At 61.2% G+C, this 115,343-nt stretch carries 95 protein-coding genes and 3 tRNA genes (1 of these 98 running past the window's edge); 29 read left to right on the forward strand and 69 right to left on the reverse strand.

Going from position 1 to position 115,343, the window contains the following annotated elements:
• Nucleotides 1-725 precede the first annotated feature (725 nt).
• From ICM05_RS03450 to ICM05_RS03465, 4 genes are all read right to left on the reverse strand, one after another.
• Entirely contained in the window at nucleotides 726-1,715 is a 990-nt protein-coding gene (locus ICM05_RS03450) for a C-terminal binding protein (protein ID WP_188023197.1), read from the reverse strand.
• A gap of 2 nt (nucleotides 1,716-1,717) precedes the next feature.
• Nucleotides 1,718-3,340 carry a thiamine pyrophosphate-binding protein gene (locus tag ICM05_RS03455; protein ID WP_188023198.1) on the reverse strand — a complete coding sequence of 541 codons (1,623 nt, stop codon included), beginning with the start codon at nucleotides 3,338-3,340 and terminating at the stop codon, nucleotides 1,718-1,720.
• Nucleotides 3,341-3,342: 2 nt separating this feature from the next.
• Entirely contained in the window at nucleotides 3,343-4,698 is a 1,356-nt protein-coding gene (locus ICM05_RS03460; protein WP_188023199.1) for an MFS transporter, read from the reverse strand.
• A gap of 91 nt (nucleotides 4,699-4,789) precedes the next feature.
• Nucleotides 4,790-6,460, reverse strand: coding sequence for an amidohydrolase (locus ICM05_RS03465; protein WP_188023200.1), 1,671 nt, complete (start codon nucleotides 6,458-6,460; stop codon nucleotides 4,790-4,792).
• Nucleotides 6,461-6,650: 190 nt separating this feature from the next.
• Here ICM05_RS03465 and ICM05_RS12905 point away from each other — a divergent pair, with 190 nt between their 5' ends.
• Nucleotides 6,651-7,640 (forward strand): Lrp/AsnC family transcriptional regulator, encoded by a 990-nt coding sequence (locus ICM05_RS12905; RefSeq protein WP_188023201.1) that lies wholly within the window; start codon nucleotides 6,651-6,653, stop codon nucleotides 7,638-7,640.
• Between the two features lie 10 nt (nucleotides 7,641-7,650).
• On the opposite strand, the gene ICM05_RS03475 is transcribed toward ICM05_RS12905, so the two are convergent.
• The 4 genes from ICM05_RS03475 to speB form a co-directional block, all read right to left on the reverse strand.
• The gene (locus ICM05_RS03475) at nucleotides 7,651-8,310 is read right to left on the reverse strand and encodes a cyclase family protein (RefSeq protein ID WP_188023202.1); all 660 of its coding nucleotides are present in this window, start codon (nucleotides 8,308-8,310) and stop codon (nucleotides 7,651-7,653) included.
• Nucleotides 8,311-8,313: 3 nt separating this feature from the next.
• Nucleotides 8,314-9,738, reverse strand: a complete 1,425-nt coding sequence (locus tag ICM05_RS03480; protein ID WP_188023203.1) for a cytosine permease — start codon at nucleotides 9,736-9,738, stop codon at nucleotides 8,314-8,316.
• Complete coding sequence (locus tag ICM05_RS03485; RefSeq protein ID WP_188023204.1) at nucleotides 9,735-10,172, reverse strand: nuclear transport factor 2 family protein; 438 nt, start codon at nucleotides 10,170-10,172, stop codon at nucleotides 9,735-9,737. Before ICM05_RS03485 ends, ICM05_RS03480 begins: the two co-directional genes overlap by 4 nt.
• 133 nt (nucleotides 10,173-10,305) lie before the next feature.
• Nucleotides 10,306-11,253, reverse strand: coding sequence for an agmatinase (speB, locus tag ICM05_RS03490; RefSeq protein WP_188023205.1), 948 nt, complete (start codon nucleotides 11,251-11,253; stop codon nucleotides 10,306-10,308).
• Nucleotides 11,254-11,433: 180 nt separating this feature from the next.
• Here speB and ICM05_RS03495 point away from each other — a divergent pair, with 180 nt between their 5' ends.
• Complete coding sequence (locus ICM05_RS03495) at nucleotides 11,434-12,015, forward strand: helix-turn-helix domain-containing protein (protein WP_188023206.1); 582 nt, start codon at nucleotides 11,434-11,436, stop codon at nucleotides 12,013-12,015.
• An 8-nt stretch (nucleotides 12,016-12,023) separates the two neighbouring features.
• Here ICM05_RS03495 and ICM05_RS03500 read toward each other — a convergent pair whose 3' ends face one another.
• The 5 genes from ICM05_RS03500 to argF form a co-directional block, all read right to left on the reverse strand.
• A complete protein-coding gene (locus tag ICM05_RS03500; protein ID WP_188023207.1) occupies nucleotides 12,024-12,827 on the reverse strand; it encodes a nitrilase-related carbon-nitrogen hydrolase in 804 nt (267 codons plus the stop codon).
• A gap of 119 nt (nucleotides 12,828-12,946) precedes the next feature.
• Complete coding sequence (gene tyrS, locus ICM05_RS03505; protein WP_188023341.1) at nucleotides 12,947-14,230, reverse strand: tyrosine--tRNA ligase; 1,284 nt, start codon at nucleotides 14,228-14,230, stop codon at nucleotides 12,947-12,949.
• 81 nt (nucleotides 14,231-14,311) lie between these two features.
• Nucleotides 14,312-14,530, reverse strand: coding sequence for a hypothetical protein (locus tag ICM05_RS03510; protein WP_188023208.1), 219 nt, complete (start codon nucleotides 14,528-14,530; stop codon nucleotides 14,312-14,314).
• A gap of 329 nt (nucleotides 14,531-14,859) precedes the next feature.
• On the reverse strand, nucleotides 14,860-16,296 hold the full coding sequence (gene argH, locus ICM05_RS03515) for an argininosuccinate lyase (protein ID WP_188023209.1): 1,437 nt from the start codon (nucleotides 16,294-16,296) through the stop codon (nucleotides 14,860-14,862).
• Between the two features lie 93 nt (nucleotides 16,297-16,389).
• Nucleotides 16,390-17,322 carry an ornithine carbamoyltransferase gene (gene argF, locus ICM05_RS03520; protein WP_188023210.1) on the reverse strand — a complete coding sequence of 311 codons (933 nt, stop codon included), beginning with the start codon at nucleotides 17,320-17,322 and terminating at the stop codon, nucleotides 16,390-16,392.
• 78 nt (nucleotides 17,323-17,400) lie between these two features.
• On the opposite strand from argF, the gene ICM05_RS03525 reads away from it, so the two are divergent.
• Nucleotides 17,401-18,171 carry an HAD-IIB family hydrolase gene (locus ICM05_RS03525; RefSeq protein WP_188023211.1) on the forward strand — a complete coding sequence of 257 codons (771 nt, stop codon included), beginning with the start codon at nucleotides 17,401-17,403 and terminating at the stop codon, nucleotides 18,169-18,171.
• 495 nt (nucleotides 18,172-18,666) lie between these two features.
• Here the strand turns inward: ICM05_RS03525 and mqo are convergent, their stop codons facing one another.
• On the reverse strand, nucleotides 18,667-20,100 hold the full coding sequence (mqo, locus tag ICM05_RS03530) for a malate dehydrogenase (quinone) (RefSeq protein WP_223160322.1): 1,434 nt from the start codon (nucleotides 20,098-20,100) through the stop codon (nucleotides 18,667-18,669).
• A 60-nt stretch (nucleotides 20,101-20,160) separates the two neighbouring features.
• Nucleotides 20,161-21,480, reverse strand: a complete 1,320-nt coding sequence (gene radA, locus ICM05_RS03535) for a DNA repair protein RadA (RefSeq protein ID WP_188023213.1) — start codon at nucleotides 21,478-21,480, stop codon at nucleotides 20,161-20,163.
• 118 nt (nucleotides 21,481-21,598) lie between these two features.
• Between radA and ICM05_RS03540 the strand changes: the two genes are divergently transcribed.
• Nucleotides 21,599-21,689: transfer RNA gene (locus tag ICM05_RS03540), tRNA-Ser, on the forward strand.
• A gap of 146 nt (nucleotides 21,690-21,835) precedes the next feature.
• Here ICM05_RS03540 and ICM05_RS03545 read toward each other — a convergent pair.
• From ICM05_RS03545 to ICM05_RS03580, 8 genes are all read right to left on the reverse strand, one after another.
• On the reverse strand, nucleotides 21,836-22,153 hold the full coding sequence (locus ICM05_RS03545; protein ID WP_188023214.1) for a hypothetical protein: 318 nt from the start codon (nucleotides 22,151-22,153) through the stop codon (nucleotides 21,836-21,838).
• Entirely contained in the window at nucleotides 22,153-23,292 is a 1,140-nt protein-coding gene (locus ICM05_RS03550) for a hypothetical protein (RefSeq protein ID WP_188023215.1), read from the reverse strand. The genes ICM05_RS03545 and ICM05_RS03550 overlap by 1 nt, the downstream gene beginning before the upstream one ends.
• A gap of 299 nt (nucleotides 23,293-23,591) precedes the next feature.
• On the reverse strand, nucleotides 23,592-24,911 hold the full coding sequence (locus ICM05_RS03555; protein WP_353055811.1) for a glutamine synthetase family protein: 1,320 nt from the start codon (nucleotides 24,909-24,911) through the stop codon (nucleotides 23,592-23,594).
• Nucleotides 24,912-25,075: 164 nt separating this feature from the next.
• Complete coding sequence (locus ICM05_RS03560; protein ID WP_188023217.1) at nucleotides 25,076-25,930, reverse strand: MurR/RpiR family transcriptional regulator; 855 nt, start codon at nucleotides 25,928-25,930, stop codon at nucleotides 25,076-25,078.
• A gap of 10 nt (nucleotides 25,931-25,940) precedes the next feature.
• A complete protein-coding gene (locus ICM05_RS03565; protein ID WP_188023218.1) occupies nucleotides 25,941-27,278 on the reverse strand; it encodes an aspartate aminotransferase family protein in 1,338 nt (445 codons plus the stop codon).
• Nucleotides 27,275-28,474, reverse strand: a complete 1,200-nt coding sequence (locus tag ICM05_RS03570) for a M20 family metallopeptidase (protein WP_188023219.1) — start codon at nucleotides 28,472-28,474, stop codon at nucleotides 27,275-27,277. The genes ICM05_RS03565 and ICM05_RS03570 overlap by 4 nt, the downstream gene beginning before the upstream one ends.
• Nucleotides 28,471-29,649 carry an amidohydrolase family protein gene (locus ICM05_RS03575; protein ID WP_188023220.1) on the reverse strand — a complete coding sequence of 393 codons (1,179 nt, stop codon included), beginning with the start codon at nucleotides 29,647-29,649 and terminating at the stop codon, nucleotides 28,471-28,473. Before ICM05_RS03575 ends, ICM05_RS03570 begins: the two co-directional genes overlap by 4 nt.
• A 39-nt stretch (nucleotides 29,650-29,688) precedes the next feature.
• Nucleotides 29,689-31,140 carry an APC family permease gene (locus tag ICM05_RS03580; protein WP_188023221.1) on the reverse strand — a complete coding sequence of 484 codons (1,452 nt, stop codon included), beginning with the start codon at nucleotides 31,138-31,140 and terminating at the stop codon, nucleotides 29,689-29,691.
• Between the two features lie 227 nt (nucleotides 31,141-31,367).
• On the opposite strand from ICM05_RS03580, the gene ICM05_RS03585 reads away from it, so the two are divergent.
• Both ICM05_RS03585 and ICM05_RS03590 read left to right on the forward strand, forming a co-directional pair.
• Entirely contained in the window at nucleotides 31,368-33,182 is a 1,815-nt protein-coding gene (locus ICM05_RS03585; protein WP_188023222.1) for an Ig domain-containing protein, read from the forward strand.
• Between the two features lie 161 nt (nucleotides 33,183-33,343).
• A tRNA-Ser gene (locus ICM05_RS03590) sits at nucleotides 33,344-33,434 on the forward strand.
• Nucleotides 33,435-33,608: 174 nt separating this feature from the next.
• Here the strand turns inward: ICM05_RS03590 and ICM05_RS03595 are convergent.
• From ICM05_RS03595 to ICM05_RS03625, 7 genes are all read right to left on the reverse strand, one after another.
• Complete coding sequence (locus tag ICM05_RS03595; RefSeq protein ID WP_188023223.1) at nucleotides 33,609-35,123, reverse strand: amidohydrolase; 1,515 nt, start codon at nucleotides 35,121-35,123, stop codon at nucleotides 33,609-33,611.
• Entirely contained in the window at nucleotides 35,120-36,775 is a 1,656-nt protein-coding gene (locus ICM05_RS03600) for an amidohydrolase (RefSeq protein WP_188023224.1), read from the reverse strand. The genes ICM05_RS03595 and ICM05_RS03600 overlap by 4 nt, the downstream gene beginning before the upstream one ends.
• Nucleotides 36,772-38,535, reverse strand: a complete 1,764-nt coding sequence (locus ICM05_RS03605) for an ABC transporter ATP-binding protein (RefSeq protein ID WP_188023225.1) — start codon at nucleotides 38,533-38,535, stop codon at nucleotides 36,772-36,774. Before ICM05_RS03605 ends, ICM05_RS03600 begins: the two co-directional genes overlap by 4 nt.
• On the reverse strand, nucleotides 38,532-39,605 hold the full coding sequence (locus ICM05_RS03610) for an ABC transporter permease (protein ID WP_215401732.1): 1,074 nt from the start codon (nucleotides 39,603-39,605) through the stop codon (nucleotides 38,532-38,534). The genes ICM05_RS03605 and ICM05_RS03610 overlap by 4 nt, the downstream gene beginning before the upstream one ends.
• Before the next feature lie 2 nt (nucleotides 39,606-39,607).
• A complete protein-coding gene (locus ICM05_RS03615; protein ID WP_188023226.1) occupies nucleotides 39,608-40,561 on the reverse strand; it encodes an ABC transporter permease in 954 nt (317 codons plus the stop codon).
• Between the two features lie 91 nt (nucleotides 40,562-40,652).
• Nucleotides 40,653-42,248, reverse strand: a complete 1,596-nt coding sequence (locus ICM05_RS03620; protein ID WP_188023227.1) for an ABC transporter substrate-binding protein — start codon at nucleotides 42,246-42,248, stop codon at nucleotides 40,653-40,655.
• 26 nt (nucleotides 42,249-42,274) lie between these two features.
• Nucleotides 42,275-43,636: a cyanophycinase gene (locus ICM05_RS03625; protein ID WP_188023228.1), complete on the reverse strand. Its 1,362-nt coding sequence runs from the start codon at nucleotides 43,634-43,636 to the stop codon at nucleotides 42,275-42,277.
• 154 nt (nucleotides 43,637-43,790) lie between these two features.
• On the opposite strand from ICM05_RS03625, the gene ICM05_RS03630 reads away from it, so the two are divergent.
• Both ICM05_RS03630 and ICM05_RS03635 read left to right on the forward strand, forming a co-directional pair.
• Nucleotides 43,791-44,684: a MurR/RpiR family transcriptional regulator gene (locus ICM05_RS03630; protein WP_353055812.1), complete on the forward strand. Its 894-nt coding sequence runs from the start codon at nucleotides 43,791-43,793 to the stop codon at nucleotides 44,682-44,684.
• Nucleotides 44,685-44,908: 224 nt separating this feature from the next.
• Nucleotides 44,909-46,069, forward strand: coding sequence for a M20/M25/M40 family metallo-hydrolase (locus ICM05_RS03635; RefSeq protein WP_215401733.1), 1,161 nt, complete (start codon nucleotides 44,909-44,911; stop codon nucleotides 46,067-46,069).
• 153 nt (nucleotides 46,070-46,222) lie between these two features.
• On the opposite strand, the gene ICM05_RS03640 is transcribed toward ICM05_RS03635, so the two are convergent.
• From ICM05_RS03640 to ICM05_RS03685, 10 genes are all read right to left on the reverse strand, one after another.
• The gene (locus tag ICM05_RS03640) at nucleotides 46,223-47,338 is read right to left on the reverse strand and encodes a TIGR03364 family FAD-dependent oxidoreductase (protein ID WP_188023230.1); all 1,116 of its coding nucleotides are present in this window, start codon (nucleotides 47,336-47,338) and stop codon (nucleotides 46,223-46,225) included.
• Nucleotides 47,339-47,606: 268 nt separating this feature from the next.
• A complete protein-coding gene (locus tag ICM05_RS03645) occupies nucleotides 47,607-48,722 on the reverse strand; it encodes a TIGR03364 family FAD-dependent oxidoreductase (RefSeq protein WP_188023231.1) in 1,116 nt (371 codons plus the stop codon).
• Nucleotides 48,723-48,768: 46 nt separating this feature from the next.
• Nucleotides 48,769-49,713: a LysR family transcriptional regulator gene (locus tag ICM05_RS03650; protein WP_188023232.1), complete on the reverse strand. Its 945-nt coding sequence runs from the start codon at nucleotides 49,711-49,713 to the stop codon at nucleotides 48,769-48,771.
• Between the two features lie 100 nt (nucleotides 49,714-49,813).
• Complete coding sequence (locus ICM05_RS03655; RefSeq protein WP_188023233.1) at nucleotides 49,814-51,328, reverse strand: aldehyde dehydrogenase; 1,515 nt, start codon at nucleotides 51,326-51,328, stop codon at nucleotides 49,814-49,816.
• A 5-nt stretch (nucleotides 51,329-51,333) separates the two neighbouring features.
• Nucleotides 51,334-52,794, reverse strand: coding sequence for an MFS transporter (locus ICM05_RS03660; protein WP_188023234.1), 1,461 nt, complete (start codon nucleotides 52,792-52,794; stop codon nucleotides 51,334-51,336).
• A gap of 71 nt (nucleotides 52,795-52,865) precedes the next feature.
• Nucleotides 52,866-54,215 carry a phosphonoacetate hydrolase gene (gene phnA / locus ICM05_RS03665; protein WP_188023235.1) on the reverse strand — a complete coding sequence of 450 codons (1,350 nt, stop codon included), beginning with the start codon at nucleotides 54,213-54,215 and terminating at the stop codon, nucleotides 52,866-52,868.
• A 139-nt stretch (nucleotides 54,216-54,354) separates the two neighbouring features.
• Entirely contained in the window at nucleotides 54,355-55,869 is a 1,515-nt protein-coding gene (locus tag ICM05_RS03670; RefSeq protein ID WP_353055813.1) for an MFS transporter, read from the reverse strand.
• Between the two features lie 56 nt (nucleotides 55,870-55,925).
• Entirely contained in the window at nucleotides 55,926-56,531 is a 606-nt protein-coding gene (locus ICM05_RS03675) for a TetR/AcrR family transcriptional regulator (protein ID WP_188023236.1), read from the reverse strand.
• A gap of 326 nt (nucleotides 56,532-56,857) precedes the next feature.
• A complete protein-coding gene (locus tag ICM05_RS03680) occupies nucleotides 56,858-57,061 on the reverse strand; it encodes a cold-shock protein (RefSeq protein ID WP_188023237.1) in 204 nt (67 codons plus the stop codon).
• Between the two features lie 384 nt (nucleotides 57,062-57,445).
• On the reverse strand, nucleotides 57,446-58,738 hold the full coding sequence (locus ICM05_RS03685) for a PhoH family protein (protein WP_251364502.1): 1,293 nt from the start codon (nucleotides 58,736-58,738) through the stop codon (nucleotides 57,446-57,448).
• Nucleotides 58,739-59,002: 264 nt separating this feature from the next.
• Between ICM05_RS03685 and ICM05_RS03690 the strand changes: the two genes are divergently transcribed.
• Genes ICM05_RS03690 through ICM05_RS03705 form a run of 4 tightly spaced genes read left to right on the forward strand, consistent with a single transcriptional unit; the run spans nucleotide 59,003 to nucleotide 62,480 of the window.
• Entirely contained in the window at nucleotides 59,003-59,464 is a 462-nt protein-coding gene (locus ICM05_RS03690; protein ID WP_188023239.1) for a tRNA (cytidine(34)-2'-O)-methyltransferase, read from the forward strand.
• A gap of 4 nt (nucleotides 59,465-59,468) precedes the next feature.
• Nucleotides 59,469-60,941: an NAD(P)/FAD-dependent oxidoreductase gene (locus ICM05_RS03695; protein ID WP_188023240.1), complete on the forward strand. Its 1,473-nt coding sequence runs from the start codon at nucleotides 59,469-59,471 to the stop codon at nucleotides 60,939-60,941.
• A 10-nt stretch (nucleotides 60,942-60,951) separates the two neighbouring features.
• Nucleotides 60,952-62,031, forward strand: a complete 1,080-nt coding sequence (locus ICM05_RS03700) for an AI-2E family transporter (protein ID WP_188023241.1) — start codon at nucleotides 60,952-60,954, stop codon at nucleotides 62,029-62,031.
• On the forward strand, nucleotides 62,028-62,480 hold the full coding sequence (locus tag ICM05_RS03705) for an aminoacyl-tRNA deacylase (protein ID WP_188023242.1): 453 nt from the start codon (nucleotides 62,028-62,030) through the stop codon (nucleotides 62,478-62,480). The genes ICM05_RS03700 and ICM05_RS03705 overlap by 4 nt, the downstream gene beginning before the upstream one ends.
• Here ICM05_RS03705 and ICM05_RS03710 read toward each other — a convergent pair whose 3' ends face one another.
• Nucleotides 62,481-62,930 (reverse strand): MarR family transcriptional regulator, encoded by a 450-nt coding sequence (locus ICM05_RS03710; RefSeq protein WP_188023243.1) that lies wholly within the window; start codon nucleotides 62,928-62,930, stop codon nucleotides 62,481-62,483.
• 437 nt (nucleotides 62,931-63,367) lie between these two features.
• Between ICM05_RS03710 and ICM05_RS03715 the strand changes: the two genes are divergently transcribed.
• On the forward strand, nucleotides 63,368-63,781 hold the full coding sequence (locus ICM05_RS03715; RefSeq protein ID WP_188023244.1) for a hypothetical protein: 414 nt from the start codon (nucleotides 63,368-63,370) through the stop codon (nucleotides 63,779-63,781).
• Between the two features lie 90 nt (nucleotides 63,782-63,871).
• Here the strand turns inward: ICM05_RS03715 and ICM05_RS03720 are convergent, their stop codons facing one another.
• From ICM05_RS03720 to ICM05_RS03735, 4 genes are all read right to left on the reverse strand, one after another.
• A complete protein-coding gene (locus tag ICM05_RS03720; RefSeq protein ID WP_188023245.1) occupies nucleotides 63,872-64,465 on the reverse strand; it encodes a PACE efflux transporter in 594 nt (197 codons plus the stop codon).
• A 161-nt stretch (nucleotides 64,466-64,626) separates the two neighbouring features.
• Complete coding sequence (locus ICM05_RS03725) at nucleotides 64,627-65,517, reverse strand: metal ABC transporter permease (RefSeq protein ID WP_188023246.1); 891 nt, start codon at nucleotides 65,515-65,517, stop codon at nucleotides 64,627-64,629.
• On the reverse strand, nucleotides 65,514-66,257 hold the full coding sequence (locus tag ICM05_RS03730; protein WP_188023247.1) for a metal ABC transporter ATP-binding protein: 744 nt from the start codon (nucleotides 66,255-66,257) through the stop codon (nucleotides 65,514-65,516). Before ICM05_RS03730 ends, ICM05_RS03725 begins: the two co-directional genes overlap by 4 nt.
• On the reverse strand, nucleotides 66,254-67,243 hold the full coding sequence (locus ICM05_RS03735; RefSeq protein WP_188023248.1) for a metal ABC transporter substrate-binding protein: 990 nt from the start codon (nucleotides 67,241-67,243) through the stop codon (nucleotides 66,254-66,256). The genes ICM05_RS03730 and ICM05_RS03735 overlap by 4 nt, the downstream gene beginning before the upstream one ends.
• Nucleotides 67,244-67,677: 434 nt before the next feature.
• On the opposite strand from ICM05_RS03735, the gene ICM05_RS03740 reads away from it, so the two are divergent.
• A complete protein-coding gene (locus ICM05_RS03740) occupies nucleotides 67,678-69,510 on the forward strand; it encodes an alkaline phosphatase family protein (RefSeq protein ID WP_188023249.1) in 1,833 nt (610 codons plus the stop codon).
• A 169-nt stretch (nucleotides 69,511-69,679) separates the two neighbouring features.
• Nucleotides 69,680-70,597 (forward strand): carbonic anhydrase, encoded by a 918-nt coding sequence (locus tag ICM05_RS03745; RefSeq protein WP_215401734.1) that lies wholly within the window; start codon nucleotides 69,680-69,682, stop codon nucleotides 70,595-70,597.
• A 58-nt stretch (nucleotides 70,598-70,655) separates the two neighbouring features.
• Here the strand turns inward: ICM05_RS03745 and ICM05_RS03750 are convergent, their stop codons facing one another.
• The 6 genes from ICM05_RS03750 to ICM05_RS03775 form a co-directional block, all read right to left on the reverse strand.
• A complete protein-coding gene (locus ICM05_RS03750; RefSeq protein ID WP_188023250.1) occupies nucleotides 70,656-71,561 on the reverse strand; it encodes a hypothetical protein in 906 nt (301 codons plus the stop codon).
• Nucleotides 71,562-71,665: 104 nt separating this feature from the next.
• Entirely contained in the window at nucleotides 71,666-74,659 is a 2,994-nt protein-coding gene (locus ICM05_RS03755) for a putative Ig domain-containing protein (RefSeq protein WP_188023251.1), read from the reverse strand.
• Nucleotides 74,660-74,829: 170 nt separating this feature from the next.
• Nucleotides 74,830-75,942, reverse strand: coding sequence for an extracellular solute-binding protein (locus ICM05_RS03760; protein ID WP_188023252.1), 1,113 nt, complete (start codon nucleotides 75,940-75,942; stop codon nucleotides 74,830-74,832).
• A complete protein-coding gene (locus ICM05_RS03765) occupies nucleotides 75,935-76,771 on the reverse strand; it encodes an ABC transporter permease (protein WP_188023253.1) in 837 nt (278 codons plus the stop codon). The genes ICM05_RS03760 and ICM05_RS03765 overlap by 8 nt, the downstream gene beginning before the upstream one ends.
• Nucleotides 76,768-77,745, reverse strand: coding sequence for an ABC transporter permease (locus tag ICM05_RS03770; protein ID WP_188023254.1), 978 nt, complete (start codon nucleotides 77,743-77,745; stop codon nucleotides 76,768-76,770). Before ICM05_RS03770 ends, ICM05_RS03765 begins: the two co-directional genes overlap by 4 nt.
• Nucleotides 77,745-78,794, reverse strand: coding sequence for an ABC transporter ATP-binding protein (locus ICM05_RS03775; protein WP_353055814.1), 1,050 nt, complete (start codon nucleotides 78,792-78,794; stop codon nucleotides 77,745-77,747). Before ICM05_RS03775 ends, ICM05_RS03770 begins: the two co-directional genes overlap by 1 nt.
• Nucleotides 78,795-79,039: 245 nt before the next feature.
• On the opposite strand from ICM05_RS03775, the gene ICM05_RS03780 reads away from it, so the two are divergent.
• A complete protein-coding gene (locus tag ICM05_RS03780) occupies nucleotides 79,040-81,388 on the forward strand; it encodes an amidohydrolase family protein (RefSeq protein WP_188023256.1) in 2,349 nt (782 codons plus the stop codon).
• 61 nt (nucleotides 81,389-81,449) lie between these two features.
• Here ICM05_RS03780 and ICM05_RS03785 read toward each other — a convergent pair whose 3' ends face one another.
• Entirely contained in the window at nucleotides 81,450-81,806 is a 357-nt protein-coding gene (locus tag ICM05_RS03785) for a DUF2200 domain-containing protein (RefSeq protein ID WP_188023257.1), read from the reverse strand.
• 186 nt (nucleotides 81,807-81,992) lie between these two features.
• Between ICM05_RS03785 and ICM05_RS03790 the strand changes: the two genes are divergently transcribed.
• Genes ICM05_RS03790 through ICM05_RS03800 form a run of 3 tightly spaced genes read left to right on the forward strand, consistent with a single transcriptional unit; the run spans nucleotide 81,993 to nucleotide 84,395 of the window.
• Complete coding sequence (locus ICM05_RS03790) at nucleotides 81,993-82,805, forward strand: ABC transporter substrate-binding protein (RefSeq protein ID WP_188023258.1); 813 nt, start codon at nucleotides 81,993-81,995, stop codon at nucleotides 82,803-82,805.
• 59 nt (nucleotides 82,806-82,864) lie between these two features.
• On the forward strand, nucleotides 82,865-83,518 hold the full coding sequence (locus ICM05_RS03795; protein WP_188023259.1) for an amino acid ABC transporter permease: 654 nt from the start codon (nucleotides 82,865-82,867) through the stop codon (nucleotides 83,516-83,518).
• Nucleotides 83,511-84,395 carry an amino acid ABC transporter ATP-binding protein gene (locus tag ICM05_RS03800; protein ID WP_370566763.1) on the forward strand — a complete coding sequence of 295 codons (885 nt, stop codon included), beginning with the start codon at nucleotides 83,511-83,513 and terminating at the stop codon, nucleotides 84,393-84,395. The genes ICM05_RS03795 and ICM05_RS03800 overlap by 8 nt, the downstream gene beginning before the upstream one ends.
• A gap of 75 nt (nucleotides 84,396-84,470) precedes the next feature.
• On the opposite strand, the gene ICM05_RS03805 is transcribed toward ICM05_RS03800, so the two are convergent.
• The gene (locus tag ICM05_RS03805; protein WP_188023260.1) at nucleotides 84,471-85,382 is read right to left on the reverse strand and encodes a LysR family transcriptional regulator; all 912 of its coding nucleotides are present in this window, start codon (nucleotides 85,380-85,382) and stop codon (nucleotides 84,471-84,473) included.
• A gap of 71 nt (nucleotides 85,383-85,453) precedes the next feature.
• Here ICM05_RS03805 and hisD point away from each other — a divergent pair, with 71 nt between their 5' ends.
• The gene (gene hisD, locus ICM05_RS03810; RefSeq protein WP_188023261.1) at nucleotides 85,454-86,770 is read left to right on the forward strand and encodes a histidinol dehydrogenase; all 1,317 of its coding nucleotides are present in this window, start codon (nucleotides 85,454-85,456) and stop codon (nucleotides 86,768-86,770) included.
• A 73-nt stretch (nucleotides 86,771-86,843) separates the two neighbouring features.
• Here hisD and ICM05_RS03815 read toward each other — a convergent pair whose 3' ends face one another.
• The 5 genes from ICM05_RS03815 to ICM05_RS03835 form a co-directional block, all read right to left on the reverse strand.
• Nucleotides 86,844-88,502: an amidohydrolase gene (locus ICM05_RS03815; RefSeq protein ID WP_188023262.1), complete on the reverse strand. Its 1,659-nt coding sequence runs from the start codon at nucleotides 88,500-88,502 to the stop codon at nucleotides 86,844-86,846.
• Nucleotides 88,499-89,815 carry an MFS transporter gene (locus ICM05_RS03820; protein ID WP_188023263.1) on the reverse strand — a complete coding sequence of 439 codons (1,317 nt, stop codon included), beginning with the start codon at nucleotides 89,813-89,815 and terminating at the stop codon, nucleotides 88,499-88,501. Before ICM05_RS03820 ends, ICM05_RS03815 begins: the two co-directional genes overlap by 4 nt.
• A 116-nt stretch (nucleotides 89,816-89,931) precedes the next feature.
• Nucleotides 89,932-90,549 (reverse strand): TetR/AcrR family transcriptional regulator, encoded by a 618-nt coding sequence (locus tag ICM05_RS03825; protein ID WP_188023264.1) that lies wholly within the window; start codon nucleotides 90,547-90,549, stop codon nucleotides 89,932-89,934.
• Nucleotides 90,550-90,639: 90 nt separating this feature from the next.
• Nucleotides 90,640-91,374 (reverse strand): response regulator transcription factor, encoded by a 735-nt coding sequence (locus ICM05_RS03830; protein ID WP_188023265.1) that lies wholly within the window; start codon nucleotides 91,372-91,374, stop codon nucleotides 90,640-90,642.
• The gene (locus ICM05_RS03835; protein WP_188023266.1) at nucleotides 91,371-92,675 is read right to left on the reverse strand and encodes a sensor histidine kinase; all 1,305 of its coding nucleotides are present in this window, start codon (nucleotides 92,673-92,675) and stop codon (nucleotides 91,371-91,373) included. The genes ICM05_RS03830 and ICM05_RS03835 overlap by 4 nt, the downstream gene beginning before the upstream one ends.
• A gap of 163 nt (nucleotides 92,676-92,838) precedes the next feature.
• On the opposite strand from ICM05_RS03835, the gene ICM05_RS03840 reads away from it, so the two are divergent.
• From ICM05_RS03840 to ICM05_RS03850, 3 genes are read left to right on the forward strand one after another with little or no spacing between them, the layout of a single operon-like run.
• Complete coding sequence (locus tag ICM05_RS03840) at nucleotides 92,839-93,399, forward strand: DUF4956 domain-containing protein (RefSeq protein ID WP_188023267.1); 561 nt, start codon at nucleotides 92,839-92,841, stop codon at nucleotides 93,397-93,399.
• Complete coding sequence (locus ICM05_RS03845) at nucleotides 93,396-94,199, forward strand: polyphosphate polymerase domain-containing protein (RefSeq protein ID WP_251364490.1); 804 nt, start codon at nucleotides 93,396-93,398, stop codon at nucleotides 94,197-94,199. The genes ICM05_RS03840 and ICM05_RS03845 overlap by 4 nt, the downstream gene beginning before the upstream one ends.
• Before the next feature lie 27 nt (nucleotides 94,200-94,226).
• The gene (locus tag ICM05_RS03850) at nucleotides 94,227-96,137 is read left to right on the forward strand and encodes a carbohydrate-binding domain-containing protein (RefSeq protein ID WP_188023268.1); all 1,911 of its coding nucleotides are present in this window, start codon (nucleotides 94,227-94,229) and stop codon (nucleotides 96,135-96,137) included.
• Between the two features lie 82 nt (nucleotides 96,138-96,219).
• Here the strand turns inward: ICM05_RS03850 and ICM05_RS03855 are convergent, their stop codons facing one another.
• From ICM05_RS03855 to ICM05_RS03870, 4 genes are all read right to left on the reverse strand, one after another.
• A complete protein-coding gene (locus ICM05_RS03855; protein ID WP_188023269.1) occupies nucleotides 96,220-98,253 on the reverse strand; it encodes an LPXTG cell wall anchor domain-containing protein in 2,034 nt (677 codons plus the stop codon).
• Nucleotides 98,254-98,451: 198 nt separating this feature from the next.
• Nucleotides 98,452-98,814 (reverse strand): hypothetical protein, encoded by a 363-nt coding sequence (locus ICM05_RS03860; protein ID WP_188023270.1) that lies wholly within the window; start codon nucleotides 98,812-98,814, stop codon nucleotides 98,452-98,454.
• 93 nt (nucleotides 98,815-98,907) lie between these two features.
• Entirely contained in the window at nucleotides 98,908-100,404 is a 1,497-nt protein-coding gene (gene putP / locus ICM05_RS03865) for a sodium/proline symporter PutP (protein WP_188023271.1), read from the reverse strand.
• A 58-nt stretch (nucleotides 100,405-100,462) separates the two neighbouring features.
• Nucleotides 100,463-104,032, reverse strand: coding sequence for a bifunctional proline dehydrogenase/L-glutamate gamma-semialdehyde dehydrogenase (locus tag ICM05_RS03870; RefSeq protein ID WP_188023272.1), 3,570 nt, complete (start codon nucleotides 104,030-104,032; stop codon nucleotides 100,463-100,465).
• A 145-nt stretch (nucleotides 104,033-104,177) separates the two neighbouring features.
• On the opposite strand from ICM05_RS03870, the gene ICM05_RS03875 reads away from it, so the two are divergent.
• A complete protein-coding gene (locus tag ICM05_RS03875) occupies nucleotides 104,178-105,092 on the forward strand; it encodes a LysR substrate-binding domain-containing protein (protein ID WP_188023273.1) in 915 nt (304 codons plus the stop codon).
• Nucleotides 105,093-105,205: 113 nt separating this feature from the next.
• A complete protein-coding gene (locus ICM05_RS03880; protein WP_188023274.1) occupies nucleotides 105,206-105,562 on the forward strand; it encodes a hypothetical protein in 357 nt (118 codons plus the stop codon).
• A gap of 234 nt (nucleotides 105,563-105,796) precedes the next feature.
• Here ICM05_RS03880 and ICM05_RS03885 read toward each other — a convergent pair whose 3' ends face one another.
• Entirely contained in the window at nucleotides 105,797-106,342 is a 546-nt protein-coding gene (locus tag ICM05_RS03885) for a hypothetical protein (protein ID WP_188023275.1), read from the reverse strand.
• Nucleotides 106,343-106,541: 199 nt separating this feature from the next.
• Between ICM05_RS03885 and ICM05_RS03890 the strand changes: the two genes are divergently transcribed.
• Entirely contained in the window at nucleotides 106,542-107,255 is a 714-nt protein-coding gene (locus ICM05_RS03890) for a CFI-box-CTERM domain-containing protein (protein ID WP_188023276.1), read from the forward strand.
• Between the two features lie 285 nt (nucleotides 107,256-107,540).
• On the opposite strand, the gene ICM05_RS12910 is transcribed toward ICM05_RS03890, so the two are convergent.
• The 4 genes from ICM05_RS12910 to ICM05_RS03910 form a co-directional block, all read right to left on the reverse strand.
• Nucleotides 107,541-108,422, reverse strand: coding sequence for a transposase (locus tag ICM05_RS12910; RefSeq protein WP_188023348.1), 882 nt, complete (start codon nucleotides 108,420-108,422; stop codon nucleotides 107,541-107,543).
• A gap of 545 nt (nucleotides 108,423-108,967) precedes the next feature.
• Nucleotides 108,968-109,044 (reverse strand) — tRNA-Asp (locus tag ICM05_RS03900).
• Between the two features lie 119 nt (nucleotides 109,045-109,163).
• The gene (locus ICM05_RS03905; protein ID WP_370566764.1) at nucleotides 109,164-109,538 is read right to left on the reverse strand and encodes a PH domain-containing protein; all 375 of its coding nucleotides are present in this window, start codon (nucleotides 109,536-109,538) and stop codon (nucleotides 109,164-109,166) included.
• A 73-nt stretch (nucleotides 109,539-109,611) separates the two neighbouring features.
• Complete coding sequence (locus ICM05_RS03910; protein ID WP_188023278.1) at nucleotides 109,612-110,583, reverse strand: hypothetical protein; 972 nt, start codon at nucleotides 110,581-110,583, stop codon at nucleotides 109,612-109,614.
• A gap of 149 nt (nucleotides 110,584-110,732) precedes the next feature.
• Between ICM05_RS03910 and ICM05_RS03915 the strand changes: the two genes are divergently transcribed.
• Nucleotides 110,733-110,945, forward strand: coding sequence for an NINE protein (locus tag ICM05_RS03915; protein WP_188023279.1), 213 nt, complete (start codon nucleotides 110,733-110,735; stop codon nucleotides 110,943-110,945).
• Between the two features lie 64 nt (nucleotides 110,946-111,009).
• Here ICM05_RS03915 and ICM05_RS03920 read toward each other — a convergent pair whose 3' ends face one another.
• A complete protein-coding gene (locus ICM05_RS03920) occupies nucleotides 111,010-112,362 on the reverse strand; it encodes an APC family permease (protein WP_188023280.1) in 1,353 nt (450 codons plus the stop codon).
• A gap of 221 nt (nucleotides 112,363-112,583) precedes the next feature.
• Here ICM05_RS03920 and ICM05_RS03925 point away from each other — a divergent pair, with 221 nt between their 5' ends.
• Both ICM05_RS03925 and ICM05_RS03930 read left to right on the forward strand, forming a co-directional pair.
• Nucleotides 112,584-113,381 carry an SDR family NAD(P)-dependent oxidoreductase gene (locus tag ICM05_RS03925; RefSeq protein WP_188023281.1) on the forward strand — a complete coding sequence of 266 codons (798 nt, stop codon included), beginning with the start codon at nucleotides 112,584-112,586 and terminating at the stop codon, nucleotides 113,379-113,381.
• On the forward strand, nucleotides 113,378-114,118 hold the full coding sequence (locus tag ICM05_RS03930; RefSeq protein WP_188023282.1) for an SDR family NAD(P)-dependent oxidoreductase: 741 nt from the start codon (nucleotides 113,378-113,380) through the stop codon (nucleotides 114,116-114,118). The genes ICM05_RS03925 and ICM05_RS03930 overlap by 4 nt, the downstream gene beginning before the upstream one ends.
• A 16-nt stretch (nucleotides 114,119-114,134) precedes the next feature.
• Here ICM05_RS03930 and ICM05_RS03935 read toward each other — a convergent pair whose 3' ends face one another.
• Nucleotides 114,135-115,343, reverse strand: partial view of an ABC transporter substrate-binding protein gene (locus tag ICM05_RS03935; protein ID WP_188023283.1) — the 3' portion only. 621 nt of this gene lie beyond the right edge of the window; 1,209 of the gene's 1,830 nt are visible here — the last part of the coding sequence; the start codon falls outside the window, past its right edge; it ends in the stop codon at nucleotides 114,135-114,137.

The raw sequence follows: 115,343 nt of genomic DNA on the forward strand, positions 1-115,343 counted from the left end.
CAAAAAGCACCCATCCACCGGAATAAGGCAGACAAGATGCGAGTTTGACCTGACAAATAGAAACACTGACAAAAAATTTGTCACTGAATTATTCATCCAAAAAAGGAATCTCCAACACAAACCAAACAGTTCATGCCGGGGATAAAAAATTGGCATTTGACAATCAAGTGCACACTATTGAGTTCTCAAGGACCAGACACTCCCCGTACCGACCAAACCAATGGCCCTCCGAAAAGCAGTCCAACAACCAAAACCAAACGTTTCGGTTAACCGCAAGCGAATCAACCAGGCCAGCGATGCTGCCCGGCTGCGTTGCGGCGACAAGGGAATACATTACGCTCAACCACGGCCGAGCGCAAACTTTGGCACATTCTTCGGCGTGTCTGACAGCTGATTTCGCTGTTTCTCGCGAAACCGCGTTCGCAACACTCAGGCGGGACCTGGTGAAACTTCAGGTTCGCATTGTAATCACGGGACTCTCGGGCATCTGGCCCGCTAGTGCTGTTCGACCTTCGGCCAGGCCAGCACAGCAGGCTCGTTCTGACACAGGAGTCACTTTCTGACGCATGAAACAGCCCGTTTTGAGAAAACGGCCGCTTGCGAACCCTCAGTTGGACATACGCCACGTCCAGATGTGTACGGATTAGAGCCCCGCACCTACACGCAAAAGTGGGGCGCCCCGGAGTATTCCGAAGCGCCCCACTCATGGTGCAAAGTCAGCAGCCTTAGCCCAGTCGGTTCACTGGCGAATCGGGTGTGCCAGATTCAGCGAGTGTGACAACGTTCTGCGCCTGGATTCGCACGTATTCGATCTCGGTACGAGCCGAGAAGTACGCGATGTGCGGCGTCAGCACAACATCAGGGCGGCCAAGCAGCACGTGATCGACTGCGGGTGGCTCCTGGTCGAGCACGTCAAGTGCAGCGCCAGCGAGGTGTCCGCTGTCGAGCGCAGCGACGAGCGCCTCATTGTCAATGAGACCACCGCGCGACACATTCGCGAGCACACTGCCAGCTGGCATGCCGGCAATGAACTCAGCGTTAATCATCTTTGCCGTCGACGGGAAGAGCGGCAAGTGCAACGAGAGGACGTTGGCGCGCGCCTGTACTTCCTCAAGGCTCATGCGCTCGACGCCGAGGGCCTCGAGATCTGCGGCCACCTCAGGGGTGTCGGGCAGCATGGGGTCGTAACCAATGACCGAGCCGAAGATGGGGCCGGCGATGCGCGCGAGTTCGCGGCCGATCTTGCCGAGGCCGATGATGCCAAGCGAGATCTCGCTCAGGCGCGGCGGAGCCGAAGGCGCGCGGTCATTCCAGGTGCCGGGCACCGCAGATCCGGTGTAGAACGGCAGCTGACGGACACTGCTGAGGATGATCGCGAGCGCGTGCACTGCGACCTCTTCGGTGGCTGCACCGGGAACGTTGGTCACCCAGATACCGCGCTCTGTTGCCGCCTCGAGGTCGACGTAGTCGAAGCCCATCGACATGAGTGCAATGATCTTCAGCTCTGGAAGCGCTTCGATAATCTCGCGCGTGATCGCTGCGTATCCGGGGAGCAGGGCAACTGCATCCTGCGAACCTGCGATGATCTCCGCTGCGTCACGGGTGCCGAGCACGCGTACCTCGTAGCCTGCTGCTTCGAGCAGGGCGATGCCGATCGCGGGATCAGTGTCGTCGATGTCGGTGTAGACAACGACGGGGCGCTTTGCCTCGGTCATGATTAGTTTCCTCCGTTGATCTGGAAGGTGGCCTGGTCGATGTGGATCACCTGCAGGCCGCCGTCCCGCAGCGCAACCTGCACTGCGGCATCAAGTTCTGCTGCGTTTGCCGCGCGATGACCTGCGCCACCGAATGCGGGAGCAAGCGCTGCCCAGTCTGGCTGCACGAGATCGACCGCGATAGGTGCGATGTCGGCATCCATTTCATTCTGCTTGATCTCGCCGTAGCCTCCGTTGTCCACAACGATGACGGTCACGTCTTCACGCTGCTCGGTGACGGTGATGAATTCGTTCATCGAGAACATGAGTGCACCGTCGCCGATGACCACGAACGAGGGGCGGCTGGGATCCGCGATCCGCGAACCGAGCGCTGCAGGCAGACCGTAACCGAGGGTTGCGTAGGTGGTCATGTACGGGGTCGAGTTGGGCTTCGACGCCTTGATGGTGTTGAGCAGGCCCCAGTATGCGATCTGCGACGAGTCGGTCGAGACGATCGCTTCGGCCGGGATGACGTCAGCGATGATCTCGGCGAGCGCAGCGTTCTCGGGCGACAGCTCGCGCACCTCGTTGCGCACTGCGACGAGGGTTTCTGCGGTGCGTTCCGCACTGTCGAGCGCCGTGCCCTCGCCAAGTTCAGCGACGAGCGCCGCGACAGTTGCCTGCGCGGAACCCACGAGGCCGATCGTGGCGTCCTGGTTCTTGTTGATCTGTGATTCGAGCAGATCGATGCGGATCACAGCACCCTGCGCATCAAGCTTGTCGACCCAGAGCTCAGCTTCGCCGAGCTTCGAACCAACCACCACGAGCACGTCGGCGTCGCGGGCGCGATCACGGGCGGCAGCGAGGCGCAGATTCGCACCGAGCGAGAGCGGGTGGTGCTCATCGAGCACACCCTTTGCATTACCGGTGGTGACGACCGGGGCGCCGAGTCTCTCCGCGAGGGCGCGGATCTCGGTCACAGCTTCACGGGATCCGCCACCAGCGAGGATCACGGGATCTGCGGCGTTCGCCAGGAGGCGAGCGGCCTCTGCGACGAGTGCGGGATCCGCCGCCGGGACCGGGGCAAAGGTACGGGGTGCGAGATCTGCGTCCGCGATCTCCGTGACCTCCTCAAGTACGTCGAGGGGAACCTCAATGTAGACGGGGCGGGGGCGGGTGGTTGCGAAGAGCTCGAACGCGTCGTGCACTGCAGCGACGGCTTCCTCGGCCGACTTCACTCGGCGACCCCACTCGACGATTGCCGAGGCTGCGCTGAGCTGATCCTTGGTTTCGTGCAGGGTTCCGATGTCGGCGAACTCGTTGCCGAGTGCGGGGCCGGGGGCCAGCAGGATCATCGGGCGCGACTCGCAGTATGCGGTGCCTGCGGCAGACAGCGCGTTGAGCAGGCCGGGGCCACTCGTGGTGATGACGACGCCGGGCTTACCGGTCTGCAGCGACCAACCGTCCGACGCATAGCCGGCTCCCTGTTCGTGACGCGAGGTCACAGGGCGAATACCAAGCTCAGTGAGCGGGCGGTAGAACTCGAGGTTATGCGTACCCGGAATGCCGAACACGGTGTCGATGCCGTAGTTCTTCAGGGTTTCGATGACGACCCAGCCAGTGGTGCGTCGGACGGCGGTCTGCATGATTAGTTTCCTTCTGAAATGGTGACGGCAGTCGTATCAGTGCGGGCCTTGAAGGAACCCGTCACGGGAGCGACGTCCGAGTGCTGGGGAGCAAAGATGGTGCCGATGAGCGCTGCAACAGTGAGCACGCCGAAGAAGCCGATGACGGCCCAGACGCTGCCGGTCGCAAGCATGATCGCGGAAGCGGCTGCGGGCGAGAGGCCGCCCCAGAGTGCCGCGCCGATGCCGTACGAGAGCGACATCGAGGTGTAGCGCGCCTGCGGGCGGAACATCTGAGCCATGAGCGTCGACAGCGGAGCCCACGCACCACTGAGCGTGATGCGCAGGAGCGATGCGAAGAGGAAGATCAGCGCGACATTGTGTGCTTCGATGACAAGGATCATCGGGATCATGCAGACGAACGACAGGATGATGCCACCGAGCATGACCGCCTTCGCACCGATCTTGTCGCCGAGCATTGCCACGGGCAGGGTCACGATCGCCTCAACGAGCGAAGCAATACTCATCGCGCCGAGGATCACGGAAGCCGAAATGCCAATCTCAGGGCTCGTTGCGTAGTTCTGTACGAAGGTGGTCGCGATGACGTAGCCACCCGACGACATAGCCACGATGCAAATACCCATGAGGATGGGGAACCAGTTGTTCTTGATTGCAAAGACGAGCGGAGTCGACTGCTTCTTGCCCTCGACCTTTGCTTCGAAGACCGGAGTCTCCTCGACGCGGTAACGAACCCAGAAGCCGACGCCAATGAGCACGACGCTGAAGAGGAACGGAATACGCCAGCCCCATGCGAGCAGGACGTCATCACCCATGAGCGCAAGCAGGAAGAACGCGAGCGAAGAGAGCAGCGCGCCGAGCGGGTTGCCGAGCTGCGTGAAGCCACCGTAGAAGTTCTTCCACTTGTCGGGTGCGCTCTCCACAGCCATGAGGCTTGCGCCGCCCCACTCGCCACCAACAGCGAGACCCTGCACCATACGGAAGAGGATGAGGAGGATCGGGCCCCAGATACCGATGGTGGCGTAGCTCGGAAGCAGACCAACGCAGACCGTTGCAACGCCCATCATCACGAGCGTGATGGTGAGTGCGGGCTTCCGGCCAAGACGGTCACCGACGTGGCCAAAGATAATGCCACCGAGGGGGCGCATGAAGAACGCGACCGCGTAGGTGCCGAAGGACGCGAGGGTCGCGAGCGCGGGATCCGCGTTCGGGAAGAACACATGCGGGAAGACAATCGCAGCAGCGATCGCGTAGACGTAGAAGTCGTACCACTCGACCGTGGTACCGACGAGAGCGGCGAAGCCACTCTTCAGCGCGCGTTTATGGGTGTTCCCCTGTGTAGGGATCGAGGTTGTTGACATGTGAGCTCCTTTGCCGGATGCCGTATTTTATGGGTTCGAACCAGAGGTACGGGGCCGGCCAGTCATGTCGACCGGCCCCGCGATGTGAGAACTAGCGGGTGTAGACCTTCGTGCCACCAACCCAGGTCGAGTCGACCTGCACCTCGGCGAGCTCGGTCACTGGCGTCGTGTAAGGATCCGCGCCCAACACTGCGAAGTCAGCGCGCTTGCCAATCTCGAGGCTGCCCAGCTCGTCCTCACGGCCGAGCGCGCGAGCCGCGCTGATCGTGTGGCCGCGCAGTGCGGTGTCGACGGAGACCGCGAGGTCGTCCGAACCGAGCTGGTGGCCGCGGCGCGTGATGCGCGAGGTCGCAGCCTGCAGGGCCTCGAGGGGACGTGGCTCAGCGACGGGTGCATCCGACGAGATAGTGACCGGGACGCCGGCCCGCTCGAACTCACCGAGCGGGTTGAAACGCTCGCCGGGGGTACCGACAGCCTGCTCGACGCCCTCGCCCCAGTTGAAGTGATGCTGCGGCTGGTTGACGGGCATGATGCCTGCCTTCGCCATGCGCTCGATCTGCTCAGGGGTGGGCAGACCGCAGTGCTCGATGCGGTGACGTGCGTCAGCGTCGGGGTGCTCTGCGAGCGCTTCCTCGATCGCGTTGATCACCATCTCGAGCGCGACGGGCGACTGCGAATGGGTTGCGGTCTGGAGACCAACAGCGTGCGCCCGCTTGATGAGCGCCGTGTAGTCGCGCGGATCGTGGTACAGCTGGCCGGTGCGGCAGGGGTCGCCAACGTAGCCGTCGGGGAAGTACGCGGTCCAGCCACCGAGGGTGCCGTCCGAATAGAACTTGATGCCAGCAAACGAAAGGTACTCGTTGCCGAACTGGCCGTGCAGACCCATCTCGATCGCTTCGTCGAGGAGGTGCGAGAGCAGGTACATGCTCACGCGCATCTTCAGGTCGCCGCTCTCAGCGAGGCGAAGGTACATGTCGAACTCGCGACGGCTGACCTGCGCGTCACCGATCGTGGTGACGCCGCCCTTAAAGAAGTCTTCCTGCGCTGCTGCAAGCTGGCGCTTGTGCTCTTCGGGTTCGTCTGCGAGGTGGAAGTTCGGGCCGTGGTGGCCGATCTTCACGCCCTCAAGGTCGGTGAGCATGTTGCACGCCGCGTCAGACAGCTCGCCGGTGAGCTCACCGTCTGCGTCGCGGAAGAACTCGCCACCCTTGGGGTTCGGCGTATCGCGGTCAACACCGTGGAGTTCGAAGGTGTACGAGTTCACGACACCGCCGTGACCCGATGCGTTCATGAGGTAGACCTCGCGGTCGGTTGCGACCTGGTCGAGCTCGAAGCGGTTGGGGTGGCGCTGCTCTGCGAGGTTGCGCTGCTCGTAGCCGAAGCCGCGAACGGGGCGGCCTGCGGGGAGCTTCTTCGCTGCTTCACTGAGGAGCGCGACGATCTCAGGGATCGAAGATGCCTGCTCGGGGCCGCAATCGACCCAGCTCATCATCTGGCCGTGCATGAGGGGATGCGCGTGCGCATCAATGAAGCCGGGAACCACGACGCCCTCGCCAAGATCGACGATCTCGGGAGCAATAGCGCTGATGGTTGCCGCGGTTGCTTCACACGCCGCGACGGTGCCGACCTGGCGGATCCGGTCATCAATGACCAGGAATGCCTCAGGAGTTGTTCCCTCAGGATCGAGGGCGTAGATCTTCTTCGCGACGATGATCTGGGGGGCCGCGATTTCCGAGGCCTTCGTGAATGCCAACTTGCGCACTGTGTGAACTCCTTTGTCTGTGTACGGAGACGAGGCTAACCGCATTTCGAAACAGAATTGCGCGACAAGAATCTCACAGTGCAGATTTGTCAACACTGGACAGCATAAGGACACCCAGTTGCGACAATTTATGGAGCCACAAAGTCAATTTGTCGAATTACGACACGTCCAGTTCTGATAGCTTGAGCGAGTGCAAGACTTCGACGAAGACCTCATTCGCGCGCTCCAGCTCGACGGCCGCGCGCAGTTCTCCACGCTCGCTGACCAACTCGGCGTGCACCGCACACTTGTTGCGAAGCGGGTGCAAGAACTCATCGAGACTGGCGAGATCAGCATTCGCGCCGCAGTACACCCGAGCGCTCTCGGCATGCCAGTACAGGTGAACCTTCGCTTGCGAGTCATCGGGCCCACCACTCACGTGTTCGAAGAACTCCTCACGCGCAACGACGTCGTATTCCTCTCGGAGATCACCGGCCCGCAGCAGGTCATTGTCGAACTCTGGGCTGCTGACTGGGAGACGGCCGCACGCGCCACCAGGCAGATCCGCGCGATCCCCGGCGTCATTGAAATCCAAACAAGCCTGTACGAACAGGTCATTCGACGTCTGCGTTTGAGTCAAGATCCCCGCGTGCCTATGCACACGTTTGACGACTTTGACGTCGAACTCATGGCACTCCTCCAGGAGGACGGCCGCTACACCTTTGGCGAACTCAGCCGCAGGCTGGGAAGATCCGCCTCTGCCTGCCGTACGCGCGTCATGCGCCTGCTCGATTCAAATGCGATGCGGATCGGTGCCGTACGCGCAAGACGAGCCGCAACCAGCTCACTCCTTGCCGGCGTTGGCATCACGCTCAGCGGATCAGAAACCACTGCCGAAGCATTCGAGCAGCGGTTCGTGGAGCTGCCAGGCATTGAGTTCATCGCGCGCACAATGGGAACCTATTCGTTCATCGCGACGATTTCAGCACGGTCGATCCCCCACTTCGCGCAACTTGTCCGAGACATACGCGAACAGCCAGGCGTCATGATCGTCGACACCTGGGTGCACGCGCATATCTGGGCAGAGCGTTACGAATGGAGCCTCGACCGCCTGCCTTCGTGGCAAGGCAATACACACACGAATGAGAGAGCCCATGATGCATCACGGACTCCCCCATCGTTGTTCCCAGAGATTCTGTAGCGCCTTCGGCCTACGAATCAGCGTCGTCGAAGCGGGCAACCGCCCGGACAGGTGACCCATCGATACCGTCAAGCCGGAGAGGCATCACCGCGAGCTCGATCTGGTCAGGGACCTCAGCCAGACCTCGCAGGTTTTCTACGATGACGCCATCGTTTCCTAGCCAAAACTCATGCACTGGCATCCCCGCCGATTTGGGCTCCGTCTTCGTCTCCGTCGCATCCGGGCTCAACATGTCAACGCAGAGAACGCGTGCACCTCGCGCCCAGAGAAGCTCGGCGAAGCCGAGACTGAGGTACGGATGCGTGGGTCCTTCCGGAGCGCCGAAATGAGCATCCCAACCGGTTGCGATACAGACGATGCGGGGTAGCCGCGCAGGCAAGTCAGGCGCGTCTGCAGCCGTGATTATGGTGCCCGCTCGTGCTGTAGCGATCCGCACCACACACGCTTCGCCCCACAGCAGCTCCAACGCAATCTCGTCGACCGTTCGCCCGCCGACAATTGAATGCGATGGCGCGTCAAGGTGTGTACCGGTGTGTGAGCCGATCTCAAGCCGTTCGACTGCAACACCATCAGCCGGGATCGAAAGCGCGGTTCTCAACGTGACTTCTGGGTCGCCCGGATACACCGGCATGCCCGTGCGCACGCTGTGACTCAGATCGACGTAGCGCATTGATTAGCCGCCGATCCGCAGGGCAGCGGTGTCGTCTGCCCCGTCGAGGAGGTGCCCCGTCGGGTCGGCATCTCGCGGGTCACGAAGGCCAAGTGACCGCACCCCTCCAAGGCCATACATAAGGCCAAGGTACAACACAAAACTCACTGCGAACGCGGGAATATTTGCACCGACCGGGCTCGGCGCCACATATGCAAGCACGTACGACATTGCTGCACCAATAATCCAGACGAGGACAGCAACCACGTTGACACCACCGAGGTACCAATAGCGGCTTTCCTTGCGCTCATGCAGAATTTGGCGCGAGTACCCCCGCCGCTTCAGCAAGTAATAGTCGCCAATCATGATCGCGAACACCGGGACAAAGAACGCACTGATCACGAAGAGGAAGTCGGTGAATTGGTTCAGGAGGCCAAGGAATGTTGAGCCGATCACAGAAATCACACCAAGCACGAGTGCGGTTGGCAAGAACTTGAGATGCCACCTCGACTGCGAGTTGACGACCGAGGTCACCATGCCGAATACCACCATGGTGTTGGTCGCCATCACCGAAAGGAAAATGACAATTCCGAGCGGCCAGCCAAACTCGCCAACGATGACCGCGGGGTCAAACGGAATCGCTTCGTTTCCGCGAAGAATCACGACGCTAAACGCCACAAGCCCGAGGAACATCGAGATGGTGGTCGACAGGGTATAGCCGATGCCGGATCCGATGATGCCAGCGGCGCTGCTCTTTGCATGCCGATTCATGTCGGCAGACAACACCGTCCAAGAAATCGCGGTGGCAATCACCATGTCAAGCGTGATGAACGGTGTGCCCCCGAGGGTGGAATCCACCGGGATCGCACCAAATTCAGCAGGAGAGAACGCGGTGAATGCCGCGATAAACACGGTCGCCATGACGATCAAAATGAGCAATGCAAGCCAAGGCTCTACGCGCGAGATTCCAGTATGACCAAAAATCGCGAGCACCACCACGATGCCCTGGCAAATCGCAGAAAACAGTGCGGGATTCGAGAATCCAGTTGCCTCATGCACCAGATAGTTCACAGTGACGCCAGCCAGCATCGCCTGCACCCAGCTCCAGCCCATCAGCACGATGAGATTCGCTCCAGCCGGGAGGAGGCTGCCACGGATACCAAAGGAACCGCGAGTCAACGCCATCGTCGGCAAACCAGTGCGCGTTCCCATGTTGCCGACCAACGTAAGAACAACTGCACCAATCACAGTACCGATGACGATCATCGTGGTGGCAGTAGCAAATGAGACGCTCGGCACGAACAGGGTGCCAGTGAGCAACGTCGTTACGACAAGATTTGCCGCGAGCCAAATCATTCCGATTCGGAGCACGCCCTGCGTACCTCTCACCGGGCCGGCAGACTCATCATGGCCGTCGAGATTTACGGCCATCGTGTTCGTGCTCGTCATGAGATTGCCTCCGCTACTGCCCGCGCGTCATCTGCGAGAGCATTGGGGACAGTAGACAGGTGCTCGTGAATAGCACGCAGCGTGTCGTCTTCGGCAAGCTTGAAGATAATGCTCTCCCGCTCAACATAAGAATCGTCACCATCAGGCGTGGTAACGCTCGTTGCGACGGTATGGCTAAACACTGCACCGCCAGGGAACACCTGAACGAGTCGGTCGCTTGAGACGCATGCCGTCACGCGCCAACCTGAAGCGACCCACCCTGCCCACAGCTCTTCATAGGCTACTCGTGTGTCTAGCCGAGTCTCTTCTGGATGAAAAATAAATGATGCCGACGGGTCAAAGCCAGCGAAATACGCTTCGGTGTCGGTTGCAGCAAAAGCGGCAACAATCGAATCAGCGGCCGCGAGAACTGCCGCTTCAGTAGGGACATGCATGTTGAGTGTGCTCCTTCGAACTCTCATATTCTGAGATCATGCGACGCAGGGTGCGCCAAAAATGGAAATCCGGCGGATCAAACTCGCAAGAGATTCACTGCGAGGGAATGATCCGCCGGATCCGAACGGTTGCCTAGTCGCGTGCCGCCATCGCTGAGACGAGCTCGTAGACAACGTGGCTTGCCGATACCGCAGTGATCTGCGCGTGGTCGTACGCCGGAGCGACCTCAACCACGTCAGCGCCAACAATGTTCAGGTCAGCAAGACCGCGGATGATGCGGAGCATCTCGCGGCTCGTGAGACCGCCAGCCTCGGGCGTACCGGTGCCGGGTGCGTGAGCGGGATCCAGGACATCGATATCGATCGAGATGTAGAGGGGCTTGTCACCAACGCGGGTGCGGATCTTCTCCAGCGCCGCCGGAACACCGTGCTCCTCAACGAACTCGGTCGTGACGATCTGGAAGCCGAGCATTGCGTCGTCCTCAAGGTCGCTCTTGCCGTAAAGCGGGCCGCGGGTGCCGCCGTGCATCGACGCCGTCATGTCGATGAGGTCCTCTTCCGATGCGCGACGGAACGGGGTGCCGTGCGTGGTCGGTGCACCGAAGTAGGTGTCCCAGGTGTCGAGGTGCGCATCGAAGTGCAGCACTGCGACGGGTCCGTGCTTCTTGTTAATCGCGCGGAGGAGCGGAAGGGCGATCGTGTGATCGCCACCGATGGTGACAATCTTGTCGACCTTCTCACCGAGCTCGGTGGCCGCAGCGTCGATCTGGTTGACGGCTTCTTCGAGGTTGAAGGGGTTTGCGACGATGTCACCAGCGTCGACAACCTGCTTGCGTTCGAAGGGCGACACGTCCTGTGCAGGGTTGTACGGACGGAGCAGACGCGATGCTTCGCGCACGTGGCTCGGACCGAAACGTGCGCCAGGACGGAAGCTCACACCGGTGTCGAAGGGGATACCTACGACTGCGATGTCTGCTGCGGGCACGTCTTCGATGCGGGGCAGCTTTGCGAACGTGGCGATGCCCGCGTATCGCGGGGTGAGGCTCGCGTCTACGGGGCCTACGGGGGTGTGATCAGTCACTGTCCACATTCCTTTCAGGGGTGTTCTTCATTGAGCGCGTGCACCAATGCGAGTTTCATGTGAGTAAACAAGTAGACTCTATTAGTGAACTTGATGACAGAATAGACTGAGAATCAACACCACGTCAAACGCGGCTGGCCGACGCTGTCAGCAGACGTGCAACTTCGGAAGGTGGTCGCCATGCGCCCCGTACATCCCACCGCGGGCGATACCCCTGTGCGGATCGGTGCCAAGCTGCGCGCGTCACGCACTTCGCAGGGCATCACGATGGAACAGCTCGCGACGGCTTGCGGTCTCACCAAAGGTTTTTTGAGCCGCGTCGAACGCGATGACACCACTCCGAGCGTTCCCGTACTCGTGCAGATTTGTCAGGCGCTGTCGCTGCCGGTCGGCTCGCTCTTCGAAGAGCCCGAAGTGCAGCTGGTCTCGCTCGCAGACGCCCCCAAGATCAACATGGGCGGCACTGGCGCGGTCGAGCGACTCGTGACGCCGCGATCGGAACATCGCGTCCAGGTGCTCCGTTCCACCCTCGAACCCAACGCCAACGGCGGCGTGCAGCTCTACACGGTGAACTGCGAGGTCGAGAGCATTCATGTCATTTCAGGCAGCGTCGATCTCATCTTCACCGATCGCCGAGTGCCACTTGCCGCCAGCGACACCCTCACCTTTGCCGGCAGCGAGCCGCACACTTGGGAAACGCACGAGGCCGGCGCAGAACTCATGTGGATTCTGGCACCGGCCGCGTGGAGTGGGTCGAACTAGGGCTGCCCCTAGCCCCACGTCGCGTAGAGCTGCGGCTGCACATCTGCGAGGTAGTCAGCGGCCACTCCCCCGACCGGCTCCACCTCAGGCAGGTCTGCAAACAGCAGCTGAGTTTCACGCCCCGCGGTCGCGAGCAAGAGTCCGTCGCGCCCGGCGACCGTGCTCATACCGGTGAAACCCGCGGCCGGATCATCGCCCTGATGCCGGCGCGCAGCGTGATCCGCGTATGCCACCACCATGCTGTTTTCTGCGGCGCGAGCGCGCACCAACACTTCGGGAACGTAGCGTGAGAAGCCATCGATTGCGGTCGGCACGAGGAGCAGGTCGGTCCCCTGCTGTGCCAGATACCGTGCGGGCTCGGGAAATTCGATGTCATAGCAAATCTGGAACGCGACGCTGCGCCCATTCCACTCTGCGGTTTCGGGAGCCGCAGTCGACGGCGTGAAGGCGAGCGGCTCTTCGTCGGCCCAGAGGTGTACCTTTTCGTAGATAAGCACCTCCGCGCCCGACGCGTCCCACAGGCCGGCTGCAATGGAGAATCCGCCGTCTTCGCGGGCGAGCGGGAAGCTCGCGGCGATCGCGATGCCAGTATCTTTAGCCATCGCAGAGATTGCTGGGCGGATCGACGCAATCCGCTCAACTGTCAGCCATGCGGCGAGTGCACGTGGAGCGTAACCAGACACCCACAGCTCTGGTGTGAGCAGCAGTTCGGCACCGGTCTCACTGGCCACCTCGGCGGCACAACGCATCGTCGCGAGGTTTGCTTCGATGTTCAGTGGAACAGCTTCGTCTTGCATCAGCGCAATTCTCATGACTCGACCGTAACACCGGAGGTAGTGCACACCCTGATAATGCGTAACGCCCCGGGACAGAACATGTCACCGAGGCGTTACGTGAGTAGATCTGTGCGGATCTACGTGATGGATTTGGGTTAGAGCGTGATTCCCGCCATTGCCTTCTTGCCGCGACGCAGCACCGCGAACTTGCCGTGGAGCAGGTCGCCAGCTTCGAGCACGCGGTCGTCAGCCTCTACCGCAACGTTGTTGATGTAGACGCCGCCCTGCGCGATCGCACGACGTGCTTCGCCGAGGCTCTTCACAAGGTTTGCGTCGACGAGCAACTGCGCAACGCTTGCACCGAGCTCGCCCGCTGCCTGGGGCAGCTCTGAGATTGCGCCGCTGAGCGACATCTCGTCGAGGGTTGCGAGGTCGCCCTGGCCGAAGAGTGCAGCCGAAGCATCGATTGCGCCCTGCGCTGCAGCACGACCGTGCACGAGGCTGGTGACCTCGAGCGCGAGGCGCTTCTGCGCTGCGCGACGGAACGGCTCTTCCTCAACCTGGCGAGCGTAGTCCTCGATCTCTGCACGTGACAGGAAGGTGAAGACCTTCAAACGATCGATGACGTCAGCATCTGCCTGGTTGAGCCAGAACTGGTAGAACGCGTACGGCGAGCACATCTCGGGGTTGAGCCAGATGGCGTTGCCCTCACTCTTGCCGAACTTGGTGCCGTCAGCATTGGTGATGAGCGGGGTGCCGATCGCGTGCACCGAGGTGCCCTCAGCCTTACGGATGAGCTCGGTACCACTCGTGAGGTTGCCCCACTGGTCGCTGCCACCTGACTGCAGCATGCAACCGTACTGGCGGTGGAGCTCGAGGAAGTCGAGACCCTGGAGGATCTGGTAGCTGAACTCCGTGTAGCTAATTCCCTCGTCGGAATCGAGGCGCTTCGCAACGATGTCCTTCTTGATCATCGTGCCGACACGGAAGTACTTGCCAATCTCGCGCAGGAAGTCGATCGCCGACAGCGGCGCGGTCCAGTCGAGGTTGTTCACGAGGCGTGCAGCGTTGTCGCCTTCGAAGCTGAGGTAACGCGACACCTGCTCACCGAGCGAGCTCACCCACTCGGCGACAGTCTCGCGCGAGTTGAGCGTGCGCTCTGCGGTGGGGCGCGGATCGCCAATCAGACCCGTCGAGCCGCCGACGAGGCCGAGGGGCAGGTGGCCCTTCAGCTGCAGGCGACGCATCAGCAGGAGCTGCACAAGGTGGCCGAGGTGCAAGCTCGAAGCTGTCGGGTCGAAGCCGCAGTAATACGAGAACGGCGTACCTTCGATCAGCTCAGAGAGTGCCTCAGCGTCGGTGGATACGTGGATAAGACCACGCCACTCAAGCTCAGCCCACAGGGTGGGGAAGCTCGCATCGTTACTCTGGGCGGACATCATTTCTGCGCGTTCATCTACTACAGACACGCTAGATATCGTACCGTGTGCCGCGCGACCCTGCGCGAGGTTCCACAGGTTTCATTCGGAAATTGGTGGTGTCTCAGCCTCGGCTTTTGCTCGTTCCGCTTGCTCACGCTTTTTGATGCCTCGCGCGTCCCAAACGCCCGCCACCCAATACCAAGCAAAGCCGAGCGTAAGGATCAGCCAGCTCAGCCAGACCTGGCCAAAATAGTTGCGCCAACCTCCTGACCCGAACCACTGCTTCAGAACGCCGACTACCAGCACCATCACAGCCATGATCACAGCCTGAAATGCCGCCCGGAGCCATATCTCCCTCGGGTTGTCCCAGTTGGGCGGAGTCCACATCAGTGACCAGAACCTACGCATGCCGTACCTCGCTTCCGTTCGGCGGAGCTGTCCCGGCGCTCCGCACCATACGAAAAACTTGTCATTCGAGGGGCAGCCCGTCCACCGTTGAGCTGCACAGCGCGCCAGTTCTTGTCATTCGGTATTCGCGATCCGCCCGCTATTGATCACCGCTAAACGACAGAACCCCCAACCGCCGAAGCAGTTGGGGGCTCTGTGAGCAACGCTTACCGGCACGGGCCGGCGGCGCGAAGCGGAACTTACGCGCGGAACTCCGCGATCCGCTCGGCTAGGCGAGCCAGCTGATCGTCGACGCGCACGCGTGCGGTGCCGCCTGCACCGATGCGCGAGTTGACCGAGCCCTCGATGGTGAGGACGTCGCGAACGCCGGGGGTCAGGTGCTCCGAGACGGTAAGCAGCTCTTCGTCGGAAGGCTCGTGCAGTTCGAGGCCACGCTCCTCACAGTAACGAACGAGCTCGCCCGAGATCTCGTGAGCATCACGGAAGATCACACCCTGCTTCACGAGCCACTCAGCAACGTCGGTCGCGAGCGAGAAGCCCTGCGGTGCGAGGGCTGCCATGCGCTCAGTGTCGAAGCTCATGGTGGCAACCATACCGGTGAATGCGGGCAGGAGCACCTCGAGCTGCGAGATCGAGTCGAAGACGGGCTCCTTGTCCTCCTGCAGGTCGCGGTTGTACGCGAGGGGCATGCCCTTGAGCGTTGCGAGCAGGCCGGTGAGGTTGCCGATGAGGCGACCCGACTTGCCACGAGCGAGCTCGGCGATGTCGGGGTTCTTCTTCTGCGGCATGATGCTGGAACCGGTCGAGTAGCCGTCGTGCAGGCGCACGAAGCCGAACTCCTTGGTGTTCCAGATGATGATCTCTTCGCTCAAACGCGAGAGGTCGATACCGATCTGGGCGCAGATGAATGCGAACTCTGCAACGACGTCGCGGGCCGCGGTGCCATCGATCGAGTTTTCCAGTGGATCACCAAGACCGAGTTCAGCCGCAACGAGGCGGGGATCAAGGCCGAGCGAGCTACCAGCGAGTGCGCCGCCGCCGTACGGCGAGAAGCGCGCGCGCTTTGCCCAGTCACGCAGGCGTTCGAGATCGCGAACGATCGGCCATGCGTGTGCACCAAGCTGGTGTGCGAGCAGCACGGGCTGCGCATGCTGGAGGTGCGTGCGGCCCGGAAGAATTGCCTCGGGGTGAGCCTTTGCCTGGCCCTCGATTGCGACGAGGAGGTCAACAAGCAGCTCGCTGATCACTGCTGCGTGATCGAGCAGGAACATGCGAACGAGCGTCGCAATCTGGTCGTTGCGGCTACGGCCTGCGCGAAGCTTGCCTCCGAGCTGTACGCCGGTGATCTCGATGAGGAGACGCTCGAGTGCCGAGTGCACATCTTCGTCTTCCTCAGCAGCAACAGCACGGCCGTCAGCTACGCGAGCCGACAGCTCGTCGAGTGCCGCGCGCATGTCAACGAGCTCCTGCTCGCTGAGGTAGCCGGCAGCAGCAAGCGCCGTAGCGTGTGCCTTCGAGCCGCGGATGTCATACTGCGCCAGCACCCAGTCGAACTGGGTGGACTTGCTCAAGAGCTGCAGCTCGGGCGACGGACCGCTCGCGAAGCGGCCGCCCCACAGGGCGCCAGCCTCTGCCGCGCGGTTACCAGTTTCGGAGTTCTCAGTTGCCTCAGTCACGTGACCAGCCTATCTGTTGGAAAGTAATGATCCGCGCCCCGGATATCAATAGGAGCGCGGATCAATAAGAAATCTTGGAATTCAGCCTGTGAGCTACGCTGCCTGCGACTTCGCGAGGAGCCACACCATAAGCGCCTTCTGCGCGTGAATGCGGTTCTCTGCTTCGTCCCAGACGACACTCTGCGGACCGTCGATCACCTCGGGTGCCACCTCATACTCGCGGTATGCGGGAAGGCAGTGCATGAAGATCGCGTCGCTCTTGGCCTGCGCCATCAGCTCACCCGTCACGCGGTAGTCGCCGAACGTCGCAACGCGCTCACCCTTTTCAGATTCCTGGCCCATCGAGACCCAGGTATCAGTGATCACCACATCGACACCCTGCACGGAAGCCGCTGCGTCGGTGAAAATTTCCACACTGCCACCGGTCGTTGCCGCGATCCGCTTGGCATCTTCCACGATGTCTTCGCGAGGCTGGTAGCCCTCAGGGCATGCCACACGGATGTTCATGCCTGCGGTCGCGAAACCGAGCAGGTACGAGTGCCCCATGTTGTTTGCCGCGTCACCAAGGTAGGTCGCGGTCAATCCACGCAGCTCGCCCTTTTGCTCGCGAATCGTCTGCAGGTCAGCAAGAATCTGGCACGGATGGAAATCATCAGTGAGCGCGTTGATCACGGGTACGGTTGCGTGCTCTGCCATCTCTACGACGTTGGCCTGCGCAAACGTACGCCACACGATGGTTTCCACCATGCGCGACATGACCTTCGAGGTGTCCTCGATGGATTCCTTGCCGCCGAGCTGCGACGACTGCGAATCCATCAGCAGTGGGTAACCACCCATGTCGGAGACACCCACCGCAAAGCTAATGCGGGTACGGGTCGAAGTCTTGTCAAAGATGACAGCAACGGTCTTGCCATGTTCAAGCGGACGCTCTGCAAATCGGTCACGCTTCAGACGTGCAGCGAGGTCAAGAACCTCGAGCTGCTCTGCATGGGTCAGGTCGTCATCACGAAGCATGTGTCGAATCATGCGCTTCAGTTTATCGGATTACAGTGACCTTCCAGTGCGAGGCGACGATCCACACCCCGGCATGGCAAAGTTATAGGCGTGACTACGCCAGCTATTCCCGCGCTCATTGCTTTCGATCTTGACGATACGCTCGCACCTTCGAAGTCTCCGGTCGAGCCAGAAATGCTCGACGTCTTCGCGCGACTCCTCGAACGCACCTCGGTTGCCGTCATTTCCGGCGGCAACTTTGAGCAGTTCGAAATGCAGTTGGTGGATCGCCTCACCGCATTCTCGGGAACCTCCGAAGCCGCACTCGAACGCCTACACCTGCTGCCCACCTGCGGCACCCGCTACGAGCGTCGCGTCGACGGCGCATGGACCAACGTGTACCGCGAAAACCTCTCCACTGAGGAACGCGATGCCGCGTTCACCGCGCTGCGAGAGGAGGCCGAGCGGCTCGGATACTGGGAGCCTAAGACCTGGGGTGAAATTCTCGAGGATCGCGGATCGCAGGTCACCTTCTCAGCCCTCGGCCAGCAAGCTCCCGTTGCCGCAAAGCAGGCATGGGATCCCACGGGCGAGAAAAAAAACACTCTCCGTGCCGCAGTTGCCGCCCGCCTCCCCCAGCTCGAGGTGCGCAGCGGTGGATCCACCTCCGTCGACATCACTCGCGCCGGCATCGACAAGGCCTACGGCATGCGCAAGCTTGCCGAACAGACTGGCATCTCACTCGAAGACATGGTGTTCGTCGGTGATCGCCTCGACCCGGACGGGAACGACTACCCGGTACTCGCAATGGGCGTCGCGTGCGAGGCTGTCGAAAGCTGGGAAGACACCGTTGCCTTGCTCGAACGGATGCTCGCTGCGTAGTTTCTGGCTCTCGGGCTCAGGTGCTGGCTCAGGCTCAAGCTCAGCTAGCTTTTCACCTTCATCTGGAAATCGACCGTCGTCAGCATGGATTCTTGTAATTTCGTGCTGACCACGGTCGATTTCTCGGTGTAGGTAAGTAATCTCACGATCCGCATGAAGCCGCACGCAAACAGCCCTGGGCGGGGGTGAGCGCAAGCTCACCCCCGGCAGCCACATTGGCTTCCCTCAGCCCACTCGATGCCGCTTCATACCCGCTGCCGCAGTTGAGCTTGCGACCAACTTTGCCATTTGCCTTTGGCTCCACTCACTTGCCGGAGATATGTAATCTGCCATCAATATGTTGTTTGCGGGTATTTTTGTCATTTCTTCGGCAGATCGCATATTGAAGGCGCGAAGCAGAGACGACCGAGCACGAGCGGAAACGCAAAGAACCCCCGGCCGCGGGTCGGGGGTTCTTTGCTCTGCGTGAGCTTCGCTGCCTGAGCAGCTCTGGACTTACGCGGTGAGGTTGAGTGCAGCTGCGGTGCGAGCGAGCGATGCGGCTGCTGCGTCTGCGTCTGCGTTGAGGTCTTCGCCGATCGAGGGGATCTGCTTCTTGAACTGTGCCTTCCAGCTCTGCTGGTACTGCTCAGGGAAGCACTTCTCGAGGACACCGAGCATTGCGCTGACGGCGGTCGAAGCGCCAGGCGATGCACCGAGGAGACCCGAGATCGAGCCTTCGCCACCGGTGATGACCTCGGTACCGAACTGAAGAATACCGCCCTTGACGGGGTCCTTCTTCATGACCTGTACGCGCTGGCCTGCGGTGATCATTTCCCAGTCCGCGGTACGTGCGGTGGGCATGTACTCACGGAGGGTCTTCATCTGCTTCTCACGGCTCGCGAGGAGCTCGGTGAGGAGGTACTTCTCGAGCGACCACTGGGTCAGGCCTACCTTGATCATCGGGCCCAGGTTGTGCAGGCGGATCGAACCGGGGAGGTCCCACCACGAGCCCTTCTTCAGGAAGTTGGGGCTGAAGCCTGCGTACGGGCCGAAGAGCAAGCTCTCTTCACCGTCGATGATGCGGGTGTCGAGGTGCGGAACCGACATCGGCGGAGCGCCGACGGCTGCCTTGCCGTACACCTTTGCATTGTGGTGCTTGACGATCTCAGGGTTCGAGGTCTTGAGGAACTTGCCCGAGATGGGGAAGCCGCCGAAGCCCTTGATCTCGGGGATACCCGAAGACTGGAGGAGCTGGAGTGCGCCACCGCCACCGCCAACGAACACGAAGCGTGCGTTGGTGATGGTGCGGCCGTGGCCGTTGAGGTTGCGGGCGAATACGTCCCAGGTACCGTCCTTGCGGCGCTTCAGCTTGCGCACGCGGTGACCCATGTGCATTGCTGCACCGTTCTCAACGAGCTTGTCGAAGAGCTGACGGGTGACCGAACCGAAGTCGACGTCGGTACCACTGACCGAACGGGTCGCTGCGATCGCTTCGCTCTTGTCGCGGCGGTCGATGAGGAGCGGCGCCCACTCAGCGACTACAGCGGGGTCATCGCTGAACTCGATGTTCGAGAAGAGCGGCTGAGTCTTCAGCAGCTCGTAACGACGACGAAGGTAATCAACGTTCTCTTCTCCACGCACGAAAGTCATGTGCGGAGTGGGGTTGATGAAGCTCGTCGGCTCGCCAAGGGTGCCCTGCTCAACAAGCGAGGACCACCACTCACGAGACAGCTGGAACTGCTCATTGATGTCGATCGCCTTGTCGGCGGAAAGCTCGCCGTTCTTGCCCTCGGGCATGTAGTTGAGCTCGCAAAGCGCAGCGTGACCAGTGCCCGCGTTGTTCCACGCGTTCGTGCTCTCCGTTGCGACCTGGTTGCGAGACTCGAAAATCTCAATGCTCCAGTCGGGCTGAACCTGCTTGATCAGGGTGCCGAGCGTAGCGCTCATTACACCGCCGCCAATGAGGACGACATCTACCGTGTTCTTACTCACAATGTGATTCTACCCCTAGCTCGCAAGTCGTCGCGCCTCTGCCAGATTTCCGGCACTCGCATCGATGATTCTCGTGTAGCCCAATCGGCTTGCCTCGTTGGTACGTTGCGTCCCAGAAGTGACGGGGCGGATCTCGCCTGCGAGACTCAATTCCCCGAACGCCGCGAGCTCGTGGGACAGCGGTGTGTCTGTCGCCGCGGAGACAATTGCGAGCGCAATGGCCAGGTCTGCCGCTGGTTCTACAAGCCTTACGCCGCCGACAGTCGAGACGTACACGTCTTGATCATGCAACCGGACACCTGCTCGACGCTCGAGCACCGCAAGGATCATCGCAACACGTGACGGATCGACCCCACTCGTAACGCGTCGCGGGTTGGGCGTCGCGCTCTTGGCGACGAGCGCCTGAATCTCTGCTGGGAGCGCGCGACGCCCTTCCATCGAGACTGTTGTGCAGGTGCCACTCACCGGCCCCGAACTCTGACTGAGGAACAGTCCGCTTGGGTCTGCAACCTCGCGAATGCCGTCGCCTGCCATCTCAAAGCAGCCGACCTCGTCGGTTGGGCCGAATCGGTTCTTTAGGGTTCGCAGGAATCGCAGCGAAGTGTTGGCGTCACCTTCGAAGTGGCAAACAACATCAACAAGGTGCTCCAGCAATCGCGGGCCAGCAATACTGCCGTCCTTCGTGACGTGGCCAACGAGGAACACGGGGATTCCCCGGTCCTTGGCTACCCGGATAAGCGCAGCGGCCACCTCACGCACCTGTGAGGTGCCACCGGCGATGCCGTCGATCTGGTCACTCACGAGTGTCTGTACGGAGTCGACCACGAGGAACGCAGGCTGCACCTCATCGATGTGCCCCAAGACCGTCGAGAGGTCAGTCTCACTTGCGAGGTAGAGCGTCTCTTCGAGCGCACCCGTACGCTCCGCGCGCATGCGGATCTGACCCGTCGACTCTTCACCACTCGCGTAGAGCACCTTCGCACCAAGGCTTGCGATGCGCGCGGCCACGTCAAGCAACAGCGTTGACTTGCCAACTCCCGGCTCACCAGAAAAGAGCACAGCTGCACCAGGCACAATGCCTCCGCCAAGCACGCGGTCGAGTTCACCGATGGTTGTTGGGCGGTGCGCAACGCTCGTTGAGTCGAGCTGAGTAATCGGCAGCGCACGGCGCGAATCACTGGGTCGGGTAACACGAGTGGTCTTGGCAAGCGAGGCTCCGGTGCCACCACGCTCTTCTACGGTGTTCCACTGCTGGCACTCACCACAGCGGCCGACCCACTTAGTGGTCTGCCACCCACACTCCGTGCATGCGTACGCCGCGCTTGTTTTTGCCATGTTTTGAGCGTAGCTGGGACCACTGACATTTGAACTGAGCGTGACCCGTTGCGGATTTTTTGAAGAAATATCGCTCTCGATTCGCGTCGCGGCGCAAACATCCCCTAGAGTCGTTCTTGGTGACGTGTCCGAGCGGCCGAAGGTGCAACACTCGAAATGTTGTGTGTAGTGACCCTGCACCGCGGGTTCAAATCCCGCCGTCACCGCCACTAAAAATCCCCGTCTCCTGGGTTTCCAGTTGAGACGGGGATTTTCTTTGCCCGAACTACGGTTGCAGCGATCGGGCGTATGGCGGACGGCTACAGAACTACGGACTCGCGATGGTTGTCATTACGACAAGATCGCCCAGCACCCGTTAGCCAAGTTTTGGTCTGCCACGACCAAATACAACAAGACATACGAGCCCGATCTGAACAACAAGAACGCCACATACGATCAACCCTGTTCCGCATATTGGCAGCCAAGTAATCTGTTCAACGCTGACGATCAGGGGCTCTCTTCCGGAGTAGTCAAACCAAAGTTTTTCGCGGGGCAACAGCAGGAGCACGAAACCACCTACTGCCATGCAGAGGCCAAGCGCCGCGAGACCCAACCATCTCAACATCTGTTTGTCCGGAGGAAGCGTCACAGTCACCTCTATGTCATTCCCAGAAATCAGTGCTGGCTCTTCCATTAGTTGACTTTGCATTTAAAAAGCTCAGGCGAAGGACTGAACGCGCGTTTAGTTGGAGAGGTCGAGACTTTCGTATGTTTCGTTCGGGCTCCCACGGTGTAGCGTTTCCACTTTTCGACTCTGTATGTGTAAAAATCGCCGACCGCGTACACGTTGTAATGAATGTCCGCCTTGTTCGTTTTATAGGTTTGACTTGTACACGAGACAGAGACATTAACTTGGGAACCGCTCTCAACTCCTAGACGAGCGGCTACCGCACCACGCGAGATTCCCGCCTCAGTTTGAATAGTTCGATACGCAGAAAGCCCCCGCTTCACTGAGCAGCTTCCGGCCCCAATACCGATAATGCATCCACCAATGCGCTGATCATAATTGGGTTGTGCTCGCTGGCGCCTAATGTCTATGACCTTGTAATAGAAATGACGAGCACGCACGACGGGGTCCGCGACGACAGGAAGCGCGTCTGGTTGAACACTCGCGATGTCTACCAGCTGAAAGACCTTTTCCCCTTCGAACTCGAATCTCGTCGGCACCGACTGTCCCAAAGCGTCAAAAGCCCACGGGGGATCTATGCTCGCTGTTTCATTGTCTTCGGCGTCGAGCACCAAGAACCCTCCATCGTCCTGAGGAACAATTCGACCGCCGTTCCCTGATGAGAAGCCGTATTCGAGCCGGCTGGGAGCATCCGCGGATTCCATAACTGCCAAGACTCGCAGGTCCCCACTTTCCATTATTTGAGGGATGAAGACCACATCATCTTCATTTTCAATCTGGGCAATCCCCGAACTGGAGGAAATCTGGCTTTGGTCTGTGACAGGTAGCGCGACCCGCACTTCCGAACCTTCTTCGTTCCGCATAACTATGTCTTCAAGTGGGTCGCTCGAAATCTCAATTTCTACACCGTCAAAGTTCTCAACGAACATCCCTGGTGTTTCATCGTGGTTGAGCTCAATTACGCCTTCCAAAAGCCCAACACCTTCAGGGTCAACAGAGGTCTCAAGGATGTCAGCGATATCAGCCTTTCCAGATTCAGCCGCTTCTGTGCCACGCATGTGCGATTCGGCTCTGCCTTCGTCCAAGTCCTGGCCGTGTCGAGGTTCATCCACCGCCAAGGGCAGGAAGCGACTCAAGGCGCTCACAATTCCAACTGATACCAGGGGTCTACAACGTATAAGATTCATCAGTTCCTTTCTTACCCCCAGTTAAAGAGGCTATTCGGAGCGTTGAACGCCAGGTGAAATTGCATCAAAGTGCCGCGATCTGACGAAGGATGACCAAAGCTCTGAAAAGTCGGCCGCCGTCACCGCCACTAAAAATCCCCGTCTCCTGGGTTTCCAGTTGAGACGGGGATTTTTCTTTGCCCGAAACGGCAATAAACCCTCTGCCCGGCTGGCGGGCACCAATTGGGCACCCAGCCAGCCAACCAGCCGCAAGGGTGTTAGTACGTCGTAGCGTATGCGTCGTAGCGCGCCTCGGGGGTCAACGCCTCAACGCGTGCAATCTCCGCACGCTTCACGAGCAAGAAGGTATCGACGAAGTCCTTCGCGAACCAACTGCGCACGGTTTCGCTCTGCTCGAACTCGACGAGTGCATCTTCGAGCGTGACGGGAAGCGGGCGGATCCCGTATTCCTCGCGCTGCTCAGCCGTGAAGTCGCTCGACTCGCCACTCACGATCGTGGGCGAAGCGAGGCCTTCACGAATGCCTTCAAGACCGGCGCGGATGATGCAGCCGAGCACGAGCCAGGGGTTCGAGGTCGCATCGGCCGCGCGGTACTCAAGGTTGTACTGCTTCTGGTGGTTTGCACCGGGGAGGTCGAACAGCGGGCAGATACGCAGCAGCGCCTCGCGGTTGTTTTCGCCGAGGAAGACGCCGCCTGCGCTCCACCGGTTAGGCGCGAGGCGCTCGTATGAGAGCGGAGCTGAGGCAGCGATTGCCTGGTACTGCTCGGCGTACTTGAGAATGCCAGCGGCGAACGACCCTGCAATCTCCGAGAGACCACCGGGACGGGTGTGATCGTAGGTCACGAAGCGCTCTTCTTCGTCGCGCAGGCTGACGTGTACGTGCACGCCGTTGCCGCCACCGTTCTCTTCGATGATGGGTGAGAAGGTGATCGATTTGCCGAGCGAGCTTGCCACATGTCGGGTGATCTCGCGCAGGTAGACCGCACGGTCGGCGGCGACGAGTGCGTTCGCGGGTGCGATCGTGATCTCAAACTGGTTGCGACCGAATTCGGGAAGCCACATTTCGGGCTCGAGACCAGCATCAAACAGTGCAGCAACCAGGCGTCCGCCGAGCTCCTCTTCTTCGAGGTACGACTCGAGCGAGAACGGGGTGTTGACGGGGCTGCCGTTGTCATCACGGAGCATGAACTCATGCTCGAAGGAAGACACAACGCTTAGGCCGGTCTCGTTCTTGAGGTCTGCGATGGCGCGCTTCAGGAAGGTGCGCGGATCACACTCCCAGGGCTTGCCCTCAATCGTGTGGATGTCAGCAAGCACCATGGTGGTCTGCTCGCCGTGCTCGCCGAGCGCGACCGTGGCGATGCTCGAGACATCAGGCATGAGGCGCAGGTCACCGACCGAGCCGAAGGGGTTCGGAGTAACGATGCTGCCGAATGCGTCGATTGCGAGGTTGGCAGGGACCCAACCGCAACCGGTGCCGAGGTACTTCTGCAGGTCTTGCTGAGGGAAGGCTCGGCCACGCGCCTTTGCGGCCAGGTCTGCGGTCAGAATGATTCCGAGTGGTTCTTTTCGCACTGTGATTCCTTCGTTGTATTTCTCGTGCCGTGGATCGCTACGTTGCTGATGATCCGCGAACTTCTGTGTGGGTCTTGTGGGGTTCACGATCCGGCCGGCCACACTCATTGTGGCCTGCGGGACGGAAAATCTGATGTTGATGTCGCCGGGTTACCCCAGCTGGGTTACTCCCAGGAGTCGAACGCCTGGATTCTGCCGAGCGGTTCTGAACCGAGCGCACCGACGACAGCGGCGATGAGCATCTCGGTGAGTGCGAGTGAGGGAACCAGAGAGTCAAATGGGCTCGGCGCCTCCACCGATGCGGAAAGCAGGAAGTCTGCGTGCTTTGCTGCCGGTGAGAGCCAAGGGTCAGTGATGAGCACGGTCTTCACACGGCTTTCTTTGGCCCGCGCGAAGAACTCGATCGTGTTGCTCTGGTACCTGCGGAAGTCGAAGCCGACCAGCACGTCTCTCGGCCCGAAGTCGAGCAGCGCAAGGGACTTGTCTGACTCACCGCGCCCGACGAAGTGGACGTCAGGCCGCAGCATCCGCAAGTGCATGGTGAGGTACTCCGCGAGCATGCTGCTGTAGCGTCCACCGACCGTCCAAATTCTTACTTTCGGATTTGCCAGCAGCGCGACAACCTCGTCGAACTCGGTATCGGGGACCTCTGCGAACGTGTCAGAGAGCTCCTGCGTAAAGACGCTGTTTGCTTGTGCGAGCAAATGATCGTCTGTACGCGTGGTGCTGCTCTTCGCCTCATACATGTCCATCGGCGATGCGTTGCGCTGTGAGATTTCCTCGCGCAGCTGCTCCTGCATTTGGGTGTACGAGTGCAGGCCGATCCGCGACAGCATACGGAGCACCGAGGGAGCGCTCACGCTCGCCCGCTCCGCGAGTTTGGCTACCGGTTCAAGCCCGGCGACGGGGTAATCCGCAATCAGGGCACGCGCGACCTTCTTCTCTGAAGGACTCATCGCGTCGAGGTTCTTTTTCAGAATCCCGGCGAGCGTCTGACTATCGGAGGTGTGAGTTTCCATTGCCTTCCTTTCACCAACCGAGGAATGGTGCGATATCCGCATCAGTGACGAGGCCAGCTCGCACGTCTGCGATCGCACGGGTAAGGGTCTCAACCGCGCGTTCGGCATCCCGCGCGCTGAGGTTTAACGGCGGCGTCAGCTCGATCACGTTGCCGCGCACGAGGTAGCAGACGACCCCCAGCTGCCACATGCGGAAGATCACGCGGCGCGTGAGTTCAGCTGCAGCAGGGAGATCTTCGGGGGTGCGCGGATCAATGAGTTCGATACCGAGGCTCAGGCCGAGGCCACGAATCTCAAGAATTTCCGGACGCTGCTGCTGTGCCTCGCGGATCAAGGCGCGGAACTGCTCACCGCGCTCCTGAGCGTTCGTCGCAAGCCCCTCCGCCTCAATCACGTTCAGCACAGCGAGGCCAGCCGCAGCAGAGATCGAGTTGCCAGCCGTGGTCAGGAGCGTGCTCGCCGGCGCAACGTCGAGCGCCCACGCGGGGCCGGTGACCGCCGACAGCGGCAAGCCGCCACCAAGCGATTTCCCAAAGGTCACCAGGTCGGGAATGACTCCCTCGTGCGAGAAGCCGTGCCACTTTCCGGTGCGACCAAGACCAATCTTTACTTCGTCGCAGATCAGCAGGGCGCCAGCGGCCTTGGCACGCTCAGCAACTCCCGCGAGGAACCCTGCCGGTGGCACCAGTACTCCGCCATCTGACTGCATCGGTTCGACGATGACCGCAGCGATGCTGCCGTCAGCCAGCGCGCGGTCGAGCGCGGACAGCACGGTGTCGCGCGTCTGTGCGTCGCGATCCGCCTCCCCCGTCGCAACGGGGAACTCGAGCAGGCGCGTGCCCTCCGCTGCGGGAAGACCGTCAGCAATGAAGACGCCGCTCACCTGCTGCGCGGCGCCGAATCCGCCGTGGTATCCACCGGCGAAGGCGACAACGCCGGAGCGGCCAGTCGCGGCACGTGCCGCTGCAAGCGCCGCGGAGTTCGCATCGGTGCCGGAATGCCCGAGAATCACGCGCTGGTCCGCGGGAACCGCTGCGGGCACAATGCTCAGGAGCTTTTCCGCGAGCGCAGTCGCCGCGGGACTCATCGCCGAGAGCACACTCGCACTCCCGCCAGCCGCCGCAGCATCCTGCACAGCCGCAACCACCCGCGGATGCGCATGGCCAACGCCGTTTGCGCCCCAGGCTGCCGAAAGGTCGAGCAGCGTGCGGCCGGTGTGATCGGTGACCTCACTGCCGTTCGCCGAGACGATACTCAGCGGGAAGAAGCGCAGCTTCTGATTTGCCCCGATGAGCTTCGCATCGCGCGCTGGCAGCTCAGCCTGGCCGAGCCCGGTTGCGATACTCATTGCGTGCTCTCATCCAGCAGATCGCACGCTCCAAGGTACGCGGCGACCAACGCGAGTGCGACGCGGCGAACCGCATCAGCATCGGGCAGGAAGTTCGCACTGTGCAGGCTCGGCTGCGACTGCACGCCCTCGGTCTCCACGCCGACAAACGCCATGACGCCAGGCAACCGCTCAGAGTAGAACGAGAAGTCGTCTGCACCGCACGAGCGCATCGGCTCGCTCACCTGCATGCCTGCTTCGATCAGGCGGCGATCCACATAGTCGACGAAGTCAGGGTCGTTTTCCAGTACTGGCTCACCGGTCGTGATGTTCACGGTCGCAGTGACACCGAATGCGCGTGCCTGCGATTCGACATATTCGCGGATCGCCTCGTGCACGCGAGGCCGCTCCTCACGGTTCATCGTCCGCAGGGTTGCGGCGAAGCGGCCGCTCTCAGGGATGACGTTCGCAGCGTCGCCGGCTTCGAACAGGCCGACGGTCAGCAGGGCCGGGTGCATCGGCGAGCAGACGCGTCGAAGCACTTCATTCAGGCCCGTCACGATGTGGGCGAGCACGGGAATCGGGTTTGCTGCCTCATGGGGGTACGCACCGTGACCACCGCGACCGGTCACCACGACGGCGACCTCGTCTGCGGCCGCGTTCGTCGGGCCCTTGCCGGTCGCAACCGAGCCAACCGGGATGCGGGGATGCACGTGTGCGGCGATGACGGCCTGCACGTTCAAGCGCTCAAGCGCGCCATCGTTCACGATATCGAGTGCACCCGAGGGGTACGCCTCTTCACGCGGCTGCAGGAACGGCACGAGTCCGTAGGGCAGATCACACTCCGCAGCCGCCTGCGCCACAGCGATCAACGCTGCCTGGTGCACGTCGTGACCGCACGCGTGCATCGCACCGTTCGTCGAGGCGAACGCGGCACCGGTTGCCTCGGTCACGGGCAATGCATCGAGTTCTGAGCGGATCGCAATCGCGGGGCGAGCTGCTGGACCGATCAGCCCGATCCGGCCTGCGTCAGCAATGCGCTCCATGGGCACGGGCATGCGCTCTGCAATCCAAGCTGCGGCGGGTTCTTCCCCACCGGAGATGCGGGGTGCGCGGTGCAGCTCCTCGCGGTATTCGGTGGCTACCGCGACCTTTTCGAGCGTGCGAGCAATGAGATCGCGTGCAAGGTCGTCGCGGTTCGGGGTGCTGTTGGTCATGCGGAAACTCCAGGGGCAATGAAGCGCGGCGTCTCAGAGAGCTCGTACGCGCGAACGGCGTTGTCGTTGCAGATGCGACGAATGAGCTTTTCGCCGTCTGCGACGCTCCATTCATCGTCGTCAATCCAGCCGTTCACCACCCGCAGCAGCCCCTGCTTAAAGAGGTGCGAGCCCAAGAAGTACAGCTCGGGAAGGCCCCAAGCGTCCGACGAGAAGAGCGCCTTATCCATCGGCGTCAGCTCAAGAGATTCGGCAATAATCTGCGACGAACGCGCGCCAACGTAGTTAATTGCGAGTCCCACGTCGCAGTACACGTGCGGGAATACGTGCGCCAGGAAGCCAGCATTCCGGTGGAACGGGTAGCAGTGGAGCAACGTCACACGTGCGCCACTCGTGCGCGTCTTGCGCAGCCACTCAGTGAGGAGCAGCGGGTCGCAGCGGTGCAGATCGACATCATCATCGCCGAAGCCAATGTGGAACTGGATTGCACACCGCTCGTCGACCGCGGTCCAGATACCGAAGCGAATCAGTACGGCGTCAGCAATCCTGATCGGGGCTCCCGCTTCAATCTCAGCGAACCATGCCGCTGCAGCAAGCTCCACCTCACGATCGCTCGGACGCTCGGGATCAAAGTCGAGGCCGATGCGGTATGCGGCGATCGACTTCACGCCCACTGCGGTACGCAGTTGCTCACGCAGCATTTCACGGAAGCGATCCGCAAACTCAGCAGGGGCTGGCTGCGACTCTGCGATCTGTTCGGCAAGGCGCTCGAGACGAATGATCTGGTCTGCGGTCGCTCCCGACCGATCCGCCATGCCCTGCGGGGAAAGGATCGTGTCGCCACGGTGACCGGTCTCAATGAGGTAGCGATCAATTCCCGAAGCTTTGAGCAGAAGATCGTTGACCTCTGCCGGTGCGAGCTCTGCGCGACGAGCGAGGTACGCCTCAGCGGAAGCGTGGGGCTCGAGGCCGAGAAGCGGCGCGCAATGACGGCGAATCGCGACCCCGAGCTGTGAATCGAACACGGTCGTGCCAGCCGGCGCATCCCAGTTCGACTCGGTAATCATGCTCTCGAATTCCCTGCGGTCCGGAACGTGCTCGATCACACCGTGACAGTGGTGATCAATCAGTTGGACTTCTGCGAACGCTGACACGTCGAGACGTTGAACGGACATCTGGGTTCCTTTTCGAAAGAGCAGTCTGAATTGGAGGGGTTAGTCGAGGTCTTCGACAGCGAGGCGGCCACCAATGCGCTTCGCCAGCTGCGGCCGCGCAAGGATGATGATGAAGCCGACGATGCACCATGCGCCCGCGATCCACGGGAAGTAGGTGTACGGAGCCTCCTGGCCAATAACCTGGATCGCATACACGAACGCGAGGTAGATCAGACCGAGCACCGGCATGATCGCTTCCCACTTCGGGATCTTGGTGCCCTTCGCGCGGAAGATGTAGACGATGACACCCACCGAGGTCATGCCGTAGGCCACCACCATGCACAGGGTCGCAATCGTTGCATACCAGTAGTAGGCGTCGAAGGCGGATCCGCCAAACACCGCGATGCCACCAGCCAGCAACAGTGCAAGCACGATCGTGGTAATCACCGCAGCGACAGGAACACCGGTCTTCGGGTGTGCGACACCGAGACGCTTCGGGCCGAAGCCGTCGCGTGCGAGTGCGTAGATGAGGCGTGCGGCAGCTGCGGTCGAGCTCAGTACCGAGGCGAATGCAACGACGAAGGCAACGAACGCGATGAGCATTGCGTACTCGCGGCTGATGTACATCGTGCTGAGTTGGGTGAGCGTCGAGTTCGAACCGGCGAATGCGACGACCCCAGCCTCGTCGGTTCCGAAACCGATCGTCTGCGCGAACATCATGAAGGTGTAGAGCAGACCAGCGACAACGATCGCGCCGAGCAGTGCCTTCGGAATGACGCGACGGGGGTTCTCGGTCTCTTCACCGAGCGATGCGCCCGACTCAAAACCAGCCCACGACAGGAACGCAAACACCGAAGCGGTGAGAATGCCAACGGCCGTCGCGTTGCCTGGAAGGAAGGTACTCCAGTCGATGGTTGCGCCTTCGACAGGACCGGTACCGCTGCCTACCTTGGCGAAGATGACAATTGCGAGCACGAGCATTGCGGCGACACCGATGGCGCCGATGACGAGCAGGACGCGGGTAACGATCCGCGACTCACGAACGTTGAGGATGACCACGAGCGCCGAGACAACGAGCGCAACCAGGATCCATGGAATGTTCGCGAGCGCGCCACCGAACTCATCTGCCCAAGCTTGGAAGAAGACGCCGGTCGCGCCGAGGATACAGGCTGCGAAGAACAGGTAGGTTCCGAGGAGCGCAAACCCGCCGAAGAAGCCAGCACGTGGGCCAATGGTCGCGCCAGCAAGTGCGTACACCGAGCCAGCGTGGCTGAAGTATCCGGTCAGACGGATGAAGCCGTAGCCGACGAGCAGCGTGCCAATGAACGCGAGCAAGAAGGTGAACGGGACTGATTTCCCGACGAGACCTGCGACGCCGATGCCGTTGAGCGCCATCGCCATGACAGGTCCCATGAAGCCGACGGACAGGGCGGTAACTTCCCAGACGCGAAGCTTGCGCTTCCGCGACACCTGGGTGTGGGCGGACTCTGCCGCGAGTTGTTGGTCAGCCATTGCTTGTGAAGACTCCCTTGTCTGTGGATGATCCGACGGAATTGCACCTGCTGTGCCCCATCACCCGTAGCGTAACTTACGTTACAAGAATGACGCAAATATCAAATCTCGTACCGTTTGAAACAATCGCGAAAAGTCCCTAAGGAAACTAAAACCAATTTCATTGACCACACACGTGTTGAGACCTACTGTTAGGTCTAGATACGGGTTAGTAAATCGGAGATTCAATGACGTTTCGCACAGCAAAGCTCACTGCGCTCGCAGCCACAGTTGGCGCGCTATTTCTCGGCTTGGCATCGGCACCGGCTTCAGCCACAGTGAGCGATGAAGACACGCCGCTTGTTCTGCAATTGGGTACCATGGGCGAAACTCAGACCTATGTCATCTCCGCCGACGGCAGCACGGCATACGGCTTCGGTGACAACCAGGGGCAAGGTCAGAGCACCACAATAGACCTGGCAACTCGCACAGTGACAGGGCGAGACGCACCGATCGACCTGGAGTTTTACCGTAGTGAAATAGCAAAGACCAGGGTCGCGGTGGGCCCCTATTTTGCAATCTACGGCAACAACAGCGAATATGCACTCATCAAGCTCGGCACCGATGACGTCCAGTATTTCAGTGATGCGCAAGGAAACTGGCCCGGACTGAGACACCTCGTCGCAGATGAAGCCGGTCACGTCACGGCAATCGCTGAAACTGGAAAATTCTTGAGCTTCAATGGGTCAGACTTCACCGCAGAAATAAGATTCAGGCCGGAAGACACGTTTCCCGAGGGTGAAAGCGGTATGTCTGAGGATGGCATGCTGTACTTCGAATCGTACAGAGACGCTCATCACGTAGATCGTGTTATTACGGTCGTCGTGGATATGCGAACGGGTGAGACACTCGGCACGGTTGAGGGCGAAATTGACAATCAATTCACTCCGGTGATGTTTGACGCCTCCGGGACTTCGCTCTGGGGAAGGTTTGCGGATGGGCCCCAGACACTTGCCAACATCGACTGGCAAACAGGGAACCCCGCATTCCCGTCAGTACAGCTCACTGAAATTCTCCCGCTGAATAGCACGATGTACGCAGACGGCACCAACGGCTGGTTTGTTGTTGGAACAACTCCCATGGCTGCCGGTGATTTCTCTGACGAGACCTCATTTGGCATGCGCGTGTCAGATAGCTTCCCAATCAACTTTTCCCGCGTCGCGGCTACCGGAGATCTCATTTATCACAACCTCTCAAGCGGCCAGCTTGGCATGGTTGTCGGGCCAAAGATTGCAGCACCCGGCACAGCCGAGGTCACTGCGTTCGGCCAAAGCGTGACGTTCTCAGCTGTTGCAGAAGGCCTCGCCATGTTTGACCCCACGGAAGACCCGACTGGGCGCGCGACGAGTCAGAATTCAACGTTTGGGTCGATTTGGCAGTCTTCCCCAGACGGGGTGGCGTGGACTGATATTGAGGGCGCCGACGGCCCCGAACTCAACCTCACCGCCACTGAAGACAGCATCGCGCTGAAGTATCGCCGCCACTTCTTCGATCGCTTCTGGGGGGAGCAGAACTCTGCTCTTGCAGAGATGACCACCCAGGGTCCAAAGATCACGCGTGCCGATGATCTCCCCTCGGTGTCAGCAGAGAAGAGCTACCCTGCGGAAACCATTACCGCAACAGGACAGGCAGGGATGACCTGGTCGAGCAGCGACCTGCCAGAAGGCCTCGCCATGAATAGCAGCACCGGTGAGATCACCGGCACTGCGCCCAAGGCTGGTGAGTACACCTTCACCGTGACCGTGACCGATATTTTTGGCACGGACTCGAAGCTCTTCCACCTCAAGGCCACCGAGCCTTCAGTGGTTCCGCCTGTCGACCCGAAGCCAGAGCCAAAGCCCACCCCAACCCCGAAGCCCACTCCAACCCCAGGTTCACAGCAGCTGGCTAACACCGGCTCCGGGGAATGGGGTCCTTTTGCTGGCCTGGCATTTGTGTCAGTAGCACTCGGCGCAACGAGCCTGCTTCTGAACAAACGACGTTCCGCTCGGGCACCTCAGTAGTTCGCGATACCCGCAGCTTCACCTGTCATTGCAGCCCCTCCGCTTCACCGCGCTGGGGCTGCAATGCCGTGTGAAGGCTATACATGAACCGACACGCCAGAGCCACCGAAAACACCCCGCTCGATTCGCGCTCAAGGCCCCGATCCCGTAATCTCGTTCTTGGTGACGTGTCCGAGCGGCCGAAGGTGCAACACTCGAAATGTTGTGTGTAGTGACCCTGCACCGCGGGTTCAAATCCCGCCGTCACCGCCACTAAAAATCCCCGTCTCCTGGGTTTCCAGTTGAGACGGGGATTTTTCTTTGCCTGAGGCCGGTGCGAGGCGCGGCCGCGCCCAGCGCACTCACCCACGCGAAACAGGCAGAACGGGTCTGTCTCGAGGGGTTGGGGGACTACACCGGGGTCGCGAACGAGGTCGCCCCGTACCCCTACATCGCGCGGTGCGTGACCAGCCCGCCGACGACAGTGACGGCAACACGCATGTCGTCCAGACGCGCTGCTGGCATGCTCAGCGGGTCAGCGTCGAGCAGCACGAGGTCAGCAGCATCGCCGGCGCCGGGCACGAGCGGGCCACGCATCGACGACTCGAGCGCGAGTTCGACCGGTACACACTCCGACGGCGTCCACGCGGTGTCGCCCTGGCGGGCGCGGTTCACGGCTGCGTGGATACCTTCCCACGGGTCGAGGGGCGCGACAGGTGCGTCAGAACCGAACACGAGCTTGGTGCCGAGCGCGTTGAGCGACGCGAACGGGAATGCTCGTGGCGCGCGGCCAGGCCACACGCGTTCGGTGAGCTCGCGGTCATCGACGAGGTGCGTCGGCTGCACACTCGCCTCGACGCCGAGCTGGGCGAAGCGCGCGAGGTCTTCGTTGCGGAGGAGCTGGGCGTGCTCGATCCGCCCACCGATGCCGAGCACTTCGAACGCGTCAAGCACCTGGGCACCGGCTTGGTCGCCGATGGCGTGAATCGCGAGGTCGAGCCCGCCGCTGTTCGCGCGCCGCATGAGGTCTTGCAGATCGAGTGCTGACACGAGGGAGCGTCCGAACGAGCCGTCCTCGTAAGGGTCGCAGCACCATGCGGTCGAGGTGCCGAGCGAGCCATCGGTGATGACCTTGAGCGGGCCAACCCGCAGTCGGCCGGAGTCGGTGAGCGGATCACCACTGCGGTACGAGCCAGCGAGCGCGCGGTCGAGCTGGTCTGGGTACACCGCAGACTCAACGCGCAGTAGATCGAACCCGGCGGCCTCGCGTCGTGCCCAGTCGTCGAGGCACCAGCGCATCTCGAGATCTACAACGCCGACGATGCCACGGGCGGCGGCGGATCGCGAGGTCCGTTCGACCAGCACGTCGAGTTCGTGTGCCGGTCGGTTGTCGAGCTCGCGCAGGAGCGCGAAGCAGTCGTCTTCGATGATGTGGCCGTCGCCCTGCGGCTCCATGCCACGCGAGCGCATTGCCGCGGAGTTCAGCCACAGGCCGTGGAGATCAATGCCGATGACGACGAGCGGCGTCTCCCCCGAGATCGCGTCGAGCGCCTCGCGGGAGATCGCGTCTGGCCAGCTTGCGGCGCGGGCACGCATCGCAACGAATTCGGCAGCTGCAGGAGCCTCAGCACTCACGCCGACCTCGGCGAGACCCTCGATGAGGATCGCGATTGCCTCGCTTGCGTTGGTCGCTGCACCGAGGTCAAGTCGGGTCGACTGCTCTGCCCACTGCGCAAAGTGGACGTGCTCGTCCCAGAGCCCGGAGGTGAGCCAGCGACCGTCTGCGTCGATGACGCACGCGTCGTCGCTCGACGCCGGGGCGGCGAGTACGCCTGCGGGCGTGACGGAGACGATCCGCTCCCCCTCGATCGTGATGTCTGAGAGCCCCGAGTGCCCCAGCAGCGTGACATTTCGAATCTGTGCCACGGCGGGCGACGCCCCCATCGACCACGAACCACTCATACGCGAACTTCCCCGTTTCTGTGTGCAATGCGGCCGTTCACGACCGTCAGCAACACCCTACTCTCCGCGAACTCTGCGGCGTCGACAGCGAGCGGATCGTGTTCCCACACTGCGAGATCTGCGATCGAGCCGGGAGTCACCAGGCCGTCGGCCGGCCGGTCGATCGATGCCCAGCAGTTCACCGTCAGCCCGGCGAGGGCGCGCTCTGGCGTGAGTCCCTGGTGCGGATCGACAGCGGGCTTCGGTGAACCGTGCCGACGCCGGTTCACCGCTGCGGCGAACACGCGACGGGCATCGAACTCTTCGACAGGCCAGTCAGAACCGAGGGCCACGATTGCCCCGGCCGTGTCGAGGTCGGCCACACGCCAGCCGTGGGCCGCGCGCACCGATCCGCGTCCTAACAGGGTGGTCCACATGTCGCAGCCATCTGGCCGCTGGGCGAACGCGTGAATCGGCTGCATGCTCGCGGGGACACCGAGGGCGACGAAGCGCGGGATGAGATGATCGGGGATCGTCTCCAGGTGCTCGATGCGGTGTGTGACGTGCTGCGCGTGGGCCGGGATCGACTCGATCGCGTCGAGGGTGAACTCGACCGCACGGTCGCCGATCGCGTGGGTGGCGGTCTGAACGCCGCTCTCTGCGAGCGCGTGGATCGTCTGGGTGAAGCGTTCGCTCGGTGCCCAGTAGGGTTCGAGTCCGCCGCCGCGGGTGTCTGCCTCGAACAGCCAGGCCGAACCGTTGTCGATGCTGCCGTCGAGCATGAACTTCACGCCCTCGATCTGCCAGCGTCGGCCGCCGACACCCTGCAGTGCGATCATGCGCTGGAGTGTTTCCGCCCACGGGTCGGTTGCACGCCAGATGGGTGAGACGCGGATCCGCACGGGCAGGTCTCCCTCAGCCTCGAGCGCGAGGAGGACGTCAATGTCGCCGTCCTCCATATTCATCTGGTGGAGCGAGGTGTAGCCCGACGCGGCGAACTCCTCGAGCTTGCCACGCACCGCGCGCACGCGTTGCTCGAACGGCATGCGCGGGTACAGCTCGGTGACGAGCATCTCAGCGTCAGACTCGATGAGGAAACCGGTCGGAGTACCGTCGGCGTACACCTCAATCGAGGAATTGTTGCCGAAGTCGCGCGGGCCATCGATGCCGGCCAGCTCGAGCGCCTTCGGGCTCGCGATGATTGAGTGGCCATCAAACAGCAGCAGGTAGCCGGGTCGGCCGCCGAACGCCTCCGCGAAGGGGGCATTCGAGGCCTCGGTGCCGACAAACATATCGAACGAGAGACCAAAGCCACGCACCCACTCATCAGGTCCGAGATCACGCACGAACTCGGTGATCCGCGCCGCTACCTCATCTGTCGTCTCACAGTCGTGCAGCATGAGCGCCTGATGCCTCGACTCGGCACCAGAGAGCGGATGCACGTGCGCATCCACAAAACCCGCCGTGATTGTCGCATCGCCAACATCGATGACCTCGGCCGCCGACGTGTCCCACGCAGCAGCATCGGCACGAGTGCCCACTGCGACGATCGCACGGCCACTGATCGCCACGGCGGTCGGGGCTGCGGCGAGCGCGTTCCCGTCGTCACCGACGATCCCGGTGTGTACGCGGCCGCCGAGCAATACGAGATCGGCGCGGATCGGGGTCGTCATGCGTTCTCCTGAGTATCAAGGATCGGGTGTTCGAGGTGTGCCTCAGCATCTGCGGTGCGACGAAGCCGCTGTACCGCTGGATCAGGCACGGGCACCGCCGCGATGAGCCGCTGCGTGTACTCGTGCTGCGGCGCATGCAGCACTTCCTCGGTCGGCCCGAGTTCCACGAGGGTGCCGCGCTGCAGCACCCCAACGCGGTGCGACAGCATCTCCACCACAGCAAGGTCGTGGCTAATAAACAGCGACGCGAAGCCAAGGTCGCGCTGCAGTGACGAGAAGATCTCGAGCACGCGCGCCTGCACCGACACGTCAAGGGCCGAGGTCGGCTCGTCTGCAATCACGAAGTCTGGGTCGAGTGCGAGCGCACGGGCGAGGCCAACGCGCTGACGCTGCCCGCCAGACAACTCGAACGGGAACCGGTCTGCGTAGCTTGCGGGCAGTTCGACCGCGTCGAGCAGCTCGAGTGCGCGGGCGCGGTGAGCGCGCGTGCCACCGGGCATGCGGTGCACCTGCATGGGTTCCGCAATGCACTGCGCAATCGTCATGAACGAGTTGAACGACGCAGCAGGATCCTGGAACACAAAGCCGACGCGACGACGCAGCTTCCGCAACGCTCCCCGACGAATCTTCGTGATGTCTTCACCGAACACCTCAAGCGTTCCACCGGTTACGTGTTCAAGGCCGCCAATCGCGCGCCCGATCGTCGACTTACCTGAGCCAGACTCACCCACGAGGCCAACGACCTCACCACGGGCAATCTCCAGGCTCACGCCCTGCACCGCACGTACCGGGTGCTTGCCGAACCCACTGGAATACGTCACCTCAACGTTGTCGAGCCGCACCGCAGGATCGGCAGCGCTCGCCGCAGCGGTGCCGGCCGTAACAGCCGTTCCGGTTGCGACCTCGCCGAGCACGCGCGCCTCGCCGCCTGGTCCGAGACCACTTCCCAACCGGGGTACGGCTGCAAGCAGGTCGCGGGTGTACTGCTCCTTGGGGTGCGCAAACAGCTCGTCGACGGGCGCCACCTCAACGAGGTCGCCACGGTACATGACCGCGACGCGGTCTGCGAGATCCGCCACGACACCCATGTTGTGGGTGATGAGCACGATCGACGCATCAAACTCGTCGCGGCATTCGCGCAGCAGATCGAGGATCTCGGCCTGCACCGTGACATCGAGGGCCGTCGTCGGCTCATCGGCGATGATGACGCTCGGTCGGAGCGCGAGCGCCATAGCGATGACGATGCGCTGCTTTTGGCCACCGGAGAACTGGTGGGGGTAGTCATTGATCCGCCGCTCGGGGTCGGGAATACCGACGGCCCGCAGCATTTCGAGCGCGCGGGTGCGACGCTCGGTGCGATCGGTCATGCCGTGCGCGCGCAGGCCCTCCTCGAGCTGCCAGCCCACCCGGAATACGGGGTTCAGGGCGGTCGACGGCTCCTGGAAGATCATTGCCGCTTCACTGCCGCGCATGCGGCGCAGTTCGGCTGCGTCAACGGTGAGCACGTCTGAGCCCTGCAACACGACCGCACCGCGGGTGCGGGTGCGGGGCGGGAACAGTCCGAGTGCGGCGCGGGCGGTGAGCGTCTTGCCCGACCCTGACTCACCGACGATCGCGAGGATCTCCCCCTGCTCAAGCTCGAGCGACAGGTTCTTGACCGCGTGCACCGTGCCCTGGGGTGCATCAATGTCGATCGTGAAGTTGGTGAAGGCGAGCGGCGACGCGGGGGCTGCCGCGGCGTGCTTCTGGTTCGAGGTCATCGTCCTACCTCCTCTGAGTTCGTGCCGCGTGCGGCGGTGGGCAGCGTGCGCACCCGGCGCGGACCGACGACACCGAGCAGGCGGGAGAAGATGCCGGGCTTGCCGACGAGCGCGCGCGAGCGCTGATCGACGAGGTCGCGGAGACCGTCACCGATCATGTTGAGCGCGAGCACGGTAATGATGAGGAACGCACTCGTGAGGATGATCATCTGGGGCGCCTGCATGATGACGGACTTCCCGTCGTACAGAATGTTGCCCCACGACGCTTGCGGTGCGGGAACGCCGGCGCCAAGGAAGCTCATGGCCGCCTCGGTGATGACGGACTCTGCGAAGGTGAAGGTCGCCTGCACCACGAGCACGGACATGGTGTTCGGGAGGATGTGCTTCCACATGATGTGGAGCGGGCCGGCGCCCTGCATGATACTCGCGGTCACGAACGTCTCACTCATCACTGCGAGCGCACGCGCACGCACAAGGCGAGCAATACCGGGCGTATAGACGATCGAGAGCGCGATGATGAGGTTCGAGACGCTTGGGCCAAGGGCCGCCGTCAGGGCAACCGCGAGCAGAATCGCAGGAATCGCCATGAGTCCGTCGCACACACGCATGAGGATCACATCGAGCACCTTGTTAAAGACCGAAGCAACACCAATGATGACGCCGAGCACACCACTGACGAGTGCAACGACAAAACCAACGATGAGCGACGTCGAGGCACCCGAGACGATGCGCGCGAACAAATCGCGGCCGAAGTTGTCGAGGCCGAAGATGTGCTCAGCCGACGGTGGTGCAAGACGGTTCGCTGGGTCGACCGCGAGCGGATCGAGCTTCAACAGCGGGGGCAGCACGTACGAGATGATGAAGATCGCGAGCACGATGATGATGCCGACCATGAGCTGGGTGTTGTCGAGTATGCGACGCCAGATCGAGCTCGGGGTCTTGTCTCGCTCAGGAACGAGCGAGAGCATCTGCGTGCTCGGCACGTCGACGGCGAGCGTCGAGGGGGCGGATCGCCGCAGCTGCTCGCCCTCAGGTGCGCGCGGGTCGGTGGGTTCGATGGGGGCATTCATGGCTAGTTCCCCTTTCCGACTCGGACCCGCGGGTCAACAATGCCGTACAGCAGGTCGATGAGCAGGTTCGTCAAGAGATAGATCAGGGTGATGAACAGGATTACGCCTTGAATCACCGGGTAGTCGCGACGTGAAATCGAGTTCACGAGCAGCTGGCCAAGGCCAGGAATGTTGAAGATCGTCTCGGTCACTGCTGCGCCCGTGACGAGCGACCCGAGTGACAGACCAACGATCGTGAGGACCGGGAGGCTCGCGTTCTTCAACGTATGCATGAAGAGCAGGCGACCCTCGTCGACGCCGCGCGAACGTGCCGAGTCGATGTAGTCAGCGTTGAGCACGTCGAGTACTGCCGCACGGGTGGTTCGAGTGATGAGTGCCGCCGTAATTGCACCGAGCGCGATGCCGGGCATGAGGAGCGTTCGCAGGCCCTCCACCGGATCCTCGAGCGGGTTGACGTAGCCCGAGATCGGCAGCCACCGGAGGGTCAGGCCAAAGAGCAGCATCATCGCGAGCGCGAGGACGAAGCTGGGTACCGTCATTCCGAGCAGGGTGAATCCCGTCACCGCCTTGTCGAACGCACCGTTGCGGTAGCGCGCGGCGAGCGTGCCAAACGGAATCGACAGTGCGACGGCGACGAGCATCGCGATGAGCGCGAGCTGGATCGTCGGCACGGAGTTGTCAGCGATCGCTTGCACGACCGACTTATGGAGGAAGTACGAATCGCCAAGGTCGCCAGTCACGACGCCACCGACCCACTTGAGGTACTGGACGACGATCGACTGGTCGAGCCCCATACTTGCGTGCAGTGCTGCGACCGCATCATCAGAGGCTTTCTCGCCGAGAATACGACGAGCGGGATCGCCAGGGGTCAAGTGGATGAGCGAAAAGATCACCACGGAGACCACAAAGAGAACCGGAATCAGGCTCAGCAGCCTGCGAAGAATGAATTTGAACATCGGTGTTCCAAAGTCGGCGACTCACATCGCAAATGACAATTAAAAACGGGGCGGCGGCTCGGCAGACGCCAAGCTACCGCCCCGTGATCACTTACTTCCAGGCGGCGTTCCACCAGGTGAAGTGGCCGTCGAACCATGCAAGGTCAAGATCCTTGTTCGCAGCGTACACGTTGTGTGCATCGCCGAGACGGCTCATCGGACGGGTCTTCTCGATGTAGGTCTGCATCTCATCGAACATCGCACTCGCGTCTGCCTGCGTCGGAGCCGCACGGAAACGCGTGAGGAGGTCCTGGAGCTCAGGGGCATCGGAGTACCACGCACGGTCAGGCAGGAAGCCGAGGGTCTGCGTGGGATCGGTCTCCGTACCGAACGGGAAGACCACAACATCCCACTCGTCACGCTTCTCGCGGTACTTCTCGCTGAACGCGCCCCACTCGTATGCGTCGAGGGTAGCGTCGAAGCCGAGCTCCTTGAGCTGCTCAACGACGACAACGGCCGAGTTGTACGCCTCCGAGTAGTCCTTGTTTGCGAGCACCGTGATGCTCTGACCTGCAGCACCGGTCTTCTCCAGCGCAGCCTTCGCTCCGGCAACATCTGCCTTGTTGAAGTCTGCCTTGCCAACCTCGGTGTCCCAGATCGACGCCTGCTCAAGCGTCATGTTGTGGTGTACGAGATCGTAGAGATCTTCGCTGCCGACTGCCGCGAGCATGATGGGGTCACGGTCGAGACCGTCGTTCACTGCCTGCCGGTTCTCAACGTTGGCGAAGACGCCACCGGGAGCATCGCTGTACACGAGGTTGATCGGGCCAACCATGTAAGTGTCGAGCTTGATGTTCGGGTCGTCCTTGAACTGGTCAAGGCTGTCGAAGGGCAGCTCGGTGGTTGCGTCGTACTGACCGGACTGCAGACCAAGGGTCCGGGTCTGCGCATCAGCGACGAAGTTAAAGATGACCTGGTCGAGGACGGCGTCCTTCTTGCCAGCACGGCCACTCGAAGGCTCGTCGACCGAGACGTAGTCATCCCACTTCTCAATGACAATCTTCTGATCCGCCTGCCACTCAGTGAGCTTGTAGGGGCCGGTGCCGATGATGTCAGCAATGTCCTGGATCGGCTCGTCGCCAACCTTGTCGATGACCTCGGACGGCAGGATCGCCGAGTATGCGGTACCGATCGACGAAAGGTACAGCAGGTGCATGAAGCTCGCGCTCGGTACGGTGAGCTTGACGGTGGTCTCGTCAACCTTCGTCCACTCTGCGCCAGCGAAGAGCTCCTGTGCTGCAATCGAGACGCGATTCCAGCGGTTCATCGATGCGACGACGTCGTCAGCATCGAGATCGCTGCCGTCCTGGAACTTCACGCCCTCGCGAAGCTTGAACGTGAATTCCTTGCCGTCGTCGCTCGTCTCGAACGACTCAGCGAGCATCGGAACCACCTGACGGTCCTTGTCGATCGTGACGAGCGACTCGAACACGGGGAGGGTGATCTCGCCCATGATCGAATCGGTCGAGATCTGCGGATCGAGGCTCTCCGGCTGCGCGGGAGTCACGAGGTTGACGATGTCAGTCTTCGCGTCCTTCGCTTCTGAGCCGCCACCGGAGCAACCGGTGAGGAGCAGTGCGCCCGCAGTGATGACGGCAGCGCCGGCAGCGAGTCGGCGCGCGGTGCGTGGTGCAGTGTGCTTCAGCATGCTGTGCCTTCCTGTATTTCTAACTTTTACTTCTGGTGGTTCGTGGAGTTCTTAAGCGGGGCAATGGAGAGCTTGAGTGCGGAGAATCCGCCAGCGGCCGTCCAGATCGTCCGCTCATCGCGGAGGAGTGTGACGCGATAGCCAGGATCGGTCGCGATGTAGTCGAGCGCAGCTACAGCACCGGCGGATCTCGTGAGCGCCTGTGCCTGGCGGAGCAGCACCGGGCCGACGTCTTCGCCACCGGTCGACTGTGCGGTCTCGGGGAGCGGATCGGTCCCTGGTTCAGACAGTTCGGATGCGGTGCGCGTAATCACCTCGGTGTCGAAGCGGTACTGATCGCCACCGAGCAGGTGGTGCCAGCGAACGCCGAGCGCCGTGGCAGTGGCTGCTTCGCTGCTCCACTCTGCCTCTTCGAGATCAATGATGGAAACGCCGCCCGAGCCGATGACCTCACCGGTGCGGGCCGTTGGCCAGTACACGAGCGCGGTGTGCTCGTCGACACCAAACACGAGGCGATTGCCGGTCGCACGACCGAGGCAGACAGCTCGCACCACCCGGTCCCACTCATTGAAGTGTGAGTCGAGCAGCCCTTCCGTGAAGAATCCAAAGCCACCGGCTACCGAGAACCGAGTCTGCTCATCATCCTCGTAGCCAGGGGTCACACCGTCGTGCCACGCTCGTACGCTCGTTCCGCCGGTCACCATGCCTCCGCCCTGCTGGATTGCCAGGCCTGCGCTGGTTCCGGCGATCACACCGCCGCGCGTATGCAGGGCTCGGATCGCACGCATGACCGCGGTCTCGGTGCGTTCAACACCTGGCGGGGTGTCCTCTGGCGCGTTCCCGGTTGCGGTCTCGCTCGCAGCGTCGCGGAACAGCGCAAGGAGGTAATTCGTCTGGTCGCCACCGCCGAAAAAGAGGCCGTCGAGGCCTGCAATCAGTTCTGCAAGCTGCGCGTCGTCTGCGTTTTCCCGGGTATAGGGAGCGCCGGGGTACGGCGCGACCGCCGCACGGCCCACAGGGAGCGGGATTGCTTCGAGCTGATGTCGCGCGAATATCTGGCGGTAGTACTCGCCGTCGGCCTCGTCGCTCTCGGTTTCGGGGTTCCCATCGAGTGGCGCAACTGCTGACTCGGACGCGGTGGTGAAGATACCGATCCGCGGCAGTGTCGTTGCGTCGGGTGCAGAGCTGTTCGCCTGCTGCGCTGCGCGGGTGAGCGCGGCGAAACGGTCAAGCAAGACCGGGTCTTCATCGAGGGCGCCACCAATAAGAAACAGCGGGCCGGGCAATACGGGACCGGCTGCATGCTGATGGTGTGTGTTGCGCAACGCAGTCTCCATATTCTCGACGATGAGGGTGCGGCGAACCGCAGGTTGAACAAAGTGTTTCACATGAGCCGGGTTATTTGCAATATCGAAACAGATATTTCAGATTTGCTCTCGACAACGCACACTTATCGGTTGATACACTCAGGTTCGACCGCACCGACCGCGGTCAGCCACTTCGCCCGAGCGCAGTGACCACGCGTTATTGATCGGAGATGCAGTGAACCTCGAGTCCGGAGATAACCGAGCAGAGCAGGTCGAGCGCGAGACCGTGGCGTCGCGTATTCGCGAACGCATGGGCGACTACTCCCCCGCGGAACGCAAGGTGGCACGCACGTTACTTGCGGCATACCCGGTCGCTGGGTTCGAAACCGTTGCTGGCCTCGCAGACCTCGCAGGCGTGAGTGGCGCCACCGTCGTGCGCTTCAGCACTCGCCTCGGATTCGGCGGCTTCCCCGACCTGCAACGCGCTCTCCGTGAAGAGCTCGAGCTTCGCAGCGCGTCTCCCGCGGCACTGTACGCGCGCACCACCGGTGAGCGATCCGCGCCCCTTGGTGACCTCGCCCAGCTTGGCGAGGGACCGGCCTCAGACATTCAGACAACGTTCGCCGGGCTCTCGCAGCACGACTTCGACACGACCATTGAGGCACTCGCGAACCCCAAGCGTCGCATTTGGCTCACCGGCGGTCGCTACAGCACCTACCTCGCCGAGTATCTCGCCTCGAGCCTTGAGCAGCTGCGCCCCGGAGCACGCATGGTCCCCCAAATGGCGAGCGTTCGCGCAGCCACCATGATCGACCTCGACGCAAAAGATGTCATTATCGCGTTCGACTTCCGACGATACGAAGAGCGCACCCGTCAGGTCGTGCAGCACGCGAAAAGCCGCAAGGCCACCATCATCCTGATCACCGACGCGTGGGTGTCTCCGTGCGCGAGCGACGCAGACGCCGTACTCACGAGTCTGTCGGTTGAACGCGGCGCATTCGACTCCGTGGTTCCCGTCATGGCGCTCATCGAGGCCATCTTCACCGCCACCATGGAGCGCATCGGCCCCGCGGCGCGCGAACGCATGGAAGCAATCGAGCAGTCAGCGCAGGAGCACCGACTCATTTAGCTCGCGCGACAGCCGGGCGCGCAACGAGAAGCGCTCGGCCCAGTTTGGTGTGCCATATTTCACTCGCGCGCACCGCGCAGCATTCAATTTTCCCAGCATTTCACTGGTTTTCCTGAAACGCCATTGAAACGGACGTTTCTTCCATGTAACGTATGTTGCATTACTGCAATACGCATTGCAGGTTCGCAACAATCGTTGCCACTATGGAATTCGGAGGCTCGTGCATGCCAGCACTCGACCTACTGCGCCTCGCTGAAGCGGCGCAGGACACCTACGAGCGCGATCTCGCAGCCCTCGTAGGAATTGATTCAGGTTCGCTCGATGCTGCGGGCGTGAATCGCGTCGCTGATTGGGTCGCGGATCGCCTCACTCGTTCAGGCTTCACCGTTGAACGCCAGATCACCACCGATGGGATCCACGGCGACGTGATCGTGGCCCGCCGACAGGGCACTGGCTCACGCCGCATCCTGCTGTTCGCACACATGGACACCGTCTTCGAGCAGGGCGACGCAGCGTTGCGTCCGTTCTCGATCGACGAGCGCGGCCACGGCCGCGGGCCCGGTGTCACCGACGACAAGGCTGGCGTCGTCGCAGGCATTCACGCTGCCGAGCACCTCATCGCCCTCGGCGCAGAGAACTACGGCGAGCTGGTACTCGCGTTCACCCCAGACGAGGAGATCGGCTCCCCCGTTGGCGCACCTGCGCTTGCCGCACTCGCTGCGAATGCTGACGCTGGCTTTAGCTTGGAGTGCGCCCGTGAGAACGGCGATCTCGTCATTGCACGCAAGGGTGCCGTTGACCTCGACATCGAGGTGCACGGCGTCGCTGCCCACTCAGGCATTGAGCCCGAGCGCGGCGCGCACGCTGCCCTCGAGGCCGCCCACCTGACGATTTTCCTGCAGCAGCTCGCTGACCCCAGCCGCAAGCTCACCGTCAACGTTGGCATTCTGCAGTCAGGTGATCGCACGAACATCGTGCCCGATCACGCACTCCTCAAGGTGGAGATGCGCGCGGCCCAGCGCGAGGTACTCGATGAAACGCTCGCGAAGCTCCGCGCCCGCGCAGCAGCACCCGTGGTGGATCGCACCAGCATCAGCGTGCACGAACTCGACTTCTGCCCGCCGCTCGAAGAGACCCCTGCAAGCATGGCCCTCGGCAACTCTGCTGTTGAGATCGCCGCTGAGCTCGGCTTCACCCCAGGCCTCGCGCGCACCGGCGGCGTCTCGGACGGCAACCGCGTCTCAGCGCTCGGTGTCCCCACGCTCGACGGCCTCGGCCCGGTTGGTGGCGGCGATCACAGCCCCACCGAGTGGCTTGAGCTGGCGTCTGTGCCCGGCCGCGTCGCACTGCTCGCGGAACTCATCGACCGCACCGCCCGGGCTTAATTCTCTTGGCAAGGCAGCCCGCGTAGCGGGGCTTCACCCCACACCTCAACCCCGCGAAACTTGTAGTTTCTGTCGAGATCACCCCTTTCATGCGTATGAAGGGCTTCATTTCGAGAGAAACGGTCGGATTCGCGGGGTTGAGGTCGTTCAGCCCTACAACGAATCAAGCGTCGCCGCAGCGAGCCCAAAGCACAGCGTCATGCCAATGCCGCTGGTAACGCTCAAGCATCGCACCGCGGGCGTCACATCTTCGATCAGCAGCGGTGTCTTGCTGCTCGACGCGTAGACGCCCTGCCATCGCTGGGTAACTTCCAGGGGTCGGCCAATGATGGTCGAGATCTCACTCACGAGGCGGTCAGTGATCTGGTCTTCGAGGAACGGCGGCATCGTCAGCTCGTACGAGTGGCTGTCACCGAGCAGCAGTGTGCCGTCGGGGCGGCGAGTGAACATGACGTTCGCGCCCATTTCCATGAGGTCTGGATTATTGTCATTCAACTCAGCGAACAGCGCCGCGTGCCCGGGCATGAGTGTGAACGCCTCGTACCGGTTGATCGACGTGCCTGACATGACTGACTGATCAAGCTCGTACCCGCGCGGAGCCGGCGCCATCGCCATCTGTAGCGCGCACCGCTTCACCTCGTATTTCTCGGTGAGCTCCGGGAACAGATAGTCGAGGTCATGCCCAACACAGACAATAATCTTGTCCGCCTCAAAGTCACCGCGCGACGTCGACACGGTATTGCCAGAGAATCCACCAACCGAGGTTCCCCAGTTGATCGTCACCCGCTCTTGTTTCTCGAGCCAAAGACCGAGCGTGGGCGCTGCGGTACGCGGATCCACCCGCAAATCATCGCGCATGAAGCCACCACCGATGATGCGCGGATCGGGATCCACCGCCGTACCGAAGCGCTCACGCACCTGCTGCGCGGAGAGCACCTGCAAGGCGTCGCCGCGTTCAGCGTGCAACTGCTCGATCACCGTGAGTTCGGCCTCGGTGCGGGCGACGAGCATCGCACCGACATCGCGTGCCCAAGAGCCTGCATCCTGAGCCGCAGCAAGCCAGCCCTCGCGCGACCGATACGCCATGTCGAGGAGGTCACCGGTCTGTGTCGTGATGCACGCGTGGCCGAAATTGCGAATGGAGGCGCCATTCGGCGCCCAGTCACGCTCGATGACGCGGACGGTGAGTCCGCGACGTTGTGCTTCGTAAGCGTGCGCGAGACCGACGATGCCGGCCCCGACGATGATGAGGTCAGTGCGAGTGTTCATGTGCTCTTGCCTTCCACGCGTCTGGCGCCATTGCCAAACGCGGTAGTGAGATGTCATTCACGTGTGTTGGATGTGGGGTGGATCAGGGCTGCAGGTGTCGCGGCAGCGGCCGTGATGAGCAGTCAACCCCACGAGTTCAACAGTTTCTGCCGAGATCAAGCCTTTCTTGCAGCAGAAAGTGGTGATCTCGGCAGAAACTGTCGATTTCGCGGGATTGAGAGGCGAACTCCGGGTAGCGAAGACGCGGGCTTACAACGAAAGTTCAGGCCTACAGCGAATCGAGCGTTTCGGCGGCGATGCCGAATGACAGGGTCATGCCGATGCCGCTCGTGACACTGATCGTGCGGATGACCGAGGTCACCTGCTCGTCCAGCAGCGAGGTCTGCGGGCTCGACGCGTAAATGCCCTGCCAGTTCTGGATGATTGGCAAGGGCCGACCAATAATGGTCGAGATCTCCCGCACGAGGCGGTCGGTAATCTCTGCCTCCATGAATGGGGGCATGGTGTCCGAGTACACGTGGCTGTCGCCCAGCAGCACCGTCCCATCGGGGCGCCGGGTGAACATGACGTTCGCGCCCATGTCGATGAGGTCGGGGGTGTTCGCCGTCAGTTCCGAGAGCAGTGCCGCGTGACCGGGCATGAGGGTGAACGCGTCGTACCGGTTCATCGAGGTACCAGAAAGCACCGCAGATTCGAGGTCGTAGCCAGTCGGCGCCGGCGCGAGTGCCATCTGCAGCGAACACCGAGTGACCTCGTACTTCGCGGCGACATCGGGGAAGAGATAGTCGAGGTCGTGGCCAACGCAGACGATGATCTTGTCCGCTTCAAAGTCACCGCGTGACGTCGAGACGGTGTTGCCAGAGAACCCGCCGACCGCGGTGCCCCACTCGATCGTGACGCGTTCCTGCTCCGCGAGCCAGCGGCCGAGCGTGGGAGCAGCGGTGCGCGGATCGACACGGAGGTCATCGGGCATGAAGCCGCCACCGATGATGGTGGGGTCCGGATCCGCCCCCGCTCCGAAACGCTCACGCACCTGAGCCGCGGTCTGCACTTGGACGGTTTCGCCGCGCTCCGCACGCAGCTGCTCAATCACCGCCATCTCCACCTCGCTGCGCGCGACGACCAGTGCGCCGGCCTCACGTCCCCAGAACCCAGCATCCTTCGACGCCGCAAGCCAGCCGGCACGCGACCGATACGCGATCGGCAGCAGATCGCCCGCCTGCGCCGTGATGCACGCGTGGCCGAAGTTGCGGATCGACGCACCGTTTGGCGCCCAGTCACGTTCGATGACGCGGACGGTGAGCCCGCGGCGCTGCGCTTCGTACGCGTGAGCGAGACCGACGATTCCGGCGCCGACGACGATGAGGTCAGTGCGAGTGTTCATAGGTTCTTTCCTTCCACGCGTCCGGCGACGTTGCCGAGCGCGGTCGTTAGGGTGCCGGCACGAGGGCTGGCGGTGTGAACATGCTCGTCCAGCTGGTGAGACCGTCGAGCGTTTCAATGAGTTCTTCTTCGACCGGGCGAAGGGTGGTTCCTGCGACCCAGATCACGGTGACCGGACGCCGCGGCGGCATCTGGTCCAGTTCAATGGCGGCGAGGCGACCCTCGTTCAGCTCACGCGCGACCACGTGCTCCGAAATGAGCGAGATGCCGACCCCTGCGCGCACGCACTCCAGCGCGGATTCCGCGCCTGAGACCGTCCACGTCATTGCTTTGGAGCAGCCCCACATTGCGAGCGCGAGATCTTGGTCAGATCGGGTGGCGGATCCCAGCTCACGCATGAGGAACCGCTCCCCCGCGAGCTGCTCAGGTCGTACCGCTTCGCCACGTGATTGCTGCTGCACGAGCGGGTGCGAGGGCAGCGCTACGAGGGTGAGCGATTCATCGAGCACCGCTTTGCTTCGCAGCTGCGGCTGGTCGATCTTGCCTGCGCAGATGCCGATCGCGACCTCGCGATCGATGACCCACTGCGCCACCTGCTTCGCGTTGCCAACTCGCAGCTCCACCCGGAGGTCGGGATGCGTGTCAGCAAAGCCGGCGAGCACGTTCGGGAGCAATGCCTGACCGAGCGTTCCCGTCGCACCAACTACCAGTCGGTGGGCGTTCATGCCTTCGGCAGCGGCCACTTCCGCTTCGAGGCCACCGATGATCGACATCACCTCTCGGGCCCGCTCTGCGAGGGCAGTGCCGGCTGCCGTCGGGGTGACACCCATCGGCGAACGATCGAGCAGGTGCACGCCGAGCGAGGTCTCAAGATCACGCACGTGCACCGAGACCGACGGCTGGCTCATGTACAACACCCGTGCAGCCTTCGACAGGCTGCCCTCCTCAACAACGCTGAGGAAGACACGGAGACTCTGGGTGCTGACATGCATGGCATTAACCAATCGTTCGCTGTCGTCGGTGACGGTGACACGGTCTGAGAAGTAGGCCAGAGGCGCTGAGCATGGGGGTGCACAGCGCCTCTGGATCACCCTAGGCGTCCGGGAATGCGACGCATGCCGAACGCCACTCCGTGTAGAAATCCCACGTCTCAGGCGAGCACTCCGGAGGGCCGTACTGAGAGAGCTTAGCGCCCATGTGGGGCATATGCGGCCAGGCTCCGACCCCGGGTCGGTTCACGTGCAGCATGCCCGCTTCGAACTGATCCAGGGCATCAAATATGTGCGCCCGGTTCTGCGTGAAGATGGTGCCAGACATGCCGTACTTGACCGAGTTCGAGATCTGCATCGCGTGGTCGAAGCTGTCGACGTCGATGACCGAGAGGACGGGTCCGAAGACCTCTTCCATCGCCAGTTCCGAATCGGGAGCAACATCGGTAATTACGGTCGGCTCAATGAAGTAACCGTTCGCATACTCGCCGTGGGTCAACCGCTCGCCACCGAGCGCGATGGTCGCGCCGTCTGCTTTCGCCTGCTTGATCGCTGCAACGCACGCCTCGAGACGATTCGCATCGACGACCGGGCCGAGCGTGGTTGCTGGCTCGGCAGGGTTGCCGATGTGTACCTGTGAGAGCCGTTCACGCAGCTTCTGTACGAGTTCGGCGCGGATCGAGCGATGCGCGAGCACGCGGCTCGTCGCAGAGCAGCGCTGCCCCGCCTGACCGAAGGCGCCGTGCACGACCGCGTCGGCCGCGTCATCAAGGTTTGCGTCCTCGAGCACGATGAGTGCGTTCTTGCCACCGAGCTCAAGTTGGGTGCGAGCGAGACGTGGCGCTGCCGCCTTCTGAATCGCGAGACCAACACCGAGCGAACCCGTGAACGAGATGCCTCGAACATCGGGATGGTTCGTGAGCGTCTCACCAGCGATACGGTCGCCCTGCAGTAGGTTCAATACGCCGCCTGGAACGCCTGCCTCGTTGAAGATGTCGACGAGGAGCGCGGTGGTGAGCGGAGCAAGCGGCGAGGGCTTAATGATCGAGGTGCAGCCCGAGAGGAGCGCGGGCGCCATCTTCCAGATCGGGATGGCGAGCGGGAAGTTCCACGGGGTGATGAGCGCGACGACACCGACAGGCTTGCGCCAGGTGAGCGCCATGGTACGGCCCTGATCCGCCGGCAATGTAGAACCGGAGATGCGACGGCCCTCACCCGCGGTGTATCGCAGGATGTCGATGCCGCGCTTTGCCTCGGCCTTCGCCTCAGCGAAGGTCTTGCCCTGCTCGCGGGTCACTGCGGCCGCGAGCTCGTCGATCCGCCGTTCCATGACGCCGGCCGCCGCGAAGAGAATCTCGCCGCGAGCGATCGAGCCTAGCTTCTCCCAACCGCGCGCCGCACGCTTTGCAGCATCGATTGCGGCGAACGCGTCGTTTGCGGTCGACTCGGCAAAGTTGCCGATGATGTCGCTCGTGTCGGCCGGGTTGAGGTTCACGAAGGTGCCACCGTCGGAGGCCGCACGCCATGCGCCGTCGATGTAGTTCTTCTGGAACTTCTCTGGCACGTACGCGGCGTCAGTTCGATCAACGTTGATCTGAATATCGAGAAGGTTGTGCATGATGATCACTCCGATGCGGGTCGTTTGTTCCAAGACGGGATGAGGATGATGACTGCGATCGCCGCGGTGGCAGCGAATACGTAGAAGACGGTGACGGTGTCGAAGAACCCGGGCAGCAGGCCGCCGAGGATTGCTCCGACCGAGCCGCAGCCGTTGATGAAGCCAGCGGCACCCGCCGCGTGCTTGCTCGTACCGAAGTCGACTGCGGCGACGCCAGAGATCATGGCGTCAGCGCTGTATGCGGTAAGTCCGACGAGGCCGAGCATGACCGCGACAAGCCAGACCTGGCCGGTCTGTGCCGCGGGCTGCCAGAGCACGAGCGTGATCACGAGCCCGACGAGCGCGATAACTGTTGGTGGCACGCGACGCGACCCGAAGATCGTGTCAGAAGACCAGCCGGCAACAATCGGCGCAACAACACCGGCAAGGCCGAATGTGATCGGGACCATGACGGCAGTCACCGCGTCGAGGGTCGGGATGGCATCGATCACGAGCACCGGACCCCAGAGCAGGACCGCGTAGCGAGCCGGCTTGAGCATGAAGTAGACGATGCCGAGGCGCAACACCATGGAGTCGTTGCGAACGGCCGCGAGGAGATCGCTGAGCTTGAACTTGTTCGCTGGCTTCACCACGGGTACGGGTGAGCGGTCATCACGACGGCGACGTGCGGGCGCACCTTCGTAGGGTTCCTCGAGCCGTGAGAGATCCTCGTCGATGCCGGGGAGGCCAACCTCCTGCGGATTGTTGCGCTGCAGCATCATGAACACAATGAGCGCCACAATAATGACCGCTGCGCCGGTGAAGAATGCCCAGCGCCACGAGTCATACACCGAGTACGCGACCCAGCCCATGACGGGAACCGCGATGAGTCCACCGAACGCGTAGCTTGTCGAGAAGAAGCCCATCGCGCGGCCACGCACCTTGGTCGTAAAGAACGATGCGATGTTCTTGCTGAAGGCTGCCCAGCCGGTTGACTGGCCAAGACCCTGCACGATCATGAGCGGCATAAACAGCCACAGGGCCGGAATGAGCCCCATGAAAAGCGCCGCGATTGCCGAGAGGACCATGCCGCCAATCACAACGACGCGCGTTCCGAAGCGCTCAGCCAATGCTCCCCAAACGAACTGGCCTACCGCGTACGCTGCAAGATACGCCGAGTCGAGAATGCCGAGCGACTCTCTCGACAGCACTCCCTCTTCGAGGATGCCCACCTTCGCGGCCGAGAACGCGTTGCGGGGGAAGTAATAGGCGGCGTATCCGAGCCAAGACAGCAAGAAGATACGCGTCTGCCAGGTGCGAAGCACCTGGCGCTTGGTGCGCTGAGCACCAGAAAAGGTAATAACGCCAGACCAGGGGTTTGCCGCGGTCGGGCGGTCGTTCTTGACCTCGGTGGTGGGCTGAGGCGCAGCATCGTTGCTGGTAGTTGCCTGCTTCTCATCAAGATCCGGTTCTACGGTGTTACACATGCAGATGCTCCTTTGCATCGTTCCGTGCAATCGTGGGGGCCGGCTCACCGGCTCCCACGATCATCCTTGGGTCACACGGTGGCGCCCGCAGCTACTGCCACGTGCGAGGTCACGACCCAGTAGGCGTCATAGTTGTGGAGTACAGCCTTGTCGCCGTCGGGACCTTCGGTTGCCGTCTCGGTGGGAGCCGCAACCGGGCGGTTGATCAGGAATGGAATTCGGTGTTCCCCCAGCCCACCGTGTGACCGGAGGGGCACTTCGAGGTTCGTGAGATCGTGCCACTCTGGGTAGCGACCGATCGCTGCGTTCTTGTCCGAGAGCACCGTGAGGTCGCCCATTCGGTCGAGCGGCATGTCATAGACCTCAGCCGCGATTTCAGAAGGCAGGATCTGCGAGAGGCCAGGGATTCCGACGAGGCCGTCAAGGACCTTCTGCCGATCCGCGCCCTTGGGCAGGTAGACGTTTGCGAACGCGCCCAACGCACCGTGGTGCACGGTGTAGGGATCAGTGATCGGCAGGATGACGCGCGAGCCAGGCTCGCCCTTCGCGATACCGAGGATGCGATCGACCTCGCTCTCGAGGTACACCACGCGTGGGGTGCCGTCGGAGTGGTGCTTCGCCGACATGCCGTGATCAGCGGTGATCGCGACGACTGCGCCGAGCTCATCGAGCTGCGAAGCGTACGTATCGACCATGGCGTAGAAATCGTTTGCGACCTCGGTGCCAGGGGCGTTCTTGTGCTGAATGTAGTCAGTCAGCGTGAGGTACATGACGTCGGGAGCCTGGGTGCGCAGCAGCTCGACACCTGCGGCGAGCGCGAATTCGCTGAGCTCTGCAGAGTAGACGCTCGGAAGGGGCATGCCGGTAAGGCTCATCGCGTCGGCAATGCCGTTGTCCTCAACGGTGACGGTGTCGGCCTTCTCAGCTGAGAAGCAGATACCGCGGTTCTTCGGCTGGACATATTCGCCACTGCCGTGGGGGTCGAGCCCCTCCTGGGTAACGCCACTTGCGAGGAGGCGACGGAGCTTGTCCTTTGCCGTGACGATCGCGACTGAAAGGCCAGCATCTGCAGCTGCAGCGAAGACGGTCGGCGCGCGGAGGAACTTGGGATCGTTCATGAGCACTTCCTCGCCCGTTGCGGGATCGAGGATGTAGTTACCGCAAATGCCGTGAACCGCGGGCGGGTGACCGGTCGCGATCGACATGTTGTTCGGGTTGGTGAGGGTGGGGATCGCGCAGTGCGCCTTCCACGATTCGCCGTGACCGCTTTCGAGCAGGTTCTTCAGCCAGGGCATGCGGCCGGCGGCGATGGCTTCCTCGTGGTAAGCCGGTTCACTGCCGTCGATACAAATCACTACGACCGGGGTACCGTCGTGAACGAATTCACGGCCGTTCACGCTGAAGGTGGTTGTCTGTGCCATGTCCTGCTCCTCGATGTCCAAGGTGGGTTCGGTTGGATTGCATCCACCTTGCCCGCCTCGGTACATCGAGGAGAAGAGCAGCTTTCGATATAGCCCTATAGCCTGGCGCTATGCACCCCGCTTATGGCCACTCATAGCCTCAATGTGAGCCGACGGCTTCGGTACCCTTCGGCGTGAGAATAAACACGGTAACCGCGACAACAGTCATGAGCACGCCGCCAACGAGACCCGCGAGCTGGAGCGAATCAACGAATGCCTCAGCTGCGTGTTCCGCGAGTCCTGGGTTACCGATCTCCTCAGCGATCGCCACGGCCGCACCGAGCGAGTTCTCGGCCTCCACCGCGAGTTCTGCGGGGACGCCCGTAATCGCACCATTGCCGATCATGGTCGCGCGGTAGAGCAGCGCAGAGATACTGCCAAGGATCGCGATACCGAGGGTCGCACCAAGCTCGTAGGACGTTTCTTCCAGCGCGCCAGCGTTGCCGGCTTTGTCTTCTGGCGATCCGCTCATGATCAGTACCGAGGCAATCGAGAGCGCGCCCATACCAACGCCGACGAGTGCGATGCACGCCATCACCATCGTGAGGGTGAGATTATCGGGGCGGATCGCCAGCATGAACATACCCAGCGCCGCAAAGCCGAGCCCGCCAGCGAGCACAGACCTGGTACCGATCAGGCGCGCGAGCGGCGGTGCCGCGAGTGAGGCGAGCGCTGCGGTGATCGCACCCGGGATCATACGCAGTCCTGCCTCGATCGGGCTTGCGCCGTCGACAAGCTGCATCCACTGCGCAATGAGCAGCGAGGATGCGCCCATTGCGAAGGTCGAGCCGAACGCCGCGATGATGCCTGCCGTGAAGGTGCGACTCTCAAACAAGCGAAGGTCGAGCAGTGGCGCGTCGCTCTTCATACTGCGGCGGGCGAACCAGAAGAGTGCCACTGCGGCACCGAGCAGCGCTACCCACGCGAGCGGCACGGCGAAGCTTGCCTGCGCGGTGAAGTCCTTGATGCTCCAGACCAGCAGCACCATACCGACGAACGAGAGGACTGCCGCGAACGCATCCCAGCGGCCGGGGTTCGACACCTTCGACTCTGGCAGCAGAATGATGCCAGCAACCACCGCGATCACCATGAGCGGCGCGTTCACGAGGAACGCAGCGTGCCACGAGAAGTGCTCCAGCAGCAGGCCACCAACGAGCGGACCAATCGCGCCACCAAGACCCGACACCGCGGCCCACACGCTGAGCGCGGTCGCTCGCTCCTTTGCGTCAGTGAAGATCACGCGGATGAGCGAGAGCGTGGTCGGCATAATCATCGCGCCACCAACGCCAAGCAGGGCGCGGATCGCGATCACATGGTTCGCCGTATCGGCGAAAAGCACAAGTACTGACGCCACCGCGAAAATCGCGTAGCCCAGCATGAGCATGCGCTTTCGACCCCAACGGTCGCCGATCGCCGCCATCGACACGAGCAGTCCGGCAAGAACGAGCGAGTAGATGTCAATGATCCAGAGCTGCTGCGTCGCAGTCGGATGGAGCTCGCCTGCCAGTTCGGGCATCGCAATGTTCAGGATCGTCATGTCCATGATGACGACGAAGAGGCTCGCGCTGAGGACGACGAGCGCGCCCCACCGACGTGCGCGCGAAAGCTGAGTCACTTTGGGTTCCTTTTGAGGTGTTGTTCGTGAGGTGTTCTTCGTGCAGTGTGTGTTGGCTAGGAGCCAACTGGTTCGGTCACAGCCGGCTCGGTATCAGCCAGCTCGGTGTCGGAGATTGCGCCGAGGGCGCGGATCACCACACCCATCGCTGCCGTGTCCGGGAATTCGTCGTGCAAGGCGACGTGGACAACGAGCCCGTTGAAGTACTGCTCGAGCGCTCGTGCGGCCGGGGTACTCACGTACTCGCAGAGGATCGCGTTGAAGCGTGCCGACCAGGCAAGCTCGAGTTCGCAGGTCTTCGGGTCGGTAGTCGACGTGGTCACGAGCGCAAGGCTCGAACGGACCACCTGCTGGTCAGAGAGGAAGTCGAGCATGATCTGTGTGCACCCCGCAACGAAGTCGGGGGCTTCCGCGATCGTGCGCTCGATGCCGGTGAGCTCATCATTGAGGTCATCGGCGATGCACTGGAGTGCTGCCTCGCGAAGATCTTCGATCGACGCAAACAGTCTGGTCATCGAGCCAAGGGACTCGTCAGCGCGCGCGGCTACTGCGCGGTGCGTCAGCGAGGCAGAACCGCTCTCGATGGTCATGTCGGCTGCCGCGCGCAGAATGGCCTGACGGCGCGCTTCGGGATCGCGTTTGCGCGGCTTTGTCTCGGTCATGACCACTCCCCCTGGCTTACGTTACAAATGTACCGTTACATTTGTACCATAAACGGCGTTCCTCCCCCAAGCCCACGCCTGCGAAAAGGGGGGTTTCCAACAAGATGAGGCGTTACATGCGCACGAAAGGGCTTGTTTCGGGAGAACGGGCCTGTTTCGCGACGTTGGGGCTGAGCGGGCTGGAGTCGGGTCGGGGGTGTGGAAGAGCTTGAGAGCTGAGGACTGGGGCGTGTTTTGGGACACGAAAAAGGGCCCGTCCGAAAGAACGGGCCCTTTTCACAGGGGTGGTGGGTAACCCGAGGGTCACCCACCCATCCAAGTAAGACTTAGAGAGGGCGGATCGATGCCGCCTGGGGACCCTTGGGGCCCTCTTCGATCTCGAATTCAACCTTCTGGTTCTCTTCGAGGTTACGGTGGCCGAAGCCGATGATTGCACTGTAGTGAGCGAAAACGTCACGCGATCCGTCGTCGGGAGCAATGAAGCCGAAGCCCTTTTCCGAGTTGAACCACTTTACGGTGCCAGTAGCCATGTTATTTCCTTCATTCATGGGTCGAGTTACGACCGGGGGTACCGCAGCGACGGCGTCGCCCCGGAGATTGTGGGCGCAGCTCGACGCAGCGATGACGCATTCAAGGGGAGAACCAACTGCATTGTTAGATCACCCGTGATGCGAAAGAAGCTGAGGCTGTAAGCCTGGCGAGGTACTGCAAAAAGAACTAAAGCCGATCAAGTTGGGCCGCTGAGCGACCAATGAAACAAAAGAGTGCGCGGGCATCTATGACCACGTTCTCACGCGCATGACATCAGAGCCGAACGCTGTATTCAACAGTACATGGGTTAACCCGACAACGCACTGAATTTTTTGTGTGGCGGGCGATACAGAGCCGACTTTGCAGAGAAACGACGCCATCATCTACCGATCCAGGATGCCCGTGACGAGCGCCGCGATCTCGCTTCGCTCGCTGCGAGTCAGCGTCACATGGCCGAACAGACGGTGCCCCTTGAGCTGTTCAATCACCGCAGCAACGCCGTCATGCCGACCAACCCGGAGATTGTCACGCTGCGCAACATCGTGCGTCAGAACCACTCGTGACCCGAGGCCAATTCGGCTCAGCATCGTGAACAGCACGTTCCGCTCGAGCGACTGTGCCTCATCGACGATCACGAAAGCATCGTGCAGCGATCGCCCACGGATGTGCGTGAGCGGCAGCACCTCGATGAGACCGCGCGCTTCAACCTCTGCGAGAACATTTGGCGAAACGATCGCTCCAAGCGTGTCGAATACAGCTTCAGCCCACGGGCCCATCTTTTCGTGTTGATCACCCGGCAGGTACCCAAGCTCCTGCCCACCCACCGCATACAGCGGCCGGAAGACCATGATCTTGCGATGTTCCTGTCGTTCGAGCACGGCTTCAAGCCCCGCCGCGAGCGCGAGCGCCGACTTTCCCGTGCCGGCGCTGCCGCCGAGCGAGACGATCCCAACCGACGAATCGAGCAGCAAGTCAATCGCAAGCCGCTGTTCAGCGCTGCGCCCGGTCACCCCGAACACCTCGCGATCGTCCCGCACGAGGCGCAAAGACTCGGGACCGGTCGTGCGCGCGAGCGCCGATCCGCCCCCTGACGACACAATGACACCGGTGCCGAGTGGCACGTCTGCGATCTCAGTCAGCCCATCGAGCTGGCCTTCAGCCCACAGATCGGCGAGCGGCTGCTCACCAACTTCGATGCTGACGACGCCGGTGTAGGAATCGTCCGTGGCGAGCTCCGCGCGGTATTCCTCTGCGCCAAGTCCGAGGGCGGCCGCTTTGACGCGCATCGGAAGATCCTTGGAGACGACCGTCACGTTCGGCATTTCGCTCGCAAGATTGAGGGCGACCGCGAGGATCCGCGAATCGTTATCCCCCAGGCGCATGCCACTCGGCAGCGCGGTCTCGTTCGAATGATTCAGCTCAACATAGACCGTGCCGCCCTGCTCCCCCACCGGCACCGGAAAATCCAAGCGCACGTGCTGGGCGCGCAACCCGTCCAACAGCCGCAATGCGGTGCGCGCGAAGTACCCGAGCTCGGGATCGTGCCGTTTCTTCTCCAACTCAGAAATCACCACGACCGGAATCACTACGGCGTGTTCGGCAAACCTGAACATGGCGCGCGGATCACTCAGCAGCACCGACGTATCAAGCACGTAGGTGCGCTCAACCTGCGGCAGGGCCTCATGCGAAACGGTGCCAGCGAAATGAGCGGTGCGGTGGGTGCGTGGGAAATCAGTCACGGGGACTCCTTCGAGACGGTTACTTCTCGCAGGGCGGCTATCCCTTTCTCACTGCGGTGAAAGTTCACCGCCCCGACCAGGCACGTTGCCCGATACCGCCAACGGTACGAGCCGAAAGCAGCCCGCAACACCACTGCCAGATGAACGAATGGTGAAGTCTCGACGCCCGCATACCCAGCGCGACCGGGTACCCTTTTACGGGTGAGCCGCATTTTGTTCTTCGAACCACGTATCGCCGGGAATACCGGAAGCACCATCCGATTGGCCGCCGGCACCGGCGACGAACTCCACATCGTGAAGCCGTTGTTCGACTTCGAAGACGCGAAGCTTCGCCGCGCAGGTCTCGACTACCACGACCTCGCAAATGTCACCGTGCACGAGACCCTTGAGGACGCCCTCGAGGTGCTGCTCCCCGCGCGCCTGTTCGCGTTCACCGCGCACACCACCACGCGGTACACCGACGTGCAGTACGAACCGACCGACATTCTCATGTTCGGCCCAGAGCCCACCGGCCTGCCCGTCGAGGTGCTTGAGCACCCGGCAGTGACCGCCCACCTTCGCATTCCCATGCTTGAAGGCAGGCGGTCAATGAACCTCGCCAACTGCGCAGCAATCGCAGCGTACGAGGCGTGGCGCCAGCAGGGCTTCCCCGGCGCGAAGTAAGCGCATGACCGCAGCCGTCGTCGGCGCAGGCCCCAATGGCCTTGCCGCAGCCGTCACCCTCGCCCGCGCAGGCGTCTCGGTCACGGTCTACGAGGCAGCAGAAACCATCGGCGGCGGCACACGCACGTTTGAGATCGTCGAACCAGGTGTGCTGCATGACATGTGCTCCGCGATTCACCCCACAGCGGTGGCCACTGGCTTTTTCAAGGCCTTCGAGCTCGAGAAGCGCATGGAGTTCGTGACGCCCGAAGCGTCGTACGCGAACCCCCTCGACGCAGCAGGCGGAAGCCCTGACAATCGCGCGGCGATCGCATACCGAGATCTCGCTCGCACCGCAGACGAGCTCGGCCGCGATGGCAAGCGATACGCAGATTTTTACGCCCCGCTGCTCAACCGTCTCGACGGCGCGATCGACTTCGCGTTCGGCGGCAGCATGCTGCGCATGCCTCGCGACCTCCTCGCGGCAGCGGCAACCGGCCTGCGCACCTTCGAGCAGGGCACGCCACTCTGGAACCAGCGCTTCACCGAGCCTGCTGCGCCGGCCCTCATCTCCGGCGTCGCCGCACACAGCATTGGCAAAATGCCGAACCTCGCAACCTCAGCGGTCGGCGTCATGCTCGGTGCGCTCGGCCATGCGGACGGCTGGCCAGTCCCGGTTGGCGGCTCCCGCGCCATCACCGACGCCCTCGCGGCCGACCTCGTTGCGCACGGGGGCACGATCCGCACCAATCACGCAGTGAGCGACATTGGCGAGCTTGATAGCTTCGATACCGTGTTCTTCGACACGTCTGCGCGCGGCCTCGCGGAAATCGCCGGGCGACGACTCCCCGCTCGCTACCTGCGCGCGCTGCGCCGCTTCAAGTTTGGCGACGCGGCCACCAAGGTCGATATGGTGCTCGACGGCCCGATTCCGTGGGCTGACGAACGTGTCTCACTCGCGCCGACCGTGCACCTTGGCGGATCGCGCGCCGAGGCCGCCCGCGCAGAGCTCGCGGTGTCCCGCGGTCAGCATCCAGATCGCCCGTACGTGCTGCTCGCGCAGCCGACTGCGTTTGATCCGCGCCGAAATCCTGCCGACGCAAATGCGGTCTGGAGCTACACCCACGTTCCTGCCAATTCCAGTATCGATGTGTCAGAGCGGGTCATCGCGCAGATCGAGCGGTACGCGCCTGGCGTACGGGACCGCATTCGGTCGGTGCACGTGACCACAGCAGCGGATCTCGCGGGCTACAACCGCAACTACGTTGGCGGCGATTTCAGCGCTGGCGCGGTGTCGCTCCCCCAGCTCCTCGCCCGTCCGACGCTTGCTGCGGCGCCGTGGAAGACTCCCGCAAAGGGCGTGTATCTGTGCTCCTCGGCAACGCCTCCTGGGCCTGGGGCGCACGGCCTGTCCGGCTGGTACGCGGCGCTGCGTTCCCTGCGCGATGACTACGGCTTACCCGCACCTGACCTCGGCCTCGCAGCAGGGCCACAGTAAGCTCCTCTCTATGAGTGAAACTCCAGGATCCGGGTACGGCAAGCTCCGCAGGTTGGGCATGGGCAGCTGGTCCGCGATTGGCATCATCCTGCTGGTCCTGGTGATCGCCGCCGGCCTCACGGCGTTGAGCAACATTGTGGTTCCGCTCGTGATCGCGGTCATCCTCGGCACCGTGCTTGAGCCGATCGTGACCTGGCTGACGAAGTACCGCATTCCTCGCACGCTCGCGGCGACGATCGTGCTCTTGCTCGCGTGCGCGGTCACGACCATCCTCACCATCATTCTCGTGCGCGGGTTTGTGCACCAGATTCCGGAAATCTCGCATCAGCTCGCTCGCGGCTGGGTGCAGTTCACCAGTTGGATGCAGACCCTTGACCTTGATTCGAGCTGGCTCGACCAGCTCCGTGCCGCAGGTGACAACCTCATCGGGAAGCTGAGCGGAGGCGCGCTTGGCCTCGTGACGAGTGCGGTCTACGGGACCATCACCCTGGCCCTTGGCGTCTTCTTCGCGATCTACTTCCTGTTCTTCGTCCTGCGTGACGGCCGCATGTTCCCAGCGTGGCTCGCACGGGTGACTGGCCAAGATCAGGCACTCTTCACCGAGATCGACACGCAGGTGCAGCAGTCGCTGCGCGGCTACTTCAGCGGCACCGCAGTCACCGCACTCATCACCGGTCCAATTTTTGTCATTCCCCTGTTGATTCTCGGCATCCCGCTCGTGATCCCGATGATCATTCTGTACTTCGTGCTGTCGTTTATTCCGTTCCTCGGCGCCTGGCTCACTGGTGTCTTCGCGATCCTCATCGCGTTCGGCTACGGCGGCCCCTCGGCCGCGCTCATCGTCGGCCTGGGTCTCCTCATTTCGAACGGCCCGATCCAGAACGTGGTGAGCGCTTGGGCACTCGGCTCGTCGCTCAAGATCCACCCTGTCACTGTGCTCGTAGCGACCATGGCCGGCGGTGTCATCGCTGGCGCACTCGGCATGGTGCTCGGCCCGCCGGTCATGTCGGCACTGCAGCGTTCATACAATGTCGTGCGCGAACACCGCGCGAAGGACACACAGCACACCCCAGCATTGGAGTCAGCATGACCGAGCGCGCCCAGCAAGACGCCGATGCCCGCGGGCTCACGGTTGAGTTTCTTACGCGGGAAACCACCGGCCGCCCCACCCTCGCGGACTTCGACGGCACCCCCGTCGCTAAGAGCGTGGTCGTAAAGCAGGGCGACACCTTTGCGTTCGTCATCGCGCCACTCGCGTCACGGTTCAGCTGGCCGCGCCTGCGCAAGCACCTCGGCGCGAACCGCGTCTCACTGCCAGATGCCGAGGTCGCTTTCGAGGCAACCGGCTACCACCCGGGCACCATCAGCCCGCTCGGCGCGAAGACCCCCTGGCCGGTGTACATCGATGTGCGCCTTGCAGGTACACAGATCATGCTCGGCGCAGGCCAGCCGCAGACGGCAGCGCGCGTGAGCGTTGATGAGTTCGCAGCCGCCTACGACGCTGAGTTCGTCGATTTGGCGGATCCCATCACCGAGTAATCAGTCATCCTTGCGGTGGACTGAATCAATCAACACCGAAAGCTCATCACGGAGCGCCATCAGCTGCTCGACCGGCAATCCCAATCGGTCGACTACGGCCGGCGGCACCGCGAGCGCTTTCTCTCGCAATGCCATGCCAGCGGCAGTCGGCACAAGCGCAAAGGTGCGCTCGTCACCGTCGACTGGCACGCGCTCAATCAGCCCCGACTGTTCGAGCCGCTTAATGAGCGGCGAAAGTGTTGCGGGGTCAAGGTGCAGCATTTCCACGACCTCGCGGAAGCGCAGGGGCGCATCACCCCAGAGCGCAAGCATCACCAGGTACTGCGGGTGCGTCAGCCCGAGCGGCTCGAGAATCGGCCGGTAAATTCCAATGACGCTGCGGCTCGCTACGGAAAGTGCAAAGCACACTTGGCGGTCGAGTTCGAGTGCATCGTCTGGGCTGAGTTCCACCCCGCAATACTACCCTCGTTCGCGCACAAACGAACATGCTATGATTTCGTTTGTGCGCGAACGAAGAAGAAGACTCTGGCATGAAACACCGTGGGACGGCGATCCTGGCTTGGCGCCCTTCCTCCGACGACTGATCTATCAGTTCTCCGGCCCATCGCAGCTGGGCAAGCGTGGCGAGCCAGCGTATGTGCGCCCCGCAAACCCCGCCTGCCCAATCTGCAAATCCCCCATGGATCAGCATCACTTCGATCGCGGCGGTCCGGGCAAGCCAACTCATTTCCGTTGCCCACCTCCGCAAGATCACAGCGAAGAAGCAACAGTCTAGGTATCTCCTGTGAGGTAACCACAGAATTGCTTGCAGGGAATTCCCAGTGGGCATACAGTGCAATTACACCCCCAAAACATACCTTGGGGAGTCCCACAAGAGAGGAAGACCAATGAAGACACCCCTCATCTCCGCAGTAGCTCTTGCAGCAGCGATCCCCCTCCTCCTGACCGGGTGCGGCGCTGATAACACCAGCACCGACGAAGGCACCGGAACGAGCACTGGCACGAACGACACGTCGCCACTTCAGGACGCTGACACCCTCTTCGGGGATCTGCAGAACGCTGGCAGCATCCCCAAGGACTTCCCCGCGACCAAGGACCTTCGCGTCGAGGTAAACGATGACGAGTTCGGAATTGCCTGGAAGGGTGACGCGATGACCAACGGCTGCAAGCCCGGCGACGCAACGCCCAACTCAACCGCGAGCATCCTGCTCATTGCGGACGGCGCACTGACCGATGTTCAGCAGTGCGGTGACGTCTGGCAGGCCACCCAGGCAGACGGTTCACACGTAGCCTGGAACTAACGGCGCGAATAGGTAACTAGCAAAAGCCCCCGGGGTTGCAGATCGCAACCACGGGGGCTTTCACTATGGGCGGATCGATCCGCCCCACAACTATTCAGCGGAGGGTAGGCCGCAGACCTTATCGAACGCCCAGGTATAGACGACGGTGAAGACAAGGAAGAAGACAAGCAGGCTGGACTCGATAGCGAGCGCTTCGAGCAAGCTCACGCCAAGGGTGATGGCAACGAGCGGAATAGTAAAGATGAGCACGCCACCTTCATAGCCGAATGCGTGGATCGCACGCATGAGTGGGCCGCGGTGGGTGACTCCGGAACGACGTTCGATGAATTCGAAGATCATGTTCCAGACATAGTTCCAGCCGGTCGCGGTGAGCGTCAACAGCACCGCGGTCAGGGTTGAGTTGGCTCCGCCATGACCAAGAAGCATGCCCAGCACGAAGATCGTGAAGAGCAGACTGAATCCTTCGTACCCGATGACGAACACCACGCGGCGCAGCACGGGGGAACCCCCGAAGAAGCGCGCGGGCTTTACGCCAGCGGAAGCAGCTGGGAGCGAAATGCCCCCGGTGATTGCGGCAATCGGACCGGTCACTGCTGCAGAAAGAATCTCGGCCGGAATGGCATGAGCATTGGACGGGGGTGTGGTCTGCGAGGGCAAACCGGGGGTGTGGCCTGGGGCGGTCACGAGTATCACTCCAAATGACGCAACGCCACGTGGGAGGCAACCGTTGCCCCTCTTTTTCACGTATACGTTGGTGAATTCATTATATGGGTACTGATTCAGTAGTCAATTTCTAATTTGGCGACTGAAATCGAAGCGTTACTCTTTCCCCAGACCACCTCAGGTCAGGCGCTCCCGGCTACTCCCACCTGCCGCAACTCTCTGCGCCGTCGTTTCGCCAGGATCCGCGCCCCCACAAGACCGTGCCGCGGGCTGAACAGGTATACCAACCCAAACGCCACTCCCTGCGCAAGCACCACCATGCCGCCGGACGCCGTGTCGAGGTAGTAGCTCACGTACAGCCCCACCACCGCACACACCGCAGAAATGAGCGGCGCAAGGATGAGCATCCGCCCGAAACGGTCGGTCAGCAGATAGGCCGTCGCGCCGGGAATGATCAGCATCGCGACCACCAACACCACGCCAACCGCCTGCAACGCAACCACCGATGTGACCGCAAGCAGCCCCAATAGCACCGCACCAAGCACACGCGGATTCAACCCAATTGCATACGCGTGCGTTGGATCAAACGCATACAGCGTGAAATCACGTCGCTTCACCACGAGCACCACAAGCGCGAGCACACCAAGCACAAGAATCTGCACGAGATCCTGACTCGATACTCCGAGGAGGTTGCCAAAGATGATGTGGTTCAGGTCAGTACTCGACGGGGTTACAGAGATCAACACCAGGCCGAGCGCAAAGAGCGTCGTGAACACGATCCCGATCGCCGCATCTTCCTTCACCCGACTCGTGCCACGCACCGCGCCAATCAGCCCCACTGCGATGAACCCAAACACCACAGCACCAATCGCGAACGGTACGCCAGCAATGTAGGCAAGCACGACCCCAGGCAGCACCGCATGCGACACAGCATCACCCATGAGCGACCAGCCGATCAGCACCAGCCAGCACGAAAGCACCGCACACACCACTGACGCAATGAGCGTTGTCGCCAGCGCCCGCACCATGAAGTCATACCCAAAAGGTTCAGACAAGAAATCGATCACACTCATTCGCCAGCTCCTCGCTGCATGACATCCAGCCCAAACGCCCGCGCCAACTGCTCGGGACGCAATACCTCTTCCGGGGCCCCATGCATGAGGACCTTGCGCATGAGCAGCAACGCCTCGTCCGCAAGCTCTGGAAGCGCATGCAAATCATGGGTCGACACGAGGACGGTCACGCCCTCGGCAGCGAGTTCCCGGAGCAGCCGCGTCATGGTGGCTTCCGACCGCTTGTCGACACCCGCAAACGGTTCATCCAGCAACAGGACCTTCGCCTCCTGCGCGATTCCACGAGCGACAAACGCGCGCTTCTTCTGTCCGCCAGAGAGCTGCCCGATCTGCCGATCCGCCAACTCGGTAAGCTCCACTCGCTCCAGCGCATGCGCGACCGCAGCGCGATCAGCCGGTCGAGGCCGTCGCGTCACGCCCATCTTTCCGTACCGGCCAGTCATCACAACGTCTCGCACCGAGAGCGGGAACTCCCAGTCGACCGCTTCGCTTTGGGGCACGTACCCAACAACACCGCGCTTCCGAGCCTTTGCCGGTGATTCACCATGAATGAGCACTTCGCCAGCATCGGGTCGCACGATTCCCATGATCGTCTTAAACAGCGTCGACTTTCCCGACCCGTTCATACCGATAAGCCCACACACGCGACCCGGCTGAATCTCGAGCGCAGCCCTATCGAGCGCGAGTACCTCACCGTAATGCACGGTGACCCCCGAGACTGCAATGGCTGCGGCGCTCACTTGCTTGTTCCCGTCAGGGCCGCAGCGATGGTGTTCGCGTCGTGTCGAATCATGTCAAGGTACGTGGGCACGGGACCCGAGGCTTCAGAAAGCGAATCCACATACAAGACACCGCCAAACTCTGCCGCTGTTGCCTCAACGACTCGCTGCATGGGCGCGGCTGAAACTGTCGATTCGCAGAAGACCGCTGGGACGTCATTCTCACGAACAAACTCAATAGTTGCAGCGATCTGGCGCGGGGTTGCCTGCTGCTCAGCGTTCACCGCCCAAATGTATTGCTCAGCGAGTCCAGCATCGCGCGCAAGATACGAGAATGCCCCCTCGCAGGTCACAAGCGCACGCTGCTCCTCGGGCAACGGCGCGAGCGCAGCAACCAGGTCATCTTGCACGCCCTGCAGCTCTTCCTTGTAGGCCGCAGCGTTCGCCGCATACTCCGACGCGTGAGCCGGGTCGAGTTCCGAGAACGCCGCAACCATGTTATCCACATACACCTGCACGTTGGTCGGACTCATCCACGCGTGGGGGTTCGGCATGCCAGCATACGCATCTTCACGAATGTCGATCTCATCGATCCCTTCGCTCACTACCGCGTGCGGTACGTCGATACCTGACACAAACTGCTCGAACCAGGCTTCGAGATTCATACCGTTGTCGAGAATGAGATCCGCCTCCGCCGCCCGCCGAATGTCACCGGGGGTGGGTTCATACCCATGAATTTCGGCACCCACCTTCGTAATCGACTCAACCCGAAGATGCTCGCCCGCAACGTTCTCTGCAACGTCTGCAAGCACCGTGAAGGTGGTCAAGACGACTGGACGATCATCACCATCGCTGCCAGCGCCAGCACCAGCGGCATCGATGTTTGCGCACGCGGTCACCCCACCAACGAGCAATGCGAGTACGCAGCCCACACCCGCTAATCGACGCCCACGGCTCAGGTGACGGTTTTGGCTTTGGCCCTGGTTCCGGTTTCGGCTTCTGAACATCACTTCACTGCCCTCATTCACTCAGCAAGCTCACTCAAATTGGAATCTGTTCGAGCATGCACCCAATCAACATCAACACACGCAACACTAATGTTCGACGTGTCGAACTTGCAAGTCAACAGTCTCGTATTTCTGCAAAACGAGAATGCACACGGCGTCTGGTGCTACCGATTTCACTGACACACAGGGACACCACGTAGCCCGAGCCAAGTGGCGAGGTCGCCCGCTGCACCGCGCCCGCAGTTGTCAATACAGGCCTCACTAGAGCTGAATATCAAGCGCTGTCTATACAACTGAACGCGAGGTAACGCGCCCGCGAAAGCTTGGTGCTCACCCGGCGTTTTCGCTTTTCGGCACGCTTTTCTCTTCACACTGGGCTACGTCGCGGCACCTTCGCCGCGGTCACCAACTTCAACATTTTGGAGCAGTACATCGTGCGGAAAAAGACGGTAGCCGCGTCACTCGGCGCATTCGCATTGGGCGTCTCTGGCGTTTGTGCAGGCATCGCCCCTGCAGCCATTGCGGCCGAAACCACCGAGCCCAAGACCAAGACGCTTGTCATCGGCATCGACGGCGCCTCATTCGATGTGATGGCAAACGCAAATATGCCCAACGTGCAGGCGCTGCAGGCCGCTGGCCTCACCTCACCGAGCAACCTTGCAGGCAGCCCACTTGGTCCGACCGTTTCGGGTGTGGCATGGTCTTCCATCGCCACGGGCGTGTGGCCAAACAAGCACAACGTCTACGACAACAACTTCACCGCGCCGAACTACGCGCAGTACCCTGACTATCTCACTCGCACCGAGGCTGCGGCAGCTGACCGCAACAGCCTCGTCGTCGGAACCTGGGGTCCGATCTCCAAGACCATCTTCGGTGCTGCGGTCGATGAACGCGTTGCTGGCGGAAACGATGCCGGCACCACCGCTGCCGTTGTGGATCGCCTCACCACCGGCAACCCTGACGACATCTTCGTGCACCTCGACGAGGTGGACGGCGCCGGCCACAGCACCGGGTCCAGCTCGCAGGCATACGTCACCGCGATGGAGCGCGCAGACGCACAGATCGGTGAGATGGTGCGCGCTGTCGAGGCACGCTCGACCTACGCCCAGGAGGACTGGCTCATTGTGGTCACCTCAGATCACGGCCACACTCCCACTGGCGGCCATGGCGGATCGTCGAAGCTCGAACGAAAGACCTTCGTCATCGCGAAGGGCGCCGAATTTGCGGCAGGCTCCTGGCGAGACGACGTCAAGATTACCGACATCGCCCCGACGGTGCTTGCACACAACGGCATCACCGCTGACACCGCATGGGAACTCGATGGCCTGAACGTTGATGACATCGTCCCCGACGACTTCGACTCGCTCCGCCCGATTCTGCAGCCCGCAGTTCAGGAGAAGGGTCCCGGCGATCTGCTCGGCTGGACCTCGCAGGCACCCGAAGGTTGGACTGTTGACAACTCGAAGATGCCTACCGGCGGCGCTCCTGAGTACAGCGGTTGGACGTTCATGACCGACGATTTCTTCTCAAACACTGAGCTCGGCCAGTTCCGTGAAAACAACGTGTTCTCGCGCAACGTCTTCGCCGTCGCTGACTCTGACGAGTGGGACGACGTCAACCCGAAGAGCGGCCGCAACTTCAACTCGACACTGCAGACTCCGGCCTATGAACTCAACGGCGCAGACACCGTTGACCTCTCGTTCGTCTCCGACTACGCCGTAGACGGCCCGCAGGGCGCGGCGGTCTGGCTGCACTTCGATGCTGAGTCTGGCATTCCCCGCCAGAAGCTCATCGAGTACCCCTCGGATGGCACCCGCGAGAACCCCGTCAACAAGATCGAGAACGAGACCATTTCGCTCCCCCGCGATGCTGATGGCAAGCTCCCGAAGACCATGAGCGTGCACTTCTCGTACGATGGCGTGAACAGCGCGTGGTGGGCAATCGACCAGGTGCGCGTGACGCAGCCGGATGCGCCAGTCACGCCCGAGCCCGAGCCGGAGCCGGAGCCGGAGACCCCTGGCCCCGAGACTCCCGGCACCGAAACGCCTGGTAACGGCAACAACACCGACGGCGGAACCGGCGGCGCTGGCAGCGGATCAGCACAGAACGATGCCAAGCCCGGCGCAGGCTCAACTGACGCGTCACTTGCAAACACTGGCTCAGACGCGGTCTCGGGCTGGATCATTGGCGGATCCATCACGGCTCTGCTCGCGGGTGCTGGTGCGCTGATCGCGCAGCGGATCCGCCGAACCAACGTGGACGGCTAACACCGCTACCAGCCTCACCGCCGGTAGTAAAAAGTGCCTTCGGGAAGACCAACCCCTGGGTTTCGGTCTTCCCGAAGGCACTATTTCTGACGGAAGCGAAGTTGGGAGCTCGCCCCGGAGACCAAGCCGTGACTCCCCGAAGTGCGCATCGCAGACTACGATCCTTGTCATGGGCAACTCACAGCACGGCGAGCACGGAAACCACGGCGAGCACGGAAACCACTCCGAAGCGCCGCCGCAGGGCACAAAAGAGGAGCGCGTGCTGCAAATCCACTGGGTCGCGCAGTCAGATCGTCCCGCCCCAGTCGCCGCGGCCACACCTGCCGAAGCGCTCGAGCTGCTGAGCGCGGGAAGCCGGGCGTTCGGCTCGCTCGGTTCACGCGGCGGCGTCATCAAGATGCACCTCGATCCCGAAGCGTTCGGCTTCGTGAATACCTCCGATGACGACGGCATTCTCAACCAAGAGCCGTTTGCGGCAGTGCTCAGCTGCTCCGATGCGCGCGTCCCCATCGAGATCGCGCTTGGCCGCGGCGCGAACGATCTGTTCGTCGTCCGGGTCGCTGGCAATGTCCCAGGAGCGGCGTGCCTCGGCAGCCTCCACTACGCATCTGAGCACTTGTCGCGTGTGCAGCTCTTCTCCGTCATCGGTCATTCGCAGTGCGGCGCCGTCACAGCTGCGGTCGACGCCCTCCTCAGCCCTGACATGTACTTGCCAATCGCCCAGCTCGCTCCGCTGCGCGAGATCGTCGACTCGATCTTCGGCAGCGTGCGGCTCGCGGCGTACGCAATTCAGCAGGTGACGGGGAACGCCACCTTCCTGTCCGCGGCACACTCCCCCGAGCTGCGCGAAGTCCTCATTGCAGTGAGCGCAGTCGCCAACTCGGCGCTCGGCGCAAACGTCGTCGCCCGTAACCTCGGCCGAGACGCCGCATATGGCGTCTACGATCTCGCTGAGCGCACAATCGGGTCCATGCGAGCAGGCGGCTGGGAGTCTGGCCTCCGGATGGCACCGATGACCGACGCGGAGCTTTCGGCGGTTATTCGCGAAGCGGCCGAGGGACACCTCGCTGCCGCTGGTTTGGCTTGATCCGCGCGTCAGACCCCTCGCGCATCTCCAGACAGGGAAAAGTTGGGGCCGGCCGCCGCTACGGAGTGATCCGCCCCTGCGACTGTGCGTACTTGATGCCGAGCTCAAACCTCGAGCCAACGCCAGCCGCAAGCATTGCGTCTGCAACACGGCGGCTTACGGTGCGCATGGAAAGCCCAAGGGCTTCCGCGATCCGCGCATCGGTCCAGCCGAGCGACATCAGGCTGAGAACGTCTGCGGCGCCGCGGGCATACGAGTCCCAGAGAATGCCAGACGACCAGTGGTCGTCAAACACGCGCTGCAGGGGCGCGACGATCGAGGTGCGCCGGGTGAGGAAGTAGCTCTCCTCCGAAGAATCTCCCTCGTCGGTCGACAGCACCGCGGCTGCGCCGTTGTACACCGCAAACAAGAACGGCGAGGAGCGCACACGCACCTCGATGCCGAGTGCGGTGACGTACTCCGCGAGCGTATTGAGCGTGCCGTCCGCATCGCGCGGTGGCAGGATCAGTCGCAGCTTGAATCGGCCGCTCGCGAGGATGCTCTGGATGAGCTCTGGCTGCATATCGTTCATCCAGTTGTGCTCGTCAAACTCCGGCAGATCTGGGATCACGAGGTCCATGTTGAGCTGGCCCTCTTGGTTCTCCACGAGCAGGTTGAACCAGTGCTGCCAGAACCCAGCCTGACCGTACAGTACCTGTTCACCGGAGGTAAGTTCCTCGGCATGCAGCCAGGCCTCGTAGTAGGAAAGCAGCAGCTGCAACGACTCCGCAGGGAAGTCAACCTTGCCGTATTCTGGCCGCTGCAGAATGAAGAATTCGTCCTGCAGGTACCCAAGCCCTGCCTCAATTAGCCCGTCAACGATGCCGCGCAGGCGAGCATCTTCCGGGTAGCGGCGCAGGCCAAGGCGCCCAATTTCTTCATAATCCCGGTGCAGCTGGGCCGGGAGAAACTGCATTTCATCCACGGAGAAAAATTAACACATGTGTAGCAACGGAATTACGTAACGGCCGAAGAATTCTCCGGCCGTTACGTAATCGCCGCAAGGATTACCCCTGGCTCAGGCGTCAGTTAGTTCGCGCCGTGACCATTCCGACGACGGGCGCGGATCATTCCCCACGCACCGGCTGCAATCGCGATCGCAGCAGCCGAACCGAGCAAAATCGGGTTCAGGTTGGAGCCTGTGCGGGCCAGGCCTGAGCCATTTTGCGCCTCATTGCCGGAGCCGGTGGCGGGCTTGTCTGCCTCGCCTGATCCGCCAGTGTCGCCACCGTTTCCGTCGTTGTCGCCGCCGTTATCCTTGGCGACAACGGTGAACGGGAACTTCTCGACGCTTTCGCCTGCCGCGTTCTGAGCGGTCACCGTCAGCACGTATTTACCCGGCTTGGTCGGGGTGCCGTCGATGTCGATCTCGTCACCCGCGGTGGCCGCCATGCTTGCCCAGTCAACTGGATCGTCCGATCCCACGGCCGTCACGACCACGGTCGTGCTGTCTGCCGGGGTAGCGGTTGCGTGCCAGCCGACGTCTTCGCCGACCACAATCGGGGCATCCTGCGACTCGACTTCAGTTCGCGTGAGCTCGATCTGAGGCGCACCAAACACAGTGATCTTAAATGTCCGCGACTCGGCTTCATTCACTGCACGAGACTGCCCGCCAATACCGCGACCAATCGTGATCTCCGTCGAACCGGCCGTAGCCGGTGTTCCTGCGAGCGTGCCCGTAGCACCGTCAAAGGTCATGCCCGCGGGCAATACACCCGAAATTCCAAGGGGCTCGCTCCCCGGAACCATGTTCGCGAGCTGCGTCGAGGATTCCTGGCCAAGCGGCAACATGAATTCCTCACCGTCCTCACCAGTGAAGATGGGCTCATCAGTGATCTGCAGGCTGAAGTCCTTGAAATCCTGCGGCGCATCAGCAGACGTCTCATACGGGGAGGACTCAGTCACACGGAGTGTGTAAGTGCCAGCAGCGACCGGAGTTCCAGTCACGTACCATGCTCCGCTTGCATCCGCCCGCGTCCCAAGGCCCTCGGGAACCGGCTGCGAATTTCCTTGAGCGTCTAGGTATTCGAACGAGTATGACGCGTCGGTACCTGACACTTCAACGGTTTGAAGGTCTACAGGGGCACCCGCGCGAACCGAGTAGCCATCACTGTTTGCGAAGAGGGTCGCTTCAGGGTCGACACGGAGCTGCGCAGTGAACGACTTCTCGTTTTCACCGGTCACCTCGAATGTGTACGAACCCACTCGAGTCGGTACACCGCTGAAGATCTGGGTGGCCCGGTCAAAGACCAGCCCTGGCACGACGCCTTCTTCAACAGTGAGCGCGCCAAATGCCTCGGTGTCAGAGAGCTTGGTTTCGTAGTCGCGCCCAAAAATAGCGGTCGCGAGTTCGACCGTTTCGCCAGGGGCAACCGCCAGGTCCGCGCTCACGACTGCCGGAGTCGGGGGTGACTCGAAATCTTCGCTTTCATAGCGCTCACGACCACCGTGCTCGTAGGCAGTGAAGTGAATCGACTTGCCCATTTCTGCTTGTGTCACGGTGTGTGCCACGCCCGTTGCCGTCGCCAGTGGCTTGCCGTCGAGATACCACTGATAGCGAACATCGTTTTTCGGAGACCCGGTCTGCTGAATAAAGTGCGTCTCCGCGGTCAATACGTCACCGACTTGGGGAGCGTTTCTATTGTCAGGAATCACGACGCGGAAAGCTGACTCTTGTTCGAGCATCGTCGCAGGCATCGCCTTGCAGGACTTTTCCGCGCGCGAGGTAACGAACGCACCGTTCGGAACGATGGTGCCGTCGCTCGTACCTACTGCGACCGTGAGCGGTCCGTTGAAGTACCATACTCGGCCGAGTGCAGCACCCGTCTTCCAGTTCGCGTACGCATTGACGGACGGAAGCGTGAATACGCTTGAGCCCCACAGCTTCGGTCCGACCGTCATCGCGATGCTGCGCGATACGGTCGTTGAACGTGAGTGGGCGTACTGGAACTGGCCGTTGACCTTCACACCGACTTTTGAGCCAGTGGCCTTGTTCTCAGCCTCATAGGAACCCTCAATGCCGACTCCGACCGTAAACTCATGTGCACGCTGCTTCTCAACGGTCACGGTCTCGGTGATGGTTCCGTCACCCTTGTTGCTCACGCCCATCGACCAGTCATTGGCAATGCAATCGAGGCTGAGACTGTTGGTGTTGTACACCGTTGCTTGCTTCGCCGGATCGAGCACGATAGCTTCAGGCAGGAAATACCCGTCCTCGGTTGCTTCCGCACGGTTACCGACGAATTTCATCTCTTTGTCGAGCGGTCGGGCCCAGAGATTCTTTCCGGCGAATGTGCTTGATTTCGGCCGCGACTGAAAGGCGACCGCGCCAAGGACCATGCGTTCCTGCAGGTAGGACCACTCGGTATGGTTTGCATTGTCGTTCATGACGGAGAACTGCATCTCCGGATTGGTGTTGGCCTCTGCGCCACCGCAATTGGGGGTGACACCACGTGTCCGATTGTTGGCGTTCTTTTCGGTTCCACCGTCAAAACCATTGCCGGTGCTGAACAAGCAGTGCTTGGGGTACTTCCAGCTCCGAAGCACAAACCGTGGTTTGCTGGTGGCACTGCCGCCATTCGCTTCCCACGTCGTGCTGTCGGTCTGATCGTTGAGGTCCTCAGAATCGGCACCAATTGCAAGCGGCTCGACCACCCAAGACTTGCTTGCGTCATTGTTGCAGCCGGTCCACTGCACACCGTGTTCGTGGCCGTCATTTTTGCCACCCTGAGTCGCAAGACACTTCTTGCCGTCAAGGCTTTGAATGCGCACCGTTCCGGGGTAAGCAGAGCTCGGCTTCATGCTCCATTTTTTACTCGGAGATGAGGCGAAATGGTCATTCGCCACACCAACCTGAAGTGAGCCGCCTGGGCCTTCACCATCTGCAGCCTGCGCGGGAGTGCCAGCTGGCATCATCGCCAGCGAGATCGCCAAACCGGCGCTGAGAGCGCCTGCAAGCAGCGCGCGTACGACAGCCTTACTGCTGATGCGCGAAATCGAATGAGTCTTGTCGACTCTGTGCATGAGAACTCCTTGAAGTTTCGGAACAAGGAAGATCGTATGCCCGTTTTCCAATACAGAGGCGGGGTTGGCAACTTTTTGCCAACCCCGCCTCAGCCGGTTCATGCGTGTCTTCGGGTGCGCCGCTCATTTCTAGGTAGTCAGGCGTGCGTCAGAAGGCACGAAGTCCCGCGTTAGCCCTTGAAGGTCTCGAAGATCTTCGTGTAGTTCGTCATCTCCTCGTTGTTGCAGGGCTGGACCGGCTTCGCCAGGTCGTATCCCTCTGGAAGATTGATTGCCGGGCTGTTGCGCAACTCTTCGCTCATGAGCTCTTCGGTGCCAGTAACGCCTGAGTTGTAGGCCTGGAAGTTCACCGCGACTGCCATGTTCTCGGGGTCAAGCATCCAGTTGAGGAAGGTCTTTGCCTGGTCGACATTCTTTGCACCCGAGGGAATCGCAAAGTTGTCCTGCCACAGCGCAATGCCCTCAGTCGGATAGACAAACTTGATGCTCGGGCGTTCCTGGATCGCACGGTGAGCTGCACCGTTCCAGATCATTGCCATCGACTGCTCGCCATTCGCCAGACGCTCGAAGATGCCATCACTGTTGATCGTGCCGACACGTGGCTTGAACCCGACGAGCAGGTCCTGCGCAGCCTGGAGCTCGGGCCCGTCAGTGGTGCAGAAGTCGCCACCGGTAACGCGTAGCGCCGAGTTGATGACCTCAGACTGATCGTTCATGATGCCGACCTTGCCCGCCGAAGCCGGTGGGTTGAAGTAGTCAGCCCACGAATCCAGATCTTCCTTGATCACGTCGGTGTCGTAGGCGAAGGAGGTCGTGCCATACAGGTACGGAGTCGAGAACTTACGGTCCTGATCAAAGTACACGTCCATGAACGCAGGATCGATGTTCCCACCGTTCGGCAGTGAGGTTGCATCGAACTCCAGCAGGAGTCCATCGTTCTTCAAGATCTCAACCATGTAGTCGCTTGGCACGACTACGTCATACCCGGCGCCGTCCGACGCACGCAGCTTCGCTTCCAGGCTTTCGTTCGAGTCAAAGTAGTCGACGTTGAGCTTGATGCCAGTGTCGGCGGTGAACTTCTTCACGAGTTCTTCTGGGTAGTAGTCGCTCCAGGTGTAGAGGTTCACCTCTCCACTTGTCGCTTCGGTGTACTCGGTCGATGCAGCTCCGTCGCTGCTGCCCGAGTCACTGACGCCGCCGCCACACGCGGTGAGTGCGAGCGCACTTACCGCAGTAACTGCGAGGGTTTGGGCGATTCGTCGCCCCGTGACGTGTTTACGCATGTTGCTTGCTCCTTCGTTGGGACTGCAGGAATGTGATGGTCGTAACGACGATTGCCAGAACCAGCAGCAGCGTGGCCACGACGTTGACCGCCGGGCTCGCTCCACGCCGAATCAGGCTGAAGAGGAATACCGGCAGCGGTGTCGCCCCCGCGGCCGAGAGGAAGTTGGAGATGATGAAGTCGTCAAGCGAGATCACGAACGACAGGATCGCTCCGGAGATGATGCCTGGCACTAGGAGGGGCAGGGTGATCCGCCGGAAGGTCTGCCACGCTGAGGCGCCCAAGTCCGTTGCCGCCTCAAAATACGTCGTGCCGAGACCCTTCAGCCGCGCACGAACCGGCATGAGCGCGAACGGAATACAGAACGATGTGTGCGCCAGAATGAGCGCAAGCATGCCTGGCTGCAGCCCAATGAGTCGGATGAACCCCAGCGTCGCAACCGCGAGCACAATCTCTGGCACGACGAGCGGCGCAGAAATGATCGCAATTGCCACACCAGAGAACTTGGCCCGAAGCTGTTCAACAGCGATCGCGAACAGAATGGCAAAGGTCGTGGCAATGATGGTCGCGACCACTGCAATCTGCAGCGACACCCACACCGCGCTCATGAGGTTTGCGTTCTGCGCAACCTCCCCAAACCAGCGCGCGCTAAAGCCCTTCCAGACCAACGCTGAATCGCCATCGTTAAACGCATAAATCGTCGTAATGAGAATGGGGATGTACAGGAAAACAATGCCGAAGATCGCGACGGGTGCCACCCCGGGAAAGTCCCGAAGACGCAACGCGCGCGCCGGCTTCTTGGGCCGGACGGCAGGAGTGCTGGTACTCATAGCGTGATCTCCACCTTCTTGCCCGACTTCCGCGAGTACAGCGCAACAGCGAGCAACGCGATCATGAGCATGATGAGAATGACAACTGACAGTGCCGCGCCAAACGGCCAGTTCCTCGCATCACCAAACTGGGACGCGATGAGGTTACCGATGAGCAAGACGTTTCCACCGCCGAGCAATACCGGTTGAACGTACGAGCCGAACGCTGGCATGAACACCAACAGCACACCCGAGATGACTCCGGGGACGGCGAGCGGCAGAATGATCCGCCGCATCACCGTGGTTTTCTTGGCACCGAGGTCGTATGCGGCCTCCGCCAGTCTGAAATCGAATCCGGCGAGTGAAGAGTAGATCGGCAGCACCATAAATGGCAAGAACGTATAGATGAGGCCGAGCTGTGACGCGAGCGGGGTGTACAGCAGCTCAAGTTTTGGCAGCCCCATCCCCTGCAGCCCCTTGTTCACGATGCCGTTGTCGTTCAAGATCAACATCCACGCGTAGGTGCGTACGAGCAAGTTTGTCCAGAACGGAATCGTGATGAGGAGCACCAACACGTTCTGCAGTTTTGCGGAACGCGTTGCGATCCAGAGCGCAATCGGGAAGGACAGGACCAAACACACGGCGGTAGTAATGGCCGCCTGCAGGAGTGAGTCACCAAAGACCTTGAGATAGCGCGGATCAAACTGCGTATTGCCCACGAAGTCCGACTGGAACAGGAAGTTCATATAGGGCTCGAGCGAGAACTCGTACACCACGCCACCGCCCTGGGGCGGGCGAGACATGAACGAGAACATCACAATGATGACGAGCGGACCAATGGTGAAGAGGGCAGCGACGATGAGCGCAGGCACCACACCGAACCACGGAATTCTGCCGGGCTTACGTTCGGGTGCACGGCGCTCAGCGAGCGGCACCAGATTGACGCCGGTGCGATCCGCGACCGGTCGTGGCGGCCTCGTGCTGAGCCGAGACATTACGCCACCGTCGATTCTGGGGCGAGCGGTCGCAGGGCCTCAACAGGCGCAAACAACGGAAGTTCGGCTTCGGGCCTGATCGTGTCAGCGAAGGGAGGTGGCACACGCACAGCAAGCTCGGTGCCGTCAGCGAGCTCGACCGTCACCCGCAGGTCGGTACCCATGTAGACGAGTTTGCTCACTCGCCCGGTGGCGAACTGCACGCCGACAGGGTCGAAATGAATGCGTTCCGGTCGAATCGTGAGCGTGACTCGCCCGCCAGGCGCCGAGACCCGCTGGCTCAGCTGCACGGGAACTCCCCCAGGCAGCTGCACCGTCAATGACTCAGCTGACTCGTCAACGACCGAGGTGGCGACAAAGTTGGTTTCGCCAATAAAGTCAGCGACGAACCTGCTCGCGGGACGCTCGTAGATTTCCTCAGGTGTTCCGATCTGCTCTGGTCGACCGTTATTGAACACCGCGATTCGGTCGCCCATGCTGAGCGCTTCTTCTTGGTCATGCGTGACGAACACGAAGGTGATGCCGGTCGTTCGTTGCAATCGCTTGAGCTCAGACTGCATCCCGCGGCGAAGCTTCAGGTCGAGGGCAGCAAGCGGCTCATCGAGCAGGAGTACCTGTGGTTGTTTCGCAAGCGCCCGTGCCAGTGCGACGCGCTGCTGCTGACCACCTGAGAGTTGATCTGGCTTGCGATTCGCCATCTCAGAAAGCTGCACGAGGGCGAGCATTTCATCGACCCGTGCGCGGATCTCTGCCTTCGGAAGCCGTTCCATTTCAAGGCCGAACGCAATATTTTCCGATACCGAGAGGTGCGGGAAGAGCGCGTACGACTGGAACACCGTATTGACTGGCCGTGCGTGGGGTGCGAGCTCATCGATCCGCTGGTCGCCCAACATGATCTCACCGTCATCGAGGGTTTCGAGGCCGGCAATCGAACGCAACAGCGTCGTTTTACCGCAACCCGACGGGCCCAGCATGACGAAGAATTCGCCGGGTTCGATAGTAAATGACACGTCATCAATCGCGTTGACGTGCGTCTTTTCAGGGGTCACGAACGTCTTACGAGCGTGCGAGATCCTCAGTTGCCCAGTTGGGGGTCGATTCGATTGTGATCGCTGAGGGACGGAAGGAGCAGGAATGGGCGTAGTCATACAGGCGCCTCTTTATTCTCAGAGGGAATGCGCCATTGCATCCCCTTGTGGTGCCCAAAGCTAATGGGATTAGATTAGATTCGCAACACCCAGTTATCGAGCTTTACCAAGCCGAGACATTCCGAAACGCAATGAGGCGGTATTTCATGATTGACGGATTAGCGGAGCAGAACGGGCCTGCGCCCGATTCACCGACGCCTCCGCCCCGTCGTACCGGGCGCCCTCGTCGGCCCGTACTTAGTGAAGATCTCATCGCCCGCACCGCACTGGAAATCATTGACGAGTCTGAGTGGTCATCTTGTACGATGGCCGCCGTTGCTCGTCGTTTGGGAGTGAAAACCCCTTCCCTGTATCACCATGTCAATGGTCAGCTCGGTGTCGTCGACCTCGTCCGCAAGATCGTTGTTGCGGAGATCCACGACCCTGGAATCCTCGAGCTTGCCCCGACCGAGGCAATCTGGTCGTTTGGCGTCTCGTATTATCGTGCGTTCTCCCGCCACCCCAACACCATCGAGGCGCTGACAACCACTCCTGTTCACGACCGCCAGACGATCCAGATGTACGAAACCTTCCTACGGGCGCTCGTACAGGGCGGCTGGGATCTGGACCGCGCGTTCGACGCGCTCGTCGGGCTCGAACATTTGGCACTGGGATTCGCTCTGGAGTGGAATGTTGAAGATCGAATGCTCGAGTCTTCCATCGCTGCGGGGCACGGCGCTCCCCTACTCGCGCGGGCCACGCGCACGAGTCTGCCCCAGCGACAGGTGGCAGAAGCCGCTTACTTGAGCCTGCTGCGCAGGTACATCAACATGTTCAGTCTTGAAAATTCACAGTCGCAAAGGAGCACTATGTCACCCCAACCACAACTTGTTATTCACGGGGCCAAAATCTGGTCCGACGGCGCCTTCCTCGAAGAGTCAGCAGTGGCTATCGCTGATAGCCAGATCACCGCACTTGGGGGCGAAGAGCTCGCCACGCAGTGGGCAGCAGCCGACGTTCCACCGCAGGTCATCAATGCCAATGGCGGCCTCCTCACGCCTGGGTTCGTCGACGCTCACGTACACACCACAATTGGCGGTATCGAACGACTGCGATGCGATCTCACGGGCTGCGCAAATGCTGATGAGGTGTATGCGAAGATCGCGGAATACGCTGCAGAGCACCCAGACCTGCCGTGGATTCTTGGCGGTGGCTGGCGCATGCCACACTTCCCTGGTGGGCTGCCGCGTCGCGAAGATCTCGACCGCATCGTGCCAGACCGCCCCGTGTACCTCATCAATGCCGACCACCACGGAGCCTGGGCAAACACGCTCGCCTTGGATATCGCAGGCATCACGGCAGAGACTCCCGACCCGGTTGATGGTCGGATTGAACGCGACGCAGACGGCACCCCCAACGGCACCTTGCAGGAGGGCGCCGCTGAACTCGTGGGCCGTGCAGCGCCAGAAACCACTGCAGCCGAACTCTGCGCTGGGTTGCTCGCAGGCGAACAGGCACTGTTCGAAGCCGGCGTGATTGGGTGGCAGGAAGCGATCCTTGGCGACTACGCAGGGTATACCGATTTCACTCCCGCGTATGTTGAGCTGCTTGAGCGCGGTGAGCTCCGTGGCCGCGCAAGCGGCGCCCTGTGGGTGTCGCGAGATTTTGACGGCATGACCATTCCCGAATTTGTGGCGGATCTCGAACGTCGGCGCGATCTCTACTCACGCGATGGCCTCATTCTGAACACCGCCAAAATCATGGTGGACGGTGTCCCGGAGAACGAGACTGCCGCAATGAATGAACCGTATGAGGCCGAGTGCTCCTGCACCGGTGAAGCAGGCCTCGCGTACTTCTCACGCGATGAACTGTTTGAGCTCGTCCCGCTCCTCAACGAGCGCGGTTTCAACGCGCATTTCCACGCCATCGGCGATCGTGCTGTGAGGTACGCACTCGATGCACTCGAGGCGGTGCCCGCAGAAATTCGTGCAGCACGTCAGAACCACATTGCTCACCTGCAGATCATTGATCCGGTTGAGATCCCCCGGTTCGCGCGCCTGGGCGTGACTGCAAACCTGCAACCGCTGTGGGCTGCGCAGGATCAGCAATTCCTCGATCTCACCCGTCCGCTGCTTGGCGAAGAGCGCTCACAGCACCAGTATTTGTTCCGCTCACTCGAGCTTTCGGGCACGCCCCTCGCGTGCGGTTCCGACTGGCCAGTGTCGACACCCAACCCGTGGCTGGGCATGCACGTCGCAGTGAATCGACAGGAACCTGGAGTCACGGACATGGCGCCGCTGATCCCGGAGGAGGCGCTGACGCTCGCATCGATCTTGCAGGCCTACACCCGCGGCTCAAACGAGCTCTTGGGCTTTGGCGGTGGGCGGATCGCTGTCGGGGCACCGGCAGATCTCGCACTTGCAGACCGAGATCCGTTTGCCGGCGAACCCGCTGACATCTGGCAGACCACGAACGTCGCCACCGTGGTCAACGGCGAGGTGGTCTTCACCGCCTAACGAACGCGTGCTGGGGTGTCCTGCGTTCCCGCACGGGCACCCCAGCATTCGTCGTTGCTGCTTACGCTCGCAGGATCTTCTCCATCGCTTTCCCCTTTGCGAGCTCATCGATGAGCTTGTCGAGGTAGCGGATCTCACGCATGAGCGGATCTTCGATCTCTTCGATCCGCACACCGCAAATGACGCCCTTGATTGCCGAACGTGCCTCGTTCAGCTTGGGAGCCTCGTCAAAGAACTCTTCCAGGTTTGTCTCGTTTCCTGGGGCAATCAGCTCAGCCAGCTGTGCCTGCGAATAGCCCGTCAACCAGCAGATGATCTCATCGACCTCAGCTGCGGTGCGACCCTTCCGCTCAGCCTTCGCCGTGTAATTCGGGTACAGGTCTGAGAATGCGAGCTTGTAAATACGATGTCCAGCCATACCCAGATTGTACGCAGCGAACTCGTAATCGGAACTCTAGCCGACTTCGCGACACAAGGCTCAATGGTATAGCTCAAACCTATGGTTGCTATAGACCGCCCTCGGCTTGCGCGGCTTCCTGAGTTTCCCGAGACTGTTTGAAAGTGCCAGCAATGACGCGGGTATTGAACAAGGGATACAAAGACAATGATCACTCGTAAAAAGACTGCTCTAATTGCCGCTTTTGCAGCGGCACTTCTGACTTTGAGCGGATGCAGCTCAGCCCCAAAGGACAGCGACGCCGCCACTGAAGACGGTGGTCAGCGTACTGTCACAATTGTCACTTCCAATGATGCCCCTTTCTCCTTCGTCGATGATGCGACAGGTGAACTGACTGGCATCGACGGTGACATGCTCAATGCCATGGCTGAGCAGCTCGATTGGGATATCGAGGTTGTAGTTACAGACTTTGCCACGATGCCACAGACTGTTCTTTCGAAAAAAGCGGACTTCATTGCTGATGGGCTATACGTAACCGACGAACGCAAGAAAACGCTTGCGTTCTCTGACACCTGGTATTACCAGGGCGAAGGCATGCTTGTCCCTGCAGATTCAACTCTAAAAAACCGCGAAGACGCGAAGGACAAGACGATCGGCGTCATGACAGGAACCACTCACCTCGAGATCGCGCAATCGCTGACCAGCGAAGGCAACATCAAGATGTACGACTCACAAGCGAACATGCTCCAGGCAGTCGCCAACGGCCAGGTGGACGCCGCGTTTACAGACCAGGCAGTCGTCGCTTGGAGCCTCGAGCAGAACCCGAACCCGAAGGTCAAGCTCGTCACCCCCTACGAGCCTTACTTCCCCGGAACGATCGCTGCCGCATTCCGGCAGGATGATGACAGCAAGAAGCTGCTTGACGAGCTCAACGGCGCTCTTGTGGATTTGAAGGCTACGCCCAAGTACCTTGAGATTCTCAAGAAGTACGGACTGACCGAAGATAACGCAGCAGAATAATCGCCGTTTGAGCGGGGTCCCTATAAACGGACCCCGCTCAAACATTTGAAAGGTCCATTATGGAGTTCCTTGAAAGCGTCTTTAGCGTTTTCCCATCACTCATTCGAGCGATTCCAGTCGTCGCTCAGCTCGCAATCGGGGCGATGATTCTTGCTCTCGTACTGGGTTTGCTCGTAGCACTGGCGCGTCTTTCACAAAGCAAGATTCTGCGCGCAATTGCAACAATCTACGTTGAAGTACTACGCGGCACCCCGTTGCTCGTTCAGCTCGTGTATATCTACTTCGTGCTCCCAACCGTCGGTATCTCGCTTGACCCCATAGCGGCAGGCATAGTGGGCCTGGGTTTGAACTATGCCGCGTACCTTTCTGAGGTGTACCGAACTTCCATCCTTGCGATCGACTCTGGCCAGACAGAGGCTGCGCTTTCGCTCGGCTACACTCCAACAAAAACACTGTGGAAGATTGTTATTCCGCAATCATTTAAGGTGGCGCTTGGACCGATCGGCAACTACTTCATCGCAATGGTGAAAGACACCGCCCTCACTTCGGTCATTGCGGTCTCTGAGATCCTCAAGACTGCCAACACTTTGAACGCCCAGACTTTCCAAACCGTTGAAATTTATACGGCTGCGGCTTTGCTCTATCTCGCGCTGTCGCTCCCGCTCTCTCGTCTAGTTATTGTGCTCGAACGAAAGGTCCGCGCTCGTGCCTAATTCGGTCATCAGCATCCAAAACGTCCATAAGAGCTTCCAAATTGGGGAAAAGCCGACACTCTGGCAACGTCTCGTTGGACGCGCCTCCACCCGTAAAACACTTGAAGTTCTGAAAGGCGTTGATCTCGAAGTGAGCCCCGGAGAAGTGGTGGTTCTCATCGGTTCGAGCGGTTCCGGAAAATCAACGTTGCTTCGTTGCATCAACAAGCTCGAGGTCATCGACAGCGGCGAGATCCTCGTCAACGATCATCTCGTCGGCTACCGACGAAGTGATGGAAAATTGGTTGCGGAATCAGCGAAAGACACGGCGCGCAAGCGACAAGACATCGCGATGGTGTTCCAGCACTTCAATCTCTTCATGAATAAGACCGCGCTGGAAAACGTAATAGCGCCTCTCCGAGACGTTAAGAAGCTCTCTAAAGCCGACGCACTCAACCTAGCCGTCCCTGCACTCGAGCTCGTCGGCCTTGCAGATCGCATGGAGAACTACCCTTCACGGCTCTCTGGCGGCCAGAAACAACGTGTGGCTATCGCGCGAGCGATGGCCATGGAACCAAGCGTCATGCTTTTTGACGAGCCAACCTCTGCACTCGACCCAGAGCTCGTCGGCGAGGTACTTTCTGTCATTAAGAGAATCGCTAGCACCGGTACGACCATGATGATCGTTACTCACGAGATGCAATTTGCACAGGAGATCGCTGATCGAGTCATCGTGATGGACAACGGCCAAATCGTCGAACAGGGTCCACCGAGCGAGATTTTCGGGTTCCCAAAGCACACGAAGACCCGCGCCTTGCTCCGACGCTCAGGCCTCCTAGACACTCCGGAGACAGAGGTCGTAGGAGTCATTCCGTTGGAGGATGAGGACGGCGTCTAGGCTCTGACCCTTATCTTGCGTGCTTTAGCGCTCTGGCCAACGGGCTAAAGCGCTAAAGCACGCAGTTCGGTTTGGCTAGTCACGTGGCTTCGCGACGCGCTTCTTCAGAATCGCGCTGACTAAGTCAATGAGCTCTAAAACCACCGGCGATAGCACGCTATTCCTCCTCCGAATTACCGCGATGGTGTCATAAAGCGGTTGTTCGAACGGGGCAACGTAGATGCCTGTCGGAAAGCTTTTACTTTGGGTGACAGCGTGCGACACCATGGTGTCGCCCACACCCCGTCGCACCAACTCCAGCGCTGCTTCCAGGTACTCAACCTCAAACTGTGGCTGCAACCGCAGGCCGAGTCGCTGTGCACGTTCACTGAGCTGACGCCTCGTTGGATCATTCCAGCTATAACTTGCGTCATAAAGCACGATCTTCTTACTTGCAATATCTTCGACGCTCACCGGCATCGTTACGTGTTCAGGGTTACTGCTGGCCCACAGGACTTCGTCTCTGATCAACGGAAAAACTTCGAGTTCCTCATCCGGCACCGGCAACACCACGATCCCAGCTTCGAGCTTGCCTTCACGTACGCCCTCGACAACCTCGTACGAGTTTTGGCCGAAAAGTCTTACCTGCACTTCGGGATGACTACGGTGAAACTCCTCCACCATGTCAGGGAGGAAGTAAAAATTTGCGTTGCGGAGCACACCGATCGAAATCGATCCGCGACGGGCACCCCGCATCTCAACAAGTGCTTCATCTGCGCGCTCTGAAGATTCAACAATCTGCCGCGCCCACCCCAAAAGCTCCTGCCCAGCGGCTGTGAGCATCAGTTTTCTTCCAGTACGGATAAAGAGGGACATCTTGTGATGCTCTTCCAACTTCCGAATCAATGCTGAGACTGTGGGCTGCGAGACTTCGAGTCTGGCAGCTGCGGCAGTGAAGGATCCACCATCAACTGAATATACGAATGCCCGCAGCTGCGTAAGTGTCATAGCTTGATCCTATGGGATGTAGAGCTAGTTGCCACGTTGTATTAGGCTCAACCACTTTCTAGCATCAGATCATGAAGTTCACTCAGCCTATTCTTGACAAGTACGCCGGTCATTTCACCCGTTTGAAGACTCCCCTCGATGTGCCAGCAGCACAGCGCGACCCGGAGGTCGTCGCAAAGGTCTCGAGCATGCTCCTCGACATTGAACGTCGTGGCCTAGATGCTGTTCGCGACTATGCAAAGTCCCTCGATAACTGGCAGGGCTCAGATTTCGAAATCTCTGACAAGACCATCGCAACCAGTGGCGATCGAATTCCCCGTGAGCTTCGCGAAGCGATCGACCTTGGCGCAGAGCGCACCCAGGCTTTCGCCCGCCACCAACGTGCCAGCCTTCGCGACTTCGAAGTTGAGCTCGCGCCAGGACTGCACACAGGGGTGAAGTACATACCTGTTGGCCGGGTTGGCGCTTACATGCCTGCAGGCCGTTTCCCCCTCACCGCGAGCGCATTCATGACAGTTGGTGTTGCAAAGGCGGCAGGCGTTCCACAGGTGATCGCGTGTACGCCTCCCCAGCCTTCTGGCCTAGCGAACGACGCCGTCCTCTACACAGCAAAGGTCTCTGGCGCTGATCGCATCTTCCTGTTGGGCGGCGTTCAGGCTCTCGCAGCTATGGCATATGGACTCATCGACGAACTCCCCGTAGATATGCTTGTTGGTGCCGGAAACGCCTTCGTGGCTGAAGCAAAGCGCCAGCTATTCGGGCAGGTTGCCATTGACCTGCTTGCAGGCCCGTCTGAGGTTGCGGTACTCGCAGATGAAACTGCCGACCCTGAGCTCGTTGCCGCTGATTTGCTTGGCCAGGCAGAACACGGCCCGAATTCTCCGGCAGCGCTTGTTACGACTAATGAGGCGCACGGCCGTGCCGTCATTGAGGCTGTGGAACGCCAGCTTCAAACGCTTTCCACTGCTCATATTTGCGGCCCTGCATGGCGTGACTATGGTTCTGTCACGGTGGCAGACTCCCGCGAAGTCGCCGTGGCGCTTATGGATGACTTGGCAACAGAGCACCTTGAAGTACTCACCTCTGATGATGCTTGGTATCACGAGAATCTACGAAACTACGGTTCCGTTTTCCTTGGCGAGTGGAGCACCGTTGCTTACTCCGACAAGGGAATGGCAGGAACAAACCACACTCTTCCCACAGCAGGCGGCGCGAAGCACAGCGCAGGTCTCTCGGTCGCACGCTTCCTGAAGCCGTTGACCTTCCAGCGAGTTGAGCGTGAAGCAACACCGCTTTTGGCTCCCGCGACCATCACGATCTCAGCTTCGGAGGGCATGTCAGCTCACGAAGCGACCGCACAGATGCGACTCGATCGCTACAACAGCTAAGAGTCGCTGACATCTCGACTATCACAAGGCGAAGCCCGGACCGCAATGGCCCGGGCTTCGCTGCGTGTAGGCGTTAGCGGTTGTCTGCGACAATCCGCCCCTGACGCATTGTTAGTACGTTGCGCGTCTGCCAGATCTCGCTCGCGGGCGCCGCGAACGGGTTGCGGTCGGTGAGCGCAAGGTCAGCAACTGCACCGGCAGTGATGTGGCCGGCACCGCCCGGGGTACCGAGCAGCGAGTGCGAACCACGAGTGTACCCATCGAGGGCGACCTCGAGGGGCAATGCCTCATTGGGAAGGAGCGGCTCAGAATCAGCGATACCGGGCGCGCGGCGGTTCACCGCAACGTGCATCGCCTGCCAGGGATCGGGGGTCGAGACTGACCAGTCTGAACCGAATGCGAGCTCGGTCCCGGCACGCATGAGCGACCCGAACGGGTACTGCCAGCCAGCGCGTTCTTCGCCCAAAATTGGCAGCGTGAGCTCGACCATCTGTGCTTCAAGTACCGCCCACAGCGCCTGACAGTTGGCGGTCACATCGAGCTCGACAAAGCGCGGAATGTCAGCGGGATCCACCACCTGCAGGTGCGCGATATGGTTGCGCACCCCGGCACGATCCGCCGCGGGAACTGCCGCAACCGCGTCGAGCGCGTAACGAGCTGCGCGATCGCCGATGGCGTGGAAGTGAGCGTTGAATCCGCGCGCGTTGAGCTTGGGGACGAGCACCTTGAGGTCTTCGGCGCTGAAGTATGCGAGGCCGCGATTGGCGGATCCGCCGCCGCAGTCACAGCCATCAACATACGGCTCGTTCATCGCGGCAGTGAGGTTCTCTGCCACACCATCGACCATGATCTTGGCAGTGCTCGTGTTGAAGCCGTGTGCGGCGGCCTCAGCGCGTCGGCGCTCGAAGTCCGCGACGATCGCGTCGGCGTCGACGGGCGATTCAGGGTTCGATAGGTCACGAGTCACCCAGAGCGCGCCGGAGACATCAGCGTCTACCCTGTCTGCCATTTCCGCGGTGTAAGCAGGGGTGACGTCGGGGTATCCCGCGTATGCGCCCAGAATCGCTTCCTGCCAGGCGGTGATTCCGTAGCCGTGCAGAAGTTCCTGCCCACGCAGCAGGCCAGCGCGGCATTCCTCGATCGTGGTCGGGGGCAACACATGCGAGAAGAGTTCCTGGGCGCCCTCATGCATAGTGCCGCTCGGGGTACCGTCTTCGTGCCGCTCGAAGCGACCGTCAGCGGGATCCGGCGTATTCGCGTCGATGCCAGCCAGCTCGAACGCACGCGAGTTCGCCCAGGCACCGTGGTGATCCGCGTTGATGAGGAACGCCGGTCGGTCGCTCACGATCGCGTCGAGCGCTTCGCGCGTCGGAGCGCCACCCTCGAAGTGCGACATGCTCCAGCCGCCGCCAAGGATCCACTCACCGTCGTGCGCTGACGCGTATTCTGCGATGCGCGCGAGTGTCTCTTCAGCGTTGTCACAGTCGCTCAGCTCGCAGCGTCCAAGTTCAACGCCGCCAAAGACCGCGTGCACGTGGGCGTCAGCGAAGCTCGCATGCAACAGGCCGCCCCGCGCATCGATGTGCTCGGCGCCGACCGCATCTGGCAGTGCGGCAATCGCGGCCGAGTCGCCGACCGCGACGATCTTGCCATCGGCGATGAGCACGCCTCGACCTTCGACCGGAGTACCGCCGAGAAATGCGGTGGCGTTGGTAATGAGTGTGCGGATCATGCCTGAACTCCATTCGATACAGCTGCCTGCGCAGCGTCAGTGGGTGATGCGGTGGTCTGCTTCTGGTGCTGCTCAGCGAAGCGCGAAGCGTAGATAATGAGGGCGCCGCTCACGACCGCGATCGTCGTCATGACGGTTGCAAGCACGCCTGAGCCTGCGCGGTCAAACAACTGTGTCGACACAAGTGGGCCAAGGGCGACACCGAAGATGTAAACACCATTGACGAGCACACTCACGCCGCCGTCACGCGACAGCGACGCCGCAAGTCCGAAGATGAGCGGCAGCATTGCGCCGAACACGAAGCCCCATACGGCACTCGAGGTCGCATACATGACGGGGGTCGCGAGCGTCATGAGGCCGAGCTTTGCGATCGCGCTGACACTGAGCAATCCGATGAGCGTTGCGGTGCGTCCGAACCACCGGTGCATGAACGGCGCCACGAGCGCACCAGCAAGCCCGCAGAATACGGAGAGCGCAAAGATCATAGGCACGAAGCTGTCTGAAACCTGCATGTCGCTCTCGCCAACAATCACGCCAACGAGCCCATAGACGCCATCATCGGTGATCGACCAAGCGCCGAAGCCAAGGGCGAGGAGCCACCCGATTCGGCGGATCCGCCCCTCGCTCGCGTCCACTGCCTCGGCGACGGAGTCGCCCTCGGCACCGAGCGAACCGGGAGCGTGGGGTGCTGCATCACCGGCTGCCGCAGCAGTCGCCGCGGTACCAACGACGTCAATCGCGGCGGTCGCCTCAGGAACGCGAGGAAGCCAGTGCGCACCAATGAAGCCGAGGATGCCAGGGATCGCGAGGATAAGGAACAGCTCGCGCACGCCGCCGCCAACGAGTGGGATCGTCAGGAAGGCGACCGCGACAACGAAACGGTTGACGATCATGACAATTGTGGTCGATCGGTCAGGATCGGGTGTCGCCGAGACTGCGGCAGTCGCTGCCGAGATCACAAAGCCGGAGCCGATGCCGCCAGCAATCAGGGCGACCATGCTGACGTTTGCGACCGGCCAAATTGCGCCGGACAGGAACGCGAGCATCATGATCGCGAGACCGATCCGCGCGATGACCACGCGATTTCCTCGCTGCACCGCGCGACGAGTCAGTAGCACCGCGGCGGCGTTCGCGAGGGTCATACCGGTAGCGACGAACCCGGCGGCCGTCACCGATACGCCCAGTTCGTAGACGAGCTTTTCAACAATCGAGGGAACTAGGTTTGCTGGCAGGAGCGCAAACACCCAGGTGGTGATGAGCGCACCCATTGTGGGAGCACCGGCGCGAGCTACGCCGGATGTGGGTCGGGACATTCTCGGTCTTCCTCTTCGTTGGGGTAGAGCCTGCGCGACGACGGAGTCGCGCATCGTGAATTGCGTGGGAGGTGAGCGTTGGTGGTGCTGGGTGAACCGGTGCGCTACGGCGCGCGTCAGTTCTTGCTCTCGGTGCTGGTCGCCCCACGCAGCAGGCCAGTGAGCAAATCATCGATCGTTGAACGCAGGTGCACGCGGCGATCGAAATCTTCGGGAAGCGTCGCGAGCGCCGCACTCAAGTAGGGGTGCGCCTCTGACGAGATCTCCCCTTCCTGGAACGGCGGTGCGAGCAGGTCAAACGCGGCGCCAACGACTGCGGCATCGATCGTGCCGATGAACGGCAGAATCCGCTCGGTTGCGACGCCGAGACTGTGCAGCGTCTCTGCGACATCCTCATAGAACCAAGTGAGCTCGTCATCGCGGAGCGGTTCGGTCACGAGGTAAGGCACGAGCGCGGGAATGCTGCTCGCGAAGTCGGCGTACGAGCGGACGATTGCCGAGAGCCGCTCGCGGCCTGTGATTTCGCCGAGTTCGGCGCGCAGCTGTGTGATCCATTCCCGGCGGAGCAGGTGTACGATCGCGGCCTTTGACGGCACATGGTGATAGATCGAAGACACACGCACATCGAGTGCCCGGGCAAGCTGAGCGAGCGTGAAGTCGCCGTCTGTGCTGAGCACACGGACGGCAGCAAGGATGCGCTCTTCGCTGAGGATGGGGGTGTGGGGTCGCGCCATTGCAATCCAATCGATCGATTGGAATCACAATAACCGAGCGCCGCTCGGTTTAACAAATCTAGCGCCGTTCGGTTTAGGCCACAGGCGTTCCTAGCCCCCGAGCCCGGGCACCAGCAGCCCGCTCTCGTACGCGAGAATCACGAGCTGTGCACGGTCGTGCGCGAACACCTTCATCATGATGCGGTTCACGTGCGTCTTCGCGGTGTGCGGTGAGATGAAGAGCTCGTCTGCGATCTCTTGATTCGATTTGCCTCGTGCCACGAGCAGCAGCACCTCACGCTCACGCTCAGTCAGCGTTGCGAGTTGTGGGTGTGCGGCCTCGTCCACGGCAGGCGCGGCCGGAGCGGCAACGTATCGCGCGATAAGGCTGCGGGTTGCGGCTGGCGACAGCAGCGCGTCACCGGCGTGCACGGCCTGTACCGCGCGCACGATTTCTTCTGGCTCTGCGCCTTTGCCGAGGAACCCGCTCGCGCCGGCCCGGAGCGCCGCGACGACGTTCTCGTCTTCCTCGAACGTCGTGAGAATGAGCACGCGTGTCCCGGCCCGATCAGAGTCAGAATCACCCGCGCCCGCTGCACTCGCGCCATCCGTACCACCAGCGACTGCCGCACCACCGCACAGCGCGGCAGTCGCCGAAATCCCGTCAAGCTTCGGCATCCGGATGTCCATGAGCACGACATCGGGGCGCAGCTCTGCGGCGAGCGCGAGCGCTTCCTCACCATTGGTGGCTTCCCCGACAACATCGATGTCGTCCTCGCTCGACAGGATGTCGACGACGGCCTGCCGAATGAGCGACTGATCGTCGACCACGAGTACGCGAATCATGCGTTGTCCTCTCGTTTGAGCGGCAGCCGAGCTGCGAGGCTAAAGGTTCCGTTGGTGGTGATGTCGACCGATCCGCCGATCGATGCAACCCGCTCACGGATGCCGGTGAGTCCGAGGCCTCCTCGCAGCGGATCAGGTTGGTTCCGACCGTCAACCGAGACCGGGTTGGTGATGGTGACGACCGCGTCGCCGCCATCGATGGCGATGCTGACGGCTGCGGTTCCCTGCGAGCCGTGCTTGTGGGCGTTCGTGAGGCCCTCCTGCACGACCCGGTAGAGCACGCGGCCCGTCGCGCCGGTCACCTGAGGCAGCACTTCGGCTCCGGTGAGGGTAACCGTGAGTCCCGCGTCACGTACCCGGTCGGTGAGGGTCATGATGTCTTCGGCGGTCGGCTGGGGCGGGGCTGCGCCGGTCTCGTCCTCTGTGCGGAGATAGTTGAGGAGCTCACTAATCTCTGACAGCACCTCACGCGATGATCGGCGGATCGTGCGCAAGGCAGTCCGCGCCTTCTCTGGTTTGGCGTCGAGGGCGTTGGAGGCGACTCCCGCGTTCAGACTAATGACCGAGATCTGGTGTGCGACGGTGTCGTGGAGATCCTGCGCGATGCGCAAGCGTTCCTCTGCCACGCGCTGCTGCGCTTCAGCCTCGCGCGTTTGCTCGGCTCGTTCTGCGCGCTCGGTGGCTGCTGCGGCGGCCTCGCGCTTCGATCGGGAACTGTCCCCGAGCGCTGCCGCGACCGCGATGCCAGCTGCGATCTGGAAGACGCGCACATCGATCACCCCGAACTCCGAGCTCGTGAGACTCAGGGCGACCACGATCACGGTCGCGGTGGCCCCCACGATGAGGGTCGTGCGCCGCGAGAGTGTTGCGCCGAGGTTGTAGGCGGCGAGCACGACCACGATGCCGACGCCCATGGCGGGCTCGCGGAGCAAGATCGTCAGGCAGTACAGCGCGAGACCCGTCCCCATCACCGTGACGGGCCAGCGTCGGCGCAGTGGAATGAGCGCGCACGCCACGAGCACGATGATGAGTGGCAAGAGGAATGTCAGCGCCGGCTGATCGACGCCACCAGGACCAGCGAGGTCGCCGGGGCCGATCCGCCCATCACTGGTACGGCCACCGCCGTCAGCTCCGCCGCCACCGCCGAACCATCTGCCGCCGCCCGGCATCATCGGAACTCCGAAGAACGAGGTGACGAGCACGACCGCAATCGCGAGTACGTCGCTCCCCCAGGTGGGGAAGCGCGCAAGCCAGCGTGGCCCCGCCGCAGCGGCAGTCGGTGACTCGCGTTTCGTGTGCATACCTCCATTGTGTCGAAGCATCCCGTGTGAGGGAATCATCCGATCGCGGAATCCCACGTACTGCACACGCAGTACATCGAATGCCCACGCAGGGGTGACGCGCTCCGCAGTGATCCTCGAAAAGCTAGATACAGCTAGAAAACATGCCTCTCAAGGAGCCTTCATGATCAACACCACTTTGGTCCTCGCGGTGATCGACATCGTCGCGATCCTCGTTCTCGTCTTCGGCGTCTACTACCGGCGCCACCGTCGTCGCGACCTCGTTGTCGCGTTCCTCGGAGTGAACGCTGGCGTGCTCGCGGTGACCATGGTGCTTGGCAGTTCGCAGGTCGCGGCTGGCCTCGGTCTCGGTCTCTTCGGCGTCCTCAGCATCATCCGCCTGCGTTCGTCTGAGATCTCGCAGCGCGAGGTCGCTTACTACTTCGCGGCGCTCGCCATGGGTCTTATCGGCGGCCTCGCCGGCGGCACGAACATCATTCTGCCGAGCGCCCTCATCGTCGCAATCGTGGTGATGATGTGGTTCGCGGATCACCCCCGCCTCCTCGCTGGCTCCCGTCAGCAGGTCGTGCGTCTTGACCGCGCGATCACCGACGAGAGCGAGCTCTCTCGCGTCCTCGCAGAGCGTCTTAACGCCCGCGTCACCGCCGTCACCGTGCAGCAGATCGACCTCGTGAACGACAGCACCCTCGTTGACGTGCGCTACCAGCTCAAGCAGGGCGCATGATCAGCGCACACGAGGCCATGACCGCACGCCTCGGATTCACCTGGCTCACGCCTATCTCCCTCGAAGAGATCGTGTCAGAGGCCGCGCTCCTCCAGCGTGTGGACCGCAAGTACCTCCTCCCGGCCGATGCTGCTGCTCAGGTGCTCGGATCGATCGATCCGCGCACGAGGGTGCTCGAGATCGATGGCCAGCGCACGTTCGCCTACGACTCGGTCTACTTCGATACCGATGATTTCGCGGTGTACCGCCTCACCGCGCAGAAGCGCCGGCACCGGTTCAAGCTCCGCACACGCACGTACGTCGACACCGGCGGCTGCTTCCTCGAGGTGAAAACCAAGGACGGCCGCGGGAAGACCATCAAGACCCGCATTCCTTGGGACGCGGCGGATCGTTCCAAGCTCACCCCATCCGGTCGCGATTTCGCTGCCTCGGTGCTCGAGCCGCACGGCGTCGACGCATCGCTCGTCGCGCAGCTCACCCCCAGCATGACCAGCCGCTACCAGCGCACGACCCTGCTGTTACCAGGCGGGAGCAGGGCCACGATCGACACCGATCTGCACTGGCTTGATGCTGAGGGGCGGGAGATCCGCGCCGATGGCAACGTCATCATCGAGACCAAGTCTGCCCAGCGTGTGAGTGATCTTGACCGGGCGCTCTGGCGCGCGGGTCATCGACCGAGCGGCATCAGCAAGTTCGGTGTTGGCACGGCCGCGCTCTACCCCTCGCTACCACACAACAAGTGGGCCCGCGAGCTCGATCGCGCGATCGGCTGCGTGCCTGCCGCCTCCACAATCCTGTAATTCCCAACCCACCCCTTTGGAACCACTATGAATCGCAAGCTACTTGCCGGAATCACCATCCTCAGCGGCGCGCTCCTCTTCACCGGTTGCACCGCCGCAACGAACGCGTCTGGTGACGCATCAACCACATCCGCGACCGCGGCTGATCTCACTCCGACCGCAGTCATGGCTGAGAACGCCGACTACACGACCGTCAATACTGACGAGTGGGACATCGCTGACGCCATCGACGTCGACCTCGCGAAGCCCACGGGTACTGGGGTGAAGGTCAGCGGATCCACCATCACCATCACCGCAGCCGGTGTCTACCGCCTGTCCGGATCCCTGGCCGGCCAGGTCGTCATCGCGGCACCGGATGATGCGCAGGTCGTCCTGGTGCTTGACGGTGCCGTCATCACGAACACCGGCGGATCGGCCATCGACGTGCAGTCAGCCGACGATGTCGCGATCCACCTCGCCGACGACAGTGTGAACGCCGTATCCGACGCGGCATCGTACGCCGAGGACGCAGAGGCCAACGCCGCAATCTACTCCACCGCCGACCTCACAATCAGTGGCGGCGGATCCCTGACGGTCCACGGCAACGGCAACGACGGCATCACCTCGAAGGACGACCTCGTCATCCTCGACGGCGACATCACCGTCACCGCTGCAGCCGACGCGCTGCGTGGCAAGGACTCACTCGTCGTCGAGGGCGGAACGCTGGACCTCACCGCAACCGCTGGCGACGGCCTGTATAGCAAGGGCGACCAGAACAAAGACGCTGCTGACATCGACTGGACCCGCGGCTACATCTACATCTCAGGCGGCACCATCGACATCACCGCGGGCGACGATGGCATGCAGTCATTCACCGACACGGTGATCGCGGGCGGCACAGTCAACGTTGCTGCGGCGGATGACGGTATCAAGGGTGAGGCGATCGTGTCGATCGGCGTGCTCGACGATGCTGAGGCTGACGCCGACGGCGACGCGAGCGAGCCGGTCGTGACCGTGTCAAAGTCGAACGAGGGCATCGAGGCGGCCAGCATCGGCATCAGCGCTGGCAAGATTAAGGTAACCGCGAGCGATGACGGCGTAAATGCCTCGGGCATGGCAGATTTGCAGGCACTCATGGCCGGCGAATCAGCTGCAGATGCCGCTGAGGCCGAGACTGAGACGGCGCCCGCAACCGAGACAGAGGCCGAAGCCAAAACCGAGACCGCCCCCGAAACCGCACCTGGTGGCGGTGGCGCAGGCGGTGGCGGTGAGTTCCAGGACAGCGGCGAAGTCTTAAACATCAGCGGCGGCAAGGTCACCGTCAATGCCGAAGGAGACGGCCTCGATTCGAACGGAAGCCTCACCATCACCGGCGGAACTACCACCGTCTATGGCCCCACTCGCGGTGGCAACGGCTCACTCGATGCCAATGGCGACATGACCGTGGATGGAGGCACCGTGTGGGCCTTCGGTCCTGGCGATATGGAGCAAACCCCGTCAGCAGGCGACCAGGACTGGGTCGTCATCAAGGCAACGCTTGCAGCAGGTGCGACCGGCACCATCGTTGACGCGTCAGGTACCGAGGTTGGCAAGTTTACTTCGTTGAAGGCAGCCGCATCGGTCATTCTCTCAAATAACAAGATCGTCGAGGGCGAGACCTACTCGGTCATGGTTGACGGCGAATCAATCGGCGATGCAGTCGCTGGCGAGGGCGGCATGGGCGGTCCTGGTGGAGGCGGCATGGGCGGCCAAGGTGGCCCTGGTAGCGACAGCGCCGGTGGCCCAGGTGGCACTCCCCCGACTGACGGCGAGCGCCCTGCGCTTCCCGACGGCATGAGTCCCGACGATATGCCGGAGCCGCCCGAGGGCTTCGACGGTGAGCGTCCAGAGGGTGCGCCTGAACGCCCGAGCGAAGAGCAGGCAGGATCAACGAACATCGCTGACGTGGTGCAGTCGTAGAGATGACAGCGCAGTGAGGGGCGGGGAGCGCAGCATTTCGCTGCGCTCCCCGCCCCTCACTGCGCGTTACGCGTCTACGTCGCTATGCGCGGCGGCGACGTGCCACCAGCACAGTGCCACCGGCCGCGGCAATTGCTGCACCGCCAAGCGCGAGCCACAGCATTTCTGCGCCACCGGTACGAGCGAGCGATCCACCATTGTTGGCGGCTACATTAGTGACGGCACCTGTGCCGGCTGCCCCGCCGTTGGAACCTGCACCGTTGGTGCCAGATCCGCCGCCAGTGCTGCCGCCGTCAGTACCGTTTCCGTTACCGTTACCGCCTTCAGCTCCGTTGCCGCCATTGCCATTACCGCCATTGCCATTGCCGCCGTTCTCGTCACTCGTATCAAGTACCAGAGTCGCGGCATTCGTCGTTGCGCTTCCCTCAGAGTTCGTGACAACCGCACGGAAGCGGATACCATCATGCGCCTTATTGGCAATGACATTCATGCTCAAACCGTCGGCGGCGACCGACGCAGCCTTATCAATAGAAACCGGCTGCCAGTTTTCGGCGCCCCGTACCGCAGCGCGTGAAACATTGGCATCTCCTGGCATGTCGACCTGCCATTCGACTGTGGGGTTCGGGAATCCAGTCAGCGAAAGCTCAAACTTCGCGGTTTCACCGAGACGTACCTTCACGTCCTTGAGTTCAGCGAGTGTGGGTGCACCGACGTAGCCATAGGCCTCATTAACGATGGGTTCCTGTGCAGCACCGCCGACGGCCCATTCCGTGGTCACATCAACCTGCGCAGGCGTATGAGCAGGGGCAGTCACTTCCCAGTGAGTCGCATCAATCTGTTCGATATCGGTTGCCGCTTCTCCCCCGAAGTCGACGCCAGTGACTACCGCTTCCGGGGTATCAAGCGCCACCGGAAGGCCACTGGTCTCGCCGCCAGGGTTCGTACCCCAGAGGTATGCCTCGCCGTCGTCACCCATCGCGGTAATCGAATACATGCCAGCACGAAGATCGTGCAGCTTCGGGAGGCCCTCAGGCAGGCGTGCTGACGCAGGTTCGTACGGCCTGTAGCTTTCGTCATAACGCGTCGCAGGGCTATCGCCCCACACGTATAGGAAGCCCTCACTACTCAGCGCTGCACTGAATTCGTTGGAGCCGACGAGCTCCGCTGCGAACTGCGGCAACGTGGGGGTTGCACGGGTGAAACCATAGACGTCGCTGGTCTTATTTTCAACACCCGCCTGCCCATAAGAGTGACGACCTGTGCCGGCGCCCCAACCATCTTCCTTAGTGATCAAGGAAGTTCCGGAGCCGTCGCCAAGCGAAGCACTAATGTTCACAACTTTGGTACCGGCAGGAACGTGGTCACTTACCAGCAACGCCGGCGTGAGCTGGAGGGCAACGCTGCCGTCGGTCGACAGCGCACCGTACATGCCATTTCCCCAACCGTAGAGTGCGCCCTCGTCGGTCAGCGCCAGCATGTGCTCGCCACCAGCTGAGATCTTTGCGAACTTCGTAACCCCTGCGGGCATAGTTGCAGCTACCGGGGTGTAGCTCGCGCGCGTTGTACCCGTGCCAAGCACGCCTTCGGAGTTGACGCCCCAGCCATAAATCAGGCCGTCTTCCGCAAGAACGCTCACGTAGTTTCGTCCGACTCCGACCTGGACCGCAGTGACACCTCCTGGCAGCTCAACAGCGGTTGGCACGTCCGCGGTGTCGCTTGTCCCGTTGCCAGCATAGGCGTCCCACACATACACCGTGCCGTCTTCAGCGATGGCCGCGTTGCCGACCGTTCCAACTGCAATCTGGGTGAACTTCACGCCCTCAGGCGTGGTAATCCGCTGCGGAGAGAGGTTGTCCTCACCAGCCTGACTATCATTTCCCCAGGTGTACAGCAGACCGTCAGTGGCAAGGCCAAGACCGTGGCTACGACCAGTTTCCACAGACACCCACGTCGGCCCCTGCGGGACTTCAACAACTACACGTGTTCCACCAGCAGCTGGGCCGGTGTTTGGCAGCAATGGTCCAACTGCGGTCGGTGTGGCCTGAGCTGTTCCTGCGCCGGCTAGCAGCAATGCTGCGGTGGCACCGGCTACCCAGAAGCCCTTCTTCAAAACCATGTTCGTAAGCATCCCTCATGTTTGCGGCATAGGCATCACCTTGCTGACGGCAAAACCCTTGCAAACGGTATTGGGAAACAACACTGGTTGTCTTGCGAAATGCGCTGTGTTCCATGGCGAAAACTCGCCATGGCGCAAATACGACAGGGGGCCAGCCGCCTCGGCAGCTCGCCCCCTGAGTTCTGAATGGATATCGAGCTACTCGGCGTAGTAGTCGTTTCCGCGTGAGAACTCCACGAAAGTACAATCTTCTCCGCCGACCGACCACGCATCATGTCCGGGCGGAAGCAGCATCGCGTCTCCTGCGGAGAACTCTTGATAGGAGCCGTCCTGCATCTCGACGCCAAGGGTGCCCGCGGTCACGAGCGCGACGTGAGGCAGTTCGCACAGCTCAGTGCCCACCACCGGCTTCAGGTCTTCACTCCACTTCGCGTCAACGTGGAAGGTCACCTGCGTTACCTCGACACCGTTGAGTTCTGCTGAACGCTTCGAAATACGCCCGTACACAGTGGGCTCGATATCTGCCAGCGTTGCGGTCTGCATGAGCGGATCAAAAGACATATGAACTCCTCTTTGAGTCGGGTGGGATGACAGCTCGAGTCTATGAATCTCCGCCCGACCCTGGGGCCGGATTACGTCAAATGACGTCGACGTCTATCGCTCCCGAGAGGCAACCAGCAGTGCGCCAGTGTCAGTGAACTCCTGTTCGATCTCTGCATCGTGCGTGTACGTGAGCTTGCTCACGATGACTGAGACAACCGTTGCCAGGATGAACGCGGGCAGCAGCTCGTACAGCCCAGTGCCCAGCTGCTTCCAGATGAAGACAACGAGCGCGCCTGTCACCATGCCCGCGATCGCACCCTTGTTCGTGAGCTTGCGCCACAACAGGCTGAGCAACACGATCGGACCGAACGCTGCGCCGAATCCTGCCCAGGCGAACGACACGAGTCCGAGAATGTTGTCATTCGGGCTGATCGCGAGCAATGCGGCGACGACTGCCACGAGCAGCACGCCGCCTCGACCAAGCACCACCAGGGTCTTCTCGCTCGGCGCTGGCTTCCGCGCAAGTCGGTAGATGTCTTCGACCAGGGCCGACGAGCACACAATGAGCTGACTCGACAGCGTACTCATAATTGCGGCCAACACTGCGGCGAGCACGAGACCCGCAACGAGCGGATGCAGCAGCGTCTGAGACATCAACAGCACAACGGTCTCTGGGTTGCCGAGTTCGCCACCGGTCTTTGCGAAGTAGGCGATACCGACAAGACCACAGACCACGGCGCCAGCCAGCGACAGGAACTGCCAGCTCGTGCCGATGCGACGCGCGCTCGCGGCTTCTGCCGGACTCCGCAGCGCCATGAACCGCACGATGATGTGCGGCTGCCCAAAGTACCCGAGTCCCCATGCCAGGCCTGAAACGACGATGAGGGTGGCGGCGCTTGCGCCGAGATCCGCGCCCCCGAAGATGGCCAGATTGCTTGCGCCAACAGACTCAACGATGGTTGCGGTCTCACTGAGGCCGCCGATGTTGATGATGGCGATGATCGGAACAACGATGAGAGCGACAACCATCATCAGGCCCTGGACCACGTCCGTGAGGGAGGCGCCGAGGAATCCACCGAAGAGCGTGTACGCGAGCGTCACGACGGTGACGAGCAGCATGCCAATGATGTAGTCGCCGCCGAATGCACTCTCGAAGAAGACGCCGCCAGCTACCATGCCGCTCGATGCGTAAATGGTGAAGAACACCAGAATGATGACACTCGAGACGATACGGAGCACGTGCGTCTTGTCGCGCAATCGATTCTCGAAGAGGCTCGGAATGGTGATCGAGTTTCGCGAGACCTCGCTATAGGCACGGAGCCGTGGCGCAACGATTCGCCAATTGAGATAGGAGCCGATGAGCAGGCCTACCGCGATCCACCCCTCGATGAGTCCCGTTGCGTAGATTGCTCCGGGAAGACCCATAATGAGCCAGCCCGACATGTCAGATGCACCTGCGCTGAGTGCCGCAACCCAGGGTGGGAGTCCGCGGCCTGCGAGCATGTAGCCCTCGTGCGAACTCGTCTTGCGGAATGCGAGGAAGCCAATCAATAGCATCAGCGCGAAGTACAGCCCGAGGGCAATGTACAGGTATATCTGGTCGGACATCGTTGTCACCTTTCTAGGGTTTGCCGTGCGGCCGACGGTGGCCGACCGCACGACCGTGTTAGATCACGTTTTCTGAGAACTTGTATGGTGTGCCGAAGCGGTGTGCAGTGAGGGAGACCGCCTGTTCACGGAGGAACGGCAGCATCTCCACGCGACCAGCTGACACCGGCGGATTCCCGTACACGGCGATGTCAGGCTTACCGTCCGATGCCGCGGTGATCTCGGCAAGCGCCGCCTCACGCGATGGCCCGGCGACGAGCCTGATACGGCACCCGGCCGAAGGCCCTTCAACCGCAGCGATCGAGGCGACTCGCTGCTGCCAGCTACTGCCGCTCTCTACGACCACGGTGATCCGTGCCGCTTGAAGTGTTGCGCGCACAGGGGCTGGAAGTTCGGCCTCAGCACTTACCAATGGGAGGGATTTGGCGGCGAGCGCCGCACCAAGCACGCGCATTGTGTGCGCAGTTGACGCGTCACCTGTAATGCGTATCAGGACGTGATCGTGTGGGAGATAGCGCAGAATGTTCCGTTCCGCTTGTAGCCCCGACTCATCGTGGGTGACCCCAAACTCACTCGCGAGCGCTGCTGCATCAGAGCTGAACGCAGACCGGAGCCAAACGTGATCAGATTCGCTTGTCGAGCTGCCAGCGGTCGCTATGGCAACGGCGGCGCGATGCAGTTGGGAGACAACTGGAGACAGCGGGAGGTCTTTCTCGTTCACCGGAGCGTCTTCCCAGGCGCCAAGTCCGTGCAGGTAATTCGGGCCACCGGCCTTCGTGCCCGCACCAATGGCTGACTTCTTCCATCCGCCGAATGACTGGCGTCGTACGATCGCGCCGGTGATCCCGCGGTTTACGTACAGGTTTCCCGCCTCGACACGGTCGAGCCAGGTCGCGAGTTCATCGGCATCGAGCGAATGCAAGCCACTCGTCAGGCCATAATCAGTTGCATTCACCAGGTCGATTGCTTCGTCAAGGGTCTTCGCGGTCATGATGCCGAGAATTGGACCAAAGTACTCGGTGAGGTGGAATTCACTGCCCGGCTGCACGCCGTCGCGCACACCGGGGCTCCAGAGTCGATGTTCACCGTTGCGATCGCGTGCGAGCGGGCTCTCGGTTGCGACCGGCTCAGGCTGAATAAGCCACCGCTCCCCCGCGCCAAGCTTCGTCAGACCGCGCAGCAGTTTGCCCGCCGGCGCGGTAATCACCGGGCCCATCTGCGTGCCCAGATGTTCCGGAGTGCCGACGTGCAAAGATTCGATATCGTCGAGCAGCTGCCCGCGGAAGCGCTTCGAATCAGCCACTGAGCCCACGAGCACCACGAGCGATGCCGCTGAACACTTCTGACCAGCGTGCCCGAATGCGGACTGTGCGACGTCACGCGCTGCCAGGTCGAGATCTGCGTTTGGCGTCACGATGATCGCGTTCTTGCCGCTCGTCTCAGCGAGCACCTGCATGTCTTTCCGGAACCCGCGGAACTTCACCGCTGTCTCGTATGCGCCTGTCAGAATGACCCGCTCAACCCGGTCATCTGCGACCAGCACGCTCCCAAGCTCTCGCTCATCGAACTGCACCAACTGCAGCACATCGCGTGGCACCCCGGCTTCCCACAGCGCTTCCGTCATGACGGCGCCTGATCGCGCGGCGGTTGCGGCTGGCTTCAGGATGACGGCAGATCCCGCAGCAAGCGCAGCAAATGTTCCACCGGCTGAGATGGCAACCGGGAAGTTCCATGGCGGAATCACCGCAGTCACCTTGCTCGGAATGAACGTCGCACCGTCAACGTTTTCGATCTGCTGCCCGAGCATCGCGTAGTAGTTCGCAAAGTCGATCGCCTCAGACACCTCGGGGTCGCCCTGATCAAGGGTCTTGCCGCATTCAGCACCCATAACCTCGAGCAGGTCTCCGCGGCGCCGTTCCAGGAACTCTCCCGCACGAATCAGGATCCGTGCCCGTTCGTCTGCGCCAAGCGCCTGCCAGCCGGCAGCGGCCTGCTCACTGCGGTCGATGACATATTCAACGGCAGCTGCGTCCTTCAGCGTTGACGCGTCAACGAGATCGACGCCGAGTGTTGACGCGGTCATGCGACCCGCGATCTTTGCGCCCCATTCGCGATTGCCTGGGAGATCAGCGTCGGAGTCAGGGACGTTGTCGAAATGCCCCAGTCGTCCGGCCTGTACGCGGGTCGCAATACGTGCCTCAAGTTCGGCCTCATCGAACTCGCGTCGGTCCTGCGTACGGTTCGGGGCGGGGACCCGATAATTCTTGTCATTTCCATCTGCGGTAATAGCTTCGAGCGCTTCGAGGGAGGCCCTGAAACGTGCTTTCTCTCGGTCAAACAAGGTCTTGTTGTGATCAAGTTCGAACACTGCCGACATGAAGTTCTCCGGGCTTGCGCCTTCTTCCAGTCGACGAATCAGATATGCAATCGCGACGTCAAACTCCTGCGGGTGCACGACCGGCGTGTACAGCAGGAGCGATCCGACTTCGCGGCGAACGGCCTCTGCCTGGCCGGTGGCCATGCCGAGCAACATCTCGAATTCGATGCCAGACTCGGCGCCACGTTCCTTCGCCAACAGCCATGCGAGCGCAATGTCGAAGAGGTTGTGGCCTGCGACTCCCACACGCACGTGACGCACACGTTCTGGCGTGAGTGCGTAGTCGAGCACGGCTTTGTAGCTCGTATCCGAAGCTTGTTTGGTGTCCCACGTTGCGGTGGGCCAGCCGTGAATCTCCGCTTCAACGTGTTCCATTGGCAGGTTGGCGCCCTTCACCACCCGAACCTTGATGGGTGCGCCACCGCGCGCAACACGATCCGCCGACCAAGATTGGAGACGCATCATCGCAGCAAGCGCATCTGGGAGGTACGCCTGGAGCACGATACCGGCCTCAAGCGTGAGGAACTCAGGACGGTCGAGCAACCTGGTGAAGACCGCGATGGTGAGGTCGAGGTCTTTGTACTCCTCCATGTCAAGGTTGATGAACTTGTGTGGGACCGCTGCGGCGGCCCGCTCAAACAACGGCCTCAGTTGCTGCTCGATCTGCTCAACTGCTTCATCGAAGGCCCAGTGATTGTGTGGGGCGACCGTCGAAGACACCTTGATCGAAACGTAGTCAACGTCGTTCCGCGCTAGCAGCGTGTGCGTGCCCGCCAGACGGCGCGCAGCCTCGCGCTCACCGAGAATCGCCTCACCCAAGAGATTGATGTTCAGGCGAACACCCTCGCGCTTAATCTTTGCAATCGCGGGGCCGAGCTTTGCTTCGCTCGCATCGATGATGAGGTGACTCACCATGCGGCGCAGAACGCTGCGCGCGATCGGGACGACGACTCCCGGCATAGGCTTCGCCAGTGCTCCACCGAGCGAAATAGCCGCCCGCAATGGAGCCGGGAGGAACTGTGGGGTGAGGGGCGTCAACTCATTGAGCTTCTTCGCCGCAGCGTTGAGGTCTTCCGGCCGTACCACGCCGTCAACAAATCCGACAGTGAATTCAAGCCCATTCGGGTCTCGGAGCACCCCGGCCAACCGCTCTGCTGAGGGGTCTGTGGGGAAGGCTGCGGCTTCCCTGATCCACCGCTCCACAAGCGCGATTGCGGAGTCGGCGAGGTCCTGGGGACGGATGTTGTTCATTCAAGGCCTTTCTTGAACACTGCGCGGCAGCTTTGCCGGCTCTGTTAGGTATAGCCAGTGTGGGCAGTGGTGATGCGGAAGTACAGCAACAGAATCTTTAGAATAAAGTGAAGAAAAACTTCACGATGCGGTGAAAGGTATTGCTGTGCTTGAGATCAAGAGGCTTCGGCTGCTCTGGGAACTCCATGCCCGAGGGACCATTTCGTCGGTTGCTTTGGCGCTCAATTTCAGTCCGTCTGCCGTTTCGCAGCAGCTCGGCATCCTCGAACGCGAGGTTGGCGTCCAGTTATTACGACGTGTTGGGCGCTCACTCGAGCTCACGCCAGCGGGCGAAGTCCTCGTTGCCGAAACCGAAGCGCTCCTCGCGGGACTCGAGCAGGCAGAGGCCGCCATGCAGCGTGTGCGCGACGAGGTCATCGGCACGATCCGCGTTGCCACCTTCCAGACCGCGATGCTCACGGTCATCCCCGGCGCGCTCCGACGCATCCGGGCAGCTCACCCGGAGCTTCGCGTCGAGGTCATGCAATACGAACCAGGAGCCGCGCTGCAAGAAACCTGGGCTCGCGGCTTCGATCTGGTGATTGCCGAGCAGTACCCCGATCATTCCGCCGCCCACTTCACAGGGCTCGATCGTGTGGACCTCACGAGCGACCCGATCCGCCTCGGAATCCCACCGCTCGGGGCGGCTGGCGGGCGTTACGATCACGTGGCAGGGATCGCGGATCTCACCACAGCCGCATGGGTCATGGAACCGCAGGGCGCAGCGACAAGACACTGGGCTGAACAGGCCTGCCGTCAGGTTGGATTCGAGCCAGATGTCCGTTTCGAGACCGCGGATCTGCAGGCGCACCAGCGGCTCATCGAAGCTGGTGAGGCGGTAGCGTTGCTCCCAGGTCTCGCACGAGTCGGCGCCGACACTCAGATGCGAATGCTCGATCTCCCAGGATCGCCAACTCGCACTATTTTCACGGCTGCTCGGAAGTCACGGGCGCAGAGTCCCGCGTTGCAGGCCGTGCGTACGGCGCTGGCGGCCGAGGCAAACTACCTGGTGTTCGAGTGATGGCGTCGGCTGTTTCCCACTTGTCGTAATTCTTGTCATTCTGGTCGTATTAGTGGCACCATCGAGGCACGGCCTGTGTGCTTCACTGCAGCAGGACAACCGAGAGGATCTCCTTGACGAACAGAAATCGTGTCATTCTGGGCAATCATTCGGTGACGATCGTGCCATGCGGCATGGATGCCTTTTGGGGCCTGCGTCGCTCAATCGCAATCCCCTACGCCGACATCGACTCTGTCCACGCGGATCAGAAGCGGTACCCACTCGGATTCGCCACCCGCATCGGCCTCGACATCGGTGCAAAGCGTGTGGGTACATTCTTCCGCGACGGCGAAAAGATGTACTTCAACGTCTCTGGGTTCGGTCCGTCGCTGCGGTTCGAGCTGAAGCCGGGAGCTGATTTCGCACGCGTCGTGCTCACTGTGCAGGACGCTGACGCACTCGCGGCGCGGATCAGGGAGCGTCTCGGCTAGCTCTCTGCTTATCCGCAGCCCTAGTCGAAGCCGACATGGGCCGCGAGTGGTAACGTCCTGCCCAGAGTATTCGTGCATAGATGCAGAACAACGAGGTTCAACAATAAACCGGTAGCCGGAAACTATCAGCAGCTAACCAATTCTGTACCGCAAGGTGTCCCTTAAAGCATTGTTATAGAGGGCGTCCGCCTACGGCGTGGTAGTAGCACTACAGCGCGGGCCTTCCAAGTACGGTCAGGCCTCACTATTAAATTCAAGGAATTCTTGAACAATGCGCTCAGGTCTCTCCCCTCTAAAGATCGCGGTTTCAACAATAGAGAGTACGACGTGAACTTCCGCTAGCATTTCACGCATTTCAGCTTCATCGACGCCTGAACCTCTCGGCATGTGAGCGATTCGATATCGTGCTTCTTCAATTACTCTGCGCGCCGCATCGTAATCACCGACGGCAGCTTTTGTCACGGCCTGGAGCGAGAGCGCTAAGACCAGAAGGCCTTTGTCCCCGCCAGCCTTGAATTGAAAAACTGCGGACGCCATTAGTCCGTTTGCCGCATCGTAGTCGCCTATTTCTAGCTTCTGAACAGCTTGACCGATACTTTGGAGCACCTGCCGACCCCCTTCACTAACCCCCTCCACGCGCCGAACTAGTCGCCCGCCGATAAAACCAACGAACCCTGCACCGGCCCAGCAAATGAGTACGGCAACCCATTGCCCATTAAAGAGCGCGAAAAGACCCACCGCCCCTAGAACAAATTGCAGAAACCCAAAGAATGCCTTCACCTTTTCCTACTTTCCCAAAAATCAAACCCTCGCCAGCTCGAAACAGTCGATCAAAACAATGGGAAGCTTTTCACATCATTTAAACTGCATGCCCTTTTGTAACACGTAGCAGAATCGAAGTTTAACTAAACTAAACCAAGAGATTTGAATTGACGATCTCCGGACGAGATACGCACGCAGACGAAGGAGTCTATTAACAGTGTTCCCCCCTCAAATCCAGCGTTGCGCTGCGGAATACCAAGAGATCCAAATGCGATTTTTGCGATTCCAAGACGACTTGAGCGTCTCGGTCCCCGAAATCCTTGAGTGGGAAAAGGAAGGGGAAGAGAAGTTCAATGAGTTACGGGAACTCTCCGATGCTTGGGGGGCTCCTGACCAAGAGCTAGGACATGCGACGGGGGAAGCCGGGCTACGAATGGGAGTGCTGATGGCACTACTGGTACGAGCAGACCAAGGCTTAATCTCCCGAGAAGAGCTACTACGCAGGATCCGTCATACTAAGTCGCTGTACTCCGAATGCCAGAGGCTTTCGGGTCAGGCAAATTGGGTAAACCAACAGTACCTCGTTGTTGACTACCCAAAGCGGCTGGAAGAGCTGACTATTTTTGAGCAGGGCATTGACCGATTCATCAACCGCGACTCGCACGCTTCCGCGCAGCAGTCTTCGCAAAACAGTGGCGGATGCTACATCGCAACTGCAGTCTACGGTTCCTATGATGACCCATCGGTGCTGGTCCTACGCCAGTTTAGAGATGAGAAGCTCCAGACATCCATGCTTGGACGCGTATTCATCCGCACCTATTACGCGATCAGTCCTCCTCTTGCGCGCCACTTTTCTTCGGTTCAATGGCTCAAAATAGCTTCGAAAAAGGTACTCGATCGGATTGTTCGGTCAGTCAGTCGTACCCAGTAGTGTCGCACTGAGATTCAAACTTCGGACCCCAGCAAAAGAAAGATGCACTCCCGCTAAAAGGCGTTCTCACCGCTACGAAGCACGCAACAGAAAGCTTCTAACTGGCTTGCAGCTGGGTATGACCTGCCCAAGCAAATCAACATCGGTTTGGAACCCAGGGCGAGAGCACGGCGTTCCCTCTGCAGGGAACTTCAAACAACTGACCGTGCATAATTTCCGTCAACAAACTCCCTCAAGTTTGTTGACGGAAGCTGGTCGCGCTAAAGGTCTTCATCAACAATCTTGTCATCCCAGCATTCGCGGAAAACAGCCCCATGGGTAGCAGTACAAAACGTGTGTAAACGGTTGGGCGGGTAATGCTCGGCCTCCCCATCCAGCACGTAGCCAGAGCCCTTCCGCAGTATCGAGTACTGTGCCGTAGAGTTCTGGCCCGTTGCCGGGTTCCGTGAACCGAGGACGGGTCTTGGGCTTGGGTGCAATCGCTTCTGGCGTGATCAATCGGTGCGCGGTCTCCAGAAGTCCTGCCCGCTCGAAGAGCACCCATTCCGCTGCTCGTTTCTGGTGTTCTACATGCATGCCTCGATGGAGTCTTAGGGTCTGCTTGATCGCTGCGTTGATGCCGCCCTCGAGTCTGCTGGTAGTGCGAGGTGTTCGAACGTGCACGTAGATGAACAGGCGCTGCTTGCGTTGCACATCGACCAGGAGCCGGTAGGCCCTACGCAGTCGATCGTGGGTGTACCACCACTGTTTCCCGGTCGGTAAATCCCAGCGCCCGTCGCGGAGTCGTCGCGTGGAGTAGCTACGTTCGCTCGCGAGTCGACCATGAATGGTGTGCCACGCGTTAAGTTGCCGGAGCCAGTCGAGCGCGTGTTCTGGAGTGTGCACGCGACTGAGCTGTTTGGTGAGGGTGAGGAGTGTTTGGCCTGCTGTGGTGCGCGGATTCCACGTAAGGTGGGTGCGGATTTTCAGGAGTATGTGGAGGATGCAGCGTTGCACGAGGGTGTCTGGCCGCACTTCTGTCAGCGCAGCTTGGAGTCCTGGCCCGCCATCACATACGACCACGAGTGGGGCAGGAATCTGGGTGAGGAGCGCGGTCCATGCGGCTTGGGATTCTGATGAAAACCATTGGTACGCGATCGGGGTGTGGGTGTCATCGGTCGCGACCAGGAGTCACCAGCCACCAAAATAGTTGCCGTCAACGATCACGCATTTTGGCGGCGTGGTTACCGAGGGAATGGTGGGGTGATGTTCCAGCACCAGTTTGTTTCTCGTCGGAAGGTGCGGTCAGAGGCGTGGCTGGGGAATTCTTGATGGGCGAGCTTCCCGAAGAGCCAGGTGAGGTATTTATCGAGGGTGTGCCGGTGGGACAGGTCGGCGGGTTTACGAGTGCTGGAACTTCCGCAGTTCAGGCATCTCCATCGCCTGGTGCCGGCCGGGGTGAACCCGTTTTTGACGAGCTTGTTTCCGCATATCACGCAATGGGTGGTGTTACTGGTTTCCGGCACGGTTAATGGCGCCGGGGTAGGACGATCCCTGTTTTGGGGGCGTGTTTATGCGGCTAGATCAGGATCCGTTATACACGTTTTGTCCTATAACCCTGAAAGAGGCCATCTCGGCAGAAACCCGCTGCTTCGAGTGGTTGGCCTGACGAGGTGAGCAATCAGGCACACCAAATCAGAAAAGCCCCTCTTTCGAGGGGCTTTTCGTCGCATTGGCGACCCTGACGGGACTTGAACCCGCGACCTCCGCCGTGACAGGGCGGCGCGCTAACCAACTGCGCTACAGGGCCGAACAGGTAAGAGCTTATCCGGTAAATCCCCCAGGGTTCAAATCGAGGGGAGTTCGCCACGCCGAAGACTTGAAAATTTCGGTGACGACCGTGTCAGACAGCCACGAATGGCCCCGATTTTAGTGGGAGTTCAACACGGCCCAGGCAATGAGGCTGTCAATGCGACGCACATCGGCTCCCTTACCGAGCTTCACTTTAATGTGGCCTGCACGAGTCCAGAGTTCGATCTCTCCGTCGCGGTCCAGAATGCCGCCAGCGTTCTCCGAAGACCACATGTTGATCGAGCTGTACGGCAGCGAGTAGATCTCTACCTTCTTGCCAGTAATGCCCTGTGCATCTTTCACAATGAGGCGCTTCGTAGTGAAGGTTGCAGAGTCACGGAAGGTTTGGAACGAAGCGACGGCCTGTTCCCCTTCTGCCAGGAGTGCCAATACATCCTGTGGAACTGGAATCTCATTTCGCAGCGTCCAGTTCAGTGCAGGCTGGTTTTCCAAGAGCATCTCCTAAGTTCTGACACGTGGCTACATCCACCACTTGCTAAGCACACAAAATGCTAGCCGTCTTTCCCTACTTCGCTGCGTGCTCAGCGGCCAGCGCGTTCACGGCAGCAAAGTACTTTCCCATGGCGACATGAAGCTCTGCCGCCGTGGCTTGAGTGTCAGCAGACAGTTCAGCTGCATGCTTCGCTGCGGCCTCGACAGGCTTGATGTCGCCGTTTGCGTAGGCGGCCTTGAGCCCCGTGACCTTGCTTAGTGTTGATTCGGCTGCAGCGATGAGCGCGGGTCGAGCGGCCTGTACCGTCTTGGAGAGCGCTCGCACTTCTTCGACCGCAGCGTTACTGTCCGCCAATGACGTCTTTTCTTCGGCCTTTGCCTCGTCAAGTGCCGTGCGGAGCTTCTCGAGCTTGTCTTTGCTGTAGTTCTCGGTGAACTCGACCTCTACCTCGGTCACTGGGAGGACACCGAGGACGTTTGCCGCCTGATCCGCCGACCAATCGATCACGCTCGCAGGGAGGTCGGCAGCTGCAAACTCGGCTTCGTCTGCGCGCAGGGCATTCAGCGCAGCCGTGAGATCTGCGCCATCGCTCGCCGGCTTCACCTCCGCGAGACTTGCTTGCAATTCCTTGCCAGATTTAGCGAGTGCCTTCGCTTCTTCCTTGCCGAGGGCAGTGGCGTTAGCGGATCCCCAACGCTCGAGATCCACCGCAAGCTTGCTGGCTTCCTCGTGCGAGGCGCCGAGGAGTTCATTCGCCGCATCACGGGTCGCTTCGTTGTTGGCGATCGTCGTGCGAATCTTGGTCAGGCTCTCCAGGTCGCTCTGATACTCGGTTTTGTTCGCGAAATGCAAAGCGAGAGGAATAGCCACAACCGCAGAAACCAGCAGGAAAATGGCGATCGAAACCCCGAGGATCCGGTACCACTTCAGCGGCCCCGTGAACTCCTCGTGCTGGATGCCGATCTGAGGTTCTGGTTCGGGCTCAAACACGAATGGCTCGTCGTCACGTTCGATTCGCTTTGGTGCGTCTTCCCGGTCTTGCATGTGCCCCTCACCCTCGTCCTCAGCAATTCACCCGCTGAGGGCGTTGTTTAGGAACAAGATACTCTGCGCGGCAATGATCAACCTGGAATGCCAAGCCTCACTCATAAATCATTCAACCGCGGCGATGCCCGGTAGGGAATAATCCAGATATGGCTAAAACTTTCAATCACAAAGAAAAGGGCATCGCCTTCGGACTCACCCTGCTCGGGTTTATCTTGTGTGCGGGGCTGCAGCATTTCTACCTGGGTCGAATCTTCCGAGGACTGCTCTGGTTCTTCACCGGCGGACTCTTCTTCATCGGCACCATCTACGATCTCTTCACCATCGGTCGACAGGTCGAACGCGTCAATCGGCAGCTGTAGCGCGACCAGAAACGCACAAGGTGAGGCCACGCTTGCGCAGGACCTCACCTTGTGAACATGGAAATTACTCGCTGAAGTCGACTTCAACCGGCTTCTTCGTGAAGAAGCGCGTCGAGATCGCCAGGTAGACAAGGCCTGCACCGAGCCAGACGAAGCCAACGATGAATGCCGGTCCTGACAGCTGTGTCCAGAGGAAGGCCGTGACGACGAAGCCAAGCGCGGGGATCAGTCCGTGCCTGAAGATCGATCCGACGGAGACCTCCTTACGGTCAATGAGGTAATGCTTGATCACGCTCAGATTCACCATTGAGAAGGCGACGAGTGCACCAAAGTTGATCATCACAACGGCCTGCTCAATCGTCAGAACCGTGGAGAGCAACGCCACGAAGGCAACGAGTGCCAACGCGATGACAGGCGTCTGGAAACGCGGGTGCACGTAGGCGAGGCCGCGCGGGAGTACGCCGTCTCGACCCATCGTCAACAGAATGCGTGAGACGCTCGCCTGCGAGACCATTGCAGAGGCGAAACAGCCCATCACATACACGATGACGAAGATGACGCCGAAGATCTGACCGCCAAGCTGCACCATGATCTCTACACCCGCAGCATCGACGTTGTCGTAGTTCAGGCTGGGATGCGCGAGGTTTCCTGCCCAGGCGACGAGCGCGAACAAGACGCCTGCGATCAACGTTGCCAGGATGGTTGCGCGCGGTACCGTGCGACGGGGGTTCTTGGTTTCCTCCGCCATGGTGGAGATGCCATCAAAGCCGAGGAAGCTAAACGCGAGGATCGCAGCGCCCGCAATGACGAGCGGCAGCTGATCACCACTCGGGCTAAACGAAGCGAACATCTGGCCAGGTTCAACCTCAGACTTCGCAAAGCCAAGCACCACGAAGATGCCGATGATGATCGCGGTCAGCCCCATGATGATTGCAGAGACTCGGCTGACCAGCTTCACCCCAAGCACATTCAGCGCGAAGACGACCAGTAGGAGTCCAACGCTGAAAGCCCACTGCGGCACGCTCGGAATGATGGAGTTCAGGTAGACACCAGCGAGCAAGAAGCTCACCATCGGCAAGAACAAGTAGTCGAGCATGAGCGTCCAACCGGTCATGAAACCGATGTGTGGGCCGAACGACTGTCGTGCGTAGCGATACGCAGAGCCCGCTGTAGGTACCGATGCGACCATGCGGCCATAGCTGTACGCGGTGAGCAGCATTGCAAGCGTGGCAACGAGGTAGGTGGCTGGCAGCAAACCACCGGTCTGCTGATTGATCAAGCCGTAGGTGGTAAATACCGCAACGGGTGACATGTAACTGATTCCAAAGAGAATCAGCGTGGGAAGCCCGAGAGTACGACGAAGCCCAACTTTGGGTTCACCGTTGGTCACGGCTGGTGCAGTCTGCGAGGACGACATCACTGTGGGTCCTTTCGTGAAAAGATTCCCGCCTCGTAGCGGGATCGCATGTGCAACCTTCGCTGATCGGAACCAACTGCGGCAATGCGTAGTTCTACGTATTGCTTGACTACTCATTTTGGCATTTGACTGGTGCTGGGACCGCTCCGCATCGTTTTCGCACAGGTCTCTGGCACACTTCGCCGGCCAGCTTTGGCCGCGCACTCATTCAAGGGGGAACGATGTTGACTGATCCATCCGAGTCATCCGCTGAAAACGCAGACCTTGCACCTCCGGTAGCGATTGTCACTGGCGCTGCTCGCGGCATCGGTCTCGCAATCGCCAAGACGCTCGCGGCAAGTGGCTGGCGCGTTGGCGCGTTCGATCTTTCTCCTGCACTCGAACCGGTTCACCAGGACCCTGCTATTCACTACGAATCCGTCGATGTGTGCGACCTCAGCCAGGTGGAAGCAGCAACCGCCCGAACTACTCGTAGGTTTGGCCGTCTAGATGCGGTTGTCGCGAATGCGGCAGTTGGTGGACCCTCCGACATGATGGTCGACGTCGACCTCGCAGCGATGCGTTCCGTTCTCGACATCAACTTCTTTGGCACGGTACACAGTGTTCGATCCGCCGTCCCACATATCCGTCAGAGCGATGGACGCGGGCGGATCGTGCTCGTCGGTTCGCTGTTCGCGCAGCAACCAGTGCCCGGTGCCTCACCGTACATTGCGTCGAAGGGCGCGGTTCAAGGTCTCATGCACTCGCTCATGCTTGAGCTTGCGCCAGCGATGACCGTGAACTCTGTTGCGCCCGGCTACATCATGACCGAGATGCACCGCGAGGAGTTGGAGTTTCGTGCGGCCCGCGAGGGCACCAGCCTCGAGACCCAGATTGATGCGGTACGGAGCCTCATCCCGCTCGCACGCCACGGTGCCTCCGAGGACGTAGCCGCGGCCGTCGAATTCTTGCTCTCACCACAAGCTGGCTACATTTCGGGCCAGACCATCAACGTCAATGGAGGAGTCCAGATCTCATGACTAATTCAGCGCCCGCACGTCGTCTTCTCGTTACCGGTGCCAGTTCTGGAATCGGCGCAGCAACCGCAGCAGAAGCTGCGAGCCTCGGTTGGGAGGTCATTGGCATGGATCTTCGTGGCGGCGATGACCTCACTGCATCGCCGCGGATCATTTCCTGCGATGTTTCGGACGAACGTTCGGTCGAGTCAGCGTTCGCAGAGCTCGCCGCCATCTGGCCTGAAGGCCCTGACGCGGTCGTCCACTCCGCTGGCATCTATCGGGTGACGCCGTTGCTGGACACCCCAGCTGAAGATTGGGACCGCACGATCAGCGTCAACGGACGCGGCAGCTTCTTGATTGCGCGCGAAGCCGCACGGCTCATGCGCGATGGAACCCGTGACCGCTCTATCGTGCTGCTCTCAAGCATCGGAGCGGTGCGCGGCGATGCACACGAGCCGAGCGCCAGTTACTCAGCATCGAAGGGCGCAGTCTCGTCACTCACCCGTCAGCTTGCGGCTGAACTCGGTCTCGTCGGAATTCGTGTGAACGCGGTCGCGCCCGGCGTCATTGATACCGCGATGACGACGCTTATGAATACTCCCGAAGTCGCCGATGCGTTCTTCGCCACTCGGGTGCCGGCCCGCCGTCCTGGCACTGCCGCAGAGGTCGCACAGGCATGTCTCTTCCTCGCGTCAGACCGATCCACCTATATCAGCGGTGCGATTATCCCCGTTGATGGCGGCCAATCGGTGCTCTAACCGAGAATCTGCTCCGCTATGAGCCACCGATGACCGTCATCTGCCCGTTCGTGAACCGGTAGATGACGGTCGGGGTGGTGAGCGTCGGATCCGGTGAGTCAAATGGATACCCGGCCACCGTCTGCTCGGGAGTTCCAAGCGCATATGTGCCGTTGACTCCGCGGTGCACCATGAGACGCAACGTGTCAGACACGTCGGCCGCGCGACGTGAGCCGGAGTATAGGAAGCCCTGCGCAAGCAACTGTGCCTGATCGTATGCAGCGCTCGACTGGCTCCAGCCAGGGGCGGTGCCAAACTCTCGCTGAAAGCCGTCGGAAAAGCGCTGGCCCAGCACATCATGTGTGCGACCCGTGATCGTCGACCAGATCACGCCTTCGCCGTCGACACCCAGTTCTTCGAAGAACCGTGGAATCGAAGGCGTATACAGGTGAAAGACCGGGGTCTCGAGTGAGACCTTGCGTAGTGAGCGCTGCAGCTCGATAGCCACGTCAACGCTGAGGTGCGAGACGATCACGAGGCCGGGGTCACTACCCAATGCCTGCTGGGCGATTTCGTCTGGGTCATCAACGGTCAGCCCAATGCCAATCGTTGCGCCCACTTGAATACCCGCAACCGCCAGCTCGTCATGAATGTTGCCCGTCGACAGCGAGCAGCCAAACCCATCAAGTTCAATGATTGAAACGCGCTGCGGTTGCAGCTGGCCAGTTGCCAGCGCGCCGCGGAGATAGTTCATAAGACCTGTCGTGTACGACAGCTCGGTCGGCGATGTCTGGAACGTATGCGCAAACCGCGTTGGGTCCTGTGCCACGCGCTGGGCAGAATCGGTCCATGAATTAGTGTGCAAGAACGGACGGCCGTATTCTGCGGTGAACTCAAAGATTGATGAGTCAAGTGCACTCGCATAGGTACTGAGCACCGCATCAACGTCTTCTGCTTCGAGCTGCTGCAATCCCGCCGCAACTGACTCTGGTGAGAGTGGATCAACCGCAATTCGCACGGCTTCAAACGGCCTCGCGTGAGCGCCCCGATACATGCGGGTTGCCTGCACAAGCGCGAGCTCAGCACCGCGTGCGGCTTCTAGGCCGTCATCGGCAAAAGCCCCGCTCGTCACCAACAGCCCGATGCGAAGCGGGGCGCGAGACACCCGCTTGTTCACTGCCAACGTTGGCGACGCAAGGAGCTTCTGGATCGCGGTTGCCGCGGGTTGCAGTGGATGCCGCTGCGG

It is taken from the genome of Leucobacter sp. cx-42 (genome assembly GCF_014529985.1).
Lineage (GTDB): Bacteria > Actinomycetota > Actinomycetes > Actinomycetales > Microbacteriaceae > Leucobacter.

Excerpts from the sequence above, each read along its gene's own strand:
- ICM05_RS03450 (WP_188023197.1), bottom strand. The coding sequence starts at position 1,715 with ATGACCGAGGCAAAGCGCCCCGTCGTTGTCTACACCGACATCGACGAC.
- ICM05_RS03455 (WP_188023198.1), bottom strand. The coding sequence starts at position 3,340 with ATGCAGACCGCCGTCCGACGCACCACTGGCTGGGTCGTCATCGAAACC.
- ICM05_RS03460 (WP_188023199.1), bottom strand. The coding sequence starts at position 4,698 with ATGTCAACAACCTCGATCCCTACACAGGGGAACACCCATAAACGCGCG.
- ICM05_RS03475 (WP_188023202.1), bottom strand. The coding sequence starts at position 8,310 with ATGCGCTACGTCGATCTGAGTCACAGCGTGCGCACGGGCATGCCGGTG.
- ICM05_RS03480 (WP_188023203.1), bottom strand. The coding sequence starts at position 9,738 with ATGACGAGCACGAACACGATGGCCGTAAATCTCGACGGCCATGATGAG.
- ICM05_RS03485 (WP_188023204.1), bottom strand. The coding sequence starts at position 10,172 with ATGCATGTCCCTACTGAAGCGGCAGTTCTCGCGGCCGCTGATTCGATT.
- ICM05_RS03495 (WP_188023206.1), top strand. The coding sequence starts at position 11,434 with ATGCGCCCCGTACATCCCACCGCGGGCGATACCCCTGTGCGGATCGGT.
- ICM05_RS03500 (WP_188023207.1), bottom strand. The coding sequence starts at position 12,827 with ATGAGAATTGCGCTGATGCAAGACGAAGCTGTTCCACTGAACATCGAA.
- tyrS (WP_188023341.1), bottom strand. The coding sequence starts at position 14,230 with ATGTCCGCCCAGAGTAACGATGCGAGCTTCCCCACCCTGTGGGCTGAG.
- ICM05_RS03510 (WP_188023208.1), bottom strand. The coding sequence starts at position 14,530 with ATGGCTGTGATGGTGCTGGTAGTCGGCGTTCTGAAGCAGTGGTTCGGG.
- argF (WP_188023210.1), bottom strand. The coding sequence starts at position 17,322 with ATGATTCGACACATGCTTCGTGATGACGACCTGACCCATGCAGAGCAG.
- mqo (WP_223160322.1), bottom strand. The coding sequence starts at position 20,100 with ATGAGCGCTACGCTCGGCACCCTGATCAAGCAGGTTCAGCCCGACTGG.
- radA (WP_188023213.1), bottom strand. The coding sequence starts at position 21,480 with ATGGCAAAAACAAGCGCGGCGTACGCATGCACGGAGTGTGGGTGGCAG.
- ICM05_RS03545 (WP_188023214.1), bottom strand. The coding sequence starts at position 22,153 with ATGGAAGAGCCAGCACTGATTTCTGGGAATGACATAGAGGTGACTGTG.
- ICM05_RS03560 (WP_188023217.1), bottom strand. The coding sequence starts at position 25,930 with ATGGAAACTCACACCTCCGATAGTCAGACGCTCGCCGGGATTCTGAAA.
- ICM05_RS03565 (WP_188023218.1), bottom strand. The coding sequence starts at position 27,278 with ATGAGTATCGCAACCGGGCTCGGCCAGGCTGAGCTGCCAGCGCGCGAT.
- ICM05_RS03570 (WP_188023219.1), bottom strand. The coding sequence starts at position 28,474 with ATGACCAACAGCACCCCGAACCGCGACGACCTTGCACGCGATCTCATT.
- ICM05_RS03575 (WP_188023220.1), bottom strand. The coding sequence starts at position 29,649 with ATGTCCGTTCAACGTCTCGACGTGTCAGCGTTCGCAGAAGTCCAACTG.
- ICM05_RS03580 (WP_188023221.1), bottom strand. The coding sequence starts at position 31,140 with ATGGCTGACCAACAACTCGCGGCAGAGTCCGCCCACACCCAGGTGTCG.
- ICM05_RS03585 (WP_188023222.1), top strand. The coding sequence starts at position 31,368 with ATGACGTTTCGCACAGCAAAGCTCACTGCGCTCGCAGCCACAGTTGGC.
- ICM05_RS03595 (WP_188023223.1), bottom strand. The coding sequence starts at position 35,123 with ATGAGTGGTTCGTGGTCGATGGGGGCGTCGCCCGCCGTGGCACAGATT.
- ICM05_RS03600 (WP_188023224.1), bottom strand. The coding sequence starts at position 36,775 with ATGACGACCCCGATCCGCGCCGATCTCGTATTGCTCGGCGGCCGCGTA.
- ICM05_RS03605 (WP_188023225.1), bottom strand. The coding sequence starts at position 38,535 with ATGACCTCGAACCAGAAGCACGCCGCGGCAGCCCCCGCGTCGCCGCTC.
- ICM05_RS03610 (WP_215401732.1), bottom strand. The coding sequence starts at position 39,605 with ATGAATGCCCCCATCGAACCCACCGACCCGCGCGCACCTGAGGGCGAG.
- ICM05_RS03615 (WP_188023226.1), bottom strand. The coding sequence starts at position 40,561 with ATGTTCAAATTCATTCTTCGCAGGCTGCTGAGCCTGATTCCGGTTCTC.
- ICM05_RS03620 (WP_188023227.1), bottom strand. The coding sequence starts at position 42,248 with ATGCTGAAGCACACTGCACCACGCACCGCGCGCCGACTCGCTGCCGGC.
- ICM05_RS03635 (WP_215401733.1), top strand. The coding sequence starts at position 44,909 with ATGCCAGCACTCGACCTACTGCGCCTCGCTGAAGCGGCGCAGGACACC.
- ICM05_RS03640 (WP_188023230.1), bottom strand. The coding sequence starts at position 47,338 with ATGAACACTCGCACTGACCTCATCATCGTCGGGGCCGGCATCGTCGGT.
- ICM05_RS03645 (WP_188023231.1), bottom strand. The coding sequence starts at position 48,722 with ATGAACACTCGCACTGACCTCATCGTCGTCGGCGCCGGAATCGTCGGT.
- ICM05_RS03650 (WP_188023232.1), bottom strand. The coding sequence starts at position 49,713 with ATGCATGTCAGCACCCAGAGTCTCCGTGTCTTCCTCAGCGTTGTTGAG.
- ICM05_RS03655 (WP_188023233.1), bottom strand. The coding sequence starts at position 51,328 with ATGCACAACCTTCTCGATATTCAGATCAACGTTGATCGAACTGACGCC.
- ICM05_RS03660 (WP_188023234.1), bottom strand. The coding sequence starts at position 52,794 with ATGTGTAACACCGTAGAACCGGATCTTGATGAGAAGCAGGCAACTACC.
- phnA (WP_188023235.1), bottom strand. The coding sequence starts at position 54,215 with ATGGCACAGACAACCACCTTCAGCGTGAACGGCCGTGAATTCGTTCAC.
- ICM05_RS03675 (WP_188023236.1), bottom strand. The coding sequence starts at position 56,531 with ATGACCGAGACAAAGCCGCGCAAACGCGATCCCGAAGCGCGCCGTCAG.
- ICM05_RS03680 (WP_188023237.1), bottom strand. The coding sequence starts at position 57,061 with ATGGCTACTGGCACCGTAAAGTGGTTCAACTCGGAAAAGGGCTTCGGC.
- ICM05_RS03695 (WP_188023240.1), top strand. The coding sequence starts at position 59,469 with ATGACCGCAGCCGTCGTCGGCGCAGGCCCCAATGGCCTTGCCGCAGCC.
- ICM05_RS03700 (WP_188023241.1), top strand. The coding sequence starts at position 60,952 with ATGAGTGAAACTCCAGGATCCGGGTACGGCAAGCTCCGCAGGTTGGGC.
- ICM05_RS03705 (WP_188023242.1), top strand. The coding sequence starts at position 62,028 with ATGACCGAGCGCGCCCAGCAAGACGCCGATGCCCGCGGGCTCACGGTT.
- ICM05_RS03715 (WP_188023244.1), top strand. The coding sequence starts at position 63,368 with ATGAAGACACCCCTCATCTCCGCAGTAGCTCTTGCAGCAGCGATCCCC.
- ICM05_RS03725 (WP_188023246.1), bottom strand. The coding sequence starts at position 65,517 with ATGAGTGTGATCGATTTCTTGTCTGAACCTTTTGGGTATGACTTCATG.
- ICM05_RS03735 (WP_188023248.1), bottom strand. The coding sequence starts at position 67,243 with ATGTTCAGAAGCCGAAACCGGAACCAGGGCCAAAGCCAAAACCGTCAC.
- ICM05_RS03745 (WP_215401734.1), top strand. The coding sequence starts at position 69,680 with ATGGGCAACTCACAGCACGGCGAGCACGGAAACCACGGCGAGCACGGA.
- ICM05_RS03755 (WP_188023251.1), bottom strand. The coding sequence starts at position 74,659 with ATGCACAGAGTCGACAAGACTCATTCGATTTCGCGCATCAGCAGTAAG.
- ICM05_RS03760 (WP_188023252.1), bottom strand. The coding sequence starts at position 75,942 with ATGCGTAAACACGTCACGGGGCGACGAATCGCCCAAACCCTCGCAGTT.
- ICM05_RS03765 (WP_188023253.1), bottom strand. The coding sequence starts at position 76,771 with ATGAGTACCAGCACTCCTGCCGTCCGGCCCAAGAAGCCGGCGCGCGCG.
- ICM05_RS03770 (WP_188023254.1), bottom strand. The coding sequence starts at position 77,745 with ATGTCTCGGCTCAGCACGAGGCCGCCACGACCGGTCGCGGATCGCACC.
- ICM05_RS03780 (WP_188023256.1), top strand. The coding sequence starts at position 79,040 with ATGATTGACGGATTAGCGGAGCAGAACGGGCCTGCGCCCGATTCACCG.
- ICM05_RS03785 (WP_188023257.1), bottom strand. The coding sequence starts at position 81,806 with ATGGCTGGACATCGTATTTACAAGCTCGCATTCTCAGACCTGTACCCG.
- ICM05_RS03790 (WP_188023258.1), top strand. The coding sequence starts at position 81,993 with ATGATCACTCGTAAAAAGACTGCTCTAATTGCCGCTTTTGCAGCGGCA.
- ICM05_RS03795 (WP_188023259.1), top strand. The coding sequence starts at position 82,865 with ATGGAGTTCCTTGAAAGCGTCTTTAGCGTTTTCCCATCACTCATTCGA.
- ICM05_RS03805 (WP_188023260.1), bottom strand. The coding sequence starts at position 85,382 with ATGACACTTACGCAGCTGCGGGCATTCGTATATTCAGTTGATGGTGGA.
- hisD (WP_188023261.1), top strand. The coding sequence starts at position 85,454 with ATGAAGTTCACTCAGCCTATTCTTGACAAGTACGCCGGTCATTTCACC.
- ICM05_RS03815 (WP_188023262.1), bottom strand. The coding sequence starts at position 88,502 with ATGATCCGCACACTCATTACCAACGCCACCGCATTTCTCGGCGGTACT.
- ICM05_RS03820 (WP_188023263.1), bottom strand. The coding sequence starts at position 89,815 with ATGTCCCGACCCACATCCGGCGTAGCTCGCGCCGGTGCTCCCACAATG.
- ICM05_RS03825 (WP_188023264.1), bottom strand. The coding sequence starts at position 90,549 with ATGGCGCGACCCCACACCCCCATCCTCAGCGAAGAGCGCATCCTTGCT.
- ICM05_RS03830 (WP_188023265.1), bottom strand. The coding sequence starts at position 91,374 with ATGATTCGCGTACTCGTGGTCGACGATCAGTCGCTCATTCGGCAGGCC.
- ICM05_RS03835 (WP_188023266.1), bottom strand. The coding sequence starts at position 92,675 with ATGCACACGAAACGCGAGTCACCGACTGCCGCTGCGGCGGGGCCACGC.
- ICM05_RS03840 (WP_188023267.1), top strand. The coding sequence starts at position 92,839 with ATGATCAACACCACTTTGGTCCTCGCGGTGATCGACATCGTCGCGATC.
- ICM05_RS03845 (WP_251364490.1), top strand. The coding sequence starts at position 93,396 with ATGATCAGCGCACACGAGGCCATGACCGCACGCCTCGGATTCACCTGG.
- ICM05_RS03850 (WP_188023268.1), top strand. The coding sequence starts at position 94,227 with ATGAATCGCAAGCTACTTGCCGGAATCACCATCCTCAGCGGCGCGCTC.
- ICM05_RS03855 (WP_188023269.1), bottom strand. The coding sequence starts at position 98,253 with ATGGTTTTGAAGAAGGGCTTCTGGGTAGCCGGTGCCACCGCAGCATTG.
- ICM05_RS03860 (WP_188023270.1), bottom strand. The coding sequence starts at position 98,814 with ATGTCTTTTGATCCGCTCATGCAGACCGCAACGCTGGCAGATATCGAG.
- putP (WP_188023271.1), bottom strand. The coding sequence starts at position 100,404 with ATGTCCGACCAGATATACCTGTACATTGCCCTCGGGCTGTACTTCGCG.
- ICM05_RS03870 (WP_188023272.1), bottom strand. The coding sequence starts at position 104,032 with ATGAACAACATCCGTCCCCAGGACCTCGCCGACTCCGCAATCGCGCTT.
- ICM05_RS03910 (WP_188023278.1), bottom strand. The coding sequence starts at position 110,583 with ATGCAAGACCGGGAAGACGCACCAAAGCGAATCGAACGTGACGACGAG.
- ICM05_RS03915 (WP_188023279.1), top strand. The coding sequence starts at position 110,733 with ATGGCTAAAACTTTCAATCACAAAGAAAAGGGCATCGCCTTCGGACTC.
- ICM05_RS03920 (WP_188023280.1), bottom strand. The coding sequence starts at position 112,362 with ATGTCGTCCTCGCAGACTGCACCAGCCGTGACCAACGGTGAACCCAAA.
- ICM05_RS03925 (WP_188023281.1), top strand. The coding sequence starts at position 112,584 with ATGTTGACTGATCCATCCGAGTCATCCGCTGAAAACGCAGACCTTGCA.
- ICM05_RS03930 (WP_188023282.1), top strand. The coding sequence starts at position 113,378 with ATGACTAATTCAGCGCCCGCACGTCGTCTTCTCGTTACCGGTGCCAGT.